Genomic DNA, 95,716 nt, shown 5'->3' on the forward strand with positions numbered 1-95,716 from the left:
TGTGGCACCACCTGATCCCATTCCGAACTCAGAAGTGAAACACAGTATCGCCGATGGTAGTTTGGGGTCTCCCCATGCGAGAGTAGGTCATTTCCAGGCGCCTAATTGACTCGAAAGAGTAGTGAAACAGCCCGTTACTAACGTAACGGGCTTTTTTACGTCTGCAATTTATAGTGTAGAGTTTGTGATTGGCCAAAACATGACAGCAGTTTGTCGAATATGGCCATGCGTCCCCTTCGGGGATAAAAGAGTAGGTCATTTCCAGGCGCCTAATTGATTCGAAAGAGTCGCGAAACAGCCCGCGATCATATAGCGGGTTTTTTTAGTTCAAAATTTGAGAGTACGGTGGTTGATAGCATCCATCATAGTGCAGACGATATACCCATGCGTCACCTTCGGGGATAATCAAGAGTAGGTCATTTCCAGGCGCCTAATTGACTTGAAAGAGTCGTGACCTGGCGTGATAATCAGGTATTTTTACTTCTGCCATTTACTGACATGCAGGTCTTTAACAATATTTACTTCAGTAAACAAGATGCTAATTTTTTTCACCAGAGTCATTACTGCTAATTCATGGTGATAATGTAAAATATTGTGGAAGATATCATCATTTTTTACATGATATGTAGTAGGTATAAGGCTTTATTGTTTTTTTTTCGAGCAATTATTAATCTTGAAACCAAATTTCGGTATCTGAAAATTGATATAATCTATTGTTAGCATAAGTTGATTTCGTCTGCTGTATATTCCTACCACTTTAACCTTATTGATAATATGCTAGTGGTTTGAGCTGTGTGTCATACTTCATCTGTGTAAATAAAATAACACTTATCCGTTAAACAAGTTAAAGTGTGTAGATCTATTTAAAGTGTTTAATAAATAAAAAGTTTTTATGTCGTATATGCTATTAGGATTCATAACTATTTCTTTACTTATTGATAAGATTACCGCTAGCATATCTTCATATATTTAATTGGGTGGGTCTATTTTGCCTCGGTTGCCAAAACTTTCTCTGTCTCTACTTGTTCCTGCATGTATCTTTATCCTTTACCTTGGCTTGGTATGTGGGGAGTATTTCTATGAGCATGCAGAGCTAAATGATCAGCTTGCATTAAGACAGTCAGAGCAAATACAGAAAGATTTATTTCGAATGCGGCATGTCGTTGAATCATCGCTGTTGACGCATGATTTAGAACGAATAGAGCAGGAGGTTGCTTTAGTTTCAACAGATCAAAACATGATGGTGTATGTGATACTTGATTCGAGTAGTGAAATTCAATTCGCTAATCATATTATTTGGCGAGAAAGTAATGCCACTAACGTGCTAGAAGGTTATTCTGTTGATTTACATAGAATTGTTATCACCAATAATAAACCTTATTTAAAGGTGAATTTGGACCGTTTATCGATTCAGGCTTACTATCCTCTTAATGCTAATTCTCGTTATAGTTATTCAAATTCTGTAGAGCTTATTTATCTAGAATATGACATTGCCAATATTTTATCAGAAGCGGTTGATAGTCTGTTAAAGCGCTTTATAGAGATATGGGGGATTGGTGCTCTATTGTTGTCTTTATTCTGTGTCATGTTGCATTATTTACTGATTAGACCGTTAACTCAATTAAGCCAAGCCGCTAAAAACCTCGACTCTCCTGATTTCAATACTGATATCGTGTGCACATCGACCGAACTAGTTAACTTACGCGATTATTTGAATCAGGTTAATGGCCGGTTATCTCGCAGTAAAAAACGCCTCAATGATGCAGAGCAACGTTGGCTTTTTGTGGTTGAGGGTGCTCGTAATGGTATTTGGGATTGGTGTATTGCTACTGGCGATGTGTTTGTTTCTGATCGTTGGAAAGATATCCTAGGTTATCAACCTTATGAGCTCGATAATGATTATTCTGTTTGGGAGTCGCGTTTACATCGTGATGATAAGGCGCAGGTATTAAATACCTTACAGAATTACATCAGTAATCAACATGAATATTATGAAAGTGTGCATCGTTTACGTCATAAAGATGGACGATATATTTGGATTCTAGATCGTGGCAAAATAGTTGAGTGGGATGAATTAGGACGGCCATTACGAATTATCGGCACAATAACAGATGTTTCTGGTGATGTAAAAAGCCAACATATTACAACCGATAAACAGGGTCATAGTGGTCTTACGGATTTAATTAATCGTGATGTATTAGCCGATCAGCTCTATGATTTACAGGTTCTTAGCCGCAAGACTGGTCAGTTTTCTGCACTGCTTATGATTAATTTAGATAATTTTAAATTAATTAATGATGCTTTGGGTCATCAACTTGGTGATAGATTATTAATGCAGATAGCAGCACGCTTATCTGGCACATTTTCTAGTGCTGGTTTGGTTGCTCGACTTGGCGCGGACGAGTTCGTTATTCTAGCCAAAAATTTTGGTAATGAAATTGATCAAGCAAATAAACGTGCATTAGCATTGGCAAGTGAAGTGAGGCAGTTAATTGGCCGCGGTTACACCATTTCAGATCAAAACTTATCAATTTCAGCTCGGATCGGATTAGTTGTTTTTGATGGTATTGAGTCATTAGAACCTCAAATATTATTGGCCCGTGCAGATAGCGCTCTGGAGCAAGCAAAAGATAGTCGCTCTAATGGTTGCGCTATTTATCAACCGGAATTAGACCAGAATCAAGTGCAACCATTCAAATTACAAAACGAGTTGAAACTGGCTATCCAGAACAAGCAGATGTCATTGGTTTATCAACCCGTTGTTGATCAGGCCGGGCAGCTCAATAGCATTGAAGTACTAATGCGTTGGTATCACCCACAGTACGGATATATTAGCCCTCGTAAGTTTATTGCGTCAGCTGAACTGTCTGATTGTATCTTTGAATTAGAGCTGTGGGCATTAGATCAAGTCTGTGAACTTATTCAAACACTGCAACAGGCAAATGCGACAGTTCCTTTAATGTCATTAAATGTATCTTCACGTCACTTTCATCAAGATCATTTTGTAAACGTAGTGATGAACCGAATCAATGCAGCACATGTCTCTCCTGCATTGTTTCAGTTCGAATTATCTGAAGATGTATTCGTGGTGAACGCAAATGTTGCCAGAAACAAAATAGCTGAGTTACAACGATTTGGTGTCAACATTGCGATGGATAATTTTGGTGGAGGTTCTTGCGCGGTCCATTTATTACAAGGTATTCGTTTTTCACAAGTGAAGTTAGCAGCTGTTTATATTGAGGACATAGAATATAACCCTGAAACCTTTAACATAGTGAATGCCATTGTTGAGTTTGCCACTAAGTTAAACTTCCCTGTAGTGGCTAAACAAGTCGAGAATAAGCAGCAACTCAATTTACTGACCCATGCAAAATGTACTTGGTTTCAAGGCTATATTATCAGCCGCCCATTAGCACATGACGACATTATTCAATTAATTAAGACACAGTTATCTTTGAGTGTTGTGCAATAAAGTCAATGGTATGAGATAGGGCGATATTACGCATGTTATCTTTTTCGATGAACACTTCGTGATATGCGCCTTCAATAATGACTTTATGGCAATGAGTACTTAGTGCTACGTTTTGCGCCTCATTGCAGACAATAGTGTCTCTTTCAGCTTGCAAAATTAGTATCGGAGTTTGGCTGTGCTTAGCGTAGTCAATGCATTTCTCCGCTGCATCCATTGCCTCTAGTAACCAATGGTTAGTCGGTGAGCCTAACTGTGCTTTAGTGGTTTCTTCAAAGATATTGCGATAGTGCTTATAGCGTTGTTGGCTATGAGTGAGTCGGTTGCGTTTAAAGCTGTCTGGTTTGTAATGAGTTCCCCCTATTACAAATGTACTGTGTACTTTATTTGCTTCCAGACGATTAGTATCAAGCTTTTGTGCTAGCCACCGAATGATGGGTTTTGTAAACGGTAATCGAATACCAAACATTGGAGCAGAGAAGACTGCTGCCGTAAACGTATTTGGGTGTTGATTAATGTAATCGCTGGCAATGGTGCATCCCATTGAGTGAGCGATGATAAATAGCTCATCATGCTGTTGTTGGCGTACGACCTGCTCAATAAATTGAGTTAAATCCTCAGTGTAATCGGTAAAGTTGGCAACATAACCCTGATGTGGATTGTGTGTCAGCCGGTCTGATAACCCTTGTCCTCGATGATCTAAAGCGTAAACGCTAAATCCTTGTTGGTATAAATCAAACATCAATTCTTGATATTTTATATAGGATTCAACTCTGCCATTGCTTATCACGATTGCGCGCTGATTGTTTGGATGTTGGATCATCGCATAGGCAATATTTATACCGTCATCAGTACAGAAACTCGATTGGTGTACTTGTTGCCAAAAGTGTCGTTGCTCACTGGTATCGAGCTTTAGTTCTGATGAAAATTTCATGTAATGCATAGTTATTAAGCCAGCTCATTTATATCTAAAGTATTGTGTGTTCGATGTATTTATCTGTCTGATTATCCGTTACTTGCTTGTTTTATTATCGCCTTTTGGCTAGCAATAAACTCATCAACCATTTGTTCTAATACCGACATTGGGATAGAACCATTTTCTAAAATGGCATCATGAAACTTTCGGATATCAAAGTTTTTTCCTAATGCCTTTTCAGCCTTAGCCCGTAACCGTTTTATGGTTAATTCACCAATTTTGTATGACAACGCTTGGCCAGGCCAGGAAATATAGCGATCTATTTCAGTGGTAACGTTGTGCATTGAAAGTGCAGTATTACCGGCCATAAAATCTATCGCTTGTTGGCGGCTCCAACCTTTAGCATGCATGCCGGTGTCGACGACTAAACGCGCCGCACGCCACATCTCATAGGTTAGCCGGCCAAAGTTACTGTATGGGTCTTGATAAAATCCAGCTTCTACGCCTAAATATTCTGAATATAAGCCCCAACCTTCACCAAATGCAGAGATGTAACTGTAACGTCTAAAATTAGGTAAGTCAGTGAGTTCTTTATTGAGTGATATTTGTAAATGGTGCCCAGGCACTGCTTCGTGTAGGGTTAGAGCTTCAAGCTCATAGAGTGGTCGCTTGTCTAAGGCGTAGGTGTTTACCCAATAATAGCCAGGCTCGTCGTCACGGTTTGAACCCGAGTAGCGCCCTGTGGTGTATTTAGGCGCAATTTCAGCAGGTACCGGTGCAATACCATAAGGTGTGCGCGGTAATTTGCCGAAATACTTAGGCAACATGGCATCTGCTTTTTTGGCAATAAATGCTGCTTCTTTAAGTAACTCATCAGCGGTTTTAGGATAAAACTGTGGATCCGTGCGTAAAAACATTAAAAAATCCGCAAAACTGCCTTTAAAGCCAACACCTTTAATTACCTGCTCCATTTCTGATCTTATACGAGCAACTTCTTGTAATCCAAGTTGATGGACTTGTTCAGCTGTCATTGGCAGCGTGGTGTAATACTCAACTCTGTTTTGATAAAACGCAGCGCCATCTGGTAAAGCCGAAGCCGCGATGTCTATTCGTGCGTTGGGAATATACTCCTCAGTCATGAAATTATAAAACTGTTGGTACAGAGGAAGCACGATTTGTTCTACGGTTGTTTTGCCTTGTTGGGTCAGCGTATTTTTTTCTGTTGCGCTAAAATGGTCAGGATAGTGGGTAAACGGAGTAAAGTAGCCGCTGCTCTCAACCGGAACAATAAATGCGCTAATACTGTCTTCAAATCCATTCAGGGTGATTTTTGCCGGAGTAATACCGCTGGCTAAACCTTGTTTGAGCCAATATGTTTGTTGGGCAAAATAACGTGGTAATTGTTCAAGTTTAGCTAAATAGTGCTGATAATCTTCAATACTATTGAAGCGAGCTTTAGCAATAGACGCAATATAAGCATGAAAACCACTTTCAGCTGTTATGGGTAAATAGTGGTCATGAAACCGATACATGTCGACTTCGTTTTGTAGCTGGTCTTGTAAAATCTTAGCATTGATGACATCTGATTTGGATAAGTTTTTCCGGTCAAGCTGCTTAAGTGTATGGAGAATTTTGAGCGTCTGTTGGTTCTTTTCTGCTAATGTTTCTGCAGATAAATCGTCAAGCTTTGCAGCTACTGATGCATCTCCTAAACTGGCGGCTAACTCCGGTGAGTAAGCTAAATTAACCGCCCAACTCTGGTCTATAATCGCTTGTAAATCTCTATCTATCTGCGTTTGTTGGCCAGTGATTGGGGTATCAACCTGAGTCGTGGTTGAATGGCTACTACAACCCAATAAACTTAACATTATCAGTGCAGGTAGGATAAGCAAGCGCATCTATAGTCCTTTATGGTTTAATCTGTTTGTTAGCATTAGAGTATGCCCGATTTAAGTATAAAAAACACATTCCAAATTAGCGTTTGCTTTTTAGTGTGGTAGATTCCAGAAAAAAACATTGGCCATCAGAATTTGTATAAATACATGTTAAACTGAATACGATTCTCTGACCGACAAAATTAAACTAATGGCAGGGTAAGTTTATAGGGGTTAATTATGATAGATAAAACCATTCCGTTGGTTGATTTGCATCGACATTTAGACGGTAATGTTAATGTAAAAACTATTTGGGAATTAGGCCACCAACACGGTATTCAGTTACCCGCTAATTCGCTAGAAGAGCTTGCGCCATTTGTGCAAATCCAAGGGAAAGAGAACAACCTAGTCGATTTTTTGAAGAAACTAGATTGGATGGTCGCGGTATTAGCTGATCTAGATGCTGTAAAGCGTGTTGCTTATGAAAATGTTATTGATGCAGCATCGCAAGGGTTAGATTACGCTGAATTGCGCTTTAGCCCTTATTACATGGCGATGAATCATAATCTGCCCATTGAAGGTGTCGTTGAAGCCGTTATCGATGGTGTACGTGCAGGTGTAAAAGAGCAGGATATTAGCGTTAACCTCATTGGTATTATGTCGCGTTCTTTTGGACAAGAAAAATGCCGCTTAGAACTTGAAGGCATACTTGCCCATCGTGACAGCATTGTGGCGATGGACTTAGCCGGCGATGAACTTGGTTTCCCAGGCGATTTGTTTACTGAGCACTTTAAGCGTGTTCGAGATGCAGGGCTACAAGTTACCGCCCATGCTGGTGAAGCCGCGGGTGCTGAAAGTATGTGGCAAGCCATTAACGTACTGGGTGCAACCCGAATTGGGCATGGCGTGAATGCGATTCATGATCCGAAGTTGATGGAGTATTTGGCCAAGCATCGTATTGGAATTGAATCATGTCCAACTAGCAACTTACATACGTCTACCGTTCAAGATTACGATGTTCATCCACTGCGTAAATTTATGGATGCTGGTGTATTAATTGGTCTTAATACCGATGACCCAGGAGTGAGTGCTATTGATATCGCTCATGAATATCGTGTGGTTAAATCTGAAATGGGTTTCAGTGATAGTCAACTGGCGACATTGCAACGTAATGGGGTTGAAATGGCCTTTATGTCTGACAGTGACCGCAAAGCGTTATACGCTAAAAAAGCGAAGTAAATGGCGAATGTGAGTAAAAAAATAGCCAGCAAATGCTGGCTATTTTTGTATTCTACTTTGCATAAACAGTGAGTTAAATAACCCTTGAAAACTGTTGCTGACGAGCTTTTTGACGATAATATACATCAAAGCACATACAGATATTTCGAATAAGTAGACGACCGGTCGTGCTAACGGTAAGTTTGCGGTCTGTGATATCAACCAATTTATCATTAATGAATGTTTGCAACAGTTTTAGATCTTCAGCAAAATATTCATCAAAGTTAATAGCAAACTTTTGTTCAATTTTATCCATGTCTAAATCAAAATGACAGATAATCTGTTTAATGACCGCGCGACGAATTTCATCATCGTGATTTAAGCTACAGCCTTTCCATAATGCATGACCATTAGCATCAATAGATTCGTAGTATGGACGAATATCTTTTTGATTTTGGGCATAGCAGTCGCCAATTTGGCTGATAGATGATACCCCTAACCCAAGCAAGTCACATTCTTCTTGGGTGGTGTACCCTTGGAAATTACGATGTAATTTGCCGGCATTTTGTAACTTTGCCAACTCATCATTGGGTTTGGCAAAATGGTCCATACCAATAAATTGATAACCCGCATCTGTTAACGATTCTATCGTTTGGCGAAGCATATCTAATTTCTGTTGTGGAGCAGGCATATCATGTTCTTTAATTTTACGTTGTGCAGCAAAACGCGATGGTAAATGTGCATAGTTAAAGACCGATAGACGATCAGGCGATAGCTCAATAATGCGTGCAATGGTTTTTGCAAAGGTTTCTGGCGTTTGCAGCGGTAAACCGTAAATTAAATCAACGTTAGTGGACACGAAACCGAGTTCTTTTGCTCTGGCAATTAAGTCGAAAATAAATTGTTCATCTTGCTCACGGTTAACGGCAATTTGTACTTCTTTATTAAAGTCTTGCACACCAATAGACACCCGGTTAAACCCAGCTTCTTTTAAGGTGTCTAACATGCTGAGTTCTATCTCTCGCGGGTCAACTTCAATTGAGTATTCACCCACGTCAGCAAAATTAAAGTGTTGTTTAATTAGTGCGGTCAGTTTAAGAATTTGTTCAGGGCTTAAAAATGTCGGTGTTCCGCCACCCCAATGCATTTGGGTTACAGTGTAATTTTTGAATAATGGAGCGCGCTTAATAATTTCAGTGGCCAGATATTCAATGTATTGATCTGCTTTATGAGCATGGCGAGTAATAATTTTATTACAACCACAGTAGTAGCAAAGCTTGGCGCAAAAAGGAATATGCACATATAGCGACAGTTTGTCTGACTTACTGTTTTTAATAGATGTCAGTAGATTTTGCTCAGTAAAGGCATCGTCAAACTCTAGTGCGGTCGGGTAAGAAGTATAACGGGGACCGCTGTAATTGTACTTTTCGATCATCGACTGATCCCAACTAATCTGAGTGGGCTGCTTCAAGGCGTGTCCTCCGGGAGTAAATTAGCAACAGGCGAAGTATGCAATGTTCGTGATCAAATAACCTTGATCTAGGTTGTAAAAATGAATGTTGCCTATGGTGATTAGTGAGGTTTAGCGATAGCTGATATGAAATAATGACCAGACTGTGCAGCAGGTCACAGTTTGTGTTTGGCGATTATTTAAGTAAGGCTGGTTTCTAGCCAAGGTTAAAACGTTGAGAGCCTAAATTGCGCGCCTTACCATCGTATCTCACTTCAGTAAGTTGTACTTTACTGCTGCGGTGTTTCAACACAATGCTCGTTGAACGAGTGCCGTATTCCTCATGTTCGATAAAAATAGATGATAGACGCCGTTCCCACTCAAGACTAATGCCTGTTTGAGGTAAATCTTGATCTTTGGGTTGAGAAGTATCGCGCATGATATTGAGTAATTGGTCTATGCAAGGTGATTGCATTTGTTTGATATAGCTTTGTAGCTGTTGCTGACCTTTAGCCATTTTAGGCCATATATCATCCAGCGCACCGTTACTCACAGCATGAAAACCAGGCTTAAGCAAAGTGGTCGTTAAGGTTTTACTGTTAAAGCAATGGAGTTGATTGTGCTGTTCGAAGACTAAATTAAACGGATTGTAGTTTATCGAGTGTTCAGTTAACCATTGGCTATTGATGTGTTGTTTGGTTAGCGCGTCAACGACTAACTCTCCACGACTGCGAACGCCATCTTGCTGTTCGATTGCTCGAATATTGGTTAGCCCAGCAAATTGACCCTGTTCATTAATTCCTAACCAAGTACCGCCGGCTTGTTTATCTTGCCCTGCGATAATGATTGGTGTTGTTGCCCAACGATAGGCGGGTTCGGTTGCTCTGTGATGAAATTCATCGCGGTTAGCACAGACAATTAAGGGGTAATCTGGATGCGCCTCAACGGCAATAAATAAAATACACATGACTGCCCCTTAAAAGTATCGACACCGCCATGATAACCTAATAAATCGATTATGATTAATGATGATGTTTATGTGTCGAAGTTGACTCGTGATGATGTGCAACCTTTGTGTCTGAATGATGGCCGTGGTCATGGCTATGTGGTGCTGATTTTAGGTTGATCATCAAACGGCTTAAAAATTTTCGAGGTCCAAGTCGCAATAAGCTGGCGCCAAACAATAAAACGATTGCCACTAGACCAAGTATATTGGCCGCCTCAGGTAACTGTAATGTTAATGATGAGCTCAGAGTGAGTTGATCTGCCACCATTAATCCTACCAGTAAAATCCCGCCTAACATGAGTCCTTGTTTCCAATTCATTAACTTCAACTGGCCGATGCTGAGTACCGGCGCAGCGAGTAAAGTAAATGCCACTGCAATTTGGCTCCAACCACTGTAAGCCAAGGCAAGCGCCAAAATTACCGTGCCTAAATTACAAAAACGCATCGGTAAAAAGACTAATAGCAAAATAAATACCTGTAATGCGGGGTTCTCAAGCGGAACAGAGGGATGACCTATTAGGTTTGCTAATACTAAGCTAAGGATAATCCAGGGGGCACTTCGGTCGACTAATTGGTTAAAGCCAAAGCGCCAAGGTGACTCAGAAAGTGTTGGGTGCGGATCTGTTATATCAACTTTTGTCAGCGTCATTAGTGCCCCAATAGCTAATAGCCCTAATATTTGGTAAAGCGCAAACCAAGGGCCCAATAGTAATAAGGTAATTAACAATGCTTCAGGACCCGCTAGACGCTGCAACCAACGTAACCCTAGGGAAGGATGAGATGGGCGTAATCCAGCAGCAAACCTAGCGGTGGCGATAAAATAACTGCCTAATAAAATAGGAGAAATAGTCAGCAACCAACTAACGAATTGCTCTGAACCATGGTCTTTATGAGCGTGTTCATGGCCACCAGTATCCATCAGTAGCAGTAGGGCTAATAACCCTAAACCTAATAGGCTGCCAATGCCTGCTTGGTATTGATATTGACCTTGCTTGTCTTCTTGTTGATGACCATGAGGTTGATGTAATACCACGTGTAAAATAGAACCGGTAACAAAGGCTTGCAAGTAAACCGTGTTTTCAAGACTTAATTGAGTTAACAAATGTTCGCCAGCAAAGTAGCCGACGCTGGTTAATACCATCATTGCAGCTAAAACGGCGCTAGCCCATCGAGTGCCGACTTGAGGTTTGAGTAACCACCAAATAGCGACGCCAACAGGTAGGCGGTGCATGATCACGCCTAAGGCTAGAAGTGTCGAATTGCCCTCTTGTTGTGCCAATACCATCGCTCCACCGTCTGTAATGGTGTGCAGTAATAGTCCGCCAATGCCGAGTGTGAGGGTGATGTTGTGGGTGATTTCTGAATATCGATGAAACAGTTTTTCACTGGCTGTCGGGCCCCAAACGCCAAGCATGACAAACAATAGCGTGATAAACCCACCATGCTCCAACAGTTCTGGCAAAATATGAATGAGCACCAATCCGCCAAGGGAGACGAATATAAATCCATCTAGGCCTTTTTGTAATCCGCTACCTGATGAAAAGAAGCGATAAAAAAGTGGCCCAAACAGCAGTGCAATACAGCTAGCGATTAGATAGAGCATGTTATCCAGAAATAAATCGAAAAAAACAACGCAGTATACCATTTTAAACCAGTATTGTAGCGTGTGAATATCTCAAGCTGAAAAATTTACTTAGAACCTATAGAGAATGCAGATCTAGTCATTGACGTTAAAGCCAAAAACCTTTTTCGGGTCATCACTTTGGCAAGCGTATGTGGCTATTTTTGATGAGGCATTATTCACTATTTTTAACAACTAACGCCTTGTAATCATCAATAAACTGGCTGTTTTCATCGCTTATGTTACTGCGTTGGGTATACAATGTAGCCCATATTTTGTTAATTAAAAGATTGTTGTCCATGGATATTTTTTCTGCAGCCGTCATGTTGTTCTTGATTATGGATCCGCTGGGTAATTTACCTATATTCGCTTCCATACTGCGGCATATTGATCCCAAAAAACGCCGTAAAGTCTTAATCCGCGAACTGCTGTTTGCGTTGGTTATCATGTTGTCGTTTTTGTATGCTGGTGAAGCTATTCTTAACTTTCTGAACTTACGTTCTGAATCCGTAAGCATTGCGGGCGGCATTATCTTGTTCTTAATCGCGATTAAAATGATCTTCCCTTCGCCGGGGGGCGTGGCTGGATTAGCTGCTGGTGAAGAGCCTTTTATTGTTCCGATGGCTATCCCGCTAATGGCTGGTCCATCTATTCTAGCGGCCTTGATCCTATTGGCGCACACAGATAGCAGCCGCATGACCGATTGGACTATTGCGTTGGTCTCAGCATGGGGCATGAGTGCCGTTATTTTAATGTTCTATAAGTTGTTTACTCGTATCCTTGGTGAGAAAGGCTTAATCGCGGTAGAGCGACTCATGGGGATGGTATTGGTGATGATATCAGTACAAATGTTACTGGATGGAATATCAAATTATATCAACTCCACGGTGAATTAAGCTAAATTGTTATAGATAAGCATTGCGCTAAGTAACTGCAGTAAGCCGACTTAACCGAGTCGGCTTGCTGCTTTTTGACGCTGGGTCAATAGCCATTTGTATTAATTTTTAATCGAATAGATTTATTTACATTAAAGAATGTCTAATTTAATTGTAACCCTGTGGTTGCAACTGTTAATGTCATGTAATTATTGTTTGGGGTGAATTATGAAATATATTATCGTCATGTTGGGGCTTGTTTTTATGACCTTGCAAGGGTGTCAAAATCAGTCAGCAGCATCAAAGGTAGACGAACAAGCAGCCACTGTAGTGGTAACCAAACCATTAATTAAAGATTGTGGTCCAAGTGCGATGCCACCTTTACTTGATCGCACCAAATTAACTGAAAATTTGCGCAAGAAAGGGCTCATCACCGCGGACATGGATCAAGCACAAATAGATAAAATTGTTGCTGATTATATAACTAAACGCCAAAAAGCATTTGAAAAATGCCATAAACCAACACCAAATACAGGTAAGTCGTAATGAGTAAGTTGACTAAATATCAAGGGTTAGCCGTTTCATCTTTATTGCTTGCATGTAGCAGCATGGCTGTTGCTGCTCCACAAACCGGTACACCTGCAGATGCAGGGCTAATTAATGAACAACAAGTATTGTATTGGTTAATTAAACGCGGCGAAGTGAGTGTTGATGCCAGCGAAGCTGAAAAACAAGCTGCTGTAGATGCTTTTGTAAGCCGTGGTCGAAATGCTACTTTTAAACCTGCTGCCATTGAAGTGAAAGCGGAACAATTACGCATTAAACGCTCAGCGCAAAAAAACACTAAAAATGTTCAATATACCGCAGCAAATAACAAAGTTTTAGCCGATCAAGATATTACTAAAACGGTAAAGGTGTTAGCTGTATTGGTAGACTTTCCTGATTTACCTCACGATGCTAACCAGCTTAACGTAGGTGATACGGACATGTATTACAGCAGCTACCCAACATCACATTATCAGCAACTGCTATTTTCAAAAACCGGTTTTACAGGCCCAAGTAATCAAACCCTGCAATCGGCTTATCAGTATTTTCAGGCGGTGTCTGGCAATAGTTTTTATTTTACTGGCCAAGTGCAAGACTGGTTTACCGCAGACAATAATGCCGCTTATTATGGTGGCAATGACTCCGATGACAATGATAATGCGGTACCCGAGCTAGTAAAAGAAGCCGTCACCAAAGCAGTAAGCGGTATGAGTGATACTGAACTTGAAAGCTATGATATTGAAGACCCTTTCGATATCGATGGCGACGGTAATTATGATGAAGCAGACGGTATTATCGATCACGTGATGCTGTTTCATTCAAGCATCGGTGAAGAAGCTGGTGGTGGAGTATTAGGTGAGGATGCCATTTGGTCGCATCGTTTTTATGTCGATTCAAATACCAATGGTTATATTATTCCTGGTCGCTCCCTTAAGGTATTCGGTTACACCGTGCAGCCAATCGATGCAGCGGCTGGAGTATGCACCCACGAGTTTGGTCATGACTTAGGCTTACCAGATGAGTACGACACCACTAATAGTGGTGATGGTTCACCTGTAGGTGCTTGGTCATTGATGTCTGGCGGTAGCTGGACCGGTAGTATTGCTGGTGCTCAACCAAGTGGGTTTAGCCCATATGCAAAATCTTTCTTACAGCAAAAATACAAGGGTAAGTGGGTTAATGAGCAGCATATATCTCTGGCCGATTTAACCAGTAGCGGTACCGCTGTGCAACTTAACCATGCCGTCAATACTGATGCCGTAAACCAGCTATCTATAGCACTACCCGCTGAGGCTGTTGCTTTTAAAGCACCACTAACGGGTCAATATCAGTATTATTCGGGTCAGGGTAATATGATCAATAATGCCATGTCATTTGATGTGACCTTACCATTAGATACGCCATTAGCATTATCATTTCAAGCCCATTGGGATATTGAAGACGATTATGATTATGTGCAGGTGTTGGTTGATAGCGTTGCTATAGAAGGTAACTACACAAATAGTACAAATTCAATTTACCCTACGGTAAAACACTCTATTAGCGGTAAATCGAGCGACATTAGTACCGCTTATGGAAGCGATGCCTGGGTTGATCTAATATTTGATTTGAGTGCATATGCCGGTCGTGATGTGCAAATCAGCGTGGTCTATAAAACCGATGAGGCCGTTGGTGATTATGGTATGGCGATTGATGATATTCAATTAACTAATCAAGGCACGGCATTTTATATCGATGGCGCCGAATCAAGCGGCATTGCAACGCTATCCGGTTTTAGCCGAATTGAAGACAGTCTTGCTGGTAAAGCGAGACGTTACATTGTGCAATTACGCAGCCACCAAGGTGTAGACGCTGGGCTGGTTTATGACAAATACGAACCCGGTGTGCTGTTATGGTTAGAAAACTTTAATCAAACCGATAACAATGTGTCAGAACATCCTGGAAAAGGGTTAATTGGCGTGGTCGATGCAGACCAAAATTTGATTGGCAGTCAATCTACTGATGTGCAAATTCGCGATGCAGCATTTAGCTTATTTGCTCAAAGTTCATACAGTGGTGATAGCCACTTAGCCGCCGAGCCGCTATTTGACGACAATCGTGATTACAGCGCGCCGCTAAAACCACAGGCTGGGCTGATATTGCCTGAGTTAGGCCTAACCATGCAAGTCACAGAGCAAGCAACAGACAGCAGTACTGCAACCGTTGAATTTGCTTTGTCTGACAGCAGCGTGCTACCACCGGTGACACTTGTCGCCGACATTAATGCACAAGCAACCGGTGCAGATGTTAGTTTTAATGTGGTCGTGAGTGGCGGCACTGATTACACTTATACATGGTCGTTTGGCGTGAATAATGCCACCAGTACCGATACTGCCCCTAGCTATACTTATTCCACATCGGGTGATTATAACGTCAGTGTTATTGTTACCGATGGCGCGGGTAATACCGTGACAGCAACCGACGTCGTCCGAGTGGTTATTCTGCCAATAGCTGCTTTTACTTTATTACCGACGAACTTAACTGTGGCTCTGACAAACACCTCCAGCCAAGGTTTTGGTAACTTGACTTATCAATGGAATTTTGGCGATAGCAATACTAGTACCGCTCAAAACCCAAGTCATACCTATACAGCCGCTGGCAGTTATACTATTACCTTAAAGACCACAGATTCTCAGGGTAACGAGTCGACAGCCAGTCAAACAATCACAGTATCGTCGCCAATAGTGGCAGTGACTACCCCAACCCCAACCACAACCACAACAGATAGTGGTAGTAGCGGTGGTAGTTTGGGGTGGTTAAGTGTATTAATGCTCGGTCTATTGGGCTATCAGCGCAAACGAGTTTAATCTCTCGTAGCAAACAACAGAAACGCCCATAAGGGCGTTTTTTATTTTGATTACTGAGTTAGGTTTACAAGATGCTGAGTAGCATTAACCTTAAGTGCTTTGATTGATATACTCGACAGCCGCAGGCAGAAATATTTCGCTGACAATAAGCTGTGAACCGTGCAAGTTAAAGTAACGTCTACGCCCCCATAAACTACTGTTAACCTGTTGATTTAAGCTGGTGGCTAGTGCTGCTAAACGGCCACAGGTTTCAAACTGAGCGACTTCAATATTGCCGGGAGTAATGTCTGGGCTATTAAACAATAACTCACCTAAAGGTCGGGTGCCAAGGCGAGTAAAATCATTCTGTTGATTGCGAATCTGTTTATCATCAGCATTTTGATTATTAGGGGATTGAGTGCCTAAAATAGTCTGTGGGATCAGTGTGCGGGCAAATACCCAAGGGGTGCCGTCAAGACACAATAATACTTCGCGGACCCAAACAGGGTTAGTTTGAGCAGGAAATTCATCTGCTAGAGGCTCAAGTAAATGCTCGCCTAACACTTTCACTTCAAAGTGTTTGCAGTGTGTCTTGAGGCGCTGGGTCAAACTTCCGGTTGCTAATAGCCACTCTTTAAGTTGGCTATGAGGCAATGAATCGATCTTTTGTGGCGAAAACCAATGAATTGATTCACCATAAGGAAAGCTAATACTGGTCACGTTCATCTAAAACTCGTTACAATATATCTCAACGGCAGTAGTCTATCATGTCAAAGATGAGCAAACACTCTTAGGGAGTGGGCACGATGGCTTATTTAATTAACGTTCCACATTGAAAGGGTGTCTCTCACTATGAAAAAATTGGTTTCAACGTTAGTTATGCTGTGTTGTTTCGCATTTAATGTCCATGCCGCTGATGAACCAGCCCTCGAAGATTATGCTTATTACGGTTTTGAGCCAGATATTGTGACTAACTATATTTCTAACCGTAAAAAGTTAGGTTTTGTTAAAATCAGTGTCGAATTGATGGTAAAAGATCCGAACGATTTAATGAGCTTAGAACATCATGATCCTTTATTACGCTCGGCCATTGTTGAAATTTTGGGTAATCAGTCAGAAGAAAAGGTTAAATCCTTATCTGGTCGTGAAGAGATCCGCCGTGAATGCTATGAGACAGTCAACCGCCTTATGGAACAAGAAGTCGGTCGCTCTATTGTGGTTAACTTATTATTTACTAAATATTTATACGATTAATGACCCGTTCAACGACTCCTCCGATGCGAGCCAAGCATAATGCAGCTAAGCGCTCGCCAAGCCGATCCGCTACCAAGGTTAATCCTGTTTCTGTGAAGCCTAACAAGCCAGTGTTATCAAAATCATTGCATCCGCGTAATGCCCATCTACAGGGTTATGACTTTGCTGCATTGATCGTTGCTATGCCAGCACTAGCCGCTTTTGTTCGGCCAAATCCTTATGGTAATCCTTCCATTGATTTTGCTGACCCAAAAGCGGTAAAAAGCCTCAATGCAGCATTATTGCTGAGCGAATATCATATTAACGGTTGGGATATTCCTGAAGGATATTTATGCCCGCCAGTCCCTGGGCGTGTGGACTATTTGCATTACATTGCTGATTTATTAGCGGTTAAAGGCAAAGTAGTCAAAGGGGCAAGTATTCGAGGGTTAGACATCGGCACTGGTGCCAATGGAATTTATCCATTGCTGGGTATTCAAGCCTACGGTTGGCAATTTGTGGCGTCAGATATTGATCCTGTGTCTATCGACAATGTTGCTAAAATTGCTCAGCAAAACGCCCAGATTACCACGCATTTACAGTTAAGATTACAGCCGCAACCTGAGCATATATTTAAGAATATCATCGCTGCAGATGAACGGTTTGATGTCACCTTGTGTAATCCACCGTTTCATCGCTCACTCGCTGAAGCTTCCGAAGGTTCATTACGGAAAGTCAAAAATTTAGCCAAAAGCCAGCAACAAAAACATGGTCAACAATCGCGTAAGTTAGCGGTTAGTCAGGCTAAACCGACGCTTAATTTTGGCGGTCAAAAAGCCGAGTTATGGTGTGATGGTGGTGAGCAAAAATTCTTAGCCAACATGATCAAGCAAAGCCATGATTATGCCAACCAAGTGCTATGGTTTACGTCACTTGTGTCAAAGTCGGACAATCTCAAACCTTGTTATCAACTACTTAAACAGCTTAATGCTGTGGAAGTCAAAACCATCGAGATGACACAAGGTAATAAAACGACCCGTATTTTAGCGTGGAGCTTTTTAACCCCAGCAATACGCCAACAATGGGCCACATTACGTCCTTAATCTTTAGTGGCATCAAACTCAATCGTTTCACTGCCGTGATACACCAAAAAATGTCGCCCTTTAGCACGAGCTATCAAGGTAATGCCCATTTGTTTGGCCAAATCTAGGCCCATTTGGGTAACGCCACTGCGTGACAACAATACTGGTATGCCCATTTTGGCGACTTTGATGACCATTTCTGATGTTAATCTGCCTGTAGTGTAGAAAATCTTATCGTGTCCCGTTTGCTGATCTAACCACATATCTCCCGCCAACGTATCAACGGCATTGTGGCGGCCAACATCTTCAACAAATGCTAAAATTTGTTCGTCTTGGCATATTCCGCAACCATGCACAGCGCCGGCATTTTTGTAGGTTTCATTATAAGCATTGATATTGCCGAGTAAGGCATAAATAGTCGATTGTTTGAGTGATGGAGTAGGTAAATCAATCTCATCCAAGCCTTGTAAAAATCCACCGTAAACAGTGCCTTGGCCACAACCGGACGTCACTGTTTTTTCAGACAATTTCTGCTCAATATCTTCAGATATCTCTTGGGTTATCACCGCCGCTGAGCTGACTTCCCAATCAACGATAACCGATTCTAATAGACTTAACTCGCTAATAAACCCCTGGTTTTTTAAGTAGCCAATAGTGAGTGACTCTGGTTTAGCCCCCAATGTCATTAAGGTTACGATGGGGCGCCAATTTAAATATACGGTTAATGGTCGTTCGCAAGCGACAAATTTATCGACGACCTGGCCTTGTTCGTTGATGGCTTTAACTGCAATGGTGAGCGGAACCTGCGTGTTGGTTTTAACAAACTTTATTGCATTGCGCTGCAAAGATGTGGCTGAAACAGATTGAGTCATAAGCGAGATAGCCTCTTAGTGGGTCATTCATAGATTGAAAGAATAGGCAGAGTTTGCCTGCTTCAACACCTGATGATCATAGCAATTATTATTCCCTAAACTGAAAACAACTTGTCTAAGCGTGATCTGGCGCAAATCTTCACAAATTCAATGAATTTGGCGCGTATTAATGTCCCACCTAAAATTGCACTGTGGACATATTGTCCTATTCTTAGGAGGGATTTCGGGATCTAGTTCAAAGTTAATTTTACTTTTTAGTTGGCATCATTTTTGCTCCTATTTTAGTTATAAACAAATCAATCAAGTGTATTTCAATACACATATTCATGTCAGAGGTAAGCATTACCATGCAACACACCGACACGATTTGGCCAATGTATGTTTCATTGAAAAAGGTTCAAACCCAAGTAGGGCGCTGGACATCTGTTCGCTGGGAGCTGGATCAAATGGTTCCAGCAACAGAGCAGCAACCAGACAATTCTGTTTTGGTGCCACTGGAATTGTACAAAGATCAACGTGGTAGTTATCGCATCAATCTCGATATGGATAATGCAACACTCTTTATTGTGTGCGATGAATTGATTGATGGCACATGGGTGCCTGCGATGATCTCTGCCGATCAACACGTGAGTGCCGGTTGCCTAGAATCAGATACACCAGTGCTCAATATTCCCATGCCTAGCGCCATTGCCTGTTGGATAGAGGCATTCATCACTCGTCACGGCGAAGTGGAAATCAGCGCTCATAGACGCAAGCATGTTAACCGCCGTAAAAATGAAGGGCCGAGCGTGAATCGCTCTGGAAATATGCAATGAGCGATAAAGCAGAAGGTCTTCTTAACCGTTGGGAAATTAGGCGTCAGCGGGTTGCTGAAGAGGCTAAACAAGAAGAGTTGTTGCAACAGGCACAAGAAAAGCCTGATGACTTCAACATACTAACAGCTGAACCAATCGAAGACGTTAGCGTTATAGATGCGGATGAGGTGGCAGAGCCAGAAGTATTACCAGACCCAAACTCGATTGAAGTAGGTGGCAGTTTTGCCCGCTTTATGGCCAAAAGTGTCGACCCAACGACTAAAGCTGCTGCGCTACGAGCATTATGGAAACAGCCACAATATGGTCATATCGATGGGCTGCTTGAATATGCATTGGATTATACCAATCAACCGCTATTGTCAGCGGATGTATCTGCAGAGTTGGCCAGTAAAGTGTTTCGATATGTCATTGAAAAAGAAAAGCCTGAGCCAGAATTAGATGCTGACTTAGCGCCAACTGACTTAGCTGACCCCGCTGAATTAGCACCAAACGAATTAGCCGAACAAACCGACTCGATAGCCGAAGAGGACTCAATCGATTTAGCCGATAATGATGCCACAACGATTGCGGCGTTATCGCAAGCAGAACAACCGCTTTACCAGGATGATGATCTGCTAAAGCAAGCTGTCGCCAGTGATGAGGCGAAAGCGTAATAACGACACCGTCACAAGATGAATATGACATAAATAAAAGTCGTTAGTTACAGATTTAGAACAAGTTAATGTCAATCTATTACGTGCAATAAGCGTGAACAGTGAACTGAGCTATCACTGTTAATGAGGTATAAAAACCGATAATTGGGAACGCAATGAGTATAAGAAAAAACCAGCCACAGCTGAAACAAGCACGACAACAGGTGATGGCGAATACGCAGATTTTGCAAAATTTAATTCCGCCCACTGTTAGCTATATCACCCAGGGGCATGTGCTTATTATTGGGCCTGAAGATCTCGCGCGTTTAGCTGCGGACAAATTGTCCACAATGGCAAGCCGAGTCATTTTAGCCAATGAAGCGATCACTAACCAAGATGAAACTCACCTTGAAGCGGTGATGAATGCTGCCACTGATGTTGAAAGTTATTACAATAAATTGGCCAGCGTAAAAGGTTTTTTAGGCCAGTTTCAGGTCAAAGTTGAAGGTGAAAGCGGTATTACCGAACTAAGTGTGGTCGCCATACGCCAAGCGCACTTTGATATTGTGCTCGATTTAAGCCACAGCCCATGCATTAACCTTGAAATGCTTCCTCCTGGTTACTTTTATGTCGGCCAAGACAGCGATTTACTTGCCGATGCGATTGCCAGTATTCCAGAGTTAATCGGTGAGTTTGATAAACCGCGCTATGTCCGAGTTAACAGCGATATTTGCGCTCATGATAAACACGGTTTAAACGGTTGTAATCGTTGTTTAAACTTTTGCCCTGCTGATGCCATTAGTAGCGTTGCACATAAAATTGAAATTGACCCTTATCTTTGTCATGGCGCAGGCAGCTGTACTAATGCATGCCCAACTGGGGCGCTAAGCTATGATTTACCAACCCCAGCCTCACTGCATACTTACCTCGAAAAGTTAATTAGTCGTTATCGTCAAGAAGCGCAAACTGCCCCAGTAATATTATTTCATGACAATGAAGCTGGCGCAGAATGGATTAACGAGCAGTTAAGCGGTGACGTGTTACCTGTTGCAATGGAAGAAATCACTGTAGCAAGTATTGATCATTGGTTGGCTGCATTAGCCAATGGTGCACGCGAAATTTTAATTCTACATACTCCGGTTACGGCACCAACATTACTGCAAATGCTTAAAGGTGAGTCTACATTAGCAAATCGCATACTCGACCAAATGGGACAGCCACAACGGATTCGTTTAATTACCCCGTCAGAGCTAACCCAGTTAGATGAGGCGCTAGCGATTAGTTTAGCTTGGCCAGTAATCATGCCGATGACCTTGAACGCTATCGAACCTAATACCAATGTAAAACGCAATATTATGTTCCAAGCGATTGACCACCTAAATGGTCAAGCAGCAGGTGTTGATGACGTGTTAACCATGGCGAATATTCCCTACGGTATGGTTAGCATTAACAGTGACAAGTGCACATTATGTTTGTCGTGTGTGTCAACGTGTCCAACCCAAGCGTTAAAGGATGGCGGTGACGCTCCTGCTCTTAAATTTGTTGAGCAAGATTGCGTCCAATGCGGTTTATGTGAAGCGGCCTGTCCCGAAAACGTCATTAGTTTACTACCTCAAATCAACTTCAATCAGTCTGCAAGACAACAAGTTCAAGTATTAAAACATGAGCCTCCGTTTGAATGTATTCGATGTGGTAGTGAATTTGCCACCCAATCTATGGTGAAAAAAATAATTGAGATGGTAGGTGAGCATAGTGCGTTTAGCGCCAATATTGAACGTTTGAAAATGTGTGGCGATTGCCGTGTAAAAGACATGTTTGAAGACATCCTTGACGATCCAGAAAAGCAATTGCAATAAGAGATCTCCTATGACAGAAACAGGAAGACAAGTAAGTGAGAATGATCAGTTAAGAGCCGATATATATCAGTTGCTGGCTGCGTTATTTCGTCGCCAACCCAATACTGAGTTATTACAGTTTTTAGCTGGTTTAGAGGTAGAGGCCGAGGATGGCAATACCATGAGTCAAGCATGGAATGCGTTAAAACTGGCAGCAGAAAATAGTGATACCAACACCCTAGAAGATGAATACTTTGCCATTTTCTTAGGCGTAGGCAGTGGTGAGATTATGCCTTATGGCAGCTGGTTTATGACTGGCTCTTTAATGGATAAACCCTTAGCGGCATTGCGGAGTGACCTGATGCTACTAGGCTTTGAACGTGAAGAGAATGTTAAAGAACCAGAAGATCATGTCGCTGCATTATGCGAAGTCATGGGCTGCTTAATTTTAGAAGCACCAGGTTACCGTCAATTAGCGTTTTATCAACGCCATATTGGCAGTTGGATTATACGTTTTTGCGATAATTTGGCTAAAACACCTAGTGCTAATTTTTACCTAAACGTCGCGCAATTAGCTAAAGCATTTTTTACCGCTGAAGCCAATGAATTTGAGCAACTGAGTTTGGATATTCCGGTGAATTGTCCAGGTAGTGCTGACTTAGATCCGCTTGAAGAAGAGGTTGTACAAATTAACTAAACTGGATGACGGCTTATTCAGCCCCATCTTTATTTTAACAAGGAGACCATATGAAAAAGCAAGCTTCCGACATGGGTCGTCGCCAAATGCTCAAAGCATTAGCGCTCGGCAGTGCGGCAGGTGCTGTGGCCAGTGTCAGTGCACCCGCACTTGCGCAAGTCACTAAACCGTCTACAGAAGAGCCTACGGGTAATAACTATCGCGAAACTGAGCATATTCGCAATTACTATGCTTCGTTAAGCAAATAACAAAGGAGAGTGTGTGATGCGATTAACCCGCAAAACAGACACGGCCACTAAAGCTAAAAAGTCAGGCCTAGGTCTTAACCGACGTCAATTCCTCAAGTCTGCCAGTTTGGCGACCGGTGGTATTGCAGCGGCTTCAATGCTTGGCGCAGGTATGATGCGTAAAGCAGAAGCTAAAGATGTACCGCACAATGCACCTACCGAAATAAAACGAACGATTTGTTCACATTGTTCAGTAGGTTGTGGTGTGTATGCTGAAGTTCAAAATGGTGTGTGGACAGGGCAAGAGCCTGCGTTCGATCATCCATTTAACCAAGGTGGACACTGTGCTAAAGGCGCAGCATTACGTGAGCATGGTCACGGTGAAAAACGCTTAAAATACCCAATGAAGCTAGAAGGTGGTAAATGGAAGCGTCTATCATGGGATCAAGCCATCAATGAAGTAGGCGACAAAATGGAGTCGATTCGTCAAGAGTCTGGTCCTGATTCAGTTTACTTTATGGGTAGTGCTAAATTTTCAAACGAACAAGCTTATATGTATCGCAAATTAGCAGCAATGTGGGGCACTAACAACGTCGATCACTCTGCTCGTATTTGTCACTCTACCACGGTAGCCGGTGTTGCAAACACTTGGGGCTACGGTGCGCAAACTAACTCGTTTAACGACATTCGCAATTCAAAATGCATGATGTTTATTGGATCTAACCCATGTGAAGCTCACCCAGTGGCGATGCAACACATTTTAATTGGTAAAGAACGCGGTGCTAAAATCATCGTAGTCGATCCACGTTTTACCCGTACAGCGGCTAAGTCTGATGAATATGTCCATATTCGTCCAGGTACTGACATTCCATTTATTTATGGTCTGCTATGGCACATTTTCGAAAACGACTGGCAAGATGATTCGTTCATTTCTCAACGTGTATACGGCATGGAACGTATCCGAGAAGAAGTGAAAAAATACACTCCAGAAGAAGTCGAACACATTGCCGGTGTGCCAAAAGCACAAATGTACCGTGTCGCTAAAATGATGGCAGAAACTAAGCCTGGCACTATCGTTTGGTGTATGGGTGGTACTCAGCATCACATTGGTAATGCTAACACTCGTGCTTACTGTATTTTACAGCTTGCCCTTGGCAACATGGGTATAGAAGGCGGCGGAACTAACATTTTCCGTGGTCACGATAACGTACAGGGTGCGACTGACTTTGGTTTGTTATTTGATAACTTACCTGGTTATTACGGCTTAACGTCTGGCGCATGGGACCATTGGGCTAATGTGTGGGACCTTGAACCAAAGTGGATCACCGAGCGTTTTGACCAAGGTGAATACTTAGGTCAATCGCCACAAACATCTGCGGGTATTCCTTGTTCGCGTTGGCATGATGGTGTGTTAGAAGACAAAACCAAGATTGCTCAACGAGACAATATTCGTCTGGGGTTCTTTTGGGGTCAGTCAGTTAACACCGAAACTCGTGGTCGTGAAATCCGTGAAGCACTGAATAAAATGGATACCATTGTGGTCGTTGATCCATTCCCAACCATGGCGGGTGTTATGCACGAACGCCAAGATGGAGTGTATTTATTACCTGCGGCAACTCAGTTTGAAACCTACGGTTCGGTTTCAGCCTCCAACCGTTCACTGCAGTGGCGTACGCAAGTTATCGAACCATTATTTGAGTCATTACCTGATCACACCATCATGTATAAACTGGCCAAAAAATGGGGCGTTGCGGACCAATTCTGTAAGCACATCAAGGTTAATGGCGATGAGCCATTAGTGGAAGACATTACCCGTGAATTTAACACCGGTATGTGGACTATTGGTTATACAGGCCAAAGCCCTGAGCGTTTGAAAATGCACCAAGAAAACTGGGGCACCTTCGACGTTAACTCACTTGAAGCTCCCGGCGGCCCAGCTAAAGGCGAAACCTATGGTTTACCTTGGCCATGTTGGGGTACACCAGAGCAGAAACACCCTGGTTCTCAAATCTTGTACCGCACCGGACGTGAAGTGAAAGACGGTGGTGGTAACTTCCGCGCGCGTTATGGTGTGGAGCACGAAGGTAATAACATTCTTGCTGAAGGCTCTTTCTCTAAAGGATCTGAAATTGAAGATGGTTACCCAGAGTTTACCGCCGACATGCTTAAGCAGCTTGGCTGGTGGGACGACCTAACAGCAGAAGAAAAAGTCAAAGCTGAAGGTAAAAACTGGAAAACTGATATCTCTGGCGGTATTCAACGTGTGGCAATTAAGCATGGTTGTATTCCTTACGGTAACGCTAAAGCGCGTTGTATTGTGTGGAACTTCCCTGACGATATTCCATTGCATCGCGAACCGTTATATACCCCTCGTCGTGACTTAGTGGCTAAATACCCTACTTATGAAGATCGTATGGTGGCTCGTCTACCAACGCTTTATAAAACAATTCAAGACAAGGATTTTGCTACCGACTACCCACTAGCCGTAACAACCGGACGTTTGGTTGAATACGAAGGTGGTGGTGAAGAAACCCGTTGTAACCCTTGGCTTGCTGAATTGCAGCAAGAAATGTTTATCGAGATCAATCCAGCAGACGCTGCAGATCGCGGTTTACGTGATGGCGATGACGTATTTGTTCACAGTCCAGAAGGTGCAAAAATTACTGTTAAGGCAATGGTTACACCACGTGTTATTGCAGGTGAATGTTTTATGCCATACCACTTTGCAGGCGTATTTGAAGGCAAGAGTTTAGCCAAAAACTACCCTGAAGGAACCGTGCCTTATGTGATTGGCGAATCTGCCAATACCGTAATGACCTATGGTTATGATGTCGTAACGCAAATGCAAGAGACCAAGTCTAGCTTGTGTCAGATAAGCAAAGCCTAAACACTTGATGAGGAGATAAGCCATTATGGCAGTCATGAAATTTCTGTGTGACACCAAACGCTGCATCGAGTGTAACGGTTGCGTCACAGCATGTAAAAACGAAAACGACTCTGCTTTAGAGTGGGGTATTCAGCGTCGCCGCGTGGTAACGCTTAATGATGGTGAACCAGGAGAAGCGTCAATCTCAGTAGCATGTATGCATTGTACCGATGCACCATGTATGGCTGTATGTCCGGCCGACTGTTTCTACCGTACCGAAGACGGCATTGTGCTACATAACAAAGATACTTGTATCGGTTGTGGCTATTGCTTCTATGCCTGCCCATTTGGTGCACCGCAGTTCCCTAAGAAGTCTGCATTTGGTAGCCGTGGCAAAATGGATAAGTGTACTTTCTGTGCTGGTGGCCCAGAAGAAGATCATTCAGAAGCCGAGCGTCTAAAATACGGTTCAAACCGTATTGCAGAAGGCAAATTACCAATGTGTGCAGAGCTTTGTTCAACCAAAGCATTGTTAGCCGGCGATGCAGGCATAGTGTCTGACATTTACCGTCAACGTATGGCTGCACGCGGTAATCCAAATGTAATTTGGGGCTACAATCCTAAAACAGGCGAAATGATCTAACCCAGAGCAATGGCTGCGATAATTTTCGCAGTCATATAAGGAGTGACAATGTTAACTTTAACGTTAAACAAATCACTGCGCAGGATGTTTGCTCTGTTGGTTCTGTGTATGGGATTGGGGTTGGTTACATCAATGGTGTATGCCGCCGATGAACAATCAAGTCAGCAACAAGCAAAGTCTAAAACCAGTGATGCAGATCTCTGGCGCGCAGTAAAAGCCGGCGAACCGGGATACAGTACAGACAAAGGCCTTGATGCTGATGTTCTGATAAATGTATCGGGTAATGAAGGCAAGATATTGCGAAATACCTACCTGAAACCCGCACTCGGCTTAGCCGTTGTCGGTGTTTTTGCAGCCTTTTTAGTGTTTTACTTCGTTAATGGTCCATCTAAACTGAGTAAAGGCTTTTCGGGCAAAATGGTACTTCGTTGGAGTAAAAGTGATCTCTGGTTACATTGGACTATGGCAGTTTCATGCTTAATCATGATGCTGACCGGTATAATCATTATGCTCGGACGCCATTTCTTAGCCCCTTATGTCGGTGACGGTATTTGGGCTGGGATCATCGCCTTTAGCAAGTTTGCCCATGACTGGTCTAGCCCCATTTTTATGGTGTCTTGGCTGTTGTGTGTTATCAAATGGATGCCACTACAAACCTTCAAAATGTATGACTTGAAATGGTTTTTAGTGGTGGGTGGCTACATTAATTTTGGTCCGTTTAAAGGCAAACATCCAGACAGTGGATTTGCTAACGCGGGTGAAAAAATGTGGTTTTGGACCTTAGCTATTTTTGGTCTAAGCATCAGCATAACAGGCATAATGTTAGTGTTTCCAACACTGGATTTACCGCGCGAACTGTCAATGCTCGCCTTACTTGTACATGGCTTAAGTGCGACGATATTAATCGCATTTACCATAGTACATATTTGGATGGCGACCGTACTCAGTGAAGGCGGTATGGAGTGTATGGTATCTGGCTATTGTGACGAAAACTGGGCTTCGCAACACCACAATGTGTGGTACGACGAAATCAAAGCCGATGGCAGTTTAAAATACAAAGAGTAGCCCTGCTTTCTGGTGTTAATGCACCAGGTTGATGGCAGAGATAAAACACCTTGTTGGGTAACTAACAAGGTGTTTTTTATTGCTGCAGGTACATTAATAAGTTTTGGGATGCAGGTAATGAATCGAATTGATTGCAGTAGATGATGGCGGTTTAATTTGAATCACTGTTCAAACTCAGTTAGTGTGCAGGATATTATTAAATTACTAGAAAATGAGTCGCTCTATAGGCTTGTTATGTGACCAAACTAAAAGACAAATAATGGTAGCCATTTCTCGAAATATTCAATTTTTACTCTTTGCCTTTATATTGGCCGGTTGTTCTACTATCCAATCAGGTAGTGGAGATATGATCGGTTTCACTGAGTCAGGTAAAGCCTCGTACTATAGTGATATACATCAAAACAACAAGACTGCAAGCGGTGATATCTATCAGCATAATCAAAAAACTGCTGCGCATAAAACGCTACCATTTGGTTCTAATGTCAAAGTGACCAATACCCACAATGGTAAGAGTGTTATCGTTAAAATTAATGACCGTGGTCCGTTTGTTAGAGGGCGCATCATTGATCTTTCAAAGTCTGCCTTCAGCAGTATTGGCAATATATCTAGTGGTTTAATTGACGTTAACATTGAAGTCGTTCGTTAGCACTTTTCTATGGCGCAATATGTCTTACTGACCTGGCATCGAAGATAATCCAGCTTGCTAATCAACTGGCCGTATGGTCGGTTTCGTAGGCGAACGTTTAACATATGGTTTGGTTTCGCTTTCTTTAGCTGAGCTTTTATAAGAGTCGGTTTAACAGTAAGTCATTATTTAAATTATAATTTAATAGGCTGCGAAATTAACCAGATTAAAAAACTATGTGGAAGTGTTGCAGAAGATATGATCGAGATTGAATATTCTATAGGTGAATTAAAAACGTCGATGCTTGTTGTCGAGGAACACCGTTTTTACCTTATTACAAAGGAATGGATAAAGGCTGTAGATCTGAATGTGGGTGACCAAATATTAGCTTGCAGTGATGCTATCGCTAAAATAGAAAGCATAAATAAAGTTGAAGGTTCAGCCCATTGCCGCGACTTAAAAATAAGCCATAATCATAATTATTTTGTCACCACAGCGCGTCCAGCGTTTCATGACACTCTCTGTGATAGAGCCCCAGCCGATAAGCTTGAACGTATTGCATACGAGCTGGCCAATAGGCCCTCAAATTTCCCTGATGGTAAACCAACCGGTCACCACGGTGGCCCTTGGGCCGCGGCTAAATATTTACACCGCGATCCCAGCAAAGAAGTCATCGGCTGGGGCCGTGCCAATGACAACATGTGCGCAGAAGATGCAGCTATAAGTGATTTAAGACAAAAAGTGGGTAATGTCGTTGAATTACATCGAGGTAATGTAGATATTTCACATGCATATTTGAGGAAATATACCAAAAAAGGTCGTTTTGTGAATAAAATGAGCCCTTGTGTTTACTGTCGTGATAATTATGGCAGCGCGCTAAATGACACCACTGAAGGCGTGAGTAATTTGCCTAAAGAAGGTCGTGGCTATTTACCCGCGTTAGATAAATAATTCCTAGCAACATTTTTCCCATCATTTATGAAGTCTACAACACTATTTTGTTTGCCAAATTAACCTGAGCTTTCTAAGGCTAAAGCCGTGTCCGCTGTTTTGAATACAATGGCGCAGTGGGAATATTGTTGAATAAGCGCGTTAAGTTGATTTGCAACCAATGTCCTTTTACTTCAAATTGGTGATAAGCGCTTCTTGAGGTGCAAAACACAATTGCAGCACTACGTTACTTCACAACTAAGGGGGTTATTTGAATATCTCAGAATCACATAAAAAAGAGCTTTTAGTTGCTAAATCACTATTAGAAAATCCTGGTCTAGCGGTAAAAATAACTAATTTAATCGGTACCCCTATTGAGAAAGGGTTAGCGCTTCTACCGGATAACTGGAATAAAAATATCGCTAAAGTGACCGAAAAGTCGCTAATTAAAGCGTCTGAAGCGGCAATATTTACCATGAAAGATATTCCCGGAGAAGAATCGTCCAATCTTTGGCATAAATTAGGCGTTGCTGCGAGTGGTGGTGTGGGCGGTTTCTTTGGATTAGCTGCGATAGCGGTTGAACTTCCTATTTCGACATCAATCATGCTGCGTTCTATAGCTGATATTGCTCGTAGTGAAGGTGAGTTGATTACCACTCTGGAAACAAAAATGGCTTGTTTGGAGGTGTTCGCGCTGGGTGGCGAAAGTGATTTAGATGATGGTAGTGAATCGGGATATTTTGCAGTAAGAGCCGCCCTAGCAAAATCGGTATCAGAAGCTGCTGAGTTTATGGTCAAAAAAGGTATTACCGATGAAGCCGCGCCTATGTTAGTCAAACTTATTACTAAAATAGCTGAAAAGTTTGGGGTTCAAGTTACTCAAAAAGCAGCGGCACAAGCTGTACCTGCTATCGGTGCGGCAGGCGGTGCCATAATCAATACTTTGTTTATTGATCACTTTCAAGATATGGCCCGAGGTCATTTTATTGTGCGAAAATTAGAGCGTATATATGGGTATGAAACTGTAAAAAGTGCTTATCAGTCGTTACCTAAAAATGGTAATCAATAACCATAATTCGTGAAATTAACCCGTTTTTATTCGGCTAGTAAATGACAAGTGTGCTTTGAATTTTGGCAATAATTTTGATTTGGATTTACTTATTCCATCGGTTAATCCTAGTAGAGGTTCAATAAGCATCGCAGTAGACCATCAATACATGACTTATTAATAATGTATTGATGGTCATTTGTGAGGCGGCAACGTTTGTTGAATTGATGATATAAAGCATCTATTCTTTATGTACTTAAATGGGACCTCAAGCTAAATTTAAGCCAGAAAAGGATATCAATATGACACTGCACGGACCGGAACAGACCGAAAATACCCAATCGACAATAACCAGTGATTCAAAGTGTGGCGACAAGGTTGAGAAGCGTGAAGTACGCGAGAGTCAGCCGACGCAACCAGAGATATCGCTGACAGGATCTGAGCGTGATGCAGTGATTGAACATGGCAGTCTTTCATCGCTTACGGTTTATTCTATTATTTTGCGTGAAGGCCAGGAAGAACTCGATCGGCCGTTGATGTCGTTGTGGTGGTCAGGAATAGCGGCTGGTATCGGCATTTCAGCGTCTGTTTTGGCCGAAGGTATTATCCGCAGCAACATAGGCTCCGATCATCCTTATTTGTCTATCATCGAAAGCCTTGGCTACACTTTTGGTTTTGTCTTAGTCATTCTCGCAAGGCTGCAACTTTTTACTGAGAACACCATCACCGTGGTGCTGCCGCTACTCGCTAACACCACAAAGCATCTTCTTGTTTGCACCGCTCGCTTATGGGGAATTGTGTTAGCAGCAAATTTTGTTGGCACGTTTTTCACGGCGGCAATTGTCGTGCACGGTAACATACTGACAGAAGACATCCTTACCGCTATCCTCCAGATATCTCGCCATGTTGCAGAGTTAACGCCTTCAGAGACATTAATGCGCGGCATACCAGCGGGCTTTTTTATTGCCGCACTGGTGTGGATGCTACCCTCGGCAAAAGGGTCTGAAGTGTTGGTCATTATTATGTTTACATGGCTCATTGCTGCTGGAGAATTTACTCACGTTATTGCCGGGTCTAATGAAATATTTAGTTTGGTACTTAATGGTGAAATGAATTTTTTTACTGCGTTGTCGCACCATATTGGCCCTATGTTAGTGGGTAACATCATTGGCGGTACAGGGCTGTTTGCGATGTTAGCTTATGGCCAAGTTCGACAAGAGATGTAGGTTTACGGTTGAAAAAAGCGAGGTTGTTTTAAATCAAAATGGCTGTCATGGTGCGTTTTGTTGTTTGTGAATGATTTATTTGAATGAGGGTAATATGAAGAAATTTTGTTTGGTATTAATGACGCTATTTGCGGTGGTATCACAGGCATTGGCTGCAAGTCCGGTTAAGTATAATAAAGAGTTAGATGGGTTTGATTATCCCTTTGAAGTTAAAACATTTAATGTTAACTCGCAAAATAAAGATTTAAAAATGCGTTATATGGATATTGGTGATAAAAATGCAGACAAAGTCATCGTGTTGTTGCATGGTAAAAATTTCTCAGGCTATTACTGGGAAAGGATTGCAAATGACCTGCTAAAAAGAAAATACCGAGTCGTTATTCCAGATCAAATCGGTTTTGGTAAATCTTCAAAACCAAATGCTTATCAGTATAGTTTCGGCCAATTAGCTTTAAATACCAAGTTATTATTGGACAGTTTAGATATCAAAAAATTTGATCTTGTTGGTCACTCAATGGGCGGGATGTTAGCGACGACATTTGCGGCTAATTATTCTAGTGCGGTTAATAAATTGATTCTGATTAACCCTATTGGTTTAGAAGATTACGGCAAATATGTGCAGTTTAAAGATGTTAACTTTTTTTATAAAAATGAGCTCGCTAAAACACTCGATAAAGCGAGAAACTATCAGAAGAAAAATTATTATGATGGCAAATGGTCAAGCGAATACGAGAAGCTGTTAGAGCCTGTGAGAGGAATGCTAGCTGGGGATGATTGGCAAGTTGTTGCTTGGAATAATGCCTTAACTTACGGCCCGATTTTTTCAGAAAACATTGTCGATAGGTTTTCACAAATTAACAATGAAACAGTGCTTATTATTGGCACCAGAGATAAAACCGGCCCAGGTAGAGGGTGGTTAAAAGAAGGTGTAACCAGAACATTAGGCGACTATAAAAATCTGGGTATTAATACTCAGAAATTGATTAAAGGTTCAAAACTGATTGAGTTGCCAGGATTAGGTCATATGCCCCAGTTTGAAGACTATGATGTTTTCATAAAAGCATTTCATCAGGCTCTTGAGCAATAATAAACATAAAACCTGGCTTAAATCTCTAGCATTATTTGTGTATTCGCTGCACTTATTATGGCTAAAAATGGTTCCATGATTGTATGGTTTAAACCGATTATGGCAAATTACTGCGGCGTTATACCTTTTAAAGGATTAAAACATGTCTTTGCTGCTAACTGTTTTAGCAACCACACTGCTTGCTGGTTTGGCTATGCCATTAGGCGCTTTAATTGCCCATTTTGAGAACGTGAGCAGTGAGTGGCTCGAACAGGAATTTAGGCACAGTGTCATGGCTTTTGGCGGCGGTGCTTTATTGTCAGCGGTTGCTTTGGTTTTGGTGCCAGAGGGCATAGCGAGTCTTAAGCCATTACCTGCTTGTATGTGGCTTATGGCTGGTGGACTGAGTTTTATGGCCCTTGATATTTACCTTAACAAAATAGATACCCCAGCCTCTCAACTAGCAGCCATGCTGGCAGATTTTATTCCAGAATCAATCGCTTTGGGTGCTGCATTTGCGACAGGAAGTAACAACGCGTTCTTATTGGCAGCGTTAATCGCGTTACAAAATGTGCCAGAAGGATTTAGTGCCTACCGTGAATTAAATGCATCTTCTGCGTATAAACCCCAAAAAATAATCATCATGTTTTGTTTAATGGCAATGCTGGGTCCCATAGCTGCAATGTGTGGTTATTTGTGGTTATCAGAGTCACCAGAAATTATTGCGGCAGTGATGCTTTTCGCATCAGGCGGTATTCTCTACTCCATATTTCAAGATTTGGCTCCTCAGGTAAAACTTGAAAAACGTTGGGCACCGCCAATGGGAGCTGTATTTGGTTTTGGTCTTGGTATGTTGGGATTAATGTTAACCACGTCATGATCTCTGTGCTACATAGTCGTGCTAAATAATTCTGCAAGCATCAACGTAATGAACTGGGAATAAAAACAAATGGATTACATCAATTTATCTTATCTGCATTTAGTCACTGTAGTGCCGGCATTTTTCATTGGCACTTATTTACTTATTGTTAGAAAAGGTACGCCTAAACACAAAGCATTAGGCAAAATTTATATGGTGTTGATGTTGTTCACTGCCATCGTGTCAATGTTTATGCCTGCTCAACTCGGAAGTCGCTTTTTGAATCACTTTGGCTATATTCATTTGTTAAGTCTTCTAACGCTTTACGCTGTTCCTGCTGGCTATTTTTATATTAAAAAAGGCAATGTTCGGGGACACAAACGAAGCATGATTATATTGTATTGTGGTGGTCTCATTGTCGCGGGTACCTTTGCTTTTATGCCTGGTAGATTATTGAATGATTGGATTTTTAGCTAACCAGTTGATTAACTGTAATACGCTTTTAAACTTTATTATCCATGATGAGTTTAACGATGAAAGTGGATGACATGGTTAAACATAAACGGGTGGACTCATGAAATACCAGTTTGGCTCAGGCACTGTATCAGATATTTTGGCGGTATTAGCGCAAATTCCAGAGTTTGAAAAAGCAATGTCTGTGGACCTTATCGAAAACCGATTAGCAGGCAAAAACTATCTGATTTTAGTGGCAGGATTAGATAACAAGCCTGTGGGGTTTAAAGTGGGCTATACGTTATCTGATGGTCAGTTTTACAGCTGGTTAGGCGGTGTAGTTCCTGAGCATCGCAACATGAAAGTTGCTTCTCAGCTGCGACTTATTCAAGAGTCTTGGGCGATTGATAATGGCTTTAAATCTATTAGTGTTAAATCGATGAATCAATTTCCTGCCATGTTACAGATGCTTATCGCGAGTGGTTATCAAATCTGCGGTTATGAGGATAATGGGTCAATAACCGACAGTAAGATCGAGTTTATTAAATTTTTACAAACACCGTAAAATAAATAACCCCGCGTAAAGCTCGAGCCTTCCTTATGTTGCCTGTTATCGCGACTTACTATTAGTAAATGAACAGATAAACGCCCTATGAAAGCTCTGAAGCTATGAGAGATTACCGCGATTCACTCAATGGTATGACTTGTGTGTATGATGATAATAAATACTGCAGGGTTTGACGTGGCTCAGGTAGAATGCCGGCACTTAGCTTTTTCATTTTTAGGCGTATTGTAGATGCAAATCAATCGTGTACTTCTGACCGCAGTTGGTAGTGTTTTACTGGCTATGGTGACCATTCAATCCGGCGCTTCTTTAGCAAAGCAACTTTTTCCCTTGGTTGGGCCTGAAGGTACTACTGCATTACGTTTAGGTTTTGCGGCTGCCGTACTTTGGTTGGTGTTTCGTCCATGGAGAGCATTACCCCAAGGCCGTGATTGGCGGAGTATTATTATTTATGGCCTGTGTTTAGGCGGGATGAATATCCTGTTTTACTTAGCCATTGAACGGATTCCACTTGGCATAGCTGTAGCATTAGAGTTTACCGGCCCTTTGGCGGTGGCTTTATTTAGCTCTAAGCGAAAAAGCGATCTGTTTTGGGTTGCCTGCGCCATAGCGGGAATTTTACTGTTGATGCCTGATTTATCGAGTGCACAAGGGCTTGATCTTGTTGGTGCATTAATGGCATTAGGTGCAGGCGCGTGTTGGGCTGGTTATATCTTATTTGGTACTCGTACAGGCAAGCAAGCTTCTGGTGGTATTACTGTAGCGCTGGGGATGACAGTGGCTGCCATTGTGCTTGTGCCTGTTGGCGCAATAAGCCAAGGCTTAGCGTTGATTAGCTGGGAAGTGTTGCCTCTTGGCTTATTGGTAGGGGTGCTTTCTAGCGCCTTACCTTATTCTTTGGAAATGATAGCCCTTAGAAACATGCCAACACAAGCCTTTAGCGTGCTAATGAGTTTAGAACCTGCGATTGCTGCATTGGCTGGATTTATTATTTTAAGTGAGCAATTAACCTTGCTACAGTGGTCTGCCATTGGTTTGGTGATTATTGCCTCAATAGGCAGTAGTTTCACGCCTAAAAAAGCCGTTGAGATGGGCGTATAAGACTGAGCCGTCGTTTCGTTTTAACTTCTATTTATTGATATTATTAGAAAAGTCAGTGGAGTTATCCACTGACTTTTTTATCCCTTGTTAACGGCTATTTTATTGCTGCTTCAATGGCTTCATTTCCGCTCTTTGCATTTCTCTTGGGATCGGCTTACCGGGTTTTCCTGGCTTGACTGGCTTTAAGTGTTTTTTACTCGACGGTACACAGAACAGCTCTCGTTGATCATTGACTATCTGATCCGGTGCAAATTGGTTATTGATTTCTAGATTGTAGTTTCTCACTTTGCTTTGCTTGATTAAGTCATAACAAACCATATGGCGCTTTTCATTTCGAATTTTATACATCTTGTCGTTGTGGATCTTGCTTGAAGGATTACATAACAATACTGGCTTACCCAAAACCGCACGCGTTTTACCAAACTGATCTTCTATCATGATGGTTTCTTCACGAAGAGCATCTCCTTTCTGCACGCCATAACATTGGAAGTGCTCACCAGGCATATCAACAGCAACAGGGATCTCTTTAACGATATCACCACAGGCAGCGGTAAAAACCGAATATGTTTTTTTGGCTAAATTACTTGTCGACCAAGCCCAGCGGAAATTATTCGCATTGACATTACTGGCTAGAGGGAAGTTCATTGTTCCCCAGGGTGAGGTGCCTCCTGCGACAGAGCCGGGGAATAAATAGGGAGACGGAGCATTAGATAACGATCCTGCTATCAACGTATTAATTTGGCTCGTATTAGGCCCGCCGGTTTGTGCCCAACCAGACGATGGGATCGTTGATTGATATGCTTTAAAGTGGCCAGAACCAGTATAAATAGTATTGTCACCTTTGAATATGGCTGCCATGCCTTGTGAAACCTGACCATCTCCCCAAGCAATAACGCTCACCGAACAGGTCTCTAACGACTGCGGGCTGCTATCGATGTCAAACTTGAATGATTCGATTTTTTTCCAATTACTGCCATTGGCACCACGGTAAACCACCGTAGGTGTACTACCATTACCTGGTGAATGTACCACAATGAAATCATTGTCTGCGGTGACGTTAGCGGTTATTGGGGTTGCTGCGACCATAGTTGATGCACTCATTAGGCACATACTGATTAATGTTTTTTTGAGTATACTCATCCTGACTTTCCTTATTCTGGTTTAGTAAATGTTTGAATCATGCTTAATGACTTAAGCTGAATTAAAACTAACAGTTAAGATGAAAAAGTCAGTAAAGTTAGAGGGTTAAAAAGGGGGTGTTTTGTGTTTTACCCAAATTTACCCTAGTATTTAGTGGACTATAAAAATGGAAATGCATAGCGTCTAAGATGATGCATTCATTCTAAAAAGGATATTTTATGAAATACATATTACCCCTAGTCACTTTGCTTAGTTGTGTTGGTAGCGCATCTGCACATCAACTTGCATTTAATGAGCTCACACCAGTCAACATGGCGATTAAAACCGAAATCACTTTTGAACTGAGCGAGATGGATATGATTAAACAATATCATTACCGTGCTCAGTACTTTGATATTGAAAAATGGATGATGAGTAAACAACTGACATTACACAATGATCACGCAGCCGCATCTAATGGTGCTCCGCAGTCGATGAATACTCGTCAGATGCAACAACCGGAAGTCGAAATAGATGATTTAGGGGGCTTTCATGGTGTGATAGACCCATTCGCTAAGTTACAAGACAATAATGCTAATTCACCCGATCTTAATAGCGTGACAAATCGAATCAATATTGCTGGGCTGGTGGCTGTATCGATGTGTAATGCTTATGCTTCGATTAATATCAAAGATCAAAATAATAATTTAATGCCTAAGTTTATTGCCCCCAATAGCTTTTTAGTGGGGATCAACCCTGCGACAGCAATGCAAAGTGATTATTCGTTATCCGAAGGAATAAAATTTAGTTGTGTGTATAAAAATGTACTCAAGCCAGCAGTCAGAGACAGTGTGCACGACATTAAATTACAGCAACCATTACTCAAAAAAGGCGGGTAAGCCCGAAAGTAACAGATTACGTTGTTTCTAAAGACTCGCTCTTGATCACTTGCATTATTCGGTCAAGGTGCGAGGTCAGTAATGTTCTATCATCGTTAGACAAATTGCATTCAGATAAAATGAAGTGACATGTTTTAACCACATTACGCCAGCGTGGATTAGCGGGTAATTTTTTTACCTGTAGGTATTTATCTAAAGAACGTGTTCTTAGACGGCCAGAATCGATAGATATAGTCCAAATTTGGCTTCTATCGGCTAATTCTACTTTATTCGTTTTAGTGCTTTTCTCCCAAATACTGATGCAATCAATCATAGTATTTACTAATAACTCCGCAAAAGAAGCTGTCAATTCAGAAGGCGATAATGGCGTAGATTCCTGTTGCTGGGCGTCGTCTTGCTCTGCTGTATCGTCATTAGATAATAAAAACAATTGCTGCTTATGTGACTCTATTATGGTCATTAAATGCTGCTGGGCTTTACGTTTTCTATAAATATAAAAGCTCACAATAAAGCCGACTAACAAGCCAACACTGGTGATGCCAAGGATTAAATTAAGTAATTTATCAATTTTTTGGCTCTTCTGTTGGCTGACAATTTGCTCTTCTGCTAACGCTCGTTGCACGCGTTCATTCTCTATATCGCTTTGAATGACTTTAATGTTCTCACTGTATTTTTTCTCCAATAAGGTCTCATGCAACTGTTGATATTTCTTTAGATAAACCAGGGACTCATAAGGGCGGCCATTGTCATAATATAACTCGCTTGCGTAGTGATAAATGTTCATTTTTTGCAATGAATCTTGTTTGGTGTCGCTATAGTCCATTGCGCTTTCAATAAATTTTATTGCCTGAGTCGCATCTTTTTGATGTGTGGCTATTTGGGCTTTTAAATAGAAAATTACGTCATGAAACGAATGGTCATCGCGGGTTAAATATTCCGATAATGTGTTGGCGACATCTAGAGCGGGCGTAAATTCATTAGCATTGATATGGATGGTGGCTACATTAATGAGCGCAGAAAGCCTGTCGTCACCGACAAGGTTATCGTTGTAGGCTTCGATGACCTTATTACTGTAGAAGTTTTTCTTATTAAACTGGTTGTTTATATTATATATCTCAGCAAGGTTTCCGTAGAGATGCGACATATAACCGATAACATGAATATCTACATTATGACTGGTGTAGCGTAAGTAATGCTCCAGTGAGAGTTCAAAATAGCGCTGGGATTCTTTAAATTTTTCGAGTTTTTTATAAATTAGACCAAGGTTGTTGAGGGTTATCGCAGTATTAAAGTCATTACCTAGAGCCTCTTTAATCGCTAAACTCTTCTGGTAGTAACTCAATGCTTTGTCATATTGATTCAAATACTGTTCAGTTAGTGCTAAATCGTTATAGCTTTTAGCCAACCAAATATCTGACTCTTGGGTTTTAGCAATGCTAAAAGCTTGTTCAAATAAGGTTTTAGCTTCTTGATAGGACTTTCTATAAAGTTTTTCCGCGGCTTTCTTACGTAACCAAAGATATTGAATATCGACATTTTGAGTAAATGCAGCGCTGTTTTTAACCTCATCAAGCATTTGTTCCGCAGCTACCTTATCACCTAACTCTTGGTAAATATCATATAAGGTTAGTTGTAACTTGGCGGCAACTATGGGGTATTTATCAATGTCTAATATTTTGAATTGTTGGCTGCAAAAGCCCAAGCTGGCTTGGGGGGGCACCTGTTTTATACGGGCTTTACATTGCTCTAATGCTGAACTGGTTTGTTGTTTCGTTTCTTCTTGGGCTGTTAACTTAGCCGCCGTTGCAGGTATATGCATCGAGCATAACGATAACAATACACATAGAAAAACTGCTGTAAGTCCCTTCACTCAACCACCAAGTCCAATCATTAATATTGTTTAAGTCTTATTACACCGTCAAATAGGTGTAATGTCAGTTAACATATTAACAACATAAACCGATAGCCAACGTAAATACAAGAGATAGTAGCGATTGACCATGTGCAGAGCTAAGTAACAGATCTAAAATCGAAGACTGTTTTTTTATTGTTTAGTCTTTATACTTGCCGGCTGTTTTGTCTTGGTAAAATGTGAAAAATGAAAAATTGGATATTTTTGAGTGTGGCCATTTTAACTGAAGTTGTGGCAACTTCTGCGCTTAAAGCCAGTGATGGATTTTCAAAATTGGCGCCTTCAATCGTAGTTATTGTGGGCTACGTGTTGTCTTTTTATTTTTTATCCTTAGCACTAAAAGGTATTCCTGTTGGTATTGCTTATGCGACGTGGGCTGGGTTGGGTATTGTGTTAATTACAGCTATCGCTTGGGTGATGTATGGGCAAAAACTCGATTTAGGTGCGCTGGTGGGTATGACGTTTATTTTAGTCGGTGTCGTTGTGATGAATTTATTCTCAAACGTTACGCCGCATTAGTATTAGCGTTAGTACATCACAAATAACATAGACATTGCGTAGCCGAATCCTTGTGTTTTTATTCCCTTTTTTCTCAACTTTTCGAACCGACGGTACCCATTTCTCGTTAATAGTGCTAATGCGCAGCGTTTTTAGGCACAACAAAAGGGGGCTTAACAATGATAGTCATTGTTAAGCCCCCTTTTGTTTAGTGTTAGTCATAGCCTTGGATGTAGCCGCTCAAGCCTAAGCGATGAATGGGTTGATCGCCTAGGTTGTAAGCACTATTACCACGCCATATCTAAAATCTTACGGCTGGTGGCTAAATCGACTTGGCCGCTTTCAGATAATGCCGTCATACCGTGCGCTTCTAAAGCATCTACTACTAGGCTAAGTTGTTCTTGCGTTACACCGTGATCGCGTAAACGTACTGGTAACCCCACTTGCTTAAAGAAAGCCTCTGTTTTATCAATGGCTTGATCTACACGGCTAGCTTCATCACCTTCAGTGATATCCCAAACACGTGCTGCGTATTGCACTAATTTAGCGTGTTTTTGCTCTTTCAGCACACGCCATAGTGATGGCAATACAACGGCTAACGTTTGTGCGTGGTCGATATGGAATAGCGCAGTTAGCTCATGTCCAATCATGTGAGTAGACCAATCTAATGGCACGCCAGTGCCTATCATGCCGTTTAGGGCAGATGTTGCACTCCACATTAAGTTAGCGCGGGCATCGTAGTTCGTTGGCTCTTCAACAGTGATAGGACCAATTTCAATGAGGGTACGCATAATACCTTCTGCCATGCGGTCTTGTACGCGGGCATCAACTGGGTAAGTCGCATATTGCTCAAGCACATGCACAAACGCATCGACAACACCGTTTGCAACTTGAATTTTTGGTAAGCTGAACGTTAATTCAGGATCAAGCATGGCAAATGTTGGGTAGGCACATGGGTGATTTACTGGGAACTTACCACCTTGATAGCTTACGACTGCAAAGGCGTTCATTTCTGAACCCGTAGCCGGCAGGGTAGCAATAACGCCAAGTGGAATAACCTTGTCATTCGCCACTGGAACTGGTGTAAAGCCGTGATGTAATAAGCTTGCCGTGTCGCCATCAAACTGAGTTGCAAGGGCGATAAATTTGGTGCCGTCCATCACTGAACCACCACCAACAGCGAGTAAGAAGTCGATGTTTTCTTTACGAGCAACTTCAACTGCTTTGATCAGTGTGTCGTACTTAGGATTAGCTTCAATACCGCCAAATTCAAATACTGTGCGGTTACCTAATGCTGCTTTGACTTTATCTAGTGTGCCGAAACGTTGTACGCTGCCGCCACCGTAAGTGATTAATACTCGCGCATTGGCTGGGACAAGTTGGTCTAACTCTGCAATACGGTCTTTACCGAAAACAACATGAGTAGGGTTACGATAATCAAAATTAAGCATAATTGGTGCCTTTTGGTTTAGCGATGAAACAAATAAGTGGCTGATTATGTAAATAGATTGATGATACACAACAGCAACGATAAATCATGTGGCTATGATAGCCTTTTGAGTCAAAATAAACATACACAGAACTGTCGTGTTCATACCTATTCCTATCTTTATTGTGTGCATATGGTTATTTATTGATAATTTTAATACCTTTTACTGCTTTTTTGGTAGTATCGATACCATAGGTTTCTCTGAGAGGAAGGGTATGAGTGAGATAGCAACATTAATGGCTCAGTTGGCCCCAAAAGAAGGGGTCAATGATACGCATTTATCTGGCGTGCATGTGTTTCGCAGCTCACAATATGGTGCGCGCGGGCCAATGTGCTATTCGCAAGGGGTGCTTATTGTCGGCCAAGGCAAAAAGCGGGTTTATTTAGACAATCAAACCTTTGAATACGATCGCCAACGCTCTTTAGTGATGACAGTGCCATTGCCAGTAGAATGTGAAACCTTTGCCAGTATTGAAGAACCTGTGTTGGTGTTGATGGTTGATATTGATTTAGTACAACTCAATTACATTATTCGGTTAATGGATGAGCATCATCAAATCCCTAAAGATTTAAACGAATCGCGTCAGAGCGGCTTTTTTGTTGCTGATAACACTGAAGATATGGATTGCAGTGTTATTCGGTTATTACAAGCGTTGCAGTCGCCGTTAGAAGCAAAAGTAATGGGCGAGGCGTTAGTGCTTGAGTTGTTATATCGCCTATTGGATTCCCCCAATGCAGCACCGCTTTATGCGTTGTCGTTAAGTCATACCCGTTTATCGAGGGTAGAAAAAGCCCTTAACTACATTCATAAACATTATGGTGAGTCAGTTGAAGTAGACACATTAGCAAGCTTGGTGAATATGAGCCCGTCGGCATTCCATCGTAGCTTTAAAGAAGTTACCGCTTCATCACCAATACAATATTTAAAAAAGATTCGCCTTAATAAAGCCAAAGCGTTGTTACAGTTGCAAAATCTAAAAGTAAAAGAGGTATCAACTCAGGTGGGTTATGAAAGTACGGCTCAATTTAGTCGCGAGTTTAAACGCTACTTTGATCAAAGCCCTGGCGAGTGCGCTAGGTTATAATTTGGATTTGAGCTTAACGAATGTGCTCCTAGAGGGCACGTCATAGTGTGAATGAAGGTTACCAATGATGACAGCCCCCATACATATTACTTTTTTTGAGTTTTTAACGCCGTTAGTCGCATCAGGGCAGAAGACGATTACTATTCGTGATGCCAGCGAAAATGATTATCGGCCCGGGAGTCAGGTTGAAGTGTTTACGCTCGAAAACCATATTAAGGTGTGCGATATCATTATTTTGGCCGTTGAGCCATTAGCATTTAATGATATTAACGAGTTTCATGCTACTCAAGAAAATTTGCCATTGGTTGAGTTAAAACAGCTGATACAAACTGTGTACCCTAATCAGCAAGCCCTGTTTATGATTTCATTTAAATTGGTTGATGCGTCATACTCGTGACTCTTTAATAAACGCGAGTTAATATTTCCAATGCTGTTTATTGTTGTTTTATTCCCGTGATAATCCTTTCATCATTGCTAAACAGCAATGTCTAAAACATGATCTGCTTAACAAATGAGCGATGATAACCGTGCTAGTTTGCATATCTATTGGCTACCTCACATTTTAGCCATCTCTAAAGTGATATTTTGTTTTTCTGCTTACGGTATGCGTGTTTTATTAGCGCTTGTTATTCAATGGTTTTGCTCTCAGGGCTCATTCAGTTAGGATTTTTTATGTCTTCAATAATTCAGTCAGCCAGCCAGGAGTTGATTAAACCTTATCAATCTAATATTACCGTCCCCAATTGGATGATTAGCTCTATGGAGCGGGTCATGCAGTATTATGTGGATAAAAATTTACGTTTAGACACTATTTCTACAGACCGCATGCCTAAGCCTGTTGAAGGTAAAAAGTACATGTTGTATGCGCACATTCCGTTTTGCCATACCTTGTGTTCGTTTTGTACTTTCCACCGTTTTTTATTCCGCGAAGATAAAGCACGCGAATACTTTGTCGCGCTGCGCAAAGAGATTCAAATGGCCAAAGATTTAGGCTATGAGTTTGAGTCAATGTACATTGGCGGTGGCACGACCACCGTGCTTGAAGATGAGTTAGCTCGTACCATCGAACATGCAAAAAATCTGTTTCCTGGCATTAAAGAAGTGTCTTGTGAGTCTGATCCGCAGCATTTGGCTAATCCTGAATTTAAGCAATTAAAAGGCCTAGTAGATAGAATGTCAATTGGGGTACAGAGCTTCGATGATGGCATTTTAAAAATGACCGACCGCTTAGATAAATTTGGCTCAGGTCAGCAAACTTTTGACAATATTATGGCGGCTAAAGAGCTATTTCCGATCATTAACGTGGATTTGATTTTTGGTTTTCGTGGCCAAACAAAGGAGATTATCCAGTCCGATCTGGATATGGCGTCTAAACTCGACCCGCGCCAAATTACCACTTATCCATTGATGATCACCCATCAAACCCGTAAGAGTGTTAAAGGTACGTTAGCTGCCCCTCAGGGCGAAATGATGGATCAGTATCGCCAAATTTTAAATACTTTAACCGGACAATATACTCAATTATCAGCTTGGGCGTTTGGTAAAACCAATGACGAAGGTTTTGATGAGTATGTAATTGATTTTGATGAATACTTGGGGGTTGGTTCTGGCTCATTTAGCTTTTTAAATGACACGCTATATGTGAATACCTTTTCACTGAAAAAATACCAACAACGTATTGCTGAAGGTCGTATGGCGGTTGAGCAACAGAAAAAATATCAATTAAAAGAAGTGATGCAATATCGATTTTTATTGGGGATGTTTTCGGGGCGTTTATCGCGTAAATATTTCCGTGACACTTTTAACGTTAATTTAGACACTGCGTTGTTTAAAGAAATGACCTCAATGAAAGCCATGGGAGCCATTAAAAATGACCCAGTTAATCCAGACGAATTAATCGTAACTGATAATGGCAAAATGTTGGGGTTATTGATGATGAAGGAGTTTTACTCCGGTATGGACAATGTGCGCGCCCAATTACGACAACCACTTGGCGCAACGGATATGTAATCTCGTTTAGATTAGCAAAGGCCGTGATTATCACGGCCTTTTTGTTATACTCAAGGCTCTTTTTATCTACGCTTTTTTAGGTGAGTTGCATGGCCAATATTCTTTTGCTTGCCAATATCAATTGTGATCGCATTTTAATGCTTGATAAGCCCTTACAAACGGGTGGTCGATTTCATTATCAGGATGGTGGATTGCGTTTAGGTGGTGGCGGCGCAAACACGGGATTAGGTTTAGTGTGGGCTCAACATAATGTTTCACTAGTAAGTGAAGTCGGTAGTGATGACATAGGCGACTGGATTTTAGCTAAAGCCAGTACCTTAGGGCTTGATTGTCGTTTGGTACATCGTTTTGTTGGTAATACTTGTGAGATGTTACTGGTGATGACGCCTGATGGTGAACGAACCATTATTCGACCTCAGCGACCTGTTTTTGAACTTCCTGCGCCACCAGATTGGCAACATTGGGATGCTTTTTATATTAATTCATCGGCCAAAGGTGCTGGCGCTTGGGCGGCGGATGCGATGGCGTGTAACCCTAACTGTAAAGTGATATCGCAATTAGCCAAGGATGAACGTAATCGTCCTTGTCATGTGTTGATCGCTTCAATTACCGATATGCAAGGTCGTTGCAATCAGGACCCATGGCGGTTTGCTCAGGCTATTGCTGGTGATGCATTGGAACACTTTATTGTGACAGATGGCGACCAAGGGGCGATGGTGTACAGTAATGCTGGAGAACAACATGTGCCAGCCGTTATTGCCAATGTGGTTGACACGACTGGTGCTGGCGATGCCTATGCCGCAGGCGTTATTCATGGTTTATGTCAGCAAATGTCTATTACTGATGCTATGCATGAAGGTGCGTTGTGGGCATCATTTGCGGTAGCCACTAAAAGCTCTATTCCTGGTAAGGCACTTAAGCAGTATCTAACCTAAGCCCAACACGGGTTAAGTTAAGGTTTGCAGGCGAACATTGTGCATTTGTTAAGTGTGTGCGGATAACTCAAATAATATTGCTTTGTCATTTTAGTGTCATTGTTGGCCTATATGATGAGCCCGTCTAAACAACTTTTATAGCGTCGAATGGTTCAGACCATTTTTAGCTATTATTTTTGCTATATTATCTCCCATTTTATTTATGGCCTTACTCTTCCCCAGTAAGGCTTTTTTTTGTCTGAAAATTGGGTATATTGGCACTCTATAATCATGCTTAAGCAAGGGTATGCTGGATGAGTAAGCTATTGGTAAAGAGTATTTCTGGGCTGTATTTAGGCGACCAAGTGCAAATGCATAACGGTGTTGCCAGTTGTATTAACCAAAAACATGCCGCTAAGCAGTTGACCGTGCAATTTGACCACGTAATAGGCAATCGTGAGGCCGACCCTAAACATCACGGCGGCCTCGATAGAGTGTTGCATCATTTTCCGCGTGAGCATTATGGCCAATATCGCCGCTGGGATTTAATGACTACGTTTCGTGATGCACCTTCTATGGGTGAAAATATCAGTACCGTTGGCCTTAATGAAGCACAGGTTAATATTGGTGACATCATCCAAATTGGTGATGTCACCTTGCAAGTTACACAACCTCGTTCACCGTGTTTCAAACTCAACCTACAGTTTGGTCATCCTAAATTTGCCTTAGCCATGCAAGAAAGCCGTATGTGCGGCTGGTTTTATCGAGTGTTGTCTGAAGGTGACATTCGTCCGAGTGACAGTATCTGTTTGCTAGAAAGAAAAACGGATATCAGTGTGGCTAAAGCGATGCAGATTTATTTTTTAGCTGAATTTGATGCAGAGCAATATCAGACATTGCTTGAGTGCGAAGGCTTAGCGCAAAGTTGGGTTAATTCATTGCAACGCCGGTTGGATCAGCAAAGTATAGAAGATTGGGCAATGCGCTTATATGGCAACGCCAGTTAATGTCTCCCGGTATGATAAGAACAATATGATAAAAACAACATGATAAGGAATATCAAATGAGTGAACAGATAGTCGAAGTTAGCAAGCAAGCCAAAGATATGGGGTTATTGATCCATGCTGCCAGTTTTGCCGGTTATGTGTTTCCGCTAGGAAGTGTTTTAGGCCCTTTAATTGTCTGGTTAATGAAGCGTGATGAATTTGAGTTTGCCAATCAATGCGGCAAGAACTGTCTTAATTTTAAATTGAGCTTAATGATATATGCCATGGTGTCAGCAATATTAATTTTGATTGGCGTGGGAGTAATACTATTAGCCGCTCTAGCATTGCTTGATATTATTTGTACTATTATCGCGATTGTTAAAGCCAACGATGGCATAGCTTACCAATATCCGCTCACTATCCGGTTTATTAAGTAACCCGAACTCGAAATAAAAACGCCACTCAAATGAGTGGCGTTTTTGTTAAAGCGATATCTAAAGATATTACACTTTAAAGCGGGCTACTAAGACATCTAGTCGACTGGCTAACTGATTCAATGATTTACTCGCATTTGCAGCCGCGTGAGCGGTATCTGCTGTTCGTAGAGTGATATCGTTGATTTCAGTCACATTACGATTAATGTCTTCAACCACGGTAGATTGCTCTTCAGTGGCGGCAGCAACTTGAATGTTCATATCGCTAATTAGTGCAATACGTTCGCTAATACCACTTAACGACTGGCTTGCTTCATCGACAGCTGTAACACCTTCGAGTGAGCGGCTACGAGATTGCTCCATGGCATTAACTGCGCGACTGGTTTCTGATTGAAGCTTATCAATCATATTTTGCACTTGGTTGGTTGATGCTGCGGTGCGAGAAGCTAAGTTACGTACTTCATCTGCAACCACAGCAAAGCCTCGTCCAGCTTCTCCAGCGCGAGCGGCTTCAATGGCTGCGTTCAGTGCCAGTAAGTTGGTTTGCTCTGAAATGGCACGGATAACATCTAAAATACTGCCAATCGATTTAGTGTGTGTCGCTAGCGACTCAATCACTTCACCGACTTGTTCAACGTCTTTAGACAATTGATTAATAGTCGAACGCGCTCGAGTGACCACTTTTTGGCCATCAACGGATTCAGTATCAGCATCACGAGCGGTGACAGCGGCTTGAGCTGCATTGCTAGCAATTTCGTTAACCGTGGCACCCATTTCGTTAATGGCAGTAACAACCATAATGGTACGGTCTTTTTGTAACTGACTATCCGCTAATGTTTGATTAGATTGGTTTGATACATCAAGTGCCGATAAACCTAGTTGTTCGCTGGTTTTGGCAACTTCGACTACAGTATCTTGGATTTTGCTGATGAAGCTATTAAAGCCTCGGGCAAGCTGGGCAATTTCGTCATCGCCATTAACGGGTAATCTTTGGCGTAAATCACCTTCACCTTCACCAATGTTACGAAATAGCTCGGCAATATGTGCAATCGGACGGCTAACCGAACCCGCGACGGCAATTGAAATGGCAATAAATACCGCGGCGATGAGTACGGTCCATAATAATATCTGATAAGCCGACTCTTGTAGCAGGGCAAATACTTCTGCTTCAGGTACTTGAGCGACCAAGTACCAATCCATTGATTTAATGTAGCTACTGGCAATTAACATGTCCTGGCCATCTACTTCTGCTTTAACTAAGTTAAAGTCATTTTTGTTTAGTAGCTGGTTAGTATTAGCGTTAGGGTAAAGGTTACTGAGTTTGCTTTTACCGATCTTACTCGTGTCTTGGTGCAGTTTGACGTCACCTTTAGTATCAACTAAATATACAAATCCGCTGTCTTCAATTTTAAATGAAGCCAGTAAATTAACCATATCATCTAACGATTTTGCTAGGCCTACCAAACCTCGACCATCAGGTTGTTGATAATTAATGTAGAGCTTAACATCACCGTTACTAGGCTCTGTGAATACATTCAGCATTCGCTCTTGCTTACTATCGCGATAGTCAAAAAACCAAGCATCTTGTTGTTGGTTTAATATGCGTAAAAACCCATCTTGGTTGTAGTATGCCGCGGTTTCACGGTCGGCATAAGATGCTTGAGCTAAATCATATTGATTTTTTATGCTATTAAGTTCAGCTATAACAATTTTTTCTTGGTCTGCAGGTCGGCCATTTTCAAGCCATTCAAGCAACATTTTACTATTAGCTAGCTGTTCGCCTGCATTCATTAGGCTACTGATTTCGAGATCGATCTCGTTGCGAATTTGCATGAGCAAACTCGGCATTTCCGAGTTTAGCATCCGCTGTTCAACAACTTGTTTTGCACTTCGTTGACTTAATAATCCGACTAAGATCGTGGATAGCAATACAGCAACCGTCACGGTCAGTAATATTTTTTGCTTAATGGTAAGTGTATTCATCTACAACAGCCTCTTGGGAGTATCTCTATGGTATATCGGACACAATGGCAATAAATTGATAGTTATTTTGCTGCTAAGTTGATTCAGTCAGCAAAATAGCCTTTTGGTGTAGGTTGTTTTGATTTTATGTGGGTAATGATAGTCGATAAAACAAAAAAAACGCACCTATATTTAAGTGCGTTTTATTGACTGTGCCAATATTTTAACTATTGGTTCGCTTACATATTTGGATAGTTTGGCCCGCCGCCGCCTTCTGGTGTGACCCAGGTAATGTTTTGGCTTGGGTCTTTAATGTCACAAGTTTTACAGTGAATGCAATTTTGACCATTAATGACAAACTTTTTGTCGCCGGCTGCTTCAACAACTTCATAAACCCCGGCAGGACAGTAACGTTGCGCGGGTTCATCAAATTTAACTAAGTTAACCGATATTGGGATACTTTGGTCTTTTAGATGTAAATGACACAGCTGATCTTCTTCATGAAAAGTATTCGACAGATATACCGACGATAACTTATCAAAACTCAACTTGCCGTCAGGTTTAGGATAGTCAATTTTATTGTAATCGCTAGCTAAGCCCATCGTGGCGTAATCTGGGGTCGTGTCTCTAAACGTCACTGGAAACTTGCCACCAAACCAATTTTGGTCGATATAGTTAAAGGCGCCACCGATTAGCGTGCCAAACTTATGCATTGCAGGACCAAAGTTGCGCGAGCTATAAAGCTCTTCATGTAGCCAGCTTTTTTCGAAGCGGTCTTGGAAGCAGTCGAGATCTTTGCCGCCTTCAAGCCCGGCAATTAAGCCTTCGCCTAAGGTTTTTGCCGCGATGATACCGCTTTTAATTGCCGTATGCGTGCCTTTGATTTTGGCAAAGTTAAGCGTACCCGCATTACAGCCAATGATTAAACCACCAGGAAAACTCATTTTAGGTAATGAATTTAAGCCGCCTTTGGCAAGGGCGCGAGCACCATAGGATAAGCGCTCACCGCCAGTTAATGTTTCGGCAATCACTGGGTGTGTTTTATAGCGTTGAAACTCATCAAATGGACTGAGATGAGGGTTTTTATAGTTTAAATCAATAATTAACCCAACAGCAACTTGGTTGTCTTCCATGTGGTATAGGAATCCACCACCAGATGAGCCATCCACGAGAGGCCAGCCACCGGTATGAACCACTTTACCCTGTTGATGTTGCTCTGCAGGGATTTTCCAAATTTCTTTAAAGCCTAAGCCATAATGCTGTGGCGTTTTACCATTGTCTAAATGGTATTTTTGGATCAGTTGTTTACCTAAATGGCCACGGCAGCCTTCTGAAAATACGGTGTATTTGGCATGCAATTCCATACCCGGCATATAGCTGTCTTTATGTTGACCATTTTCGCCAACACCCATATCACCGATTAAAATGCCTTTAACGCTGTTATCTTCATTAAACAGTAATTCACTGGCTGCAAAACCTGGGAAAATCTCTACGCCCATGGCTTCAGCTCGGTTGGCTAACCAGCGAGCTAAGTTACCCACACTAATAATGTAGTTACCATCATTGTGCATTGTTTTAGGCACTAAGCTGTTGGGCATTAAGCGAGATTTTGTCTCTGAGTTTAGCAGGTAGATTTCGTCATGAGTGACTTTGGTGGTTAGCGGGATGTCTGAATCACGCCAATCATTAAATAATTCGTCCAGTACATCGGGTTCAAATACGGCACCCGATAAAATATGAGCACCAACCTCAGAGCCTTTTTCTACCACGCAAACAGTGATTTCTTTATCGGCATCTTTAGATATTTGCATTAAACGACAAGCGGTCGCCAAACCTGCAGGGCCAGCACCGACAATTACTACGTCGAACTCCATTGACTCGCGTTCCATCTTCTCACCTTTCAAAGTTTCCCGTTCATTGCGGGTTTATTGTTTTTTATAACGATTAAAATAAGTAAACGATCGTTTATCCTTTACTCACCTTACCGCAAAATGAACGTTTGTCACAGTGGCAAACTCAATCTTGTTAGCGTGAGTCGAGTCACAAATAGATAACGATATAGTCTTTCAAGCTAAGATATTCACCTAAAGGGGTATTTGTAAAACGGTATTTAGGCCTATAATTGGATCTGACGGTTCTCCGAGCTTTTTGCCCTACGTCAATGATATGGGCAGTTAGCCGTGGTAATTTTGCCACCGGGGTGAGTAAAGAAATGCACTCACCTCCCACACTTGGAAAGGTTAACATGTCCCAACTACAAGACAGCTTTGGTCGACGATTTCACTATTTGCGGATGTCAGTTACTGATGTTTGCAATTTCAAATGCACTTATTGTTTACCCGACGGTTATCGTCCGGATGGTAAACCTACCTTCTTAACCCTCAACGAGATTGAAAATCTGGTTGCCGGTTTCGGTGAGGTAGGCACACAAAAAGTTCGTATCACTGGTGGCGAGCCCACTCTACGCAAGGATTTCACAGATATTGTGCGGATCGTTGCCGACAATCCCAATATTAATACCGTAGCGATGACCACCAATGGGTACCGTTTACAGCAACATGCCAAAGAATGGTATGACGCAGGTTTACGGCGCATTAATGTGTCTGTTGATAGCTTAGATCCTAAAATGTTTTATCAAATTACTGGCGAAAATAAGTTCGACCAAGTAATGCGCGGTATTGACGCGGCTCTTGAAGCGGGTTTTGAGCGAGTTAAAGTCAATGCCGTATTATTGAAAGGCTTAAACGACAAAGATTTACCGCGTTTTTTACAGTGGATTAAAAACACGCCTATTGATTTACGTTTTATTGAATTAATGGAAACCGGTTTAGGTCACGACTACTTCAATGCGCATCATTTGGCGGGTGTAGACATTAAAAAACAACTTGAGCGAGAAGGCTGGTTATATGACTTGCCAAGTGTTGATGATGGTCCTGCGCAAAACTTCAGCCATGCAGATTATCAAGGTCGTATTGGATTAATTATGCCTTACGCCAAGAATTTCTGTGCCAGCTGTAACCGCTTACGAGTTTCTGCAAAGGGTAAATTACATTTATGTTTGTTTACTGAAAATGGCGTCGATTTACGCGATTTAATACAAAACCCTTCGCAGCGAGATGAATTAATTAGCCGCTTACACGGTCAATTAGCGCAGAAAAAAGAAACCCACTTTTTACATCAAGGCATTACAGGTGTGACTCAACACCTTGCCTCTATTGGTGGGTAAGCCGTTATTGAGTTAAACCGACTGACGCGGCAATACATGTGGCGCTCAGTCGATGGACATTGAATTTGATTAAGGCAGTAAAAAAGTATGAGCAATTGTTTTACCCATATTAACGCCGATGGCAATGCCCATATGGTCGATGTGACTGAAAAAGCCGTCACTGAGCGCGAAGCCCGCGCTGAAGCTTTTATTGATATGGCACCAGATACCTTAGCCATGATCATGAATGGCAGCCATCACAAAGGTGATGTATTTGCTACCGCACGTATTGCCGGTATTCAAGCGGCTAAGAAAACATCTGATTTGATCCCATTATGTCATCCTTTGATGCTGACTAAGGTGGAGGTGGAGCTTGAAGCTCAGCCTGAGCATAACCGTGTGCGCATTACCAGTTTGTGCAAGTTGTCGGGTAAAACCGGTGTTGAAATGGAAGCGCTAACCGCAGCTTCTGTGGCAGCCTTAACCATTTACGACATGTGTAAAGCCGTACAAAAAGACATGATTATTTCTCAAGTTCGTTTGCTTGAAAAACGCGGCGGGAAATCGGGTCATTTTAAAGTCTAATTCGGCCATTACGAACTAACATAAACCCAATATTTGTTATGAATAAATGCATTGAGAGACCACTATGATCCAAGTGTTATTTTTTGCGCAAATCCGTGAGTTATTAGGCACCGCTAAAGTTGAACACAGTGGCGATAATATTGATACTGCAGAAGCATTACGTGCAGCGCTTGCCGCTACTGATGATAAATGGGCCAAAGTGTTGGCATCAGACAAATTGCTGGTGGCGATTAATCAAACCATGAGTCAGTGGGATTCACCGGTAAATGATGGCGATGAAGTGGCCTTTTTCCCTCCAGTCACAGGGGGGTAACATGGAACATCATAGCAACCAAATTGTTGTACGAGTCCATACGGAAGACTTTAGTGTCGCTGATGAATACGCCTTACTTGCCTGTGATAATCAGGACGGTGCCGTGGTTAATTTTGTTGGCAAAGTACGAGACTTTAATGATGGCAGCGCTGTAACTGACTTAACCCTCGAACATTATCCTGGTATGACTGAATCAGTATTACTGCAGATTAGCCAACAGGCTTGTGAACGTTGGCCTTTAAATAAAGTGACGATTATTCATCGAGTGGGTACGTTGTCGCTTGGTGAGCAAATTGTGTTTATTGGTGTGACTAGCGCTCATCGTAAAGCGGCTTTTGCGGCATGTGAGTTTTTAATCGATTTTTTAAAAACGAAAGCGCCTTTTTGGAAGCTTGAAGCAGGTGATACTGGCGCTAAGTGGGTTGAAGCGCGTGATAGCGATCAGCAAGCAGCCAAAATGTGGCAAAAGTAATCGTCTATATGGCTCGTACATAGCAAGGATAAACCCTCAATGTCTTTCATTAACGCCAACATTACTCAGCGTGCATACTCATATCTGCCCCGATTCCGGGCTGGCGCTATCGCATTATTCTTTGCCATTGTTAGTACTGTAGGGTTTAGTTCTTTAAGTGTCGCGAGTGATGCTCCTGCCATTGCTGCGGCTGCCAACATAAAATTTGCAGTAGATGAGATAGCGATACGTTTTCAGCAGCAAACCGGTTTGGCTCTGCGGATCAGTTATGGTTCTTCGGGTAATTTTGTCACCCAAATTCAGCATGGTGCACCATTTGAGATGATGCTCAGTGCCGATGAAGATTATATTGAGCGGTTACATCAAGCCGGCTTTACCCAAAATGATGGCGTTGTTTATGCCATCGGTCGGCTTGCTCTTGCTGCACCTAAGACGTCGTCGTTAATTTTAGATCCTGAGTTAGTTGGGTTAGCGCAATTAATCGCCGATGGAAAGGTGTCTCGTTTTGCAATAGCAAATCCTGATCATGCTCCCTATGGTGAACGTGCGCGTGAAGTCCTTAAAGCGAAAGGTTTGTGGGACGCACTGCAACCTAAACTGATTTTAGGTGAAAATGCTTCACAAGCTGCCCAATTTACCATTAGTGGATCGACTCAAGGTGGTATTGTGCCGTTATCATTGGTGCTATCTCCTGAATTTACCAAGCGTGGTAACTATGTGGTTATCCCTGATTCGCTATATCAACCGCTTAATCAACGGATGGCATTAATGCCTAATGCATCTGAAACTGCGGAGCGATTTTATCAATACATGCAATCAGCAGATGCACAGGAAGTATTAACTCAATTTGGGTTTAATTTACCCAAACCTGCTGTAAAGAAGGCTGATTAATGGATTGGCAAGCTCTGTGGCTGTCGGTCAAACTGAGTTGTTTTACCGTAGTATTGTTAATTCCGTTGGCGATTATTGTCGGGCGGGCGTTGGCATATCGCCAATTTAAAGGTAAATCATGGCTTGAAGCTTTGATCATGGTGCCGTTAGTGTTACCGCCAACAGTCATTGGTTATTACCTGCTAGTAGGGTTAGGTAATCAGAGCATGATTGGTCAATGGGTTGAGCAGTTAACCGGCCAACAATTGGTGTTTCATTTCTCAGGATTGGTAATCGCTTCCATTATCGTCAATATTCCCTTTGCGGTTCAGCCTATTCAACGTGCTTTTGAAACCATTCCTATCGATATTCGTGATGCCGCAGCTTGCTGTGGCATGAGTCGATTACGGATATTTTTTCGAATAGAATTACCTATGATATGGCCTGGTGTATTAACGGCCGTTGTACTGTGTTTTTCCCATGTATTGGGCGAATTTGGTGTGGTGTTGATGTTGGGCGGTAACATTGCCGGTGAAACCAAAACCATCTCAATAGCGATTTATGATAGTGTGCAGGCATTCGATTTCGATTCTGCAGGAATGATGTCTTTGGTATTATTGTTGTTTGCGGTGAGTGCGTTAGCGCTCACTACAAGTATGTCGAAGCGCTTAGGAGGGCATCGTGGTGCCTCACAACGCTGACCTTATATGTGATATTTCACAAACATTGCCCATTCCATTGGAAGCTCACTTCAGTTGTCGGGCTGGTGAAGTGCTAGCCGTGGTTGGCCCTTCTGGTGGCGGTAAAACCACCTTACTGAGAATGATTGCCGGTTTGAGTCTACCTCAACGGGGCCACATTCATTGTGGTGATAGATTATGGTTTGATGCAGAGCAGTCTATTTCGTTAACTCCCCAGCAGCGACACATCGGTTATATGCCACAGCATTTTGGCCTGTTCCCACATTTATCTGCACTCGACAATGTTATTTCTGGGCTCGATCATGTGCCGAAAGAATTACGAAAGCAACGAGCATTAGATTGGCTAGAACGTGTCAATTTACATGGGTTGCCTGATCGCTTACCCGCACAATTGTCTGGTGGACAACGTCAACGAGTTGCGCTTGCCCGTGCTCTCGCGCGTGAGCCGGCTATCCTACTGTTAGATGAACCCTTTTCTGCGGTAGACCGAGAAACCCGCGAACGCTTGTATATTGAGTTAGCTCGCTTAAAGCAGCAATTGTCTATTCCCGTGGTCATGGTAACGCATGACATCCATGAGGCATTGTTACTGGCCGATAAGATGATACTGATCAGTCAGGGGCAAATGCTGCAACAAGGCAAACCATTTGAGGTGCTATCTCATCCTAATAACGAAGCGGTTGCGCGGCAAATGGGCTTGAGGAATATTTTTGACGGTCAAGTCGTATCGCAAGATATTGAACGTAATATGACCCAATTTACACTAGGTGATGAATTGATTGTCAGCGACAGTGCACCAAGATTAACTGTCGGCCAATCTATCCGTTGGGTTATTCCAAATCAAGGTATTCGCTTTAACGCCATTAGCAGCGGTCGTCTGTGTAAAAGCTTAAATAAATTAGAAGTACTAATTGAATCTGTGTTGGTGATGGGTGAATCATCACGAGTGATAGCGTCAGTTGTAGGCATTGGATCCATTATCAATGCAGACGTGCCGACACATTTAGTGCATAAGTTAGCCTTAGCGCCAGGGGTGCAAACGACTATTGCGCTTAAGTCCGATCAAATTCATATTTTAAGTGCACAGTCTGAACTCGGATAACCAAGGTTAAATAATCATTTTTACTGCTCAGAATGTCAGATTTCTGATAATAAACCGGTGATTGATATTTGAATAAGGCCATTTAGCGCGCTAAATAGCGCATTTGATATAAAACCTTCCCATTTGTGCTGATTTGTATAGGTTTACCCGCTGTCACATTTCTAAAAAATGTTGTGTCATGACAGCCCATCTAACTGAAAAATGGTATTTATGATCAATTATTAATCTTAGATTTCTTGGGACTTTGGCTGCTCTTAGGTAGAGTAGGCGTGTGATAGAATTTTCAATTATATAGAGGCTTGTGATGGTTCGGTTGCTGCTAGCAATATGCTTTCTTCCTTGTGCCGTGATGGCCACACCATCTATGCACTCTTTATTGATCAATGGCGACTTTTTAAAGCCAATAACGGTCATGGAACAATTAGAGCAACAAGACGAAGGCACCATATGTGACTTTGATGTTGATGTTGAAGAAGGTTTGTTGGTGTATAAGATTTCTATGGTTAACGTAGAGACTCACCGAATCAATAAATACGAATACCGAGCCTTAGACGGTACATTATTAACTGAAAAATCGTCTGCTTATGCCTCTGATGATATTGGCCAAGTTAATGCGGCAAAAATGCTGCAAGCTAAGCATATGAAGTTTTCAGAATTAGTGACCCTCGCGATTGAAAACCAACAAGGATATTTAACACAGGCGGAATTGGACCACGATTTATCAATTAGTTATCTCGAACTAAAGTTACTCAATCAAGATAGTAGAAATACTATTGCTTTCGATATTGAGACTCTACGTCCACTACCTTTGCTCAAATGGGATTAAAGACTCTATGACTATGCGTATTTTATTGGTTGAAGATGATGCTACTACGTTAAAGTATGTAGCCGACGGATTTACGGCTCAGAAATATCAAGTTGATAGCGCGACTGATGGTCAAGAAGGCCTCACGTTAGCCAAGCATAACCAATATGATTTACTGATCCTCGATCGCATGTTACCAAAGCTAGACGGCTTAACATTATTGTCTGCTCTGCGTACCAGTGGTAATAAAACACCAGTACTTATTTTATCGGCATTAAGTCATGTTGACGAGCGTGTAAAAGGTTTACGTGCGGGCGGTGATGACTACATGACCAAGCCATTTGCCTTTGCAGAATTGTTAGTCCGTGCAGAAAAACTTGCGCAACGTAACGTGGTTGAACCGGCTGCCACCGAAATTGAAGTGGGCAGTTTAAAGATGGAATTATTAACCCGTAAAGTCACCCTTGACGATAGCGAGTTAATGCTACAACCAAAAGAATTTCAATTGCTTAAGTATTTGATGGAGCATCCTAATCAAGTGATTAGCCGCACATTATTATTTGAAGCTGTATGGGACTACCATTTTGATCCTCGCACCAATGTGATTGATGTGCATATTGCCAAGTTACGTCGCAAGTTTGAAGAGCTTGGCCATGGTGAGTTAATTGAAACCGTTAGAGGGGCTGGATATCGCCTTTGTAAAAGGCATTAAGCCTTACCAAAGTAGTGCGTGGCGGATCACGCTGATCTTCTCGACATTAGTAACCATACTCATTGTTATGTTGGTGCTTAGTCTCTATAGACAGTTAGTGATCGAGCAACAAAATCAAGTAGATAAACATCTAGCTGCAGAAATGCAGCGCTATCAACAGTTAGCATTAACGGTTAACCGTCGCAGTTTTGCGGCTCAAATTCGTGCTGCCGATCCTAAAACTGCACTGATTGCCTGGCGCAACAGTGTAGATATGGTGGGCGCATTGACTTTCTTACCCGAAAATATGCCACAACTGCCTGAAACGAAAGATTTCCCTATCTTTACTGGTGGTCCAGATAAACTGCATATTCTTACTGGTGGCTTAGTTATCACCCGTTATGGCCCAGTATTAATTGCTACACGTACCGATCAACTCGCGGCTTTAATCGAGAAGTTTATTAACGCTGCATTTTGGGCCGTTGCATTCACTTTAGGGCTCACGCTAGCGTTAGGCTATATTTTCTCAAAAGCCATTTTGAGACGACTGGTCGAATACAACCGTTTGAGTGAACAGATTGAAGCTGGACACTATGAAACCCGTCTGCCAGTAAGCGAAAGCCAAGATGAATTTGACATGCTGGCACGGCAATTTAATTTAGTACTCGACACCTTAGAGCAAAACTTACGAGCCGTTCGCGGGGTGACCGATAACATTGCCCATGATTTACGTACGCCATTATCGCATTTGCGCATTGGTATTGAGCTATTGTCGCAAAAACCTACAGCTGAACTTGCCGATGCCACTGCTGAGTTACTCGAAGAGTTAGATCACTGTTTGGGAACTTTCGATGCCATGTTATCGTTAACGCGCATCGAAGAAGGTCAGCAAACGCTTGATTTACAGCCGGTGAGTTTACAGCAAATCTGCCAAGATTTATTTGAAATGGCTGAGGTGATTGCCGAGAGTCACGACCAAGTATTGAGTATTAGTCTAGCAGATGATGTTCACGTGAATGGCGATAAGTATTTGTTGTTCCAAGCTTTGTTTAATCTAGTGGATAACGCGATAAAGTATTCACCTAATGGCGCCACGATTAATATTATTCAACACGGTAAACACATTCAAATTAGTGATAATGGACCGGGTATTATTGACGAGGATAAAGAGCGGGTATTCGATCGCTTAGTGCGTTTAGACCCTAGCCGCCATTACAAAGGCACTGGTTTAGGATTATCGATGGTAAAGGCTATTCTATCGCGTCACAAAGCGACGATTTCACTACTCGATAATAACCCTGGTTTACTCGTGAGTATTCACTTTAAATAACCTCGCAAGCCTCCCATTTAATCGTTGTTGGATAATATATGTACCAAGTGATCAGTGATCAAACAGACTTTATTGTCATCAGTAAATCCGTGAATGTTCATTTTCATAGCCAAGATGGCAATGCTGGAGTGATTGCACAGGCTGAGGCTGATGTAGGTTATAAGCTTTACCCTGTTCATCGGCTCGATACACCGACTTCCGGTTTATTGATTGTGGCTAAATCCCCTCAGGCTGCAAATGTGTTTACCAAAATGTTTACTGAGCATAAAGTTCAAAAATATTATTTGGCGATAGCTTGTGGTAAACCTAAAAAGAAACAAGGCTTGATTATTGGCGATATGGCTAAGTCGCGTCGCAGTATGTATAAGTTACTGCGAACCACAGAAAACCCTGCAGTGACACAGTTTTTTAGTCAGAGTATTGCCTCTGGTATGCGGATGTATTTACTAAAACCGCTGAGTGGCAAAACCCATCAATTAAGAGTGGCCTTAGCCAGTATTGGTGTGCCTATTTTAGGCGATAAACTTTATGGTGATGAGCTGAGCGATAGATGTTATTTACATGCCTATAGTTTGCATTTTACCTATCTAGAGCAGGTTTATTGTTTCCAGCAACTGCCTCAGTTTGGTAAGCAGTTTTTGTTACCTGAGTGCCAACAACTTATGATGAACCAATGGCAATCACCGAATGACTTATCGTGGCCTAGTAAAGACTAATCTCTGCCTATTACTCCTATCAGAGGTAAACTTAAGCTGCTGTCTCAATGCAATTACGGCCCGCTTTTTTTGCGCTATACATGGCTTTGTCGGCTCGCGCTAGAATATGCTTAATTGGTGTGTCTGGTGTGACAATCGCACAACCGATACTAGCAGTAATGGCAAGTTTATTTTCCCCTGTATCAATAATAAGGTCGGCAAGTACTTGCTGGCATCGTGAAGCCATTTGATGAGCTTGTTCTAGAGTGCAGTTTGGTAATAAAATCAGAAACTCTTCGCCGCCATAACGGCATAAAAAATCGTCATTCCGAATAACATTATTAATAGCATTCGCTGATTTCTCCAGCACAATATCCCCCATAGCATGACCCCAATTATCATTAATCGCTTTAAAGTGGTCTAAATCGATTAAGAGGATGCAGTAAGGTATGTTGGAAGTGTGCCAACTACTGTGGATGTGTTGTAATTGCTTATCAAGAGAATGACGATTCCAAATACCGGTAAGAGCATCACGGTTGGCAAGGGTGAGGATTTTTGTCACGAGCTTGTTGATGGAGTTACCCACAATTAAAATGTTAACAAGTAATATCAGTATGATATATACCCATAGTGTCGGTTTAGCATCAGCCGTGTTTAAGGTGGCAAAAACAGTGATTTTGTCTGGAAAAAATAACAGTATGATGGGCCTTAGTAGAAATAAACAGCCAATTAATGCTATTGGGATAACTAACCAGTTGGTAGCAAAAGCCGTAAATGTATCTCTAAATGCGTGTAAATGATCTCGAGCTAGCCCAAAAAATAATATTGATGCCGCTAAAGATAAAATAGAGACCAAATAAACGGCTTCGGTGCGCTGTGGTGTGACCAAAAGCATCAATATCGCCGCCATAGTGATGACGGTTAAATCGAATAATTTGCTACTGGGTAATCTGTATAGTCTTTGTGCACCCCAGCGAAGAGTACTCAGTCCAAGTAAGATCATTACATCAGCCGTGAACCAATAAAGGTAACTAGGTTGGTCTGTTCGTTGGGTGTAAAGCAACATGCCAATCAGTACGCATAAATTTGCTAATGAAAAATGAATACTTGCCTTAGGTGCAACTCTCATTGGATAAGCCATAACCCACCAAGAGGCGGTTGCTGCAGCTGCGAGTAAACACAATACTTGCATTAATATTTGTGTGGATTCATGTTCCGTCATAAAGATGCATATAAAGGTAATTTCTTATTAAATATGCCATTGAGGCTAGTGTAAAAATTTTTTAATGGCAATATTTTAGTTTAATGTTTTCTATTTAACGTTAATTTAATTAACTGATGGTGGAAATCAATAAGATGGATTTACTTAAAATTTATGATGGCCAATGCTATTTTTTGTAACAAGCCTCTCTGGCAAGCCCTGGTCACTAGATAGCTAAATAAAAGCGTTTATTATCTAGAATAGATTTTTAGGCTGTTATTGGTTAAAGATGATGATGTGCATTATGAATTCTATGTTTGAGTTGATTACAGTTGCTGTGTTGACTTAACAGTTGATTCTTCCATTGAATCCATTGAGCAAATTGTATTGCGGCCTTTACTTTTAGCAAGGTACATAGCGTCGTCAGCGAGTTGTAATAATTGTTCAATACTGAGGTGGGTTTTACAGGTAGCATAACCAATGCTGAGAGTGGTATTGATATGGGTCTTCTGCCATAAAACCGTATTTTCATTGATTTTTTGCTGTACTTTTTCGGCCACTATTTGAGCTTCTTTTTTATTGGTTAATGGCAGTATGATTAAAAACTCCTCACCACCATAACGGCAAATGAAATCAATTTTCCTCAATGATTGTTGTAATATGTCGGCGGTATTCTTGAGCACCAAGTCACCCGCTAAATGACCGTAGGTATCATTAATGCGTTTGAAGTGGTCTAAGTCGAGTACCATTAAACTATACGCCAACCCATTTCGAAGCCATAGGGCGTCAACTTCTTCGAGCTTGTTCAATAAAGAGTGCCTGTTCCATAAACCCGTTAGCTGATCTTTATTGGCTAATCTGGCGACCTTGTAGACTAAGCGCGTCAGCGCATTACCAAACAATACTAGGTTAGTGAGTAGCAGTAATATGATGTAGCTCCACATGACTAACGATGAGTTAAGCTTGTCTGCTGCTGAAATGTTGGCAAGTTCATCGGGGAAAAGCAATAAAACCCCTGCGCGGATGATAAACAGTAAGCCAATGGTGAAAAAAGGCACGTTAATCAACGCCGCATAATACAGCGGTAAGTGTTTTTTTACCGCCCGAAAATTATCAATACCACTAAGGGTGATGAACGTTGCTGCGGTAATACTCATTACAATAACTAAGTAGACAGCATAGGTCAGGGATGGTGGGACCAACAGCATTAATAATGCGGTGGTTGCCAGCAATATCAGATCAAATCGGTAAGATAAAGGCTGTTTAAATAAATGTTGGCAGCCCCAACGCACTAGAGCAAACCCCACAAGTATTGTCATGTCTGCCACAAACCAGTATAAATAGTTAATTGCTTCAGTACGTTGGGTATAAAGCAAAATGCCAATAAGAGTACAAATATTGGTAGCGGCGAAACACCAACTGGCTTTAGGTGCGATGCGTAATAGACTGGCAAGCAATGTCCAAGCTATGGCGCAACTTACTGCGATTAAGCTAAAAAATTGAACAAAAATAATACTTTGGTTATGTTCCATATGACTCATTAGTATCGTGAATAAGACTATTCCATAATTTGATATCAAAAGTGTAGCTAGAATAATAGGCTAATTGTCCTAGTTAACAAATTGTATCGTATACTATTTTTATAATAACTTTAGCTAAATTAATCAACTTAAATAAGGTAACTAAAATGGATTCTAATAAATTATTACTGGTGATTATTGCGATTTTACTGCCGCCTGTAGCAGTTTTGCTCAAAAAAGGCATGGGTAAAGACTTATTAATAAATATCTTATTATGTATTTTCTTTTTTGTACCAGGGCTTGTTCATGCTTTGTGGGTAGTCTTACAAGAATAATGTTTAATACCCTATGCTATTGATGTTGTTTGGTCACTGATAAGCTGGAATCTATAGGGTTTTAATCAGTTTGAGATTATAATTACCTCGTAGAAATGCTATCAAGTGACCAATATGAACCGTAAAAAGAAAATTAATCAAACTCTGAAAGCTAAAGCAAAAAAAGCCAATGCTAAGCTGCATGCTGCTAATAAATCGCCTTATATTACCAAAGCAGAACGTGCACAGCTTGCCCAAGCGCAATCGGTTATAGCGCCAACAGCTGATTTAGCTGATAGCGCATTAAGCGACTCTGGCGCTGTACATTCGCCAGCACTGTAACACTATAGCGATGACCCTAGAGATGATTTTATCTACGGATTAACACCGCATACTTTACAATGTGGTTGTTTAGGTAAACGCATTTGCCTAAACTCCATGGTCATCGCATCAATCATTAACAACTTCCCCGTTAATGGCTCGCCGATAGCCGTGATGACTTTGATTGCTTCTGTTGCTTGAATGCAGCCAATCATGCCGACCACAGGCGCAAGAATACCTGCCTCAACACACGTTAATTGTTGTTCACCAAATAAAGCACTAAAGCATTGATAGCAAGGGCTGTCTTGTTGGTAGTCAAATACTGTAACAGTGCCTTCCATTCTAATAGCCGCGGCTGACACTAAAGGCACTTGGTGCTCAAAACAGCTTTTATTAAGCTGTTCACGCACTAACATATTGTCTGTGCAATCCAGAATTAAGCTATGTTGACTCACCAACACGTTAATCTCATCATCATCTAATAACGCATTAATGGTATTGATGTTAATTAATGGATTTAGCAGCATCAGCGATTGCTTAGCCGATTCAACTTTTGCTTGGCCAATATTGGCGTCATAGTGCAATACTTGGCGCTGCAAATTAGACAGCTCTACGGTATCAAAATCAACTAAGGTGATTTCACCAACCCCAGCCACGGCAAGGTATTGACTTGCTGCACAGCCGAGTCCGCCTGCACCAATAATTAATACTTTGGCAAGCTTGAGCTTTTCTTGGCCATCGATATCGATAGCCTTAATAGAGATCTGCCGGCTATAGCGCAGCATTTCATTATCAGTGAGTATCTCTTGATCAAGTGAATCCATACTATTCCTAACACAACACGTTATTAAAAGGCTCTACGGTGACTTGTGCGCCTGTTGGTGTGTCGCCTTGGAATTGATCTAATATCACAAAACAATTAGCTAAACTCATTGATGTGAGCATGCCTGAACCCTGGCCGCCAGTAATCGCTACTTCAAGTTCGCCCAATTCATTTCGACTGAGTATGCCGCGTTGATATTCGACTCTACCAGGGTATTTACGTATATCGGTCAGTAACTTTGCTTGGCAAAATAACGGTTTAACAGGCTTAAGTCCCTGCATTTTATGTAAAATGGGCAACACGAGTTTATAAAACGTTACCATCGAAGAAACGGGATTACCGGGCAAACCGCAAAAAATAGCGTTATCTATTTTACCAAATGCGAATGGCTTGCCTGGTTTAATAGCGAGCTTCCAAAAGGTAATCTGGCCTTCTTCAGACAAAATCTGTTTAGTAAAGTCAGCTTCACCCACTGAGACTCCGCCAGATGTTAATACCATATCAGCCTTGCTGGCTGCTTCTTTAAATGCACCACGAATGGCTTCTTTATTGTCGGCTATTACGCCTAAATCAACCCAGTCAACATGACTTTTACTGAGTAAGCCTTGGATTGAATAGCGGTTAGAATCATAAATTTGTCCGGGAGCCAGTTCACTTCCTACAGGGCGTAACTCATCACCAGTGGAAAAGAAGGCGACTTTTAGTTTACGTGTCACTCTAACTTGGCTAATACCGATAGTGGCGAGTACGCCCATTTCAGCTGCGCGGATAGTGATGCCTTTGTGCAATACTTTGGTACCTGCAAGCAGCTCTTCACCACGACGGCGGACATTAGCGCCTAATCGATGTGGGTGCTCGATGGTAATTTGATTATCGTCTGCTTGGACTTTTTCTTGCATTTGCACGGTATCAAAACCCACAGGTACAGGGGCGCCGGTCATAATACGAATACAGCTATTGGGTGATACTTGGCCATCGAAAGGGTGGCCTGCAAAAGAACTACCCACGAGGGTAAGGGTTGTTTTATCCTGTGATGCGGCTAAATCGGTAAAACTAAATGCATAACCGTCCATTGCCGAGTTATCAAATGGGGGTAAATCAATACTCGATGCTAGATCTTCCGCTAGCACTCTGTCGATAGCCTGGGTTAATGTGACGAGCTCGGTATCTTGGGTTGCTTCAACTTGAGCTAAAAGTTGCTCAATTGCTTGATCGGGATGAAGCAATGTTGGTTGAGCGCAAGGGTCTTGATTACTGGACATCAGAACTTCCTTAATGAATCGCTAAAATACTATCAACTGTATCTTGGCTAAAATAGGTCTTTGCTTTTAATGGTGCTTAGTATGCCATGATGGCACAAGAGTTTTATGATCACACTTAAGGTTTTATATTTTATGTCGAAAAATAACGCCAATACCGATTGGTACTTATATATTATTCGCTGTGCAAACTCGCATTTATACACCGGTATTACCACGGATATTTCACGTCGTTTTGGCGAGCATCAAGCCAGTGGTCCTAAAGCAGCTAAATATTTAAGAGGGAAAGGCCCGTTAACCCTAGTTTATCAAGAATCATTAGCTGATCGAAGTGAAGCGTCAAAACGCGAAATTGCTGTTAAAAAATATACTCGCCAGCAAAAATTATTATTGATTGAACAGTATGAGTTAACCCGTCCACGGTAACGATAAGTTACCTATATTTATAAGTTTTTCATATCAAAATTTTGGTTTACAGTTTTTTTACGACTAGATTGAAATGATGGAATCTCAATGGTTAATCCACAATGGTCAAGTCGTTAATGAGTGTTGCGCTGATCATGTGTTGCACTGCATTTCCTTCAGCGGTACAACAAGTACGCATTCAACCAGCTCAATCTTCAGAAAATACCACTTACCAATATTATTACGACTTGTTATAGCTGCTATTAACCCAAACCGCTGACGATTATGGCTCGGCGGATATTGTTGTTAGCAATGACCATCCACGCTTAGCGCAACGCATTACTCAAGGTTTAGAGGCATTCATTGCGACAGGTCAGCTACATGAGTTTATTGAGCAGTATGAAACAACTCGAGATATGTTCCCACTGAGTCGATATCGCCACAGTCGAATTTTTGACTTAACTAATTCACCGTTAGCGCTACAAACACCTTTTCAAAATCAAGATTTATGGATTGATTTACCGCATCCCACAAAAAACGCCGCAGCACTTGTGGAGTGATATGGCGTTATTTAATCTCATTGTCTATATAGCGTTGAAGCTTATTTAGACGCTCGCAACACCGGATACTTCATGTATTCGTTGTCATAATATGGGCTGCGTTGGTAAAACCAGCGTAATCTTGCTTGGCTATTTTTAGCAAAATCAGGATCTTTAAGCGCTTGATCAAACTCAGCTTGTAGAGCTGGGTTGTCGAGTAACATTTTTGCTGCTAAAGGCTCCACGGCATAGTCTTCAATGTATTCAGTGCGGGTAAAAATGGTATTGAACATTCCCCAATAAAACAATGAATCCTCAGCCTGAGGTTCAAGTAATAGCATTGCTAAGTCACCCAAAGGTTGGTCGGTTGGAATACGCACGCTACCCGCTGGCAAGAGGGTATTTATTTTGTGAATAGTCGTTGTTGCCGTTACCGTTTGATGACCTTCATAATCAGCACTTGAGAATAGTGGGTCGCTGAATTGATATTGCTGCGCGGTTATCGACGTTGGCTTATTCAGTTGTGTCATTCTAATGCCATGCAAAGATAAACGCTCAATAACGTTTGTCCATTGTGGCGGAATATAATAAGCCACAGGCCGAGTTACCGTAATATCTGCTTTTGTGTTAGCCACAATCGGTAAGTTTTCATATAACTTAGGCTCTCCAGTCCAGCGGACAACTTTGTCACCACTGATTGGGCTTTGCTCAACACGGTAATCAATCCCTTTAAAGTCTTTTCCTTCAGCTAAGGTTTCATTTTGCCAGCTGATGGTTAACTTACTTGGGTTACGATATTTGTCTTCATTAATTGCAGACTTTAGCTTGGTGCTATTTTTTGCCACCGTTTTAAGGGTTTGTTCAAGTGTAACGTAGGTACCAAGAACGCGTTGCTTATAAGGTTTAAGGCTATGGTTCTCTATTAGAATAGTCGGCAAATGACGAGCATCACCGTAACCATTGGAAAAACGTGGGCTAGGGTTCCACAATGACAAGCCTTTAGTCATGTCTGTATTATCGTTAGCAAATACCAACTGGCCCGGAATGTGGCCTTGCTCTGTTAATGCATGTTCAACCGCGGGGCGGTAAATAGACTCTAACCATGTAAAAATACTTGGGCTATAGCCTTGTGCAACGTTGTAGCCAAAGGTGACATCGTATTGGTAGTCAATACCATCGGTCACATGGATATCAATGTATAAGTCTGGCTGCCATATATTAATCGCTTGAATGAGGTGCTGCATTTCTAGAGTGTCAGCTTTAGCATAATCACGGTTTAAATTAAGATTGTTAGCAGTAGTGCGCCAGCCCATATTAACCGGCCCGCGTTGATTTACTCGATTGAATTTGCTGCTACGCTCGTGGGCATCGACACTGAAAATAGGAATAAACAGTAAATTAACGTTTTCAAGCAAATCGCGTTTGTTACGATGACTGATATCTCGCAGCAGCATCATACCTGCATCTTTACCGTCAATTTCACCAGAATGAATACCTGCTTGCACTAATACCGTTGCTTTACCGTTGTCACTTAATGCTTGTGCCGTTGATACCCCATCTTGTGACGCGATAATCATCCATATATCTCGTCCTTGGGGGCTTTTACCAATGCTGACTTTTTGCAACACGTCAGTGCTGTCGACGAGTTTGTCTAACCATTCCATGGTGTCGTGATAGTTCGGGCTAGAAACATAACCTTGTTGCTCAAAAGGGGTTGCCCATGGTTGATCTGCACTTAACAGTAAGCTTTCACTGGCGCCTGACCAAGGATGAATTGGCGGTAGTATACTGTCATTTTCGAGATGCGTTATTTGCTCTGCCGGTACTTGAGGAGCAGCAGACACAGCATTGTTAGCATGAGTGAAAGTGGAACAGATGAGTAACGGACTAACCATTAAGCTAGCAAGCAAAAAGCGGCGCATGAATATCCCTGTGAATGGTGATGGTGTCGAAATACGGTAATAGCATCATAACACTGCCTATCAACAGTTTCAGTTGCTTTTACCCTTATAAATGAACTGGAACAGTGCCGATAAAAAATCCCAACCGAAGTTGGGATTTGTAAATTACATCGCATTAAATAAAGCGTTACGAATAATGGGTAGCTTGTTTACACGTTAGGGCCAGCATTTTTGATGGCTTCAGACACTTTATATTTTGCAAAGTTATCACTGAACTCTTGTGCTAGCTGCTGTGCATATTTGTCATACTCAGCTTTATCTGCCCAAGTGTTGACTGGGTTTAATAAAGCAGTATCAACACCCGATACACTAACAGGCACGTTTAAATTCAGTTTATCGATATAAACGGTTTCAACATCTTTTAACTCACCACTGACAATAGCATCCACAATGGCGCGAGTTGTCGGGATATCAAAACGTTTACCTACACCATGTGGACCACCGGTCCAGCCAGTGTTAACAAGGTAAACTTGGCTGCCAAATGACTCAATACGTTTCATGAGTAGTTCAGCATACACTCCTGCTGGACGTGGGAAGAATGGTGCACCAAAACACGTCGAGAAAGTTGACTGAATTGCAGACGTTGAGCCCATTTCTGTCGAGCCAACTTTCGCGGTGTAACCCGATAAGAAATGATATGCAGCTTGTTCTTTGCTTAATATCGACACTGGCGGTAATACACCTGATACATCGCAGGTTAAAAACACTACTGCATGAGGTTCTGCACCACGGTTATCTTCTTTACGTTGAGCGATATGCTCTAAAGGATAAGCGGCACGGCTGTTTTCAGTCAGGCTAGTATCTTTATAATCAGGCACTCGCTGTTCATCAAGCACCACATTTTCGAGTACGGTACCGAAACGAATCGCATCCCAAATCACAGGTTCATTTTTTTGGCTAAGGTCGATACATTTTGCATAGCAACCACCTTCGATATTAAATACGCCACCGGGTGCCCAGCCGTGCTCATCATCACCGATCAGGAAACGTTTTGGATCAGCTGAAAGCGTGGTTTTACCGGTACCCGATAAGCCGAAGAATAATGTGGTATCACCATCGTGGCCGACGTTGGCCGAACAATGCATGGGTAACACACCTTTAGCGGGTAATAAGAAGTTTTGGACCGAGAACATCGACTTCTTCATTTCACCTGCATATTTCAACCCTACAAGCAGTACTTTTCGCTCGGCAAAGTTCAGAATAACAGCGGCTTCAGAGTTTGTACCATCACGTTCAGGTTCGCAGACAAAACCTGGCGCATTGATGATTTGCCACGTGTCTTTATTACCACGATTAAAGGTTTCTGGAGCGATAAATAAATTACGAGCAAACAATTGATGCCACGCGAACTCAGTGGTTACACGTACAGGAATGTAATGTTCATCATCAGCGCCAACTTCGAGTTCTGACGTAAACAGTTCTTTGTCTGCAAGGTAGGCTTCTACCCGGCCCCATAACGTATCAAATTTGCCAGCATCAAACGGACGGTTTACTTTGCCCCATTCAATATCGGCTTCAGTGTTTGCCTCTTTGACGATAAACCGGTCATTAGGTGAACGACCCGTTCTTTCCCCTGTCTTGGCCACTAAGGCACCATTTGCGGTCAGCTGACCTTCTCCACGAAGAAGCGCGATTTCTACTAACTGTGCTGTCGTAGGGTTGAGGTGAACGCGGTTAGATACATCCGCCATAGTGTTGATCTCCATGTCTTTTAGGTCGTGTTTCGCAGTGAAAAGCTATTGGGGGTTAGGTATTCAAACTTAGCTTGTTATTATTTTTGCGCGATGGCTATAAGCTAATGTAGGGATTGTAACGTAAGTTAATGCCGCGGTAACGAACAGTTTGGTAATTTTTTTGAAAGTTTTTGGCGTTTGATGTTTTCTTTAGACGGTTAAGGCATAAAAAAAGCGCATTGCGCGCTTTTTCTGTAAGTGGTTACGTTGTGGGTAACGACATTGATTACTGCTGTGACTGGCTGCTATGACTACCAGAATATAACGCTGCAATATCTATCGCATCAAAAGAGTACTTTGCTGTGCAATACTCACAATCCATCTCGATTTTCCCTTCCTCAGCTAGAATCTCTTCAACTTCAGTTTGGGGTAACGTTTTGATTGCTGCAGCACTGCGATCACGAGAACAGCTACATTTAAACGTAACATCAACAGGATCAAATAAGCGTACTTCTTCTTGATGATACAAGCGATGTAATACCTGTTCAGCATCAAGAGTGAATAACTCTTCTGCTTTAATGGTCGAGGTCAATGCTGAGAGATGTTCAAAGTCGTCAGTATTACCCGATTTTGCTGGTAATACTTGCAACAACATTCCTGCCGCTTGTTTGCCGTTAGCAAATAACTGTATTTGGGTAGGTAGCTGCTCTGATTGATTAAAATACTCTTCTAAGCAAGCTGCTAGATTGACATGGTCTAATGATACAATACCTTGATAACGCTCACCTTCATCAGGCGTTAACGTAATGACCATGTAACCTTTACCGAACATTTGTTGCAAGCTTGCATCGGCAGCAATATCACCGTTCCAACGTGCTACACCGCGTAATACTTGCTTATTGTTACCATTAATTACCGCTAAAGAAACCGGGCCATCGCCTTGTAACTGCACGCTAATGTCACCGCTAAACTTGATCGTTGCCGTGAGTAATGATGTTGCGGCCATTAACTCGCCGATTAGGGCTTGTAAGGCAACCGGATAGATATGTGCAGAAAGCACTTCTTGGTAACTGCTTTCTAATTGGACTATCTCGCCTCGCACATCGGCATTATCAAAAATGTAGCGATGTAAAATATCGTTGTTCATTTGCATTCTCTTACTTTTTGGGCGCCTAGTAATCTTTTAAGCGCATAATCTGTCGTCGTTGTTTTTTATCCGGTTTATGGTCTGGTGCCGGATTGTTCAAAATATTTAGCCGTCGGGCTTCAGCGTTTATAATCCGTTTGCTAATACTCTCTGGTGTTTCTTCGTATAGGGTTTGCGCTACATTAGCACTTTGTCTATGGCCAGATAATTGAAGGACAATAATCTCTTTATCATCATTACCTTGGCGAAGGCGGATTTTTGCACCCGCTTCAGCATTCTTACTGGATTTAGTCCGTTGACCGTTGTAATGTACTTTACCGCCATTGATCATGTCTTTTGCGATAGCGCGGGTTTTATAAAAACGTGCCGCCCATAACCATTTGTCGAGCCGAATAACGCTTTTTTCGGGCTGATTTTGAGTCACATGACCTCCAAAACAGGGATGATTTCACAGACTGAGTAACCTAACTGCCATACAATGTGTGTATTATCGTAATAGAGGGCAATATTATGGCTCTTTTTATGGGCGCAAAGTTAGCATATTTGATGGAGATTCGCCAATCGATATGCTCTGGGGTTGTTGCTTTATCCTGTGTGGGTTAGCATGACGGCTACACATATATTTTCGCATTTTATTAACAATTAGAACAGAGACCTGTACCAAGTCGTATAGAGGGTCCAATAACATATGGATTTATTAGATAAACTGATCACCAACGCTGCAAAAATACCACATAAGCTATTGAGTATGATTGTATTTTGGCTTGGACTGGTCATCGTGTTGCTACTCGCTGCACAGATTACATGGAAGTTGATGCCAGTATCGTCGCAATCTGCGATGTGGCAACCATCCCCCATCTCAGCAGGCACTGCAAAGCGTATTGAGCTTGCCGGTGTACGTAACCTATTGCTTTTTGGTCGCTTAGACAACAATAGCAATAAACCCAAAGCTGAAGTCGTAGAGCAAATCACCGATGCGCCTAAAACAAACTTGTCTATTCAATTGACCGGAGTTGTGGCATCCACCGAGGAAGCTCAAGGTTTAGCGGTTATTGAATCAAGTGGGCAACAAGAAACTTATGGTTTAGGCGATAAAATCAAAGGGACTTCTGCTTCTTTAAAAGAGGTTTATGCTGACCGGATTATTATTAGTAATAGTGGTCGTTATGAAACTTTAATGCTTGATGGTCTTCAATACACCACACAAGGTGCAGCAAACTCACAGCTACAACAAGCCAAGGTCGATCAACAGGTAACCCGAGTTGATCGTCGTGATAATCAACGTTTTTCTGAAGATTTGTCTAATTCTCGTGATGAGTTGTTAGCAGACCCAAGTAAAATTACAGACTTTTTAGCTATTTCACCGGTACGTAATGGCGATGAATTAGCGGGTTACCGTTTAAATCCTGGTAAAGATGTCGCGTTGTTTAAGCAAGCGGGTTTTCAGGCTAATGATTTAGCAAAATCAATAAATGGATTTGATCTGACCGATATGGGTCAGGCATTAGAAGTGATGGCACAACTGCCTGAGCTCACCGAAATGGCTGTCATGGTTGAGCGTGAAGGGCAGTTGGTCGAAATCATGTTTAGTTTGCCAGAATAATTTGGCGTTAGAGGATTGAGTAGAATGAATAATAAAGGGATCCGACATAACATTATTGCTGGAATGCTTATGGGCGCTGCAATGATAGCGGCACCGAGTGCTTGGTCGGAACAATATGCCGCCAATTTTAAAGGCACTGACATTCAAGAATTTATTAATATTGTCGGTAAAAACCTCAATAAAACCATTATTGTAGATCCAACAGTACGTGGCAAAATTAATGTCCGTAGTTACGATTTACTTAATGATGATCAATATTACCAATTCTTCCTTAACGTACTTCAAGTGTATGGTTATGCAGTGGTTGAAATGGAAAACCACGTCATTAAAGTCATTAAAGACAAAGACGCCAAAATGGCTTCTATTCGTGTCGCCGATGACAAAGCACCTGGTGTTGGTGACGAAATGGTCACCCGAATTGTTCCTTTATACAATTCTGAAGCTAAACAACTTGCTCCCTTACTTCGCCAGTTAAATGATAATGCTGGTGGCGGTAACGTTGTTAACTATGATCAATCAAACGTGTTAATGATTTCTGGTCGTGCAGCGGTAGTGAACAAGTTGGTAGAGATTGTTCGCCGAGTTGATAAGCAAGGCGACACCGACGTACAAGTCGTGGCCTTAGATTACGCCTCTGCAGGGGAAATTGTTCGCATAGTCGATACCTTATATCGCTCAAGTGCTAACCAATCACAGCTGCCTGGCCAAGCGCCTAAAGTGGTGGCTGATGAACGCATGAATGCGGTTATTGTCAGTGGCGATGAAAAAAGCCGTCAACGTGTAATCGAACTCATTAAACGACTTGATGCCGAACAAGCGAGTACGGGTAACACCAAGGTTCGTTATTTACGTTACGCCAAAGCTGAAGACTTGGTTGAAGTATTAACCGGGTTTGCACAAAACTTACAAGATAATAAAGAGGGTGCCAGTACTCAGCAAGGCAGCTCAAGTAAGCGCCGTAGTGATATCAATATTATGGCCCACAGCGACACTAACTCACTGGTGATTAGTGCTGAACCAGATCAACTGCGTACCATTGAAAGCGTCATTAATCAGCTTGATATTCGCCGTGCTCAAGTGCTCGTTGAAGCCATTATTGTTGAAATCGCTGAAGGCGATAATGTTGGTTTTGGAGTGCAATGGGGCAGCGAAGCGGGTGGCTTAACGCAGTTTAACAACATTGGCCCAACCATTGGTGAAGTCGGTGCCGGTGTGTGGTCTGCACGCGAAACTGATGGCACTACAGTAACAGTAGGCAATTCAGATGGCGGCTCTACTACCACTACCAATCCAACCTCTGATGGGGATTACACTTTAATCGCGCAAGCATTAGGTAAAGTGAATGGTATGGCGTGGGGCGTGACCACAGGTAACTTTGCGGCGTTAATCCAAGCTGTGTCGAGTGATACAAATTCAAACGTACTCGCAACACCGTCTATTACCACACTAGATAACCAAGAAGCGTCGTTTATTGTTGGTGATGAAGTGCCGATTATTACCGGTTCAACTTCAAGCTCTAACAATGATAATCCATTCCAAACGGTAGAACGTAAGGAAGTCGGAGTTAAGCTAAAAGTGGTACCGCAAATTAACGAAGGTTCGTCAGTTAAATTAACTATCGAACAAGAAGTGTCGGGTGTTAATGGTAACACTGGTGTCGACATCAGTTTCTCTACTCGTCGTTTAACGACCACGGTTATGGCAGATTCTGGCCAAATTGTAGTGCTGGGTGGATTAATTAACGAAGAAGTACAAGAAAGTATTCAAAAAGTCCCAATTCTTGGCGATATTCCTTTTATAGGTCATTTATTCAAGTCTTCTTCTAGTAAGAAAACGAAAAAGAATTTAATGATTTTCATTAAGCCCACCATTATTCGTGACGGTATGACAATGGAAGGGATTGCCGGTCGTAAATATAATTATTTCAGAGCATTACAGCTGGAACAACAAGCTCGTGGTATTAATTTAATGCCAAATACTCAAGTCCCGGTTCTTGAAGAATGGGATCAAGAGGCTTACTTGCCAGATGACGTGAATGACATGCTTGATCGCTATAAAAGCGGCAAAGGGCTGAGCACCGATATACGTGATTCAGATCCAGCCTTGCGCACTATCGATGAAAACATGCAAAAGGACAAGGCTCAAAACAATGACTGATAGCGTGATGACAGAACCATTAGCCCAAGTATCTAGTGAAGTTGCCATGGAAGTTGTTGAAGGTGATGAGGTTTTTCATTCGACGAGTAAAGAGCGCTTGCCGTTTGCCTTCTCGCACCGCTTTCAATTGGTGTTAGCGAAAGAAAACGAGCAGCTTTGTCTCTTCTACACTGATAACACACCGCTTAGTGCCATGTTAGAAGTACGACGCTACTCGGGTGTTGAGTTACCGTTAATTAAGCTAGAAGTGGCAAAGTTTGAAGCTAAACTGACGCAAGCATATCAAGCTAATTCTTCAGAAGCCCAACAGCTTATGGAAGATATTGGTAACGAAATGGACTTGTTTACCCTAGCTGAAGAACTGCCACAAACGGAAGACTTGCTTGAAGGCGATGATGACGCGCCGATTATTAAGTTAATTAATGCGCTGTTATCGGAAGCGATTAAAGAAGAAGCCTCAGATATTCACGTCGAAACCTACGAGAAACAATTAATTGTTCGTTTCCGTATTGATGGCGTGTTGAAAGAAGTATTAAAGCCAAATCGTAAATTATCGTCTTTATTGGTGTCGCGTATTAAAGTGATGGCACGTTTGGACATCGCCGAAAAACGCCTACCACAAGATGGGCGTATTTCGTTACGTATTGCGGGTCGTGCTGTCGATGTGCGGGTATCAACTATGCCATCAAGTCATGGTGAGCGTGTGGTAATGCGTTTATTAGATAAAAATACCGGCAACTTAGACTTACAACAACTGGGTATGACACCTGGCATTCGTGAAAAATTCGATGAATTAATTCGTAAGCCACACGGCATTATTCTTGTAACAGGGCCGACAGGTTCTGGTAAAAGTACTACCTTGTATGCCGGGTTAACGGAAATCAATTCTAAAGATACCAATATTTTAACCGTTGAAGATCCTATTGAATATGAGTTAGAAGGCGTTGGTCAAACTCAGGTAAACACTAAGGTCGACATGACTTTTGCCCGTGGATTACGCGCAATTTTACGTCAAGATCCCGATGTGGTGATGATTGGTGAAATTCGTGATTTGGAAACGGCGCAAATTGCAGTGCAAGCATCATTAACCGGTCACTTAGTGATTTCAACCTTACATACCAATACCGCATCAGGGGCAATAACCCGCTTGCAAGACATGGGCGTAGAACCCTTTTTAGTGTCATCAAGTTTGCTTGGCGTGCTTGCTCAACGCTTAATTCGGACATTATGCCCACAGTGTAAAGAAGCACATGAGCCTGATGAGCGTGAACGCGAGTTGCTGGGTATTACCGCAAACGACACACGTATTATTTATCGCGCTAAAGGTTGTAAGGCCTGTGGTCAAAATGGTTATCGTGGTCGAACAGGTATTCATGAGTTACTTACCGTTGATGACAATGTCCGTGAGTTAATTCATGGCGGCAGGGGCGAATTAGCCATTGAAAAATATGTACGTAAATCGATTCCAAGTATTCGTCATGACGGCATGAGTAAAGTACTCACAGGTGTGACAACGCTAGAAGAAGTATTGCGCGTTACGCGCGAGGAGTAATCAATGGCGGCGTTTGAATACAAAGCCCTTGATAGTAAAGGCAAGCAACAAAAAGGTGTGATAGAAGCTGATACTGCGCGTCATGCAAGAAGCCAGCTGCGTGAGCAGCGCCTTATGCCGCTAGAACTTCAGCCTGTCAGTGAGAAAGAAGCCCGTTCACAGCGTGGCGGTTTTAATTTAGCCTCCCTATTTAAAAAGCGTATTTCTGTTGCCGAATTGGCATTGATCACGCGCCAAATAGCGACATTAGTGGCCGCAGGCTTACCCATTGAAGAAGCGTTAAAAGCGGTGGGGCAACAGTCTGAGAAAGATCGCTTAGGTAGCATGATTATGGCGGTGCGTTCTCGGGTGGTTGAAGGTTACAGCTTAGCTGACTCAATGGCCGAATTTCCGCATGTGTTTGATGACTTATACCGCGCAATGGTAGCCTCGGGTGAGAAATCAGGCCATTTAGAAGTGGTACTTAATCGACTTGCCGATTATACCGAGCGTCGTCAGCAACTCAAATCCAAGCTTACTCAAGCAATGATTTACCCTATTGTATTAACCGTGGTCGCTATTGGTGTTATTGCGGTGTTATTGGCAGCTGTGGTGCCAAAGGTTGTTGGGCAGTTTGAACACATGGGCCAAGAATTACCCGGTACAACTCAGTTCTTGATTCTCGCCTCTGATTTTGTACAACATTGGGGGGTTGTGGTCGTACTGCTTATCTTTGCTGCTATGGTGATGTTTCAGCGACTGCTGACTAATCCGATTATGCGGATGAAATATGACACAGCCCTTTTGAAAATGCCCGTTATTGGCAAAGTAAGTAAAGGGCTGAATACCGCCCGATTTGCGCGAACATTAAGTATTTTGTCAGCCAGCTCGGTACCATTACTTGATGGGATGCGTATTGCCAGCGAAGTTTTACAAAATGTTAAGGTGCGTGCTGCTGTTGATGAGGCTACGGCGCGAGTCCGTGAGGGAACTAGTTTAGGCACGGCGTTGACTAATACTAAGTTATTCCCGGCAATGATGTTGTATATGATTGCATCGGGTGAAAAAAGTGGCCAGCTAGAAAACATGCTAGAACGCGCAGCAGACAACCAAGACCGAGAGTTTGAGTCGAACGTTAATATTGCATTAGGAGTATTTGAACCAATGCTAGTCGTGAGTATGGCATCGGTTGTATTATTTATTGTAATGGCCATTTTACAGCCTATTTTAGAGTTAAATAACTTGATCAGCGGTTAGGTTTGAAGTTATGGATTTTTGTAGGGTAAGCGTAAACCAAGATTTATAGCTGATTTTACGCATGAATATATAGACAATTTTTAGAGGAAGTAATTAATGCAACATAATAATAAACAACGTGGTTTCACCTTACTCGAAGTAATGGTGGTGATTGTTATTTTAGGTATTTTAGCGTCAATGGTTGTGCCCAATTTGATGGGTAACAAGGACAAAGCCGATCAACAAAAAGCGGTATCAGATATTGTGGCGTTAGAAAATGCATTGGATATGTATAAGTTAGATAACAGTATTTACCCAACCACAGAACAAGGTCTTGATGCGTTGGTGCAAAAGCCTAACTCGTCACCAGAGCCGCGTAATTTCCGTGAAGGTGGGTATGTTAAGCGTTTACCACAAGATCCATGGCGCAGTGACTATTTACTATTAAGCCCTGGTGAAAATGGCAAAATTGACATTTTCAGCGCAGGACCAGATGGACAACCAGGTTCTGAAGACGATATCGGAAGCTGGAATTTACAAGATTTCCAATAAGATGATTCATCATCGTCAAGCCGGTTTCACTTTATTAGAGGTGTTAATTGTGGCATTGCTAATGGGTTTGGTTGCCTCTGCGGTAACCATGTCTATTAGTGTTGCTGGGCCGGAACAAATGCTCAAAAAACAGGCGCAACGTTTTATGACTGCCACTGAGATGGTGCTTGATGAAAGCGTCTTAAGCGGTCAGTTTATTGGCATTGTGATTGACGAAGATCAATATCAGTTTGTGTTTTATAAAGAAGGCAAATGGATGCCAGTTGATCAAGACCGGCTATTATCGGCCAAAAAAATGGATGCAGGTATTACCTTAGATATTGTGATCGATGGCATGCCATTAGTTCAAGAAGACGAGCAAAATGAATCTTGGTTTGATGAACCTTTTATCGACGAAGAGAGCGAAGAAGAAAAAAAGAAACATCCTGAACCGCAAATTTTATTGTTTCCCAGCGGAGAAATGACTCCCTTTGAGTTGGGTTTTAATACGATTAATGACGACCGTCAGCCAGTCAATGTGCTGGTTGTGGGTGACGCGTTAGGCCGTTTAACATTAGGGCATGTAGATGAATAAACTCACATCACATCGACGCCCTCAATACGGGAAAGTTAACCGCTCAGGTATTAACAACTTAGGTATTAGTCGCTCATGTGTTAGTCACTCTGGCGTTAAAAGCTTACGCGGTAAGAATTGTGGTATGACCTTACTTGAGGTTATCGTTGCTCTAGCTGTGTTTTCCATTGCAGCAGTATCGGTTACCAAAAGTTTGGGTGAACAAATGGCGAACATGCCCATTTTAGAAGAACGAACGTTAGCCCAATGGGTGGCCAGTAACCAAATGGTCGACGTGCGATTACCTGGTACCTTTCCTGATATAGGCCAAAAAACGGGTCAGTCAGAACTTGCTGGCCGTGAATGGTATTGGCGCCAAGAAGTGATTAAAACCACCGATGATAAATTTAGAATGATCCGTATTAGCGTCAGTGACGACGACAAATTTAAACGCGTAGTGGCTCAGGTAAGCAGTTATGTCCATAACAAAGCCTAGGTATTTCAGCGGCTTTACCTTACTCGAAATGCTTATCGCGATTGCGATTTTTGCCATGTTGGGTATCGCGGCAAACTCAGTATTGTCGACGGTAATGAAAAATGATGAAGTGACCAAAGAGTTTGCTACTCGGCTTAAGTCATTACAGCAAGGTTTTGGTGCGTTAGAACGTGATTTGGGCCAAATGGTAGCGCGTAGCCCTAGATTATTTGAAGGTGATCGTGGCAGCCGTTTTTTTCAGGCTGGCGATAATATCCTCGACTCTGAAACCGAAGCACTGGTATTTTACCGTTTGGGCTGGTTAAACCCCGATGGCATGTTACCTAGAGGCAGCCTGCAATCGGTTGCCTATGTGGTTCAAAATGGCCGTCTTGAGCGTTGGTATTATCCTTATCCTGAACCTGTATCAGGTGCTGAGCCATTAAAAAGCATGGTTATTGACCATGTGCTGTCAATTGAGTATTCGTTTTATATGGATGATAAATGGCAAAAGCAAGTTGATGGAACCGTGATGCCAAAAGGGATTGCGATGGAAATAGAATTAGAAGGTTTGGGTAAAATTCAGCGTCGTTTTTTACTGCCTAAAGGTGCACCAGCAACTAAGTCTGACAAAGACAGTGGCAACAACCGTAACGGTTCAAATAGTAAAGATGAAAATGAAACCGATGATGGGAAATCCTCATAATGGGCGGCCAAAAGCAACGCGGGGTTGCATTAATAGTAGTGATGCTAATTGTTGCTATGGTGGTGATTATTGCCACCAACATTAGTAGTCGCAATCAGCTTTCAATGCGTCGAACGCTTAATTTAGCCCAATACGACCAGGCTTATTGGTATGCCCTTTCTGCTGAAGAGCTGGCGATGAAAGTGCTCAAGCAAGATTTTGAAGATTCAGAAGGAACCGTACATTTACAACAGTATTGGGCCTTGGCCAATGTGGCTTTTCCAGCTGAATACGGTGAAATTGTCGGTGAAATACAAGATATGCGATCATGCTTTAATGTTAATGCCGTCGGTCAAGCATCGAATGAAATTGAAAATGGTCAGCCCAAAATGACCGTAGCAGCTATACAGTTTCAATCGCTGTTGATCAGTTTAGGCGTTGATGATTTTGGCGCCGAGCAATTAACGTCAACCCTTAAAGATTATATCGACGAAGATACGTTATCGGGCCCATATGGTGCTGAAGATGCCGAATATGAATCGCGTAATGTGCCATATCGTGCGGCCAATACCTTGATGCAGCATCGCAGTGAGTTACGTGCAGTGTTAGGGTTCAACCAAGATGTTTACCTGAATCTTTTACCTTATGTATGTGCAATACCTGGTGAAGACAGTCAGCTATTAAATGTAAATACCATTAAGGTTGAGCAAGCAGCTTTACTGACAGCAATGTTAGAAAATAAAATATCAGTCGGCGAAGCTGAAAATGTTATTAACAATCGTCCAGCGGATGGATATGAAAAAATTGAAGAGTTTTGGGAAGGTTCATCACTCAGTGGTATAAAGATTGAAGCAAATGTAAAGTCGAGTTTTGTGGTTGATAGTCAGTACTTTTTATTGAAGGCTGGTGCCAAAGTCGATACTGCAATATTTCGAATGGATAGTGTCCTGAAGCGTAATGGTAAAGATTTAGATGTGCTCACCCGTCAGTATGGTGGCCAACAATAATAACAAATTCATTGCGTAACAATGCGTATTGAGATCGGTGGAGAATAAACAGTGTCTGAACGGCTATTTATCCGGTTAGGAAAATCATCAGAACACCCATGTTCGTGGCTAGTATGGTCAGAACAAGAGCAAGAGATCATCGCTTCTGGTGAATTATCTGATGCCGCCAGTCTCAGCACTTTAGCTGAGCGTGCGGGTAATCGTCCTGTTGATGTACTTGTGCCTGCGGCCAACATGACATTGACACAAATTATGTTGCCCGAAAAAGGTCAACGCCAAGCATTAAAGGCGTTGCCATATATGTTAGAGGAATCATTAGCGACGAATGTAGACAATATGCATTTTGTTGTTGGGCCTCGTGAAGGTGAGCAGCTTAATGTGGCTGCTGTGGCGCATGAGCAAATGCAAATATGGCTTGAATGGCTCCATCATGCAGGCTTAAAAGTAAAACGTATCGTGCCAGATTGTTTAGCGTTGCCGTTAGAGCAATGTCGCTGGGCGGCAATGAGTGTTGGTAGTGAGTATTTAATCCGAACGTCTGAAGGTGGCGGTGTTAGCGTGCCTAAAGCATGGTCTGCATTTGCACTTCCACACCTATTAACAGCTGCAAAACCTAATGATAATGAGTCAATTAGTGTTGCAAGCTACAGTGACGATATTGTATTTGAAGGCGTGGAAATTAATAACAAGCCACTCGATTTACCGATGATGGTATTAGCAAAAGGCATTTTGAACGCCCCAATCAATTTGCTAAGTGGCATTTATAAACCTAAGCATGAATACAGTAAGCAGTTACTCACCTGGAAAAATACTGCGATTGTAGTGATGATTGCGATTGTTTTAGCCTTAGCGAATAAAGGCATCGCCATTCATCAACTGAATAACCAGACCGCAGGGCTGCAAGCTCAAAGCGAAATGATTTTTAAACAAGCTGTACCGGGTGTAAACCGTATTGTTAATATGCGCTCACAAATGGGCAGTGAATTACGCAGTATGCAAGGCCAAGGTGGCGGTGCAGTATTTTTTGAAATGCTAGATGGTTTAAAGCCAGCGTTTAGTAAGGTGCCAGAACTTAAACCGAACACTTTGCGTTACGAAGCCAATCGTAATGAGCTACGAATGCAAGTGACAGCAAAAACGTACGGCCAAATAGATACATTTAAAGAGCTTGTTAGCAAAGACTATCTTCTCGAAGGTGGTGCCATGAACAGTAGCGAAGAAAGCGTTACCAGTACGCTGACGTTAAGGAATAAATAACATGGAAAACATGCGTAGTTGGTGGCAAGGTTTAGCCATTAGAGAACAACAACTTGTTGGTTTTTGTGCTGCAGTATTGGCGATAGGCATCATTTATTGGGGCATTTGGACACCGATATCGAATGCTCAAGAAACTGCCCAACGTGATAACAGCGCAGCGCAGCAAACGTTAAATTATGTTAAACAAACCGCCAATAAAATAGCTGGTCTGAAACAAGCGGGTGCGCAAGCTAAAGTTCGTGGCAGTTTAAGTTCTTTGGTAAATCAAACAGCTGGACAATATAAGTTAGAGATCACTCGCATGCAGCCGCAAGACGATAAAATTCAGCTATGGATGGATGACGTGCCATTTGATGCGTTACTGGGTTACTTGCATGACTTAGTAGAGCAAAAGGGCTTAACGTTAGACAGCGTAGATCTAACCGAATCAGACGTTGCTGGCTTTGTAAAAGTAAGACGTATTCAGCTTTCTCAGTAAGGATTTTTTGTGAGCTTATTTTCAAAAATAGTCATTGGCGTCATTATTTACCTCGCGTTTTTATTGGTTTATTTACCGGCGAACTGGTTAGTCAGTATCGCTCCGTTACCTAATAATGTGGTTATCACAGGTGCTGAAGGTACACTTTGGCAAGGAAAGGCGGCGTTAATTACCATTGATCAACGCCAAATAGAACACGTTAGTTGGCAGTTAAGTCCATGGGGATTACTGCTTGGTAAAGCCGATATCGATTTTAATATCGGTAATCGAGCTACGGCTGTTAGTGGTAAAGGTAGTGTGAGTTGGTCGTTATCTGGGCTGACTGCCAAAAATATTCGCCTTGATTTACCTGATAGTTTTTTACTAGCGGGCGCCCGTTTACCTTTTAAAACGCAAATTGATGGCGATGTGAGCTTAATGGTTGCAGTGCTAGAGCAAGGTAAACCATGGTGTACACAATTAAACGGTAAATTATTTTTAAATAATACTAACGTTAAAAATCAATATGGCGTGTACCCTTTAGGTAACATTTCATTGGGGCTCAGTTGCCTTGATGGGCAATTACAAATTGCCACTGATGAAACCCAAAACGTATTAGGTTTAACGGGAACTGTTATTTTAGGCGAGTCAAACTTGGTTAAAGTGAGTGCTAAAATTAAACCTACCGATGCCCAACCTAAAGATTTACGTGATTCGTTATCCTTTTTAGGTCGACAAGACAGCCAAGGGTATTACCCTATTAACTATCAAGGCGTTGTGCCTGGCTTGTAAAATCGGTTGATATTTGAATAACTAATGCCTTGATATCACTATCAAGGCATTTTTATATCGGCAATAATTTATCGAATAACCTCAACAGCTACCTTATTAACTATGTTCAGACATCAACCGCTATTTAACGATCAATCACTACTTGAATCGTTTATATAGTGATATTGCTTATACCGATTGAAGTGCCAATGATAGTGGGTGGTAATCTGTAATCGCTGGGAAGTCGGTAAATTCAATATGAGGCTTTTGGCTATCGGGGTTTTTAATCCCGAGTTGATAACCTATGCCAGCCTTTTTCGATGCCGCTAATATCACTTCGCTGTCATCAATAAATAAACACCGTGACGGATCTAAGTTGAACTTAGTCAGTGCATACTGCCAAAATTGCGGATGTTCTTTGGGATAACCGCTTTCATGGCTCGATAACATTTCATCTAAACCATGGCCTAAATTGGTATGAGTTAACTTAAGCGCTAAGCTTTGTGGGTGAGCATTAGTAAACAAAATGCGTTGTTTACTTGCCCCTGCTAATGCCTGTAAAAAAGGCATGCTGTCTTGGCGAAGTTTAATTCTATCAGCCGATGCATGGTGTAATGCCAAAATATCGAGTTGTAAATAGCGTTGCCAGTAATCAAGACTATACCAATCTAAGGTGCCAACGACATCATAGTAAGCTTGTTTAACGAGTGTATTGGCTTCATCCAAACTTATTTGACGCTGCATGCTTAATTGTTGTGGCACTAAATGTAACCAAAAGTGGTTATCAAAATGCAGATCAAGCAAGGTACCATCCATGTCGAGCAGCACTGTATCTATTTTATACCAAGGAAACATGTAAATTCCGGTTGTAGAATATACCCATAATAGTAAGATTGTACCCTGTATATATTAATTCGTCACACGAGGCTTCAATGACACAGCGGCATAAAAAGCCGGAAATCCTGCATACCGAAATTGTTGCCAAAAGCAGACTGTTTCAAATCGAGCAGGTACACCTTAAGTTTTCTAATGGCGTAGAGCGTCAATATGAAAGAATGAAGGGCGGTAGCAGAGGTGCGGTGATGATAGTGCCTATTCATCAAGGTAATCTATTATTAGCGAGTGAATACGCCGCCGGCACTGATAATTATGAACTCGGTTTTCCGAAAGGGTTGATAGATCCAGGCGAAACGGCAGTTGAAGCCGCTAATCGAGAGCTCCAAGAAGAAATTGGTTTTGGCAGTTATCAATTGACCTATCTAAAAGAGCTATCGCTTGCGCCAGGCTACTTTTCCAGCAAAATGCATATTTTTGTTGCTGAAAAACTGTACCCTAGCCGTTTAGAAGGGGATGAGCCTGAACCAATAGACGTGATCCCTTGGCCATTATCTGATTGGCAGTTATTACTCGAGAATGTTGATTTTTCAGAATCTCGTAGTGTTAGTGCGCTTTTTTTAACTCAGCAATATCTCAATACACCAACAGATAATCTTACACGTGAAGTCAACGCCGTAAAATAGGTTATTCACAAGTCGTATTGAGTTAGTCATTGAACAGCAACATCGAATAGGCAATAGCCTTATTTATTGATGTCCTTGTGAGGTCATCCTTATCGAATCCAGCAATTGGAGTAATAATGAAGCCAGAAGATGTAATTGAGCAAGTTATAGACATCGCAACGGAAGCTGGGCAAAAAATTCGTGATATTTACCTTAAAGGTAACTTCAAACGCGAAATTAAGTCCGACAATACCCCTGTCACGTCTGCCGATTTAGCCGCGCACGATATTATTTGCCGTCAGTTAGCTGAACTCACGCCCGACATTCCTATTTTAAGTGAGGAAGCTGCAGATATTCCACTAAGTGTGCGTGAAACATGGAAACGCTATTGGCTAGTCGATCCATTAGATGGCACGGGTGAGTTTATTGCTGGCAGTGGTGATTTTTCAGTGATCATTGCTTTAGTTGAACATAACCGTCCTATCATGGGAGTGGTTTATGTGCCGATGACTAAGGTGTGTTATTACGCAATAGCCGGGCTAGGTGCTTATAAGCGTGATGGTAAGAACGAGATACGTATCACCAGTAAACAATTAACCGGTGATGAACCAGAGCATTTACGTTTAGCCGTTAGTCGTCGTCAAGATCCGCAATCGGTTTTAAAGTTACTCAATAAACCCAATCATTGTGAGTTAGTGGTGATGGGTGGTGCAGCATTAAAAAGTTGTTTGGTGGCCGAGGGACGTGCTGATTGCTATGTCCGTTTAGGACCCACTGGTGAATGGGATACTGGTGCTGCGCAGATTATTATTGAAGAAGCAGGTGGTGCACTGATTGATATTAATTTACAGCCTATGACCTACAATGAGCGTGAAACACTCGAAAACCCAAATTTTATTGTGGTAGGTAGTGCTAACCTCCCGTGGGATATATTGTTAACTAATTAATTTGTTTATATTTTAATAGACATAAATTAATATTTTGAATGTGTTGCTTTTTCGAACAGAGATTAATTTATTAATCATATGATGGCAACGGCATGAGTAACGATATGGCAACAGTAGCCACTAGAAACCATCAACACTATATCGTGCATCGTGGTTAAATAACGATGGCAGTGTGCAGTTTTATCCGTTAATAACAGTGAGTCTTGAACTACTGTGACCAGATTTATGTTGATTTCAATACTGAATTTGGTGAGATACACATAAAAATGCCCTCATCATGAGGGCATTTTTGCTTATATAACTTATGACTTATGACTATCTAACCATTGATGTATCGCTTTTCTGTCGCCTTGAAAGATAACTCTGTCCTGTTTCTTTTCAAGTTGATACATATACATCGGGTCATAATAAATATCGAGTAACAGGCTTATCCAGTCTAAATGCTTACTGGTATCATTTTGGCTTTGTTGTACGTTAAGCGCATTATCAACCAAGTCTTGCAATTCTTGATGTTGCTTACCGCCTAAGCGTTTACGAATGCCCAATAAACTTTGAGTCAAATATGCTTTAAATGCATCGAAACCCGCTTGCTCACCTAATCCAGATACATAATCAGCCAGTTTTTGCTCAACATAGTCATTTAATAAACGCGGTAAACGCGCGTCTAATGGCTCGTCGAGTACGATAATATCAGCTTGTTGCATGGCGCTGTAAAAATGCTTTGGCAGGGCTGAACGACCAATTAGCATACTTTCATCTTCTAACAGCAAATGGTTATGTTGCTGTTGTTGATGCTGCAGCAATGCCACGGCTAAATTATTTTCGAAGTTGATTTGACTGGGTTGCGGATCGATATTTTTGCCAAAGCTCGACCCTTTATGGTTGGCAAGGCCTTCAAGGTCGACTGATTCATTCCGTTGATGGATAACTTCCGTTTTACCACTACCTGTTATGCCACTTAAAATTAGCACTTTAGATTGGCTTGGCGCTTGCTCGATAGTATTAATTAAAAAACTACGTATGGCTTTATAACCCCCTTCAATATAAGGGATGTTCATGCCTGATTCTTTAATCCATTGCTGTGATAGCTTTGAGCGCAAACCGCCACGAAAACAATATAAATAGCTGTCAGGATGTTGTGACAATTGAGCAAGCCAAGCATCTATACGTTGCTGTTTAATTTTACCTTTCACCAGCTCATGACCTAATGCTATAGCAGCCTCTTGGCCACGTCTTTTATAGCATGTGCCCACTTTTTCGCGTTCACCATCTTGCATTAATGGTAAATTAATCGAGTGGCCAAAAGCACCTTTAATGAATTCGATAGGCGCTCTTACGTCAATTAATGGACGGTTTTCTAATAGAAGTCTGCCATATTCTGAGCTGGGGATGACCTCGCTCATTAGTTTAATTCCACAAGGATATCGTGTCCGTCAGCGCGTGGCTCATAAGTATTGAGCATACCGATACAAATAGCGTCAATTCCATTGGCTTCTAATAGTGTTTTAAGTTCCTGTTCAGCCTCTGCACTCACGGCAACTAATAGTCCTCCACTGGTTTGTGGATCGCAAATAATCGCTTTCTGGTCATCTGTTAATGGCGGCAAATGTTCGCTATAACTGTCAAAATTGCGATGGGTACCGCCTGGAATACAACCTTGAGCGAGGTAATCACTGACTTTAGGGAGTAAAGGGACTTGGGATAAAACGATATTAGCTTTAAGTTGTGCACCTTGGCAGACTTCAATTAAGTGACCCGCTAGTCCAAATCCTGTGACGTCCGTTAATGCATTAACCCCAGTAATTTTAGCGATATCAATACCTATCGTGTTGAGCTGACACATCGCATTTGGGGCAATTTGACTGTCTTCATCACGCAGCTTTTTCTGTTTCTGTGCTGTAGTCAGAATGCCAATACCAATTGGTTTGGTGAGATATAGACGATCATTCGCTTTGGCAGTGTTGTTCTGTTTTACTCGCTCAAGCGGGATTTGCCCTGTAACCGCTAAACCAAAAATAGGTTCAGGAGCATCAATACTGTGACCTCCAGCCAACATAATACCTGCATCGGCACAAGCTTGGCGTCCGCCATCAACCACTTGCTGTGCCACTTCTGGTGGCAATACATTAACCGGCCAGCCTAAAATGGCAATAGCCATAATTGGCGTGCCGCCCATGGCATAAATATCGCTGATGGCATTGGTTGCGGCAATTCTTCCAAAGGTAAATGGATCATCTACAATGGGCATAAAAAAGTCGGTGGTACTGATAATGCCGGTTTGCTCATTGAGTTTATAAACTGCAGCATCGTCACGGGTTTGATTACCGACTAATAAATTGGGGTCAGTAAATACTGGAAGTTGTGACGCAAGAATGGTGCTTAAGACTTTAGGAGAGATCTTACAGCCGCAGCCTGCGCCATGGCTATATTCGGTTAGTTTTATATCGGTATGAGGCATGGTTATGTTTCTGTCGCTGGCTTATTGATGAGCAATTATAATGTTTCTCAAGGATTATTTCTTGGTTATTCGCGGTTTATCAAACCTAGTCGTGTATTTTTAATTAAAAAAATAATTATTATGAACGTTGTTTTTTATTTTGTTTGCTGTTAATTTATCAACTTAATAAGGTGCATATCATTTTTAGGTTGGTATTGTGGCGAGACGAAAAGAGCATACGCATGAGCAGATCCGCCATATGGCTATTAGTGCTGTGGTTGAGCATTTACAATGCCATGGTGTCGATAACCTAAGTTTGCGAAAAGTTGCAACCACCATTGGTTACGTGCCAAGCACGTTAATCAATATTTTTGGTAGTTACCAATATTTATTACTCGCGGTATCTGAACAAACATTGTTACAGCTAGCTGCGCAGTTACAGTTAATTAAACCGACCACCCCAACAAAAACCATTGAGCAAATGGCAATCGTTTATAGTCAGTTTGCTTTAGCTAATCGACGCTGTTTCCGATTGGTATTTGAATTAACAATGACAGATGACCAGCCTTTACCTGCAGCTCACCTCGGGTTGATTAAGTCATTATTTTCTGATGTTGAGTCCCAACTAAGTCAATACTTTCCTTCTGCATGTGAGCAAGAGGTGGAAATGATGAGCCGCGTACTTTGGGGGGGAATACATGGGTTAACGTGTTTGTCATTGGATGGAAAACTATTTGAGACACAATCCTGTTTACAAGACATGTTGACGAGTCATGTAAACAGTTATATTGATGGAATGAGCATAAAAAGGAATTCAAATGCTGCTAACTAAACGATTTTTTCCCTATTTTGCGACCTTATGCCTAGGGGCGCTTAATGACAATTTTTATAAAAATGTGTTGCTCTTGCTGGTAACGTACAGTCAATTAAATGCATTACCGATTGATGTTAACTTGTTTGTTAATTTGGCCGCTGGCGTATTCATTTTACCTTTTTTCTTGTTTTCTGCTCATGCTGGTATCGTGGCTGACAATATGAATAAGGCAAAATTGATTCGACGGTTAAAGTTGTTAGAGCTGATTATCATGTCAACAGCGGCTATCGCGATTATCAGTCAGAGTTATATGGTGATGTTGCTGCTGCTATTTTTAACCGGCAGCCAGTCTGCATACTTTGGTCCAGTAAAATACTCATTATTACCTCAAGCCCTAAGCGAAGCAGAGTTAGTAAAAGGTAATGCTCTGGTTGAAATGGGCACTTTTTTGTCGATTCTTGTCGGTACCCTAAGCGCCGGTTTGGTGGTGTCTAATGAAAATGGTTTAACGTGGGCTGCAATCATTGTCTGTTTGTTGGCTATTTGTGGTTATCTTGCCAGCCGTGCGATTCCTTCACTGCCTGCCCAAGGTGATTTAAACCCTAGTAAATTTTCGTTATTTTCTGGCACTTGGCGTTGTATTAATAAAGCGCGACAAACCAAGACTATTTGGATGGCCATTCTCGCCATTAGCTGGTTTTGGTTCTTGGGTGCCACTTATTTAACTCAATTCCCTAACTTTGCCAAGCTGCACTTACATGCCGATGCCACCGTCGTGTCATTGTTACTGGCGCTATTTTCTGTCGGTATTGCCGTTGGGTCATACGTGTGTGAGCGTTTTTCGTTTGGGCATGTTGAGTTAGGCTTATTACCCTTTGGGGTCTTGGGCTTAAGCGTATTTAGTTTTGACATGATAGCGGCTATTCCGCTAGAGCTTGTTGAGCCAGGTTTTGTGTATAGCTTCGAGTCATTTATCGCTAACGCGCAGCATTATCGTGTGATGATCGATTTGTTTCTTGTCGGCCTAAGTGGCGGGATATTCATTGTGCCTCTGTATGCGTTTATTCAAACTCGTGCAGAAAAACAAGAATGTGCTCAAGCTATTGCGGCGAATAACATCATTAATGCCTTCTTTATGGTGGGCTCTGCAGTATTATCGATAGTCTTACTGGGTGTATTTCAATGGAGTATCCCTGAATTATTTATGCTTGTCGGGGTGCTTAATTTGGTTGTGCTGTTATATGTCTACTCACAAGTGCCAGAGTTTACTCAACGCTTTATCAGTTATTTGCTGAGCCATGTTATGTATCGGGTGAATGTACATGGTAGAGAACATATTCCGGCACAAGGGGCAGGAATTATTGTCAGTAATCATGTGAGTTACGTTGATGCGTTAGTCATTATGGGCGCGTCGACTCGACCTATTCGGTTTGTAATGGATAAGTCGATTAGCGAAATTCCATTATTAAAGTATTTGTTTCGGCACGCTGGTGTTATCCCAATCTGTTCACCTAAAAAGTGTGAGTCGACATATCTAAATGCATTCGAACAGATACACCAAGCATTAGCTAACGATGAGTTAGTGTGTATTTTTCCGGAAGGAAAGTTAACCCCAGACGGTGAAATTGGTGAGTTTAGACCTGGCATTGATAAAATTTTACAACGGGATCCTGTAACAGTAATACCGTTAGCGTTAACAGGGTTGTGGGGATCTTACTTTAGCCATAAAGGCGGGCATGCACTGACCACTTTGCCTAAACGTTTCTGGTCTAAAGTATCGGTGAGTATTGCACCTTCAGTTGACGGAGCTACGACCAATTGCAAAGCGTTACAGCAGCAGGTGACTCAGCAATTTAATTAGCACATGATGTACTAGTGAAGCTGATCAAAACAAAAAAGGTCACGCGTGGGCGTGACCTTTTAAATGATTAAGCATTAGCTTTACTGTGCGTAGGCAGCTGTTAGGCTTTTCCAATTTCGTTGTTGTTCAAGAAACTGATTACGTAATAATTGCACTTGTTGCTTCAGATTGTGATCTGTAAGTTGCTTACGCTTCGCCTCTAACAAACTCTTTTTAGCTTGATAATAGTCAACTAAGTGTTGCTTCATCAGCTCATACTCTGCTTGAAACTTTTCTATAATTTCATCGCAGTTAGGTAAGTGAGCAACCTGATTCTGAGCTTGTAAAAGTTGCATCTGCAAACGTGCACTTTCAATACGTTCTTGTGGCACTTTACGTAAGTCACTCGCTAAACCAAACCAGTTCATCAGTTTGATTAACCATTTGGTTGGATCGTAATCCCACCATTTTATGCCATTGCGATAATCGTTTTCAAAAATATGATGGAAGTTGTGATAGCCCTCACCGTATGTAAGTAACGCTAAAAATGCATTATCTCGGGCTGAGTTTTTATCTGTGTACGGTTGTTTACCCCAAATATGGGCTAATGAGTTAATAAAGAAAGTACAGTGATGCACTACCACTAAGCGTAATAAACCTGCCATAAGTACCATTGATAAAATATCGCCATTTAGCCAGCCTATAAATGCCGGTAAACCAATATTCATTAAGATCACTAAGGCTAAGTAGTGCTTGTGCTGCCACATAACGATACGATCGTTTTGTAAGTCGCGCACGTTGTTGTAGTCACTGTAACGACTCGCTTGATACTCGCGCAGCATCCAACCTATGTGGCTGTACCAAAATCCCATTTGAGCTGAGTACGGGTCTTTATCATTATTATCAACATGTTTGTGATGAATGCGGTGATCACTACACCAATGTAATGCGCTATTCTGTAGCGCCAATGCCCCGCCTAGTGCGTATAAAAAACGAACTGAAGAGTGAGCTTTATAGGCTTTGTGTGACCATAATCTGTGGTAACCCGCAGTAATCGATAGACCACTTGCGTAAGCGAAAACAACAAATGCAATCCATTCAATGCCATCAAAGCCATGGGTAAAACCACGCCAAGGGATTAATACCACCGCGCCGATAAAAGTAATGGCAAATAACAAGGTATTAAGCCAAATGATTGGAGGTTTTTTCATTTAGTAGGGTTCCAATAATAGGTTTAAATAAGTTGAGCGTACAATTGTACGCTAATTTTACTTAGGGAACTAGTCATGGTCAACTTTAACAGTGCTGTGTTTCTGTTTTAAAAACGGTATTATCGGTGAATTAATATTGACTGAATGGATTAGTAAATGGGTGTTAGAGCACAACAAAAGGAAAAAACCCGCCGTGCATTAGTGGATGCTGCATTTAATCAACTCAGTGCTGAACGCAGTTTTTCCAGTCTAAGCTTACGTGAAGTTGCTCGTGAAGCTGGTATTGCACCCACATCATTCTATCGCCATTTTAAAGACATGAACGAACTTGGCTTGACCATGGTCGATGAAGGTGGATTAACCTTACGTCAAATGATGCGTAAAGGTCGTCAACGTGCAGAAGCCGGTGGGAGTGTGATCCGTATTTCTGTCGACACGTTTATGGAAGTATTGGAGTCAAACCCGAACGTATTTCGAATACTACTTCACGAACGTTCAGGTACCTCTGCGGCATTTAGAGCCGCAGTTGAGCGCGAAATTGAACATTTTATTTCTGAACTTGCTCATTACACCGAGGCCCAGGCAAACCGCACTCCTGTGTTAGCGCGTGCTCAAGCTGAAGCATTAGTTATTTTAGTCTTTAATGCCGGAGCATCAGCGTTGGATTCCAAGCGTAGTGAGCGTAAGTCATTAGCCGATCAGCTAGTACTACAACTGCGTATGGTGGCTACAGGCGCTGAAGCGTTACAGCATAAAATTGACAACCGTGCTTAATTTATTGCGATTATAACCAAACAGGGCGCTAATTATTAGCGCCCTGTTTGTTCGTTAAGCTGTATTACTTACGTTCTAGTAATACTCCTGATTCCATATGATCGGTATATGGGAATTGGTCAAATAGCGCAAAGCGAGTTATTTTATGTGTTTGACCTAAGGTTAACAAATTGTCATTCAGTGTTTCTGGATTACATGAAATATACAAAATCCGCTCGTAACCTTGGATAAGCTTTAATGTTTCAGGATCAATGCCTGCACGAGGCGGGTCAACAAAAATAGTATTGCAATCGTAACTGTCTAAGTCGATGCCTTCTAAACGTCTAAATTGACGCTTTTTCGCCATGGCATCACTAAAGTCTTCAGCAGACATGCGAATAATTTGAACATTATCAACGTGATTAATATCGATGTTGTATTGCGCAGCATCAACTGAAGGCTTGGCTAGCTCTGTTGCTAATACACGATTGAAATTTTGTGCCAATGCAATCGTAAAATTACCATTACCACAGTACAACTCTAGTAAATCACCCTGACTGTTTTTAGTTGCATCAATAGCCCACTCCAGCATTTTTACAGAGACTTTCGCATTAGGCTGAGTAAAACTGTTTTCAATTTGCTTGTAATGCAATACCTGTTCATTAACCGTTAAGGTCTCAACAACGAAATCTTTGTCTAAATCGATTTTTTGCTTACGCGCACGACCTATAATGTTGACATTGAATTGAGCAGATAACTTTGCTTTTAATAGAGTCGCGTGTTCACGCCACTCTTCATCGAGCTGGCGGTGGTACAACAAAGACACTAAAATTTCGCCGCTTAATGTCGACAAGAAATCTACTTGAAACAATCGATAACGCAATGCAGGATTAGGTGTTAACTCTGCTATTAATGCGGCCATCATTTGATTAATGATCAAACCAGCGGGTAAATATTGATCGCAACGCACTTTTGCATTCAGTGCTTTATCAAACATGTAGTAATATAAGTCATCATCTTGATGCCACATTCTAAATTCAGCACGCATACGATAATGCATAGGCTCAGAAGCAAAGACTTCAAGCGCCGGTGGATTGAAATCGGCAAAGGCCTGTTCTAGCTTGATGCGCTTTCGTTGTAATTGTGCATCGTAGTTTTTAGGATCCATTGCAGCTAAATTCATATCGTCCACCTAATACTGTAAAAAAGGGCGCAAATATTATACTAAATGACGCTGATGTCTAGTATTACGCACCTAAGTATAAAGTGGCCCGACGATTAATGCTGAACATATACATATTTGGAGCCCATATTGTCTGGACCTATTTTAGTGTTTGATTCTGGTATCGGCGGATTGTCGGTAATGAACCAAATTAGAAAACAGTTACCACAACATGATTATTGTTACTTATTTGACAATGCACGCCTACCCTATGGCAACTTATCAGAGCAAGAGTTAATAACTGGATGTGTTGCACTTATTACTCATCATGCACGACGTTTGAACGCCAGTATTGTGGTGGTTGCCTGTAATACCGCCAGTACTTTGGTATTGCCTCTATTACGCCAGCAATTAACCATTCCTATCGTGGGAGTTGTTCCTGCTATTAAACCTGCCGCCATGTTATCGAAGAAAAAGCACATTGGTTTATTGGCTACGCCTGGGACAGTGAAACGAGATTACACTCAAGCATTAATCAATCAGTTTGCAGGAAACTGTAAGGTTGAATTATTTGGGACTTCAGATTTAGTGTTACTTGCTGAGCAGTATGTAGCTCAACAGCCAATCGATATGGATAAGCTAAACGATATCTTAGCACCCATAGCGGCAACTAATATTGATGTACTGGTGCTGGGCTGTACTCATTTCCCAATGATAGCGACAGAAATAAGTCATTATCTTGGCGAAGGAGTAACACTATTAGATTCAGGGGAGGCGGTAGCAAAACGGGTAAGGTTTTTACTGAGTAAAGAAAGTAATGGCAATAAGCAATTACAAGCATGTTATACCAAAGATATTAGCCAAGGGCTTAAAGCAACATTAGTCGATTATGGTTTTAGTGATTTTTCGCTGGTAACCATAACCGACTAACAACACTATTAATTTACTATAGTGCTAAGAACCTAGTTCAATAACGATTAGCTATTTTCCGAATCAGATTCTTGTGATTTGGCTTCTCTTACCTTTAACGTGCGCTCTTGAAAGCTATAGTCGTTTAATTTCGACATTGCTTTTTGTGCGCCCGCTTCAGACATCTCAACAAATCCAAATCCTTTGCGACGTCCAGTTTTACGGTCTCGTACTAAACGAACTGAGTTAACAGGCCCGTACTCACCAAACAATGCCTTTACTTCTCCCTCATGAACACGATAAGGCAAGTTGCCAACATATAGTGTCATTGTAGGACCAACATAAGGTTCGTCAGAAGAGCTTGAACCACTTGTTGGTATAAAGGTGAAAATTAACGTCGCAACGACTACACCAGCAATAAACGCTACCGAAGATGATGTGCCGCCAAACTGAGAAAAAACAAAAGCGCCAAGAAGCGCCGCAATCAAAACAATCACGAATGATTTCTGCATAAAATAATCTCTAATGAATATAAAAATGATAAATAACTGTTAAATACTATTACATACTAATTAAAAATTACCAGATAAACCAGACCACTGTTGAAAAATTGAGCTCAAAAGCGACTTAAATATCAAAAACAAGTAATTTACTAATTAGCCAAAGGTGGTTCTTTAATCAAAAAAGCTAAAAAAAGAACGATCTGCATAAAAGTTCAACGCTCGAAACATATCTTGAATAAAAGCGCTTGCACTAAATCTTAAGCTGCCTATAATGCGCATCCACTGACACGGCATACAGCGAAAGCGAAAACCGGTTAGCGTTATTAACAACTACTTAGTAGTGTTGATAACCGGCGAAAAGAAGTTTGAAAAAACACTTGACGCAATAAAGGGAATGCGTAGAATACGCAGCCCAAGCCAACGACCTAGCGTCTGACGGCGATGTCTGAAAAATCGACATCAAGCTCTTTAACAATT

90 protein-coding genes, 1 rRNA gene, 1 pseudogene and 1 riboswitch are annotated in these 95,716 nt (G+C 41.8%); of the genes and pseudogenes, 66 read left to right on the forward strand and 26 right to left on the reverse strand.

Annotated elements, in window-relative coordinates:
• Both rrf and H5125_RS09575 read left to right on the forward strand, forming a co-directional pair.
• Positions 1-99 (forward strand): 5S ribosomal RNA (gene rrf, locus H5125_RS09570); the annotation flags it as partial.
• 1,051 nt (positions 100-1,150) lie between these two features.
• Positions 1,151-3,472 carry a bifunctional diguanylate cyclase/phosphodiesterase gene (locus H5125_RS09575; protein WP_259395431.1) on the forward strand — a complete coding sequence of 774 codons (2,322 nt, stop codon included), beginning with the start codon at positions 1,151-1,153 and terminating at the stop codon, positions 3,470-3,472.
• Here H5125_RS09575 and H5125_RS09580 read toward each other — a convergent pair.
• Positions 3,438-4,412 (reverse strand): alpha/beta fold hydrolase, encoded by a 975-nt coding sequence (locus H5125_RS09580; protein ID WP_182744126.1) that lies wholly within the window; start codon positions 4,410-4,412, stop codon positions 3,438-3,440. The genes H5125_RS09575 and H5125_RS09580 overlap by 35 nt on opposite strands.
• A gap of 62 nt (positions 4,413-4,474) precedes the next feature.
• A complete protein-coding gene (locus tag H5125_RS09585) occupies positions 4,475-6,283 on the reverse strand; it encodes a DUF885 family protein (protein WP_182744127.1) in 1,809 nt (602 codons plus the stop codon).
• A gap of 216 nt (positions 6,284-6,499) precedes the next feature.
• Here H5125_RS09585 and add point away from each other — a divergent pair, with 216 nt between their 5' ends.
• Entirely contained in the window at positions 6,500-7,498 is a 999-nt protein-coding gene (add, locus tag H5125_RS09590; protein ID WP_101087463.1) for an adenosine deaminase, read from the forward strand.
• A 73-nt stretch (positions 7,499-7,571) separates the two neighbouring features.
• Here the strand turns inward: add and hemN are convergent, their stop codons facing one another.
• The 3 genes from hemN to H5125_RS09605 form a co-directional block, all read right to left on the reverse strand.
• Positions 7,572-8,948 (reverse strand): oxygen-independent coproporphyrinogen III oxidase, encoded by a 1,377-nt coding sequence (hemN, locus tag H5125_RS09595; protein ID WP_162021978.1) that lies wholly within the window; start codon positions 8,946-8,948, stop codon positions 7,572-7,574.
• A 196-nt stretch (positions 8,949-9,144) separates the two neighbouring features.
• Positions 9,145-9,894, reverse strand: coding sequence for an NRDE family protein (locus H5125_RS09600; RefSeq protein ID WP_182744128.1), 750 nt, complete (start codon positions 9,892-9,894; stop codon positions 9,145-9,147).
• A 55-nt stretch (positions 9,895-9,949) separates the two neighbouring features.
• Entirely contained in the window at positions 9,950-11,536 is a 1,587-nt protein-coding gene (locus tag H5125_RS09605; protein ID WP_259395432.1) for a metal transporter, read from the reverse strand.
• 317 nt (positions 11,537-11,853) lie between these two features.
• On the opposite strand from H5125_RS09605, the gene H5125_RS09610 reads away from it, so the two are divergent.
• The 3 genes from H5125_RS09610 to H5125_RS09620 all read left to right on the forward strand — a co-directional run bounded on the left by H5125_RS09610 (position 11,854) and on the right by H5125_RS09620 (position 15,821).
• On the forward strand, positions 11,854-12,450 hold the full coding sequence (locus H5125_RS09610) for a YhgN family NAAT transporter (RefSeq protein WP_041412685.1): 597 nt from the start codon (positions 11,854-11,856) through the stop codon (positions 12,448-12,450).
• 207 nt (positions 12,451-12,657) lie between these two features.
• Entirely contained in the window at positions 12,658-12,975 is a 318-nt protein-coding gene (locus H5125_RS09615) for a hypothetical protein (protein ID WP_162021980.1), read from the forward strand.
• Positions 12,975-15,821 carry an immune inhibitor A domain-containing protein gene (locus H5125_RS09620; protein ID WP_182744130.1) on the forward strand — a complete coding sequence of 949 codons (2,847 nt, stop codon included), beginning with the start codon at positions 12,975-12,977 and terminating at the stop codon, positions 15,819-15,821. The genes H5125_RS09615 and H5125_RS09620 overlap by 1 nt, the downstream gene beginning before the upstream one ends.
• Before the next feature lie 90 nt (positions 15,822-15,911).
• Here the strand turns inward: H5125_RS09620 and H5125_RS09625 are convergent, their stop codons facing one another.
• Positions 15,912-16,526, reverse strand: coding sequence for a chorismate lyase (locus H5125_RS09625; protein WP_182744131.1), 615 nt, complete (start codon positions 16,524-16,526; stop codon positions 15,912-15,914).
• A gap of 126 nt (positions 16,527-16,652) precedes the next feature.
• Between H5125_RS09625 and H5125_RS09630 the strand changes: the two genes are divergently transcribed.
• Both H5125_RS09630 and rlmF read left to right on the forward strand, forming a co-directional pair.
• Positions 16,653-17,054 (forward strand): flagellar basal body-associated protein FliL, encoded by a 402-nt coding sequence (locus H5125_RS09630; RefSeq protein ID WP_101087457.1) that lies wholly within the window; start codon positions 16,653-16,655, stop codon positions 17,052-17,054.
• Positions 17,054-18,136, forward strand: a complete 1,083-nt coding sequence (gene rlmF / locus H5125_RS09635; protein WP_182744132.1) for a 23S rRNA (adenine(1618)-N(6))-methyltransferase RlmF — start codon at positions 17,054-17,056, stop codon at positions 18,134-18,136. Before H5125_RS09630 ends, rlmF begins: the two co-directional genes overlap by 1 nt.
• Here rlmF and H5125_RS09640 read toward each other — a convergent pair.
• Positions 18,133-18,987 (reverse strand): formate dehydrogenase accessory sulfurtransferase FdhD, encoded by an 855-nt coding sequence (locus H5125_RS09640; protein ID WP_182744133.1) that lies wholly within the window; start codon positions 18,985-18,987, stop codon positions 18,133-18,135. The genes rlmF and H5125_RS09640 overlap by 4 nt on opposite strands.
• Positions 18,988-19,334: 347 nt before the next feature.
• On the opposite strand from H5125_RS09640, the gene H5125_RS09645 reads away from it, so the two are divergent.
• From H5125_RS09645 to H5125_RS09725, 17 genes are all read left to right on the forward strand, one after another.
• On the forward strand, positions 19,335-19,802 hold the full coding sequence (locus H5125_RS09645; RefSeq protein ID WP_182744134.1) for a DUF3305 domain-containing protein: 468 nt from the start codon (positions 19,335-19,337) through the stop codon (positions 19,800-19,802).
• Positions 19,799-20,455, forward strand: a complete 657-nt coding sequence (locus tag H5125_RS09650) for a DUF3306 domain-containing protein (protein ID WP_182744135.1) — start codon at positions 19,799-19,801, stop codon at positions 20,453-20,455. Before H5125_RS09645 ends, H5125_RS09650 begins: the two co-directional genes overlap by 4 nt.
• 155 nt (positions 20,456-20,610) lie before the next feature.
• Positions 20,611-22,290 carry a 4Fe-4S binding protein gene (locus tag H5125_RS09655; RefSeq protein ID WP_182744136.1) on the forward strand — a complete coding sequence of 560 codons (1,680 nt, stop codon included), beginning with the start codon at positions 20,611-20,613 and terminating at the stop codon, positions 22,288-22,290.
• Positions 22,291-22,300: 10 nt separating this feature from the next.
• Complete coding sequence (locus H5125_RS09660; protein WP_011635547.1) at positions 22,301-22,966, forward strand: molecular chaperone; 666 nt, start codon at positions 22,301-22,303, stop codon at positions 22,964-22,966.
• Between the two features lie 50 nt (positions 22,967-23,016).
• Positions 23,017-23,214: a twin-arginine translocation pathway signal gene (locus tag H5125_RS09665; RefSeq protein WP_011635548.1), complete on the forward strand. Its 198-nt coding sequence runs from the start codon at positions 23,017-23,019 to the stop codon at positions 23,212-23,214.
• A gap of 16 nt (positions 23,215-23,230) precedes the next feature.
• The gene (locus H5125_RS09670; protein WP_182744164.1) at positions 23,231-26,080 is read left to right on the forward strand and encodes a formate dehydrogenase subunit alpha; all 2,850 of its coding nucleotides are present in this window, start codon (positions 23,231-23,233) and stop codon (positions 26,078-26,080) included.
• 25 nt (positions 26,081-26,105) lie between these two features.
• Positions 26,106-26,702: a formate dehydrogenase FDH3 subunit beta gene (gene fdh3B / locus H5125_RS09675; protein WP_101087451.1), complete on the forward strand. Its 597-nt coding sequence runs from the start codon at positions 26,106-26,108 to the stop codon at positions 26,700-26,702.
• A 48-nt stretch (positions 26,703-26,750) separates the two neighbouring features.
• Positions 26,751-27,767, forward strand: a complete 1,017-nt coding sequence (locus tag H5125_RS09680; protein WP_101087450.1) for a formate dehydrogenase subunit gamma — start codon at positions 26,751-26,753, stop codon at positions 27,765-27,767.
• 259 nt (positions 27,768-28,026) lie between these two features.
• Positions 28,027-28,413, forward strand: a complete 387-nt coding sequence (locus H5125_RS09685; RefSeq protein WP_182744137.1) for a septal ring lytic transglycosylase RlpA family protein — start codon at positions 28,027-28,029, stop codon at positions 28,411-28,413.
• A gap of 237 nt (positions 28,414-28,650) precedes the next feature.
• Entirely contained in the window at positions 28,651-29,343 is a 693-nt protein-coding gene (locus tag H5125_RS09690; protein ID WP_182744138.1) for a polymorphic toxin-type HINT domain-containing protein, read from the forward strand.
• A 250-nt stretch (positions 29,344-29,593) separates the two neighbouring features.
• The gene (locus H5125_RS09695) at positions 29,594-30,391 is read left to right on the forward strand and encodes an EcsC family protein (protein WP_182744139.1); all 798 of its coding nucleotides are present in this window, start codon (positions 29,594-29,596) and stop codon (positions 30,389-30,391) included.
• A gap of 281 nt (positions 30,392-30,672) precedes the next feature.
• Positions 30,673-31,596 (forward strand): formate/nitrite transporter family protein, encoded by a 924-nt coding sequence (locus tag H5125_RS09700; protein ID WP_101087446.1) that lies wholly within the window; start codon positions 30,673-30,675, stop codon positions 31,594-31,596.
• 94 nt (positions 31,597-31,690) lie between these two features.
• On the forward strand, positions 31,691-32,683 hold the full coding sequence (locus H5125_RS09705; RefSeq protein ID WP_182744140.1) for an alpha/beta fold hydrolase: 993 nt from the start codon (positions 31,691-31,693) through the stop codon (positions 32,681-32,683).
• Positions 32,684-32,825: 142 nt separating this feature from the next.
• Positions 32,826-33,542 (forward strand): ZIP family metal transporter, encoded by a 717-nt coding sequence (locus H5125_RS09710; RefSeq protein ID WP_101087445.1) that lies wholly within the window; start codon positions 32,826-32,828, stop codon positions 33,540-33,542.
• 69 nt (positions 33,543-33,611) lie between these two features.
• Complete coding sequence (locus H5125_RS09715; protein ID WP_182744141.1) at positions 33,612-33,998, forward strand: DUF2306 domain-containing protein; 387 nt, start codon at positions 33,612-33,614, stop codon at positions 33,996-33,998.
• Between the two features lie 97 nt (positions 33,999-34,095).
• Positions 34,096-34,539 carry a GNAT family N-acetyltransferase gene (locus tag H5125_RS09720; protein ID WP_101087443.1) on the forward strand — a complete coding sequence of 148 codons (444 nt, stop codon included), beginning with the start codon at positions 34,096-34,098 and terminating at the stop codon, positions 34,537-34,539.
• 231 nt (positions 34,540-34,770) lie between these two features.
• Positions 34,771-35,640, forward strand: coding sequence for a DMT family transporter (locus H5125_RS09725; RefSeq protein ID WP_182744142.1), 870 nt, complete (start codon positions 34,771-34,773; stop codon positions 35,638-35,640).
• A 99-nt stretch (positions 35,641-35,739) separates the two neighbouring features.
• Here H5125_RS09725 and H5125_RS09730 read toward each other — a convergent pair whose 3' ends face one another.
• Complete coding sequence (locus H5125_RS09730) at positions 35,740-36,780, reverse strand: hypothetical protein (RefSeq protein WP_101087441.1); 1,041 nt, start codon at positions 36,778-36,780, stop codon at positions 35,740-35,742.
• A gap of 218 nt (positions 36,781-36,998) precedes the next feature.
• On the opposite strand from H5125_RS09730, the gene H5125_RS09735 reads away from it, so the two are divergent.
• A complete protein-coding gene (locus tag H5125_RS09735; protein WP_182744143.1) occupies positions 36,999-37,658 on the forward strand; it encodes a hypothetical protein in 660 nt (219 codons plus the stop codon).
• A 16-nt stretch (positions 37,659-37,674) separates the two neighbouring features.
• Here the strand turns inward: H5125_RS09735 and H5125_RS09740 are convergent, their stop codons facing one another.
• Complete coding sequence (locus tag H5125_RS09740) at positions 37,675-39,528, reverse strand: tetratricopeptide repeat protein (protein ID WP_101087439.1); 1,854 nt, start codon at positions 39,526-39,528, stop codon at positions 37,675-37,677.
• A 228-nt stretch (positions 39,529-39,756) separates the two neighbouring features.
• On the opposite strand from H5125_RS09740, the gene H5125_RS09745 reads away from it, so the two are divergent.
• The gene (locus H5125_RS09745) at positions 39,757-40,089 is read left to right on the forward strand and encodes a multidrug efflux SMR transporter (RefSeq protein WP_182744144.1); all 333 of its coding nucleotides are present in this window, start codon (positions 39,757-39,759) and stop codon (positions 40,087-40,089) included.
• 266 nt (positions 40,090-40,355) lie between these two features.
• Here H5125_RS09745 and H5125_RS09750 read toward each other — a convergent pair whose 3' ends face one another.
• The gene (locus tag H5125_RS09750) at positions 40,356-41,519 is read right to left on the reverse strand and encodes an iron-containing alcohol dehydrogenase (protein WP_162021998.1); all 1,164 of its coding nucleotides are present in this window, start codon (positions 41,517-41,519) and stop codon (positions 40,356-40,358) included.
• A gap of 253 nt (positions 41,520-41,772) precedes the next feature.
• Between H5125_RS09750 and H5125_RS09755 the strand changes: the two genes are divergently transcribed.
• From H5125_RS09755 to H5125_RS09780, 6 genes are all read left to right on the forward strand, one after another.
• A complete protein-coding gene (locus H5125_RS09755; RefSeq protein ID WP_182744145.1) occupies positions 41,773-42,642 on the forward strand; it encodes an AraC family transcriptional regulator in 870 nt (289 codons plus the stop codon).
• Positions 42,643-42,709: 67 nt separating this feature from the next.
• Positions 42,710-43,039: a N(4)-acetylcytidine aminohydrolase gene (gene yqfB, locus H5125_RS09760; protein WP_182744165.1), complete on the forward strand. Its 330-nt coding sequence runs from the start codon at positions 42,710-42,712 to the stop codon at positions 43,037-43,039.
• 275 nt (positions 43,040-43,314) lie between these two features.
• Positions 43,315-44,652 carry a coproporphyrinogen III oxidase family protein gene (locus H5125_RS09765; protein ID WP_182744146.1) on the forward strand — a complete coding sequence of 446 codons (1,338 nt, stop codon included), beginning with the start codon at positions 43,315-43,317 and terminating at the stop codon, positions 44,650-44,652.
• An 89-nt stretch (positions 44,653-44,741) separates the two neighbouring features.
• Complete coding sequence (locus H5125_RS09770) at positions 44,742-45,587, forward strand: PfkB family carbohydrate kinase (protein ID WP_101087434.1); 846 nt, start codon at positions 44,742-44,744, stop codon at positions 45,585-45,587.
• Between the two features lie 293 nt (positions 45,588-45,880).
• Positions 45,881-46,573: an MOSC domain-containing protein gene (locus H5125_RS09775; RefSeq protein ID WP_101087433.1), complete on the forward strand. Its 693-nt coding sequence runs from the start codon at positions 45,881-45,883 to the stop codon at positions 46,571-46,573.
• Between the two features lie 56 nt (positions 46,574-46,629).
• Complete coding sequence (locus H5125_RS09780; protein WP_101087432.1) at positions 46,630-46,989, forward strand: DUF4870 domain-containing protein; 360 nt, start codon at positions 46,630-46,632, stop codon at positions 46,987-46,989.
• A 66-nt stretch (positions 46,990-47,055) separates the two neighbouring features.
• On the opposite strand, the gene H5125_RS09785 is transcribed toward H5125_RS09780, so the two are convergent.
• Together H5125_RS09785 and H5125_RS09790 are read right to left on the reverse strand one after the other, a co-directional pair.
• Positions 47,056-48,969, reverse strand: a complete 1,914-nt coding sequence (locus H5125_RS09785; RefSeq protein WP_182744147.1) for a methyl-accepting chemotaxis protein — start codon at positions 48,967-48,969, stop codon at positions 47,056-47,058.
• A 218-nt stretch (positions 48,970-49,187) separates the two neighbouring features.
• Positions 49,188-50,837, reverse strand: a complete 1,650-nt coding sequence (locus tag H5125_RS09790) for an electron transfer flavoprotein-ubiquinone oxidoreductase (protein ID WP_182744148.1) — start codon at positions 50,835-50,837, stop codon at positions 49,188-49,190.
• Positions 50,838-51,073: 236 nt separating this feature from the next.
• Positions 51,074-51,206, forward strand: a riboswitch (molybdenum cofactor riboswitch).
• On the opposite strand from H5125_RS09790, the gene moaA reads away from it, so the two are divergent.
• The 11 genes from moaA (at position 51,194) to H5125_RS09845 (ending at position 59,738) form a co-directional block, all read left to right on the forward strand.
• Positions 51,194-52,174 (forward strand): GTP 3',8-cyclase MoaA, encoded by a 981-nt coding sequence (moaA, locus tag H5125_RS09795; protein WP_101087429.1) that lies wholly within the window; start codon positions 51,194-51,196, stop codon positions 52,172-52,174. It overlaps the preceding riboswitch by 13 nt.
• An 87-nt stretch (positions 52,175-52,261) precedes the next feature.
• Positions 52,262-52,738, forward strand: coding sequence for a cyclic pyranopterin monophosphate synthase MoaC (gene moaC / locus H5125_RS09800; protein WP_101087428.1), 477 nt, complete (start codon positions 52,262-52,264; stop codon positions 52,736-52,738).
• A 64-nt stretch (positions 52,739-52,802) separates the two neighbouring features.
• Positions 52,803-53,051, forward strand: a complete 249-nt coding sequence (gene moaD, locus H5125_RS09805; protein WP_011635576.1) for a molybdopterin synthase sulfur carrier subunit — start codon at positions 52,803-52,805, stop codon at positions 53,049-53,051.
• A 1-nt stretch (position 53,052) separates the two neighbouring features.
• Positions 53,053-53,523 carry a molybdopterin synthase catalytic subunit MoaE gene (gene moaE, locus H5125_RS09810; RefSeq protein ID WP_101087427.1) on the forward strand — a complete coding sequence of 157 codons (471 nt, stop codon included), beginning with the start codon at positions 53,053-53,055 and terminating at the stop codon, positions 53,521-53,523.
• 39 nt (positions 53,524-53,562) lie between these two features.
• Complete coding sequence (modA, locus tag H5125_RS09815; RefSeq protein ID WP_182744149.1) at positions 53,563-54,414, forward strand: molybdate ABC transporter substrate-binding protein; 852 nt, start codon at positions 53,563-53,565, stop codon at positions 54,412-54,414.
• The gene (gene modB, locus H5125_RS09820; RefSeq protein ID WP_101087425.1) at positions 54,414-55,094 is read left to right on the forward strand and encodes a molybdate ABC transporter permease subunit; all 681 of its coding nucleotides are present in this window, start codon (positions 54,414-54,416) and stop codon (positions 55,092-55,094) included. Before modA ends, modB begins: the two co-directional genes overlap by 1 nt.
• A complete protein-coding gene (locus tag H5125_RS09825) occupies positions 55,075-56,196 on the forward strand; it encodes an ABC transporter ATP-binding protein (protein WP_182744150.1) in 1,122 nt (373 codons plus the stop codon). Before modB ends, H5125_RS09825 begins: the two co-directional genes overlap by 20 nt.
• A gap of 349 nt (positions 56,197-56,545) precedes the next feature.
• On the forward strand, positions 56,546-57,022 hold the full coding sequence (locus H5125_RS09830; RefSeq protein ID WP_242445167.1) for a hypothetical protein: 477 nt from the start codon (positions 56,546-56,548) through the stop codon (positions 57,020-57,022).
• A gap of 13 nt (positions 57,023-57,035) precedes the next feature.
• Entirely contained in the window at positions 57,036-57,713 is a 678-nt protein-coding gene (locus H5125_RS09835; RefSeq protein ID WP_041413271.1) for a response regulator transcription factor, read from the forward strand.
• 67 nt (positions 57,714-57,780) lie between these two features.
• Complete coding sequence (locus H5125_RS09840; protein ID WP_101087467.1) at positions 57,781-59,022, forward strand: HAMP domain-containing sensor histidine kinase; 1,242 nt, start codon at positions 57,781-57,783, stop codon at positions 59,020-59,022.
• A gap of 38 nt (positions 59,023-59,060) precedes the next feature.
• A complete protein-coding gene (locus H5125_RS09845) occupies positions 59,061-59,738 on the forward strand; it encodes a TIGR01621 family pseudouridine synthase (RefSeq protein WP_101087422.1) in 678 nt (225 codons plus the stop codon).
• Between the two features lie 31 nt (positions 59,739-59,769).
• On the opposite strand, the gene H5125_RS09850 is transcribed toward H5125_RS09845, so the two are convergent.
• Both H5125_RS09850 and H5125_RS09855 read right to left on the reverse strand, forming a co-directional pair.
• On the reverse strand, positions 59,770-60,939 hold the full coding sequence (locus H5125_RS09850) for a GGDEF domain-containing protein (RefSeq protein ID WP_182744151.1): 1,170 nt from the start codon (positions 60,937-60,939) through the stop codon (positions 59,770-59,772).
• Positions 60,940-61,244: 305 nt separating this feature from the next.
• Positions 61,245-62,450, reverse strand: coding sequence for a GGDEF domain-containing protein (locus H5125_RS09855; protein ID WP_157822802.1), 1,206 nt, complete (start codon positions 62,448-62,450; stop codon positions 61,245-61,247).
• Positions 62,451-62,605: 155 nt separating this feature from the next.
• On the opposite strand from H5125_RS09855, the gene H5125_RS09860 reads away from it, so the two are divergent.
• Positions 62,606-62,773, forward strand: coding sequence for a YqaE/Pmp3 family membrane protein (locus H5125_RS09860; RefSeq protein WP_011635586.1), 168 nt, complete (start codon positions 62,606-62,608; stop codon positions 62,771-62,773).
• Between the two features lie 114 nt (positions 62,774-62,887).
• Positions 62,888-63,094: a DUF2986 domain-containing protein gene (locus tag H5125_RS09865; RefSeq protein WP_182744152.1), complete on the forward strand. Its 207-nt coding sequence runs from the start codon at positions 62,888-62,890 to the stop codon at positions 63,092-63,094.
• Between the two features lie 32 nt (positions 63,095-63,126).
• Here H5125_RS09865 and moeB read toward each other — a convergent pair whose 3' ends face one another.
• Positions 63,127-63,897, reverse strand: a complete 771-nt coding sequence (gene moeB, locus H5125_RS09870; protein ID WP_011635588.1) for a molybdopterin-synthase adenylyltransferase MoeB — start codon at positions 63,895-63,897, stop codon at positions 63,127-63,129.
• Between the two features lie 7 nt (positions 63,898-63,904).
• The gene (gene glp, locus H5125_RS09875) at positions 63,905-65,158 is read right to left on the reverse strand and encodes a gephyrin-like molybdotransferase Glp (RefSeq protein ID WP_182744153.1); all 1,254 of its coding nucleotides are present in this window, start codon (positions 65,156-65,158) and stop codon (positions 63,905-63,907) included.
• A 159-nt stretch (positions 65,159-65,317) separates the two neighbouring features.
• On the opposite strand from glp, the pseudogene H5125_RS09880 reads away from it, so the two are divergent.
• Positions 65,318-65,581, forward strand: a pseudogene (locus tag H5125_RS09880) (GIY-YIG nuclease family protein); the annotation flags it as partial.
• 101 nt (positions 65,582-65,682) lie between these two features.
• The gene (locus H5125_RS22200) at positions 65,683-65,817 is read left to right on the forward strand and encodes a hypothetical protein (RefSeq protein ID WP_259395433.1); all 135 of its coding nucleotides are present in this window, start codon (positions 65,683-65,685) and stop codon (positions 65,815-65,817) included.
• A 344-nt stretch (positions 65,818-66,161) separates the two neighbouring features.
• Here H5125_RS22200 and H5125_RS09885 read toward each other — a convergent pair whose 3' ends face one another.
• The 4 genes from H5125_RS09885 to hslR all read right to left on the reverse strand — a co-directional run bounded on the left by H5125_RS09885 (position 66,162) and on the right by hslR (position 71,304).
• A complete protein-coding gene (locus H5125_RS09885; protein ID WP_182744155.1) occupies positions 66,162-68,021 on the reverse strand; it encodes a M14 family metallopeptidase in 1,860 nt (619 codons plus the stop codon).
• 188 nt (positions 68,022-68,209) lie between these two features.
• Entirely contained in the window at positions 68,210-69,766 is a 1,557-nt protein-coding gene (locus tag H5125_RS09890; protein WP_182744156.1) for a phosphoenolpyruvate carboxykinase, read from the reverse strand.
• Between the two features lie 253 nt (positions 69,767-70,019).
• Entirely contained in the window at positions 70,020-70,880 is an 861-nt protein-coding gene (gene hslO / locus H5125_RS09895; protein ID WP_182744157.1) for an Hsp33 family molecular chaperone HslO, read from the reverse strand.
• Between the two features lie 25 nt (positions 70,881-70,905).
• On the reverse strand, positions 70,906-71,304 hold the full coding sequence (hslR, locus tag H5125_RS09900; RefSeq protein ID WP_101087413.1) for a ribosome-associated heat shock protein Hsp15: 399 nt from the start codon (positions 71,302-71,304) through the stop codon (positions 70,906-70,908).
• A gap of 264 nt (positions 71,305-71,568) precedes the next feature.
• Here hslR and gspC point away from each other — a divergent pair, with 264 nt between their 5' ends.
• From gspC to H5125_RS09960, 12 genes are all read left to right on the forward strand, one after another.
• Positions 71,569-72,483 (forward strand): type II secretion system protein GspC, encoded by a 915-nt coding sequence (gene gspC, locus H5125_RS09905; protein ID WP_182744158.1) that lies wholly within the window; start codon positions 71,569-71,571, stop codon positions 72,481-72,483.
• Between the two features lie 24 nt (positions 72,484-72,507).
• Positions 72,508-74,640 (forward strand): type II secretion system secretin GspD, encoded by a 2,133-nt coding sequence (gene gspD, locus H5125_RS09910; RefSeq protein WP_182744159.1) that lies wholly within the window; start codon positions 72,508-72,510, stop codon positions 74,638-74,640.
• A 7-nt stretch (positions 74,641-74,647) separates the two neighbouring features.
• Positions 74,648-76,192: a type II secretion system ATPase GspE gene (gene gspE / locus H5125_RS09915; RefSeq protein WP_409085815.1), complete on the forward strand. Its 1,545-nt coding sequence runs from the start codon at positions 74,648-74,650 to the stop codon at positions 76,190-76,192.
• 3 nt (positions 76,193-76,195) lie between these two features.
• A complete protein-coding gene (gspF, locus tag H5125_RS09920) occupies positions 76,196-77,428 on the forward strand; it encodes a type II secretion system inner membrane protein GspF (RefSeq protein WP_101087409.1) in 1,233 nt (410 codons plus the stop codon).
• 96 nt (positions 77,429-77,524) lie between these two features.
• Entirely contained in the window at positions 77,525-77,959 is a 435-nt protein-coding gene (gene gspG, locus H5125_RS09925; protein WP_059745209.1) for a type II secretion system major pseudopilin GspG, read from the forward strand.
• 1 nt (position 77,960) lies between these two features.
• Positions 77,961-78,533, forward strand: coding sequence for a type II secretion system minor pseudopilin GspH (gene gspH / locus H5125_RS09930; RefSeq protein WP_182744160.1), 573 nt, complete (start codon positions 77,961-77,963; stop codon positions 78,531-78,533).
• Between the two features lie 64 nt (positions 78,534-78,597).
• Positions 78,598-79,008 carry a type II secretion system minor pseudopilin GspI gene (gene gspI, locus H5125_RS09935; protein WP_310734193.1) on the forward strand — a complete coding sequence of 137 codons (411 nt, stop codon included), beginning with the start codon at positions 78,598-78,600 and terminating at the stop codon, positions 79,006-79,008.
• On the forward strand, positions 78,989-79,693 hold the full coding sequence (gspJ, locus tag H5125_RS09940; protein WP_101087407.1) for a type II secretion system minor pseudopilin GspJ: 705 nt from the start codon (positions 78,989-78,991) through the stop codon (positions 79,691-79,693). Before gspI ends, gspJ begins: the two co-directional genes overlap by 20 nt.
• Positions 79,693-80,679 (forward strand): type II secretion system minor pseudopilin GspK, encoded by a 987-nt coding sequence (gene gspK / locus H5125_RS09945; RefSeq protein ID WP_162022014.1) that lies wholly within the window; start codon positions 79,693-79,695, stop codon positions 80,677-80,679. Before gspJ ends, gspK begins: the two co-directional genes overlap by 1 nt.
• A gap of 51 nt (positions 80,680-80,730) precedes the next feature.
• A complete protein-coding gene (gspL, locus tag H5125_RS09950; RefSeq protein ID WP_101087405.1) occupies positions 80,731-81,936 on the forward strand; it encodes a type II secretion system protein GspL in 1,206 nt (401 codons plus the stop codon).
• A 1-nt stretch (position 81,937) separates the two neighbouring features.
• Positions 81,938-82,414 (forward strand): type II secretion system protein M, encoded by a 477-nt coding sequence (locus tag H5125_RS09955; RefSeq protein ID WP_101087404.1) that lies wholly within the window; start codon positions 81,938-81,940, stop codon positions 82,412-82,414.
• A 9-nt stretch (positions 82,415-82,423) separates the two neighbouring features.
• The gene (locus H5125_RS09960; RefSeq protein ID WP_101087403.1) at positions 82,424-83,185 is read left to right on the forward strand and encodes a type II secretion system protein N; all 762 of its coding nucleotides are present in this window, start codon (positions 82,424-82,426) and stop codon (positions 83,183-83,185) included.
• A gap of 168 nt (positions 83,186-83,353) precedes the next feature.
• On the opposite strand, the gene yrfG is transcribed toward H5125_RS09960, so the two are convergent.
• On the reverse strand, positions 83,354-84,019 hold the full coding sequence (gene yrfG / locus H5125_RS09965; protein WP_101087402.1) for a GMP/IMP nucleotidase: 666 nt from the start codon (positions 84,017-84,019) through the stop codon (positions 83,354-83,356).
• Positions 84,020-84,096: 77 nt separating this feature from the next.
• Here yrfG and nudE point away from each other — a divergent pair, with 77 nt between their 5' ends.
• Entirely contained in the window at positions 84,097-84,684 is a 588-nt protein-coding gene (nudE, locus tag H5125_RS09970) for an ADP compounds hydrolase NudE (protein ID WP_162022018.1), read from the forward strand.
• A gap of 116 nt (positions 84,685-84,800) precedes the next feature.
• Positions 84,801-85,610, forward strand: coding sequence for a 3'(2'),5'-bisphosphate nucleotidase CysQ (cysQ, locus tag H5125_RS09975; RefSeq protein ID WP_101087400.1), 810 nt, complete (start codon positions 84,801-84,803; stop codon positions 85,608-85,610).
• Between the two features lie 302 nt (positions 85,611-85,912).
• On the opposite strand, the gene mnmH is transcribed toward cysQ, so the two are convergent.
• Entirely contained in the window at positions 85,913-87,013 is a 1,101-nt protein-coding gene (gene mnmH / locus H5125_RS09980) for a tRNA 2-selenouridine(34) synthase MnmH (protein ID WP_182744161.1), read from the reverse strand.
• Positions 87,013-88,068 (reverse strand): selenide, water dikinase SelD, encoded by a 1,056-nt coding sequence (gene selD, locus H5125_RS09985; RefSeq protein ID WP_059745183.1) that lies wholly within the window; start codon positions 88,066-88,068, stop codon positions 87,013-87,015. Before selD ends, mnmH begins: the two co-directional genes overlap by 1 nt.
• 196 nt (positions 88,069-88,264) lie before the next feature.
• Between selD and H5125_RS09990 the strand changes: the two genes are divergently transcribed.
• Together H5125_RS09990 and H5125_RS09995 are read left to right on the forward strand one after the other, a co-directional pair.
• Positions 88,265-88,879 carry a TetR/AcrR family transcriptional regulator gene (locus H5125_RS09990; protein WP_182744162.1) on the forward strand — a complete coding sequence of 205 codons (615 nt, stop codon included), beginning with the start codon at positions 88,265-88,267 and terminating at the stop codon, positions 88,877-88,879.
• The gene (locus H5125_RS09995) at positions 88,866-90,722 is read left to right on the forward strand and encodes an MFS transporter (protein ID WP_182744163.1); all 1,857 of its coding nucleotides are present in this window, start codon (positions 88,866-88,868) and stop codon (positions 90,720-90,722) included. The genes H5125_RS09990 and H5125_RS09995 overlap by 14 nt, the downstream gene beginning before the upstream one ends.
• Before the next feature lie 80 nt (positions 90,723-90,802).
• On the opposite strand, the gene H5125_RS10000 is transcribed toward H5125_RS09995, so the two are convergent.
• Positions 90,803-91,912, reverse strand: a complete 1,110-nt coding sequence (locus H5125_RS10000; RefSeq protein WP_101087396.1) for a fatty acid desaturase — start codon at positions 91,910-91,912, stop codon at positions 90,803-90,805.
• A gap of 156 nt (positions 91,913-92,068) precedes the next feature.
• On the opposite strand from H5125_RS10000, the gene fabR reads away from it, so the two are divergent.
• Positions 92,069-92,686 carry an HTH-type transcriptional repressor FabR gene (gene fabR / locus H5125_RS10005; RefSeq protein ID WP_011635616.1) on the forward strand — a complete coding sequence of 206 codons (618 nt, stop codon included), beginning with the start codon at positions 92,069-92,071 and terminating at the stop codon, positions 92,684-92,686.
• A 64-nt stretch (positions 92,687-92,750) separates the two neighbouring features.
• On the opposite strand, the gene trmA is transcribed toward fabR, so the two are convergent.
• The gene (gene trmA / locus H5125_RS10010) at positions 92,751-93,848 is read right to left on the reverse strand and encodes a tRNA (uridine(54)-C5)-methyltransferase TrmA (RefSeq protein ID WP_101087395.1); all 1,098 of its coding nucleotides are present in this window, start codon (positions 93,846-93,848) and stop codon (positions 92,751-92,753) included.
• A 129-nt stretch (positions 93,849-93,977) separates the two neighbouring features.
• Here trmA and murI point away from each other — a divergent pair, with 129 nt between their 5' ends.
• Positions 93,978-94,757 (forward strand): glutamate racemase, encoded by a 780-nt coding sequence (gene murI, locus H5125_RS10015; protein ID WP_101087394.1) that lies wholly within the window; start codon positions 93,978-93,980, stop codon positions 94,755-94,757.
• Between the two features lie 47 nt (positions 94,758-94,804).
• Here murI and H5125_RS10020 read toward each other — a convergent pair whose 3' ends face one another.
• Positions 94,805-95,248 (reverse strand): RNA-binding protein, encoded by a 444-nt coding sequence (locus H5125_RS10020; protein ID WP_101087393.1) that lies wholly within the window; start codon positions 95,246-95,248, stop codon positions 94,805-94,807.
• Positions 95,249-95,716: the final 468 nt, after the last annotated feature.

Source organism: Shewanella sp. SR44-4, assembly GCF_014163715.1.
In the GTDB taxonomy this organism is placed as follows: Bacteria; Pseudomonadota; Gammaproteobacteria; order Enterobacterales; family Shewanellaceae; genus Shewanella.

Coding starts and splice junctions, on each gene's coding strand:
- H5125_RS09575 (WP_259395431.1), top strand. CDS start 1,151: ATGCGGCATGTCGTTGAATCATCGCTGTTGACGCATGATTTAGAACGA.
- H5125_RS09580 (WP_182744126.1), bottom strand. CDS start 4,412: ATGCATTACATGAAATTTTCATCAGAACTAAAGCTCGATACCAGTGAG.
- H5125_RS09585 (WP_182744127.1), bottom strand. CDS start 6,283: ATGCGCTTGCTTATCCTACCTGCACTGATAATGTTAAGTTTATTGGGT.
- add (WP_101087463.1), top strand. CDS start 6,500: ATGATAGATAAAACCATTCCGTTGGTTGATTTGCATCGACATTTAGAC.
- H5125_RS09600 (WP_182744128.1), bottom strand. CDS start 9,894: ATGTGTATTTTATTTATTGCCGTTGAGGCGCATCCAGATTACCCCTTA.
- H5125_RS09605 (WP_259395432.1), bottom strand. CDS start 11,536: ATGCTCTATCTAATCGCTAGCTGTATTGCACTGCTGTTTGGGCCACTT.
- H5125_RS09610 (WP_041412685.1), top strand. CDS start 11,854: ATGGATATTTTTTCTGCAGCCGTCATGTTGTTCTTGATTATGGATCCG.
- H5125_RS09615 (WP_162021980.1), top strand. CDS start 12,658: ATGAAATATATTATCGTCATGTTGGGGCTTGTTTTTATGACCTTGCAA.
- H5125_RS09620 (WP_182744130.1), top strand. CDS start 12,975: ATGAGTAAGTTGACTAAATATCAAGGGTTAGCCGTTTCATCTTTATTG.
- H5125_RS09625 (WP_182744131.1), bottom strand. CDS start 16,526: ATGAACGTGACCAGTATTAGCTTTCCTTATGGTGAATCAATTCATTGG.
- H5125_RS09630 (WP_101087457.1), top strand. CDS start 16,653: ATGAAAAAATTGGTTTCAACGTTAGTTATGCTGTGTTGTTTCGCATTT.
- rlmF (WP_182744132.1), top strand. CDS start 17,054: ATGACCCGTTCAACGACTCCTCCGATGCGAGCCAAGCATAATGCAGCT.
- H5125_RS09640 (WP_182744133.1), bottom strand. CDS start 18,987: ATGACTCAATCTGTTTCAGCCACATCTTTGCAGCGCAATGCAATAAAG.
- H5125_RS09645 (WP_182744134.1), top strand. CDS start 19,335: ATGCAACACACCGACACGATTTGGCCAATGTATGTTTCATTGAAAAAG.
- H5125_RS09650 (WP_182744135.1), top strand. CDS start 19,799: ATGAGCGATAAAGCAGAAGGTCTTCTTAACCGTTGGGAAATTAGGCGT.
- H5125_RS09655 (WP_182744136.1), top strand. CDS start 20,611: ATGAGTATAAGAAAAAACCAGCCACAGCTGAAACAAGCACGACAACAG.
- H5125_RS09660 (WP_011635547.1), top strand. CDS start 22,301: ATGACAGAAACAGGAAGACAAGTAAGTGAGAATGATCAGTTAAGAGCC.
- H5125_RS09665 (WP_011635548.1), top strand. CDS start 23,017: ATGAAAAAGCAAGCTTCCGACATGGGTCGTCGCCAAATGCTCAAAGCA.
- H5125_RS09670 (WP_182744164.1), top strand. CDS start 23,231: ATGCGATTAACCCGCAAAACAGACACGGCCACTAAAGCTAAAAAGTCA.
- fdh3B (WP_101087451.1), top strand. CDS start 26,106: ATGGCAGTCATGAAATTTCTGTGTGACACCAAACGCTGCATCGAGTGT.
- H5125_RS09680 (WP_101087450.1), top strand. CDS start 26,751: ATGTTAACTTTAACGTTAAACAAATCACTGCGCAGGATGTTTGCTCTG.
- H5125_RS09685 (WP_182744137.1), top strand. CDS start 28,027: ATGGTAGCCATTTCTCGAAATATTCAATTTTTACTCTTTGCCTTTATA.
- H5125_RS09690 (WP_182744138.1), top strand. CDS start 28,651: ATGATCGAGATTGAATATTCTATAGGTGAATTAAAAACGTCGATGCTT.
- H5125_RS09700 (WP_101087446.1), top strand. CDS start 30,673: ATGACACTGCACGGACCGGAACAGACCGAAAATACCCAATCGACAATA.
- H5125_RS09705 (WP_182744140.1), top strand. CDS start 31,691: ATGAAGAAATTTTGTTTGGTATTAATGACGCTATTTGCGGTGGTATCA.
- H5125_RS09710 (WP_101087445.1), top strand. CDS start 32,826: ATGTCTTTGCTGCTAACTGTTTTAGCAACCACACTGCTTGCTGGTTTG.
- H5125_RS09715 (WP_182744141.1), top strand. CDS start 33,612: ATGGATTACATCAATTTATCTTATCTGCATTTAGTCACTGTAGTGCCG.
- H5125_RS09720 (WP_101087443.1), top strand. CDS start 34,096: ATGAAATACCAGTTTGGCTCAGGCACTGTATCAGATATTTTGGCGGTA.
- H5125_RS09725 (WP_182744142.1), top strand. CDS start 34,771: ATGCAAATCAATCGTGTACTTCTGACCGCAGTTGGTAGTGTTTTACTG.
- H5125_RS09730 (WP_101087441.1), bottom strand. CDS start 36,780: ATGAGTATACTCAAAAAAACATTAATCAGTATGTGCCTAATGAGTGCA.
- H5125_RS09735 (WP_182744143.1), top strand. CDS start 36,999: ATGAAATACATATTACCCCTAGTCACTTTGCTTAGTTGTGTTGGTAGC.
- H5125_RS09745 (WP_182744144.1), top strand. CDS start 39,757: ATGAAAAATTGGATATTTTTGAGTGTGGCCATTTTAACTGAAGTTGTG.
- H5125_RS09750 (WP_162021998.1), bottom strand. CDS start 41,519: ATGCTTAATTTTGATTATCGTAACCCTACTCATGTTGTTTTCGGTAAA.
- H5125_RS09755 (WP_182744145.1), top strand. CDS start 41,773: ATGAGTGAGATAGCAACATTAATGGCTCAGTTGGCCCCAAAAGAAGGG.
- yqfB (WP_182744165.1), top strand. CDS start 42,710: ATGACAGCCCCCATACATATTACTTTTTTTGAGTTTTTAACGCCGTTA.
- H5125_RS09765 (WP_182744146.1), top strand. CDS start 43,315: ATGTCTTCAATAATTCAGTCAGCCAGCCAGGAGTTGATTAAACCTTAT.
- H5125_RS09770 (WP_101087434.1), top strand. CDS start 44,742: ATGGCCAATATTCTTTTGCTTGCCAATATCAATTGTGATCGCATTTTA.
- H5125_RS09775 (WP_101087433.1), top strand. CDS start 45,881: ATGAGTAAGCTATTGGTAAAGAGTATTTCTGGGCTGTATTTAGGCGAC.
- H5125_RS09780 (WP_101087432.1), top strand. CDS start 46,630: ATGAGTGAACAGATAGTCGAAGTTAGCAAGCAAGCCAAAGATATGGGG.
- H5125_RS09785 (WP_182744147.1), bottom strand. CDS start 48,969: ATGAATACACTTACCATTAAGCAAAAAATATTACTGACCGTGACGGTT.
- H5125_RS09790 (WP_182744148.1), bottom strand. CDS start 50,837: ATGGAACGCGAGTCAATGGAGTTCGACGTAGTAATTGTCGGTGCTGGC.
- moaA (WP_101087429.1), top strand. CDS start 51,194: ATGTCCCAACTACAAGACAGCTTTGGTCGACGATTTCACTATTTGCGG.
- moaC (WP_101087428.1), top strand. CDS start 52,262: ATGAGCAATTGTTTTACCCATATTAACGCCGATGGCAATGCCCATATG.
- moaD (WP_011635576.1), top strand. CDS start 52,803: ATGATCCAAGTGTTATTTTTTGCGCAAATCCGTGAGTTATTAGGCACC.
- moaE (WP_101087427.1), top strand. CDS start 53,053: ATGGAACATCATAGCAACCAAATTGTTGTACGAGTCCATACGGAAGAC.
- modA (WP_182744149.1), top strand. CDS start 53,563: ATGTCTTTCATTAACGCCAACATTACTCAGCGTGCATACTCATATCTG.
- modB (WP_101087425.1), top strand. CDS start 54,414: ATGGATTGGCAAGCTCTGTGGCTGTCGGTCAAACTGAGTTGTTTTACC.
- H5125_RS09830 (WP_242445167.1), top strand. CDS start 56,546: ATGGCCACACCATCTATGCACTCTTTATTGATCAATGGCGACTTTTTA.
- H5125_RS09835 (WP_041413271.1), top strand. CDS start 57,036: ATGCGTATTTTATTGGTTGAAGATGATGCTACTACGTTAAAGTATGTA.
- H5125_RS09840 (WP_101087467.1), top strand. CDS start 57,781: ATGTTGGTGCTTAGTCTCTATAGACAGTTAGTGATCGAGCAACAAAAT.
- H5125_RS09845 (WP_101087422.1), top strand. CDS start 59,061: ATGTACCAAGTGATCAGTGATCAAACAGACTTTATTGTCATCAGTAAA.
- H5125_RS09850 (WP_182744151.1), bottom strand. CDS start 60,939: ATGACGGAACATGAATCCACACAAATATTAATGCAAGTATTGTGTTTA.
- H5125_RS09855 (WP_157822802.1), bottom strand. CDS start 62,450: ATGGAACATAACCAAAGTATTATTTTTGTTCAATTTTTTAGCTTAATC.
- H5125_RS09860 (WP_011635586.1), top strand. CDS start 62,606: ATGGATTCTAATAAATTATTACTGGTGATTATTGCGATTTTACTGCCG.
- H5125_RS09865 (WP_182744152.1), top strand. CDS start 62,888: ATGAACCGTAAAAAGAAAATTAATCAAACTCTGAAAGCTAAAGCAAAA.
- moeB (WP_011635588.1), bottom strand. CDS start 63,897: ATGGATTCACTTGATCAAGAGATACTCACTGATAATGAAATGCTGCGC.
- glp (WP_182744153.1), bottom strand. CDS start 65,158: ATGTCCAGTAATCAAGACCCTTGCGCTCAACCAACATTGCTTCATCCC.
- H5125_RS22200 (WP_259395433.1), top strand. CDS start 65,683: ATGGTCAAGTCGTTAATGAGTGTTGCGCTGATCATGTGTTGCACTGCA.
- H5125_RS09885 (WP_182744155.1), bottom strand. CDS start 68,021: ATGCGCCGCTTTTTGCTTGCTAGCTTAATGGTTAGTCCGTTACTCATC.
- H5125_RS09890 (WP_182744156.1), bottom strand. CDS start 69,766: ATGGAGATCAACACTATGGCGGATGTATCTAACCGCGTTCACCTCAAC.
- hslO (WP_182744157.1), bottom strand. CDS start 70,880: ATGAACAACGATATTTTACATCGCTACATTTTTGATAATGCCGATGTG.
- gspC (WP_182744158.1), top strand. CDS start 71,569: ATGGATTTATTAGATAAACTGATCACCAACGCTGCAAAAATACCACAT.
- gspD (WP_182744159.1), top strand. CDS start 72,508: ATGAATAATAAAGGGATCCGACATAACATTATTGCTGGAATGCTTATG.
- gspE (WP_409085815.1), top strand. CDS start 74,648: ATGACAGAACCATTAGCCCAAGTATCTAGTGAAGTTGCCATGGAAGTT.
- gspF (WP_101087409.1), top strand. CDS start 76,196: ATGGCGGCGTTTGAATACAAAGCCCTTGATAGTAAAGGCAAGCAACAA.
- gspG (WP_059745209.1), top strand. CDS start 77,525: ATGCAACATAATAATAAACAACGTGGTTTCACCTTACTCGAAGTAATG.
- gspH (WP_182744160.1), top strand. CDS start 77,961: ATGATTCATCATCGTCAAGCCGGTTTCACTTTATTAGAGGTGTTAATT.
- gspJ (WP_101087407.1), top strand. CDS start 78,989: ATGTCCATAACAAAGCCTAGGTATTTCAGCGGCTTTACCTTACTCGAA.
- gspK (WP_162022014.1), top strand. CDS start 79,693: ATGGGCGGCCAAAAGCAACGCGGGGTTGCATTAATAGTAGTGATGCTA.
- H5125_RS09955 (WP_101087404.1), top strand. CDS start 81,938: ATGGAAAACATGCGTAGTTGGTGGCAAGGTTTAGCCATTAGAGAACAA.
- yrfG (WP_101087402.1), bottom strand. CDS start 84,019: ATGTTTCCTTGGTATAAAATAGATACAGTGCTGCTCGACATGGATGGT.
- nudE (WP_162022018.1), top strand. CDS start 84,097: ATGACACAGCGGCATAAAAAGCCGGAAATCCTGCATACCGAAATTGTT.
- cysQ (WP_101087400.1), top strand. CDS start 84,801: ATGAAGCCAGAAGATGTAATTGAGCAAGTTATAGACATCGCAACGGAA.
- mnmH (WP_182744161.1), bottom strand. CDS start 87,013: ATGAGCGAGGTCATCCCCAGCTCAGAATATGGCAGACTTCTATTAGAA.
- selD (WP_059745183.1), bottom strand. CDS start 88,068: ATGCCTCATACCGATATAAAACTAACCGAATATAGCCATGGCGCAGGC.
- H5125_RS09995 (WP_182744163.1), top strand. CDS start 88,866: ATGCTGCTAACTAAACGATTTTTTCCCTATTTTGCGACCTTATGCCTA.
- H5125_RS10000 (WP_101087396.1), bottom strand. CDS start 91,912: ATGAAAAAACCTCCAATCATTTGGCTTAATACCTTGTTATTTGCCATT.
- fabR (WP_011635616.1), top strand. CDS start 92,069: ATGGGTGTTAGAGCACAACAAAAGGAAAAAACCCGCCGTGCATTAGTG.
- trmA (WP_101087395.1), bottom strand. CDS start 93,848: ATGAATTTAGCTGCAATGGATCCTAAAAACTACGATGCACAATTACAA.
- H5125_RS10020 (WP_101087393.1), bottom strand. CDS start 95,248: ATGCAGAAATCATTCGTGATTGTTTTGATTGCGGCGCTTCTTGGCGCT.